This is a genomic window from Agrilactobacillus fermenti (assembly GCF_021030645.1).
GTDB lineage: Bacteria > Bacillota > Bacilli > Lactobacillales > Lactobacillaceae > Agrilactobacillus > Agrilactobacillus fermenti.
In genome coordinates this window covers 1-94,836 of record NZ_JACGCJ010000009.1, presented here as the reverse complement: position 1 = coordinate 94,836, position 94,836 = coordinate 1, and the positions used below count along the sequence as shown (strand labels likewise).

At 40.8% G+C, this 94,836-nt stretch carries 88 protein-coding genes, 1 rRNA gene and 2 pseudogenes; 70 read left to right on the top strand and 21 right to left on the bottom strand.

Annotation, left to right across the window (positions count from 1 at the left end; all coding sequences use genetic code 11):
* Window positions 1-416: 416 nt before the first annotated feature.
* From trpS to FHQ08_RS04725, 5 genes are all read left to right on the top strand, one after another.
* Window positions 417-1,442, top strand: a complete 1,026-nt coding sequence (trpS, locus tag FHQ08_RS04745; RefSeq protein WP_230913245.1) for a tryptophan--tRNA ligase — start codon at window positions 417-419, stop codon at window positions 1,440-1,442.
* A 280-nt stretch (window positions 1,443-1,722) separates the two neighbouring features.
* On the top strand, window positions 1,723-2,913 hold the full coding sequence (locus tag FHQ08_RS04740) for a pyridoxal phosphate-dependent aminotransferase (protein WP_230913244.1): 1,191 nt from the start codon (window positions 1,723-1,725) through the stop codon (window positions 2,911-2,913).
* A 35-nt stretch (window positions 2,914-2,948) separates the two neighbouring features.
* Entirely contained in the window at window positions 2,949-3,947 is a 999-nt protein-coding gene (locus tag FHQ08_RS04735) for a D-2-hydroxyacid dehydrogenase (protein WP_230913251.1), read from the top strand.
* 432 nt (window positions 3,948-4,379) lie between these two features.
* The gene (gene nhaC / locus FHQ08_RS04730) at window positions 4,380-5,792 is read left to right on the top strand and encodes a Na+/H+ antiporter NhaC (RefSeq protein ID WP_230913243.1); all 1,413 of its coding nucleotides are present in this window, start codon (window positions 4,380-4,382) and stop codon (window positions 5,790-5,792) included.
* A gap of 44 nt (window positions 5,793-5,836) precedes the next feature.
* A complete protein-coding gene (locus FHQ08_RS04725) occupies window positions 5,837-6,802 on the top strand; it encodes an alcohol dehydrogenase catalytic domain-containing protein (protein WP_230913242.1) in 966 nt (321 codons plus the stop codon).
* A 1-nt stretch (window position 6,803) separates the two neighbouring features.
* Here the strand turns inward: FHQ08_RS04725 and FHQ08_RS04720 are convergent, their stop codons facing one another.
* The gene (locus tag FHQ08_RS04720; protein WP_230913241.1) at window positions 6,804-7,607 is read right to left on the bottom strand and encodes a glycerophosphodiester phosphodiesterase family protein; all 804 of its coding nucleotides are present in this window, start codon (window positions 7,605-7,607) and stop codon (window positions 6,804-6,806) included.
* Window positions 7,608-7,901: 294 nt separating this feature from the next.
* Here FHQ08_RS04720 and FHQ08_RS04715 point away from each other — a divergent pair, with 294 nt between their 5' ends.
* The 4 genes from FHQ08_RS04715 to FHQ08_RS04700 are packed head-to-tail and all read left to right on the top strand — an operon-like array spanning window position 7,902 to window position 12,181.
* Window positions 7,902-9,044 carry an ABC transporter ATP-binding protein gene (locus FHQ08_RS04715; protein ID WP_230913240.1) on the top strand — a complete coding sequence of 381 codons (1,143 nt, stop codon included), beginning with the start codon at window positions 7,902-7,904 and terminating at the stop codon, window positions 9,042-9,044.
* Window positions 9,031-9,972 carry a carbohydrate ABC transporter permease gene (locus FHQ08_RS04710; protein ID WP_230913239.1) on the top strand — a complete coding sequence of 314 codons (942 nt, stop codon included), beginning with the start codon at window positions 9,031-9,033 and terminating at the stop codon, window positions 9,970-9,972. The genes FHQ08_RS04715 and FHQ08_RS04710 overlap by 14 nt, the downstream gene beginning before the upstream one ends.
* Window positions 9,969-10,784, top strand: a complete 816-nt coding sequence (locus tag FHQ08_RS04705) for a carbohydrate ABC transporter permease (RefSeq protein WP_230913238.1) — start codon at window positions 9,969-9,971, stop codon at window positions 10,782-10,784. Before FHQ08_RS04710 ends, FHQ08_RS04705 begins: the two co-directional genes overlap by 4 nt.
* Window positions 10,781-12,181, top strand: coding sequence for an ABC transporter substrate-binding protein (locus tag FHQ08_RS04700; RefSeq protein ID WP_230913237.1), 1,401 nt, complete (start codon window positions 10,781-10,783; stop codon window positions 12,179-12,181). The genes FHQ08_RS04705 and FHQ08_RS04700 overlap by 4 nt, the downstream gene beginning before the upstream one ends.
* Window positions 12,182-12,372: 191 nt before the next feature.
* On the opposite strand, the gene FHQ08_RS04695 is transcribed toward FHQ08_RS04700, so the two are convergent.
* Window positions 12,373-12,879 (bottom strand): Dps family protein, encoded by a 507-nt coding sequence (locus FHQ08_RS04695; protein ID WP_230913236.1) that lies wholly within the window; start codon window positions 12,877-12,879, stop codon window positions 12,373-12,375.
* 187 nt (window positions 12,880-13,066) lie between these two features.
* Here FHQ08_RS04695 and FHQ08_RS04690 point away from each other — a divergent pair, with 187 nt between their 5' ends.
* The 4 genes and pseudogenes from FHQ08_RS04690 (at window position 13,067) to ltrA (ending at window position 17,398) form a co-directional block, all read left to right on the top strand.
* Window positions 13,067-13,678 carry a LemA family protein gene (locus FHQ08_RS04690; RefSeq protein WP_230913235.1) on the top strand — a complete coding sequence of 204 codons (612 nt, stop codon included), beginning with the start codon at window positions 13,067-13,069 and terminating at the stop codon, window positions 13,676-13,678.
* A gap of 8 nt (window positions 13,679-13,686) precedes the next feature.
* Entirely contained in the window at window positions 13,687-14,544 is an 858-nt protein-coding gene (locus FHQ08_RS12960) for a TPM domain-containing protein (protein ID WP_269073868.1), read from the top strand.
* A gap of 223 nt (window positions 14,545-14,767) precedes the next feature.
* A pseudogene (locus tag FHQ08_RS04680) lies at window positions 14,768-14,986 on the top strand (hypothetical protein); the annotation flags it as partial.
* A gap of 1,017 nt (window positions 14,987-16,003) precedes the next feature.
* On the top strand, window positions 16,004-17,398 hold the full coding sequence (gene ltrA / locus FHQ08_RS04675) for a group II intron reverse transcriptase/maturase (protein ID WP_230913234.1): 1,395 nt from the start codon (window positions 16,004-16,006) through the stop codon (window positions 17,396-17,398).
* Window positions 17,399-17,485: 87 nt separating this feature from the next.
* Here the strand turns inward: ltrA and ilvA are convergent, their stop codons facing one another.
* Both ilvA and FHQ08_RS04665 read right to left on the bottom strand, forming a co-directional pair.
* Window positions 17,486-18,760 (bottom strand): threonine ammonia-lyase IlvA, encoded by a 1,275-nt coding sequence (ilvA, locus tag FHQ08_RS04670; RefSeq protein ID WP_230913233.1) that lies wholly within the window; start codon window positions 18,758-18,760, stop codon window positions 17,486-17,488.
* Window positions 18,761-18,842: 82 nt separating this feature from the next.
* Window positions 18,843-19,535 (bottom strand): hypothetical protein, encoded by a 693-nt coding sequence (locus FHQ08_RS04665; RefSeq protein WP_230913232.1) that lies wholly within the window; start codon window positions 19,533-19,535, stop codon window positions 18,843-18,845.
* A gap of 729 nt (window positions 19,536-20,264) precedes the next feature.
* On the opposite strand from FHQ08_RS04665, the gene ilvB reads away from it, so the two are divergent.
* The 3 genes from ilvB to FHQ08_RS04650 all read left to right on the top strand — a co-directional run bounded on the left by ilvB (window position 20,265) and on the right by FHQ08_RS04650 (window position 24,113).
* Entirely contained in the window at window positions 20,265-21,989 is a 1,725-nt protein-coding gene (ilvB, locus tag FHQ08_RS04660) for a biosynthetic-type acetolactate synthase large subunit (RefSeq protein WP_230913231.1), read from the top strand.
* 101 nt (window positions 21,990-22,090) lie between these two features.
* A complete protein-coding gene (gene ilvC / locus FHQ08_RS04655; protein WP_230913230.1) occupies window positions 22,091-23,113 on the top strand; it encodes a ketol-acid reductoisomerase in 1,023 nt (340 codons plus the stop codon).
* A gap of 217 nt (window positions 23,114-23,330) precedes the next feature.
* Entirely contained in the window at window positions 23,331-24,113 is a 783-nt protein-coding gene (locus FHQ08_RS04650; protein WP_230913229.1) for an ABC transporter ATP-binding protein, read from the top strand.
* A gap of 27 nt (window positions 24,114-24,140) precedes the next feature.
* On the opposite strand, the gene FHQ08_RS04645 is transcribed toward FHQ08_RS04650, so the two are convergent.
* A complete protein-coding gene (locus FHQ08_RS04645) occupies window positions 24,141-25,166 on the bottom strand; it encodes a YeiH family protein (protein ID WP_230913228.1) in 1,026 nt (341 codons plus the stop codon).
* 112 nt (window positions 25,167-25,278) lie between these two features.
* On the opposite strand from FHQ08_RS04645, the gene FHQ08_RS04640 reads away from it, so the two are divergent.
* Window positions 25,279-26,106 (top strand): LysR family transcriptional regulator, encoded by an 828-nt coding sequence (locus FHQ08_RS04640; protein ID WP_230913227.1) that lies wholly within the window; start codon window positions 25,279-25,281, stop codon window positions 26,104-26,106.
* 400 nt (window positions 26,107-26,506) lie between these two features.
* On the opposite strand, the pseudogene FHQ08_RS04635 reads toward FHQ08_RS04640, so the two are convergent.
* Window positions 26,507-27,403 (bottom strand): annotated as a pseudogene (locus FHQ08_RS04635) (SDR family oxidoreductase).
* A gap of 264 nt (window positions 27,404-27,667) precedes the next feature.
* Between FHQ08_RS04635 and FHQ08_RS04630 the strand changes: the two are divergent.
* Window positions 27,668-28,501, top strand: coding sequence for a glycosyltransferase family 8 protein (locus FHQ08_RS04630; protein WP_230913226.1), 834 nt, complete (start codon window positions 27,668-27,670; stop codon window positions 28,499-28,501).
* A gap of 336 nt (window positions 28,502-28,837) precedes the next feature.
* Here FHQ08_RS04630 and FHQ08_RS04625 read toward each other — a convergent pair whose 3' ends face one another.
* On the bottom strand, window positions 28,838-29,770 hold the full coding sequence (locus tag FHQ08_RS04625) for an aldo/keto reductase (protein ID WP_230913225.1): 933 nt from the start codon (window positions 29,768-29,770) through the stop codon (window positions 28,838-28,840).
* Between the two features lie 222 nt (window positions 29,771-29,992).
* Between FHQ08_RS04625 and FHQ08_RS04620 the strand changes: the two genes are divergently transcribed.
* The 3 genes from FHQ08_RS04620 to FHQ08_RS04610 are packed head-to-tail and all read left to right on the top strand — an operon-like array spanning window position 29,993 to window position 34,622.
* On the top strand, window positions 29,993-31,534 hold the full coding sequence (locus FHQ08_RS04620) for a Ppx/GppA phosphatase family protein (protein ID WP_230913224.1): 1,542 nt from the start codon (window positions 29,993-29,995) through the stop codon (window positions 31,532-31,534).
* Window positions 31,531-33,669 carry an RNA degradosome polyphosphate kinase gene (locus FHQ08_RS04615; RefSeq protein ID WP_330166068.1) on the top strand — a complete coding sequence of 713 codons (2,139 nt, stop codon included), beginning with the start codon at window positions 31,531-31,533 and terminating at the stop codon, window positions 33,667-33,669. The genes FHQ08_RS04620 and FHQ08_RS04615 overlap by 4 nt, the downstream gene beginning before the upstream one ends.
* Window positions 33,670-33,680: 11 nt before the next feature.
* On the top strand, window positions 33,681-34,622 hold the full coding sequence (locus tag FHQ08_RS04610; protein WP_230913223.1) for a Ppx/GppA family phosphatase: 942 nt from the start codon (window positions 33,681-33,683) through the stop codon (window positions 34,620-34,622).
* Window positions 34,623-34,770: 148 nt separating this feature from the next.
* Here the strand turns inward: FHQ08_RS04610 and FHQ08_RS04605 are convergent, their stop codons facing one another.
* Window positions 34,771-35,283: a YbhB/YbcL family Raf kinase inhibitor-like protein gene (locus FHQ08_RS04605; protein WP_230913222.1), complete on the bottom strand. Its 513-nt coding sequence runs from the start codon at window positions 35,281-35,283 to the stop codon at window positions 34,771-34,773.
* Window positions 35,284-35,409: 126 nt separating this feature from the next.
* Here FHQ08_RS04605 and FHQ08_RS04600 point away from each other — a divergent pair, with 126 nt between their 5' ends.
* Complete coding sequence (locus FHQ08_RS04600; protein WP_230913221.1) at window positions 35,410-36,372, top strand: hypothetical protein; 963 nt, start codon at window positions 35,410-35,412, stop codon at window positions 36,370-36,372.
* Between the two features lie 118 nt (window positions 36,373-36,490).
* Here FHQ08_RS04600 and FHQ08_RS04595 read toward each other — a convergent pair whose 3' ends face one another.
* Window positions 36,491-36,634 (bottom strand): hypothetical protein, encoded by a 144-nt coding sequence (locus tag FHQ08_RS04595; RefSeq protein ID WP_230913220.1) that lies wholly within the window; start codon window positions 36,632-36,634, stop codon window positions 36,491-36,493.
* Window positions 36,635-36,709: 75 nt separating this feature from the next.
* Here FHQ08_RS04595 and FHQ08_RS04590 point away from each other — a divergent pair, with 75 nt between their 5' ends.
* The 19 genes from FHQ08_RS04590 to FHQ08_RS04500 all read left to right on the top strand — a co-directional run bounded on the left by FHQ08_RS04590 (window position 36,710) and on the right by FHQ08_RS04500 (window position 53,413).
* Entirely contained in the window at window positions 36,710-37,396 is a 687-nt protein-coding gene (locus tag FHQ08_RS04590) for an NAD-dependent protein deacylase (protein WP_230913219.1), read from the top strand.
* 22 nt (window positions 37,397-37,418) lie between these two features.
* Window positions 37,419-38,021 carry a TMEM175 family protein gene (locus tag FHQ08_RS04585; protein WP_230913218.1) on the top strand — a complete coding sequence of 201 codons (603 nt, stop codon included), beginning with the start codon at window positions 37,419-37,421 and terminating at the stop codon, window positions 38,019-38,021.
* 5 nt (window positions 38,022-38,026) lie between these two features.
* Window positions 38,027-38,305 (top strand): chorismate mutase, encoded by a 279-nt coding sequence (locus tag FHQ08_RS04580; protein WP_230913217.1) that lies wholly within the window; start codon window positions 38,027-38,029, stop codon window positions 38,303-38,305.
* A gap of 26 nt (window positions 38,306-38,331) precedes the next feature.
* Window positions 38,332-39,093, top strand: a complete 762-nt coding sequence (locus FHQ08_RS04575) for a flavodoxin family protein (protein ID WP_230913216.1) — start codon at window positions 38,332-38,334, stop codon at window positions 39,091-39,093.
* 66 nt (window positions 39,094-39,159) lie between these two features.
* Window positions 39,160-39,678, top strand: coding sequence for an NUDIX hydrolase (locus tag FHQ08_RS04570; RefSeq protein WP_230913215.1), 519 nt, complete (start codon window positions 39,160-39,162; stop codon window positions 39,676-39,678).
* Complete coding sequence (locus FHQ08_RS04565) at window positions 39,675-40,505, top strand: DUF72 domain-containing protein (protein WP_230913214.1); 831 nt, start codon at window positions 39,675-39,677, stop codon at window positions 40,503-40,505. The genes FHQ08_RS04570 and FHQ08_RS04565 overlap by 4 nt, the downstream gene beginning before the upstream one ends.
* 114 nt (window positions 40,506-40,619) lie before the next feature.
* Window positions 40,620-42,629 carry a methionine--tRNA ligase gene (gene metG / locus FHQ08_RS04560; RefSeq protein ID WP_230913213.1) on the top strand — a complete coding sequence of 670 codons (2,010 nt, stop codon included), beginning with the start codon at window positions 40,620-40,622 and terminating at the stop codon, window positions 42,627-42,629.
* A gap of 1 nt (window position 42,630) precedes the next feature.
* A complete protein-coding gene (locus tag FHQ08_RS04555; protein ID WP_230913212.1) occupies window positions 42,631-43,404 on the top strand; it encodes a TatD family hydrolase in 774 nt (257 codons plus the stop codon).
* 8 nt (window positions 43,405-43,412) lie between these two features.
* A complete protein-coding gene (gene rnmV, locus FHQ08_RS04550; RefSeq protein WP_330166069.1) occupies window positions 43,413-44,018 on the top strand; it encodes a ribonuclease M5 in 606 nt (201 codons plus the stop codon).
* Window positions 44,008-44,904: a 16S rRNA (adenine(1518)-N(6)/adenine(1519)-N(6))-dimethyltransferase RsmA gene (gene rsmA, locus FHQ08_RS04545; protein ID WP_230913210.1), complete on the top strand. Its 897-nt coding sequence runs from the start codon at window positions 44,008-44,010 to the stop codon at window positions 44,902-44,904. The genes rnmV and rsmA overlap by 11 nt, the downstream gene beginning before the upstream one ends.
* A 92-nt stretch (window positions 44,905-44,996) precedes the next feature.
* The gene (locus FHQ08_RS04540) at window positions 44,997-45,257 is read left to right on the top strand and encodes a Veg family protein (protein ID WP_230913209.1); all 261 of its coding nucleotides are present in this window, start codon (window positions 44,997-44,999) and stop codon (window positions 45,255-45,257) included.
* 194 nt (window positions 45,258-45,451) lie between these two features.
* The gene (gene ispE, locus FHQ08_RS04535; RefSeq protein WP_230913208.1) at window positions 45,452-46,318 is read left to right on the top strand and encodes a 4-(cytidine 5'-diphospho)-2-C-methyl-D-erythritol kinase; all 867 of its coding nucleotides are present in this window, start codon (window positions 45,452-45,454) and stop codon (window positions 46,316-46,318) included.
* A 140-nt stretch (window positions 46,319-46,458) separates the two neighbouring features.
* On the top strand, window positions 46,459-47,310 hold the full coding sequence (purR, locus tag FHQ08_RS04530) for a pur operon repressor (RefSeq protein WP_230913207.1): 852 nt from the start codon (window positions 46,459-46,461) through the stop codon (window positions 47,308-47,310).
* 91 nt (window positions 47,311-47,401) lie between these two features.
* Complete coding sequence (glmU, locus tag FHQ08_RS04525; protein ID WP_230913206.1) at window positions 47,402-48,790, top strand: bifunctional UDP-N-acetylglucosamine diphosphorylase/glucosamine-1-phosphate N-acetyltransferase GlmU; 1,389 nt, start codon at window positions 47,402-47,404, stop codon at window positions 48,788-48,790.
* 22 nt (window positions 48,791-48,812) lie between these two features.
* Window positions 48,813-49,796 carry a ribose-phosphate diphosphokinase gene (locus tag FHQ08_RS04520; RefSeq protein ID WP_230913205.1) on the top strand — a complete coding sequence of 328 codons (984 nt, stop codon included), beginning with the start codon at window positions 48,813-48,815 and terminating at the stop codon, window positions 49,794-49,796.
* A 371-nt stretch (window positions 49,797-50,167) separates the two neighbouring features.
* Window positions 50,168-51,142: a mannose/fructose/sorbose PTS transporter subunit IIA gene (locus FHQ08_RS04515; RefSeq protein ID WP_230913204.1), complete on the top strand. Its 975-nt coding sequence runs from the start codon at window positions 50,168-50,170 to the stop codon at window positions 51,140-51,142.
* Between the two features lie 36 nt (window positions 51,143-51,178).
* The gene (locus tag FHQ08_RS04510) at window positions 51,179-51,988 is read left to right on the top strand and encodes a PTS mannose/fructose/sorbose transporter subunit IIC (RefSeq protein WP_230913203.1); all 810 of its coding nucleotides are present in this window, start codon (window positions 51,179-51,181) and stop codon (window positions 51,986-51,988) included.
* Window positions 51,989-52,005: 17 nt separating this feature from the next.
* Window positions 52,006-52,917 carry a PTS system mannose/fructose/sorbose family transporter subunit IID gene (locus FHQ08_RS04505; protein WP_230913202.1) on the top strand — a complete coding sequence of 304 codons (912 nt, stop codon included), beginning with the start codon at window positions 52,006-52,008 and terminating at the stop codon, window positions 52,915-52,917.
* Between the two features lie 121 nt (window positions 52,918-53,038).
* Window positions 53,039-53,413 carry a DUF956 family protein gene (locus tag FHQ08_RS04500; protein ID WP_230913201.1) on the top strand — a complete coding sequence of 125 codons (375 nt, stop codon included), beginning with the start codon at window positions 53,039-53,041 and terminating at the stop codon, window positions 53,411-53,413.
* Window positions 53,414-53,514: 101 nt separating this feature from the next.
* On the opposite strand, the gene mscL is transcribed toward FHQ08_RS04500, so the two are convergent.
* Window positions 53,515-53,949: a large-conductance mechanosensitive channel protein MscL gene (gene mscL, locus FHQ08_RS04495; protein ID WP_230913200.1), complete on the bottom strand. Its 435-nt coding sequence runs from the start codon at window positions 53,947-53,949 to the stop codon at window positions 53,515-53,517.
* A 164-nt stretch (window positions 53,950-54,113) separates the two neighbouring features.
* Between mscL and rlmN the strand changes: the two genes are divergently transcribed.
* Together rlmN and FHQ08_RS04485 are read left to right on the top strand one after the other, a co-directional pair.
* Entirely contained in the window at window positions 54,114-55,184 is a 1,071-nt protein-coding gene (gene rlmN / locus FHQ08_RS04490) for a 23S rRNA (adenine(2503)-C(2))-methyltransferase RlmN (protein ID WP_230913199.1), read from the top strand.
* A 179-nt stretch (window positions 55,185-55,363) separates the two neighbouring features.
* Window positions 55,364-55,828, top strand: coding sequence for an NUDIX hydrolase (locus FHQ08_RS04485; protein WP_230913198.1), 465 nt, complete (start codon window positions 55,364-55,366; stop codon window positions 55,826-55,828).
* A 237-nt stretch (window positions 55,829-56,065) separates the two neighbouring features.
* On the opposite strand, the gene yidA is transcribed toward FHQ08_RS04485, so the two are convergent.
* From yidA to FHQ08_RS04470, 3 genes are read right to left on the bottom strand one after another with little or no spacing between them, the layout of a single operon-like run.
* A complete protein-coding gene (yidA, locus tag FHQ08_RS04480; RefSeq protein ID WP_230913197.1) occupies window positions 56,066-56,878 on the bottom strand; it encodes a sugar-phosphatase in 813 nt (270 codons plus the stop codon).
* 12 nt (window positions 56,879-56,890) lie between these two features.
* The gene (locus FHQ08_RS04475) at window positions 56,891-58,237 is read right to left on the bottom strand and encodes an HD domain-containing protein (RefSeq protein WP_230913196.1); all 1,347 of its coding nucleotides are present in this window, start codon (window positions 58,235-58,237) and stop codon (window positions 56,891-56,893) included.
* Between the two features lie 9 nt (window positions 58,238-58,246).
* Window positions 58,247-59,098: a lipoate--protein ligase family protein gene (locus FHQ08_RS04470; RefSeq protein ID WP_230913195.1), complete on the bottom strand. Its 852-nt coding sequence runs from the start codon at window positions 59,096-59,098 to the stop codon at window positions 58,247-58,249.
* 129 nt (window positions 59,099-59,227) lie between these two features.
* On the opposite strand from FHQ08_RS04470, the gene FHQ08_RS04465 reads away from it, so the two are divergent.
* From FHQ08_RS04465 to FHQ08_RS04445, 5 genes are all read left to right on the top strand, one after another.
* A complete protein-coding gene (locus FHQ08_RS04465) occupies window positions 59,228-59,674 on the top strand; it encodes a DUF1934 domain-containing protein (protein ID WP_230913194.1) in 447 nt (148 codons plus the stop codon).
* 43 nt (window positions 59,675-59,717) lie between these two features.
* Entirely contained in the window at window positions 59,718-60,335 is a 618-nt protein-coding gene (gene rpoE, locus FHQ08_RS04460) for a DNA-directed RNA polymerase subunit delta (RefSeq protein ID WP_407929181.1), read from the top strand.
* 177 nt (window positions 60,336-60,512) lie between these two features.
* Window positions 60,513-62,120 carry a CTP synthase gene (locus tag FHQ08_RS04455; RefSeq protein WP_230913193.1) on the top strand — a complete coding sequence of 536 codons (1,608 nt, stop codon included), beginning with the start codon at window positions 60,513-60,515 and terminating at the stop codon, window positions 62,118-62,120.
* Window positions 62,121-62,354: 234 nt separating this feature from the next.
* Window positions 62,355-63,623 (top strand): UDP-N-acetylglucosamine 1-carboxyvinyltransferase, encoded by a 1,269-nt coding sequence (locus tag FHQ08_RS04450; protein ID WP_230913192.1) that lies wholly within the window; start codon window positions 62,355-62,357, stop codon window positions 63,621-63,623.
* Between the two features lie 116 nt (window positions 63,624-63,739).
* Window positions 63,740-64,012 (top strand): type B 50S ribosomal protein L31, encoded by a 273-nt coding sequence (locus FHQ08_RS04445; RefSeq protein WP_230913191.1) that lies wholly within the window; start codon window positions 63,740-63,742, stop codon window positions 64,010-64,012.
* Between the two features lie 72 nt (window positions 64,013-64,084).
* Here FHQ08_RS04445 and FHQ08_RS04440 read toward each other — a convergent pair whose 3' ends face one another.
* Window positions 64,085-64,519: a hypothetical protein gene (locus tag FHQ08_RS04440; protein ID WP_230913190.1), complete on the bottom strand. Its 435-nt coding sequence runs from the start codon at window positions 64,517-64,519 to the stop codon at window positions 64,085-64,087.
* Between the two features lie 144 nt (window positions 64,520-64,663).
* On the opposite strand from FHQ08_RS04440, the gene FHQ08_RS04435 reads away from it, so the two are divergent.
* From FHQ08_RS04435 to FHQ08_RS04400, 8 genes are all read left to right on the top strand, one after another.
* The gene (locus FHQ08_RS04435; protein ID WP_230913189.1) at window positions 64,664-65,410 is read left to right on the top strand and encodes a hypothetical protein; all 747 of its coding nucleotides are present in this window, start codon (window positions 64,664-64,666) and stop codon (window positions 65,408-65,410) included.
* A gap of 14 nt (window positions 65,411-65,424) precedes the next feature.
* Window positions 65,425-66,510: a D-alanine--D-alanine ligase family protein gene (locus FHQ08_RS04430; protein WP_230913188.1), complete on the top strand. Its 1,086-nt coding sequence runs from the start codon at window positions 65,425-65,427 to the stop codon at window positions 66,508-66,510.
* Between the two features lie 29 nt (window positions 66,511-66,539).
* Entirely contained in the window at window positions 66,540-67,916 is a 1,377-nt protein-coding gene (locus tag FHQ08_RS04425; protein ID WP_230913187.1) for a UDP-N-acetylmuramoyl-tripeptide--D-alanyl-D-alanine ligase, read from the top strand.
* A 143-nt stretch (window positions 67,917-68,059) separates the two neighbouring features.
* A complete protein-coding gene (locus tag FHQ08_RS04420; protein ID WP_230913186.1) occupies window positions 68,060-69,580 on the top strand; it encodes a DEAD/DEAH box helicase in 1,521 nt (506 codons plus the stop codon).
* Window positions 69,581-69,713: 133 nt separating this feature from the next.
* The gene (gene acpS / locus FHQ08_RS04415) at window positions 69,714-70,091 is read left to right on the top strand and encodes a holo-ACP synthase (RefSeq protein ID WP_230913185.1); all 378 of its coding nucleotides are present in this window, start codon (window positions 69,714-69,716) and stop codon (window positions 70,089-70,091) included.
* A gap of 2 nt (window positions 70,092-70,093) precedes the next feature.
* Window positions 70,094-71,221, top strand: coding sequence for an alanine racemase (gene alr / locus FHQ08_RS04410; RefSeq protein ID WP_230913184.1), 1,128 nt, complete (start codon window positions 70,094-70,096; stop codon window positions 71,219-71,221).
* An 82-nt stretch (window positions 71,222-71,303) separates the two neighbouring features.
* A complete protein-coding gene (locus FHQ08_RS04405; RefSeq protein ID WP_230913183.1) occupies window positions 71,304-71,549 on the top strand; it encodes a hypothetical protein in 246 nt (81 codons plus the stop codon).
* A gap of 22 nt (window positions 71,550-71,571) precedes the next feature.
* The gene (locus tag FHQ08_RS04400; protein ID WP_230913182.1) at window positions 71,572-71,964 is read left to right on the top strand and encodes a type II toxin-antitoxin system PemK/MazF family toxin; all 393 of its coding nucleotides are present in this window, start codon (window positions 71,572-71,574) and stop codon (window positions 71,962-71,964) included.
* 253 nt (window positions 71,965-72,217) lie between these two features.
* On the opposite strand, the gene cbpA is transcribed toward FHQ08_RS04400, so the two are convergent.
* On the bottom strand, window positions 72,218-72,889 hold the full coding sequence (gene cbpA / locus FHQ08_RS04395; protein ID WP_230913181.1) for a cyclic di-AMP binding protein CbpA: 672 nt from the start codon (window positions 72,887-72,889) through the stop codon (window positions 72,218-72,220).
* A 115-nt stretch (window positions 72,890-73,004) separates the two neighbouring features.
* Here cbpA and FHQ08_RS04390 point away from each other — a divergent pair, with 115 nt between their 5' ends.
* Window positions 73,005-73,670 (top strand): O-methyltransferase, encoded by a 666-nt coding sequence (locus tag FHQ08_RS04390; RefSeq protein WP_230913180.1) that lies wholly within the window; start codon window positions 73,005-73,007, stop codon window positions 73,668-73,670.
* Window positions 73,671-73,786: 116 nt separating this feature from the next.
* On the opposite strand, the gene FHQ08_RS04385 is transcribed toward FHQ08_RS04390, so the two are convergent.
* From FHQ08_RS04385 to FHQ08_RS04360, 6 genes are all read right to left on the bottom strand, one after another.
* Entirely contained in the window at window positions 73,787-74,293 is a 507-nt protein-coding gene (locus FHQ08_RS04385; protein ID WP_230913179.1) for a type 1 glutamine amidotransferase domain-containing protein, read from the bottom strand.
* A gap of 184 nt (window positions 74,294-74,477) precedes the next feature.
* Complete coding sequence (locus FHQ08_RS04380; protein WP_230913178.1) at window positions 74,478-75,857, bottom strand: L,D-transpeptidase family protein; 1,380 nt, start codon at window positions 75,855-75,857, stop codon at window positions 74,478-74,480.
* Window positions 75,858-76,060: 203 nt separating this feature from the next.
* Window positions 76,061-77,041, bottom strand: a complete 981-nt coding sequence (locus FHQ08_RS04375) for an L-lactate dehydrogenase (protein WP_269073867.1) — start codon at window positions 77,039-77,041, stop codon at window positions 76,061-76,063.
* Between the two features lie 266 nt (window positions 77,042-77,307).
* The gene (locus FHQ08_RS04370) at window positions 77,308-77,811 is read right to left on the bottom strand and encodes a hypothetical protein (protein ID WP_230913177.1); all 504 of its coding nucleotides are present in this window, start codon (window positions 77,809-77,811) and stop codon (window positions 77,308-77,310) included.
* The gene (locus tag FHQ08_RS04365) at window positions 77,751-78,062 is read right to left on the bottom strand and encodes a hypothetical protein (RefSeq protein WP_230913176.1); all 312 of its coding nucleotides are present in this window, start codon (window positions 78,060-78,062) and stop codon (window positions 77,751-77,753) included. Before FHQ08_RS04365 ends, FHQ08_RS04370 begins: the two co-directional genes overlap by 61 nt.
* The gene (locus FHQ08_RS04360) at window positions 78,055-78,723 is read right to left on the bottom strand and encodes an ATP-binding cassette domain-containing protein (RefSeq protein WP_230913175.1); all 669 of its coding nucleotides are present in this window, start codon (window positions 78,721-78,723) and stop codon (window positions 78,055-78,057) included. The genes FHQ08_RS04365 and FHQ08_RS04360 overlap by 8 nt, the downstream gene beginning before the upstream one ends.
* A gap of 498 nt (window positions 78,724-79,221) precedes the next feature.
* On the opposite strand from FHQ08_RS04360, the gene pth reads away from it, so the two are divergent.
* The 13 genes from pth to FHQ08_RS04295 form a co-directional block, all read left to right on the top strand.
* Entirely contained in the window at window positions 79,222-79,782 is a 561-nt protein-coding gene (gene pth / locus FHQ08_RS04355; RefSeq protein ID WP_230913174.1) for an aminoacyl-tRNA hydrolase, read from the top strand.
* Window positions 79,783-79,806: 24 nt separating this feature from the next.
* Window positions 79,807-83,331: a transcription-repair coupling factor gene (mfd, locus tag FHQ08_RS04350; protein WP_407929182.1), complete on the top strand. Its 3,525-nt coding sequence runs from the start codon at window positions 79,807-79,809 to the stop codon at window positions 83,329-83,331.
* Between the two features lie 27 nt (window positions 83,332-83,358).
* On the top strand, window positions 83,359-84,963 hold the full coding sequence (locus tag FHQ08_RS04345) for a putative polysaccharide biosynthesis protein (RefSeq protein WP_230913173.1): 1,605 nt from the start codon (window positions 83,359-83,361) through the stop codon (window positions 84,961-84,963).
* A gap of 12 nt (window positions 84,964-84,975) precedes the next feature.
* Window positions 84,976-85,248 (top strand): RNA-binding S4 domain-containing protein, encoded by a 273-nt coding sequence (locus FHQ08_RS04340; RefSeq protein ID WP_230913172.1) that lies wholly within the window; start codon window positions 84,976-84,978, stop codon window positions 85,246-85,248.
* Window positions 85,249-85,332: 84 nt separating this feature from the next.
* Window positions 85,333-85,731, top strand: a complete 399-nt coding sequence (locus FHQ08_RS04335) for an FtsB family cell division protein (RefSeq protein ID WP_230913171.1) — start codon at window positions 85,333-85,335, stop codon at window positions 85,729-85,731.
* Between the two features lie 182 nt (window positions 85,732-85,913).
* The gene (locus FHQ08_RS04330; protein ID WP_230913170.1) at window positions 85,914-86,387 is read left to right on the top strand and encodes a S1 domain-containing RNA-binding protein; all 474 of its coding nucleotides are present in this window, start codon (window positions 85,914-85,916) and stop codon (window positions 86,385-86,387) included.
* A 149-nt stretch (window positions 86,388-86,536) separates the two neighbouring features.
* Window positions 86,537-87,952 carry a tRNA lysidine(34) synthetase TilS gene (tilS, locus tag FHQ08_RS04325; RefSeq protein ID WP_230913169.1) on the top strand — a complete coding sequence of 472 codons (1,416 nt, stop codon included), beginning with the start codon at window positions 86,537-86,539 and terminating at the stop codon, window positions 87,950-87,952.
* A gap of 4 nt (window positions 87,953-87,956) precedes the next feature.
* On the top strand, window positions 87,957-88,496 hold the full coding sequence (hpt, locus tag FHQ08_RS04320) for a hypoxanthine phosphoribosyltransferase (RefSeq protein WP_230913168.1): 540 nt from the start codon (window positions 87,957-87,959) through the stop codon (window positions 88,494-88,496).
* A 76-nt stretch (window positions 88,497-88,572) separates the two neighbouring features.
* A complete protein-coding gene (ftsH, locus tag FHQ08_RS04315; RefSeq protein ID WP_230913167.1) occupies window positions 88,573-90,723 on the top strand; it encodes an ATP-dependent zinc metalloprotease FtsH in 2,151 nt (716 codons plus the stop codon).
* Window positions 90,724-90,845: 122 nt separating this feature from the next.
* The gene (gene hslO, locus FHQ08_RS04310; protein ID WP_230913166.1) at window positions 90,846-91,730 is read left to right on the top strand and encodes an Hsp33 family molecular chaperone HslO; all 885 of its coding nucleotides are present in this window, start codon (window positions 90,846-90,848) and stop codon (window positions 91,728-91,730) included.
* Between the two features lie 79 nt (window positions 91,731-91,809).
* A complete protein-coding gene (gene dusB / locus FHQ08_RS04305) occupies window positions 91,810-92,811 on the top strand; it encodes a tRNA dihydrouridine synthase DusB (protein ID WP_330166067.1) in 1,002 nt (333 codons plus the stop codon).
* A 26-nt stretch (window positions 92,812-92,837) separates the two neighbouring features.
* Window positions 92,838-94,346 carry a lysine--tRNA ligase gene (gene lysS, locus FHQ08_RS04300; protein WP_407929180.1) on the top strand — a complete coding sequence of 503 codons (1,509 nt, stop codon included), beginning with the start codon at window positions 92,838-92,840 and terminating at the stop codon, window positions 94,344-94,346.
* 407 nt (window positions 94,347-94,753) lie between these two features.
* A 16S ribosomal RNA gene (locus FHQ08_RS04295) occupies window positions 94,754-94,836 on the top strand; the annotation flags it as partial.

Here is a 94,836-nt window from a genome sequence, read left to right as displayed (position 1 = left end):
CGCTCTGTATTAAACGCGTTCATGAAGCTAACTTTGTCACCTTAACCCTAATTGTTTGTTGAAGCTGGCGCTTCATCGGCACAATTTGTGTTAATGTTCCAAAGCTAACCAGCTTCATTCACGCTCTGTATTAAACGCGTTCATGAAGCTAACTTTGTCACCTTAACCCTAATTGTTTGTTGAAGCTGGCGCTTCATCGGCACAATTTGTGTTAATGTTCCAAAGCTAACCAGCTTCATTCACGCTCTTATAAAATAAAGTCTTATTAGTTTACGTGATTTATACAGAATAGTAAAGCTAAGTGACTGGAAATACAAGTGTGGCGCTAAAATACATTTTGACAATTATGGTTTCCATCGCTAGACTTAAAACATTAAGATAATTCGAACTTACCGCGAAAGGATATTAACACAATTATGGCTGACAAACACGTTATTTTAACTGCCGATCGTCCAACTGGGAAATTACATATTGGACATTATATCGGTTCACTGCGGAATCGGGTGAAATTACAGAATTCCGGAGATTACCAGACTTTTATTATGATTGCGGATATGCAGGCATTAACTGATAACGCGCGCGATCCCGAAAAAATTCGGCGTTCTTTGATCGAAGTTGCATTAGACTATTTAGCAGTGGGGATTGATCCTGAGAAATCAACGATTTTAGTGCAATCACAAATTCCAGCTTTGAATGAATTGACCATGCATTATATGAATATTGTCTCAGTTTCGCGCTTAGAGCGGAATCCAACGGTAAAAACTGAAATTCGGCAGAAATCCTTTGGACAAAGCGTTCCGGCTGGATTTTTAATGTATCCGGTGAGCCAAACGGCCGACATCACGGCTTTTAAGGCGGATACCGTACCTGTTGGCGATGACCAGGAACCGATGATGGAACAAGCGCGTGAAATTGTGCGGTCATTCAACCATATTTATAATAAGGAAGTTTTAGTTGAACCTTATGGCGTTTTCCCACCTAAAGGGGAAGGCCGGCTGCCTGGGTTAGATGGCAATGCCAAGATGTCTAAATCTTTAAATAATGCCATTTATCTGGCTGATGATCCTGATACGATGCAGAAAAAAGTCATGTCCATGTATACCGATCCTAATCATATTCATGTTGAAGATCCTGGTCAAATTGAGGGTAACACCGTCTTTACCTATTTAGATGCTTTTGATCCAGATAAAGCAAAAGTGGCTGAATTAAAAGCTCAATATCAACATGGCGGCTTGGGCGATGTTAAAATCAAGCGTTACTTGAATGAAGTCTTACAGGCTGAATTTGAGCCAATTCGGCAACGGCGGGCAGAATTTGCCAAGGACCCAGATCACGTGTTACAAATTTTGAAAGCGGGCAGTGAAAAAGCAAATCAGGTTGCTAATCAGACACTCCAAGAGGTTCGTGATGCGATTGGCATCAATTATTTCAAAAATCTTTGACAAGCAAGATTAAAATGGTATGATAAATATAAATATCCTATAAGGATAATTTAATCATAATGACAAATTCATTCATAAAAGTGAATGCGTATTTTTACTTTTGGTTCTTTCACAAGCACTTGTGAAACCAAAAGTTGTTGTCGTGATTAACTTCTGGTCACACAGGTGCGGATGAACTGTGTGGCGAAGCTAGCTTTAGCTTGATTAGGCAGAGACCCCACAGTTTTTCCAGACTGTGGGGTATTTTTTAACCTAATTTTCTCTTTGAGGAGTGGTGTTTATGTCTAAAGATTTAAGTACGCATATGAAAAAAGAATTAGCCCAGCTACAGCCTTCTGATATTTTAGCTTTTAATCAGAAGATCTCAACGATTCCTGATATTATCAAGCTGACCTTAGGCGAACCTGATTTTAATACCCCCGAACATGTGAAACAGGCGGGTATTAAGAGCATTATGACCAATCAAAGCCACTATACCAATTCAGCTGGCAAGTTGGCTTTGCGACAAGCCGCGAGTGAATTTTTACACGAAAAATATCAGGTACAATATGAACCAAAATCGCAAATTTTAGTGACAGCTGGTGCAACCGAGGCAATTTATGCTAGTTTGACGGCAATTTTGAATCCCGGCGATAAAGTCATCATTCCCACACCAATTTTTCCACTTTACATACCGGTGACTTTATTAAATGGCGCAGAGCCCATTTTTGCGGATACCTCAGACAATGGTTTTGTTTTATCACCCGAAAAATTAGATCAAATTCTGGCAGCAAATCAAGCTGATGTTAAAGCTATTGTGTTGAACTACCCGACGAATCCCACTGGCGTGACTTATCATCGTGCTGAGTTAAAAGCATTAGCAGGGGTGATTCAAAAATATGACATTTTTGTAATTTGTGATGAAATTTATAGTGAGCTGACTTATGATGAACCCCATGTTTCTTTAGCGGAGTATTTACCTGACCAAGTGCTTTTGCTGAATGGTGTTTCAAAATCTCATGCCATGACAGGGTGGCGTATCGGATTGCTTTGTGGTCCTGCACCAGTTATTGCCCAAATTGGTAAAGTGCATCAATTCTGTATTACTTCAGCGACAACCAATGCCCAAGATGCTGCCTATGAGGCCTTTAAGAATGGCAAAGATGATGGGGCTAAAATGCGGACAGCTTATCAAGAACGCCGCGACTATCTTGTGACTGCACTTAATAAACTTGGCTTTACCTGTGCCAAACCTGAAGGTGCCTTTTATATTTTTGCTAAGATTCCCACTGGCTTGCAGCAGCAAAGCTTTGATTTCTGCTATGATCTGGCACAAAAGGCAAAGGTTGCTGTGATTCCAGGAGCTTCTTTTGGACCTGGCGGCGAAGGCTATGTGCGTATTAGCTATGCTGCAAGTTTAGAATCACTGCAACAAGCTATGACGCGACTTGCTGCCTATGTGACTGCTAATCAACAAGTGACGACAAAATAAGGATCGAATTTTCTAAAATTATTGGAGGTTTTATTATTATGAAAATTTTAATGTATCATGTCCGTCCAGATGAAGTGGCTGCGATTGACGCTTGGGCAAAAAGAAATCAAGTGACCGTCGACAAAACGCCAGATCCATTTAATTTGGCAACAGTTGACCAGGCGCGAGGCTATGATGGTATCGTTATTCAGCAGCATGGCAAAGTAGCTGATCCGGAAATCTACCAACGATTGAAGTCTTTTGGTATCAAACAAATCGCTTTGCGTATTACTGGGTATGATATTATTGATTTTCCAGCTGCACGCGCTAATGGCCTTACGATTACAAATGTACCAGCCTATTCACCGCGTTCAGTGGGCGAATTGACGTTGGCACATACGCTGTTTCTATTACGGCATATGGGGGAAACTAAAGCTAGAGAATTACAAAATGATTTTAGTTGGGGTGGTCTCAAATCTCATGAGATTCATGATCAGACTGTGGGTATCATTGGTGCTGGTAAAATCGGCAGTGCAGTAGCACGGCTCTTCAATGCTTTAGGAGCAACAGTTATTGCGCAAGATCCGATTCAGCGGCCAGAATTAAGCGATGTATTGACATATACCGATCGAGAAACATTATTAAAAACAGCTGATGTGGTTACTTGTCATACACCACTAAGCCCTGAGACCACACATATGATCGATGCGCAGGCCTTAAAAACAATGAAGTCAGATGCTTTGCTGATCAATTGCTCTCGTGGACCCGTTGTGGATACCCAAGCGTTATTAACAGCTTTGAAACAAAAGGAGATTGCTGGCGCGGGGTTAGATACAATTGAAGGTGAAACTGGCATTTTTGGGGAAGACTGTATGCAAACTGGTATCGATCATCCAGCGTTAAATGAACTATTAGCTTTGCCAAATGTCTCAATTACGCCGCATATTGGGTTTTACACGGATGATGCCGTCCAAAATATGGTCGATATTGCACTCACAGACGCAAAACTTACGATTGAAGGCAAAACTAGTCCCCATATTGTACACGCTGATTAAATTAAAATTAACTATTGTCATTTAATGTTAACTGTTTTATAATCTAAATAACATTTTAATCAATTACGCCTCATTTACATAACCAGTAGGTGCTTGTCTGGGTGTCAGAGAGTTGGTGGTCCGTGCGAACCAATCAGGGCAAAACATGCGAAATACGTCAAATGGAGGCAATGGTCCTGCAGCCAATATCTCAGTCGAGTGGAAAGTGAACTTGGCCTTTGCGGTCATAAGTTAATTTTCAATTTGGGTGGTACCACGGTTAAACCAATCGTCCCTATGCACAATGTTTTGTGTATGGGGGCTTTTTTTTTGTAAATGGAGGTCGTCATTAATGATACAAACATCAAACGGTGGTTTAAGCCGATACTGAATAGATTCAATGATTGCATACGATTGATGAAGCTAGGTTTTGAATTAGGAGGATTTAAGTATATGAAACACATTCAATTGAGTATTCGGGAAGCAATGATCATGTTAGGTCTTATTTTAGGAATTGTGGGGGTCGGCGTTATTGGTTTTGGTTTGTCACCTCAAGTCCCGGTTTTGCTAGCGATGACAGTCATTATTTTTTGGGCGCGTTTCAAAGGATACGACTGGTCAGAAATCAATGCAAGTATCAAGGACGGCATTGATAAAGGAATCATTCCCATTGTGATCTTTATTTTGATTGGAGCCATGATCAGTACTTGGATCGCGGCTGGCACGATTCCAACTTTGATGGTTTTTGGTTTTGATGCCTTAAATGCCCAATGGTTTTTGCCTACGGTGTTTCTAGTGTGTGCTTTGGTTGGTGCAGCAGTTGGCAGTTGTTTTACGGTCGTGTCTACAGTGGGAATCGCCTTTTTTGGCATCGGGATCACGATGAATTTTAATCCTGCAATCATTGCTGGGGCCGTGGTTGCCGGCGGGGTTTTTGGTGATAAATGTTCACCATTATCTGAAACTAATAATCTTGCGGCGGCTGTTGTGGATACTGATTTATTTGACCATATGAAAACAATTTTGTGGTCCACATTACCAGCAGCTTTGATAACCACCGTTGTGTTTGCCTTTTTAGGTATGGGCCATAATCATGCGGATATGTCTAAGATCACGGCAACTGTACAAGCTTTAAATGGAAATTTTCAAATCTCCTTATGGGCTTTGATCCCGATTGTATTAGTATTCGGCTGTGCCTTTATTAAAATGGCAGCTATTCCCACGATGTTACTGAATGTTTTTGTTTCAGCTGGGATGTTATTTTTAACGATCCCTCATTTAACTTTGCAGCAGGTCGCACAGATTATTACCAATGGCTTTGTGGCAAAAACGAATAATCACCAAGTGAACGCGTTATTGTCCCGGGGTGGCATTGTTAGCATGATGCCTACCGTCGCTTTGATTGTATTGACACTATCTTTAGGCGGGTTATTAGTCCATCTTGGCTTGATCAGTGCCGTGATGAATCCATTGGCTGCCCACTTGAATACAAAAGGTAAATTGATCGCAGCGGCGCTGGCTACTTGTATTGGTGTGAATCTCTTCGTGGGGGAACAATTTCTTTCAATTATTCTGCCCGGCCGAGCTTTTAAACAGGCATTTAATGCTGGTAATTTAGCCAGTCGTGCGCTGGGGCGTGTCTTAGAAGATGGTGGGACAGTTTTGAATTACTTAGTTCCTTGGGGGGTTGGCGGTGTCTTTATCGCTAATACACTAGGTGTGCCAACGATCCATTACTTACCATTTGTATTCTTTAGCTTGCTTTGTCCCGTCTTTTCCCTATTAAGTGGGGTGACAGGGCTTGGTTTAAAGACCAATCAGGCTAAGCCAGTACTTAAAGTAAAAAGCATTCCGACAAATAGTTAAAAGGCGTATACTTTTCATGAATCAACATGAAGGGAATGTGAAGAATGCGTGCAGCTTTTATTGAACAACTTGGTGGTCCGGAGGTGATTCGTGTTGGCGAGCAGGCAATTCCTAAACCACGTGCCAATGAAGTTTTAGTTCAGGTGCAAGCAGCCGCGGTGGATAACGTCGATACTTACGTCCGTTCGGGCGCGTTTCAAACCAAACTTATTTTTCCGTTTGTTATTGGCCGCGATGCCGTTGGAACGGTTACTGAGGTTGGCAGTGATGTAACTAATTTTCAACCAGGCATGCTCGTTTGGACCAATAGTATGGGATATGATGGGCGTAATGGCACCACTGCTGAATATATTACTGTACCCGTGAAACGTTTATTCAAAGTGCCGACTGGTGTAGATCCAATTCAACTAGTTGCTGCTGTTCATGCTGGTGCTACGGCCGCAATTTTGTTACAGAATATTTTACAAATCAAAAAGGGTCAACAGTTATTAGTTGAAGGTGGCGCTGGTCATGTGGGCCGTAAATTAGTGGCGTTAGGAAATGTCTTGGGCGCTCTGGTGCAGACTACAAGTGCAACCAGTGACTTTGATTATTTAAAAAAAATCGGCAGCCACCGTACTTATGACTATCATCTAGCCATTACGGAGTCTACCGTGAAACAATTCGATGCAATTGTGGATACTTCGGGTAAAGTTGATTTACAGGATAATCTAGCTGCGCTAAATTTAAATGGGCAGGTTGCTTTGATTGCAGCACCGGCAGATGACCAGTTTCAATTTGATGTCCGTCAATTCTATATGAATATGAAACAAATCAAAGGGTTCGTGATCAGTCATGCGACTGTCGCGCAATTGCAACAAGCCGCCAGTTTATTAAATGAGCAGTTTGCTCAAGGCAAGCTATTGGATGACCAAGTAAAATTATTGCCGCTTGACCAAGCAGCTCAAGCACACCAATTAGTGGCTAGTGGTCAGGCCAAGCGCCAAAAAATCGTTTTAAAGATTCATTAGTTTAATGCCAATTACTTAAGAAGGGCCCTAGCGGCTGTGTCTTTTGTGATCGTGGTGTCTTAGCTTGAATTTGGGGCATATTTTGTGCAATATTAGTGATCACACCATCGACACCCCAGTTAAATAGTTGATTAGCACGATCAATTCGATCAACAGTCCAAACATTGAGATCATAGCCATGGTCTTTGATGGTTTGGACTTTTTCTTTGGTCAGCCCTTCACTTTGAGGATGAATGATTTTTGTGTCTAATGCTTGCATATAAAAATCCCAATCGGCTTGCAAACTTTTCTGACTAAATAGCAAAGCAGTTGGGGTGGTAGCGTCCAGTGCTTTAAATTTAGCAATCATGAGTGGATTAAATGAGGAAACAATGACATTGATTTGAGTATCTAGTAGTTTCAGAGCTTGGGCTAACTGGCTGACAAGTTCATTGGCTAGGTCATTTGCAAAAGTACCAATTACAGATTTTAATTCGATATTAACATTAAGTTTGTTTTGGTTTAAGAAATCAATCAGCTGTATCAAAGTTAAGATCCGTTCTTGGGCAAATTCAGGACTAAACCAGGCACCATTAGAAACTTCAGTTAATTCGGCGGTTGTTTTTTCCGTGATCAATCCCGTCGTATCCGTTGTTCGTTCTAAGTTGTCGTCATGCAAAATCACAGCTTGAGCGTCCTTGGTGATACTCAGGTCTGTTTCGAACCAGTCAATATTGTAATCTAGTAGTTTATTAAAAGTACGTTGGGTATTTTCAGGCGCCAGTGTGGGCAGCCCACGATGCGCAATAATTTTTCGAGTGGTCATGATAACCTCCAGCATGAATAATTGATTGATAAGTTATGATTCACTTTATAATGTTTGTCAGATCAAAACAAATCAATTTAAATTTTGGATACAATTGTAAGCGGTTATATATACATGAACTCTTTTATTATCAAGGACTAAACAAGAAAAATTAAAATTGTAAAATTTAAGTAATTTATATTTACATAAGATAAACGTTAATAATAATCAATATTTACATTGGGCCGATAACATGGAATATAGATGTTTGATCCACGCAAAATTAATCGTAATCGATTAAAGGAGAGTTATTTCATGCGTATACAGCTGAAGAATTTGAGTAAACAGTATCAAGATACCGAAGTATTGACCAATATTAATACGGAAATTCGTGAAGGCGAGTTTTTCGTATTAGTTGGTCCCTCTGGTTCAGGGAAAAGTACTTTATTAAGAATGATTGCGGGTTTAATTCCGACGACGAGTGGTCAGATTTACTTTGACGACCAAGATGTGACGAATGATTCCCCTAAAGACCGCCACTTAGCGATGGTTTTCCAAAATTATGCCTTACTACCATTTCTGTCGGTTCAAGATAATATTCGGTTTGGTATTCGTAATTTGGGCCTTTCTAAAACAGAAGAAGAAGCTCGTATCTTTGAAGCTTTAAATATGGTTCATTTATTACCGCAACGGCATCGGAAACCAAAAGCTTTGTCTGGTGGACAACAGCAACGCGTTGCTTTAGCCCGCGCGATTGCCACTAAAGCACCACTAGTTTTAATGGATGAACCTTTATCCAATTTAGATGCTCAGCTGCGTAGTGAAATGCGGCAAGAAATCGTCCGGCTGCATAAAGAAATTGGGATGACTTTGATTTATGTCACGCATGATCAAGTTGAAGCCATGACCATGGGTGACCGCGTAATGGTGCTAAATGATCGGCAGATTCAGCAAGTCGGCACTCCACTAGAACTTTATAATCGCCCTAAAAATGCATTTGTGGGTGAATTTATTGGGTCACCACGAATGAATATAATTGATGTTCAAGTTGACGAAACAGGCCAAAGCATTCAATTGCCGTTTAAACAAAAGAATGGGGTATCAATGGCTTATCATTTAACAGAAGCCATCCCGTCTGGTCGTTATCGCTTAGGTATTCGGCCGGAAGACTTGCAAGTATCCTTCGTAGATCAAGGGAGTCATAAGCAAATCATGCCCGTCAAAATTGAAGCGGTGGCAAATCTTGGGAAAGAAGCTGTTTTGACCGTAACGAATAGTGACAGCAACTTGGTTGTTAATTGTAAGACTCAGGTTGACAGTGACTGCCGGCAAGCTTTTGTAAAATTACCAAGTATTGTTGATCAACTGCATCTTTTTGAAGCTGAACATGGCAATACTGTGGACTTGAGCGATAAGATCGCCGCCGAACAAAGAGGTGTCATCGATGCAATCTCGTAAGACGGCTACTTTGCATACACCAAATATTAAGTTGACAGCAGTTAAATCGAAATTAAATCTTCGCCAAAATTCAAAATCAGCCCTCTGGTTTTTGGCGCCGTCTTTGATTATTTTATTGATTTTTACTTTTTATCCTATGGTTGTGACGGTGATCAACAGTTTATTTGCCACTAATGTGCGCGGCGAGAATGCTCGATTTGTCGGTTTAGCGAATTATGTTCAGATTTTTAAAGATCCAGTATTTATTAAAAGTCTAGGCCATACTTTTGCATATGTATTTATAACCAGTATTTTAACAATTATAGTAGCGTTATTATTGGCTCGATTGGTCACACAACGGATAAAAGGGCAAGCGTTTTTTAGAACGGCATTTGCCTCAACTATGGGTATTTCGGCCGCAGTAGCTTCAATTTTATTTCTATTTTTATTTAATCCTTCAGTTGGTCTTGTCGTTACCTTTTTAAAAGCGATTGGCGCTAAACAAACAAATTTATTAGTTAGTCCGACAGGTGCCATGTTCATATTGATATTAAGCAGTGTTTGGATGGGGTTAGGGTTTGCTTTTTTGAACTTATTGGGCGCCCTCCAATCAGTGCCAGAATCCTATTATGAAGTTGCTGAAATTGCCGGTTGGTCTAATTGGATGCAAACTTGGAAGATCACGGTGCCAATGATTTCACCAACCTTATTTTTTCTTTTTGTAGTTGAAATTATTGGGAAATTTAAAACGTTTACGGCAGTTGACCTGATTACAGGCGGTGGCCCTGATAACAATACTAATTTTGTAGCATATAAAATTTATCAAGACGCTTTTGCTTCACACAACTTTGGCATTGCTAGCTCTGAAGCGATTGTTTTGACCATTGTGATTGCTATCGCCACTTGGATCCAATTTAGATATACAGAACGGAGTGTTTTTTACAAATGACTTGGCTCAAAACAATCAATCGTTATTTCTGGTTAATATTTCTAGCTGTCATTACCATTGCCCCAATTTTATTAGGCGTTTGGGCCAGTTTACTACCCACAGCGGATATTGCTGCTGGTAATTTCATGTCTACACATATATCTTTGGCTAATTATATCGGTGCGATTCAAACGACGCCGGTTTTACGCTACATTACCAATTCCTTTGTAACCAGTACGCTGATCACTCTGGGTGAGCTGGTCTTCTGTACATTAGCGGCTTATGTATTCGTATTTATTGATTTTCGGTGCAAAAAACAACTCTTTTTTGTTTTTTTAATTACGATGATGCTGCCTTTTGAAGCACAGATCATTCCTAATTTTCAAACGATCCGTAGTTTTGGCTGGCTCAATTCTTACGCGGGTCTGACGATTCCTTTTTTCGCCTCCGCTTTTGGCGTGTTTATGCTGCGGCAGGCCTTCTTAAAGATTCCTTCAGAATTACAGGAATATAGTGAGATATTAGGCATGAACCACACGCGTTTCCTCATGGGTATCGTGTTGCCTTATTCACGAAGCACCATCGTTACATTTGTAATTTATATGTTTTTAACCCATTGGAATGCATACTTATGGCCTTTGATCACGACTTTTACGGATGCCTATCGACCAACTCAAGTTGGCTTGAAACAGTTACAAGCCGAAGATACTTTTAGTAATTGGGGTGTGATCATGGCAACTGCCATTTTGATTTTAATCCCAACACTAATTGTTTTGATTATTGGACAACGTTACTTTAAAAAAGGACTTAACGTCGGAGGTGCCAAAGGATGATTACTATGATTCAGGCCCTTTTCAAAGTGAGACGTATTTTTTTCGTGGGTTTAGCTGCTGGTCTAATAATGATATGTGGTCTATTGCAATTACCAGGCGTTGTGCAAGCAGGTAAAAGTGTACCAGTTCCAGCTGGACGAACGGAAATCACTTTTTGGCATGCCATGAATGGGCCTAATGAGAAAGTGTTACAAAAAATCGTGGCTCAATTCAACCAAAAGCAGCATAAATATTGGGTAACACCTATCTATGAAGGCAGCTATGGCCTGTTACAATCTAAGTATACCAACACCTTACATAGCAACGTGACGCCAGCGTTAGTTCAAATTGATCAAGGTAATGGTGCTGCTATGATTGGCATCGATAATTATGTACCCATGCAAAAATTCATTGATCGTGATCATTTTGATACAGGTCAAATCTATCCTAGCGCAATACGTGCGTACTCAATCAAAGGTCAACTCTTATCCATGCCTTTTAATTCATCAACAGCGGTTTTGTATTATAATAAGGATCTTTTTAAGAAATATGGGATCAAACCATTATCGCAATCACCGACTTATAGTGAAGTGCGTGCAGCCGCACAACAGCTAACGCAGAAGTCGCATCAAGATGTTAAAGGAATCACACTACAGATTTATGATTGGTTAGCTAATGAATTAGTAGCAAATCAAAACGTGAGTGTTGTAGACCATGGTAATGGTCGGGAGGCAGTCGCAACTAAATCTAATATGAATACCCCTGAAATGCGCAGGACATTTCAATGGGTCCAACAGATGATCAAAGATGGTTCATTTCAGAACTATGGCACTGGTTCTTCAGCCTCAGCAAACCAAATGGCTGGTTTTTTATCACAAAAATTAGGTATTTTCATGCAAAGTTCTGCAGCGATGAGCTCCATTAATAAATCAGCTAAATTTCATTATGGTGTCTGCTATATGCCACATCCGGATGGTGTCAAAGCCAATGGCGTCGCGATTGGTGGCGCGAGTTTGTGGATCACTAAGGAAAAGGATAAGGCAATTCAGGAGGGCGCATGGCAATTTGTAAAGTATGCTGCATCGCCTGTGGCTCAAGCACAATGGCAAGTAGGCACAGGATACATTGCGAACAATAAACGATCCTTGCAAGTGCCTGTTTTAGCAAAGGCAATTGCTAAAAATCCTAACTTAAAGGTACCCGTAGACCAATTATTAGGTGCACAACAAAACGCAGCTTCTGCGGGGCCATTTTATGCTAATGTTGCTGATGCCGCTAGATATCTACAAATTGCAGAACAGCAAATTTATGCTGGCGGCAATATTGCAACAGCCTTAGCAACTGCCCAAAAACAAACGAATCAAGCCATTGCCCAAACAAATCAGACCAGTTATGATTTATTGAATTTTAATCGATAACAGATTGTTTGTATGACCTAAATAATTTTTAAAAAACTATAATGCCATATCAAAAAGGGCAAGGGTGTTGCCCTTTGGCATACGTTTAAAATAAAATTGTTCGCAAACAAATAAAGGGCGTGTTAACAAAACGGTTGTTTTGCTAACGCGCCCTTTTTTAGATGATAGATTTTTATGACCGTACTGGTTAATTAAGCTTCGTCAAAAGGCCCCTTGCCTAAGAAAGCTTTGATCATCCAAATGTTTTTATCAGTTTGTTCTTTGAAACCGTTCAAAATATCTTGTGTTGGCCAGTCTTTTTCTTCATCGCTAGCTTCCATGGCCTTTTCGTAGACATCACGTAGATATTCATACTGGTTCGCTAAACGGCTCATATATTCTTCCAAAGTATATTTACCGAATTCGCCAGGTTCTTCAGGTAGACCTGTATTTTCAATAAACTCACGCGTCGTAGAGAATGGCGCACCGCCGATCTCGATCAATCTTTCGGCAACTTCATCTAATTGATCGCCAAGTTGATCCATATAGTCATCCATTAACGGGTGTAGGCGGAAGAACTCTTTTCCACGCATGTACCAATGAATTTGATGAATATTAACACTTAACTGACTTAAATCAGCGACTAACTGGTTTAAAGCAGCCCGTGTTTTTGGAAAATCATATTTGTCCTTACCTGCAACTGTTACTTTATCAACCATACTTTGGAACCCCCTTAAATTTTTAACTAACCTAATGGTAACGAGTTCAATTCTTTTCTACAAGTAAAATGCTCAATTTTGTCTTTTGATATAAGTCAGTCTTAAGGCGGACTTTCTTTAGGGGCAACATGATAGAATAGAATTAAGCAGATAAAAATTTAGATCAATTTATAAAGGAGTTATAGTAATGGAAGCAAATAATGGAAGTAAGAAACACACATCGCGTAACCTATTAATTATTATCGGAATTGTTGTCGTGGCCTTGATTGCTATGGGCATTGGCACATACAATAGCTTGGCAAAGCAAAGTCAAACAGTAGATGCTGCTTGGTCTCAGGTTGAAAATGTGATGCAGCGCCGGTACGACTTAGTGCCCAATTTAGTGAATTCTGTTAAGGGCAGTATGAAACAAGAACAAAAAGTATTTGGCGATATTGCGGATGCCCGCAAGAGCTATGGCAATGCCAAAACAGCTAAGGAAAAAATTGATGCCAATGCCCAACTGGATCAGTCTGTGGGGACTTTGGTTAATGTGATCCAAGAAAATTATCCAGAATTGAAGAGTAATAATAATGTTCAAACCTTGATGACCCAATTAGAAGGCACGGAAAATCGAATTGCGGTAGAACGTAAACGGTATAACGAAGCAGTTCAATCTTATAATCAAAATGTGGTTAGCTTTCCTAAAAATATTCTTGCGAATATGATGGGGTTAGGCCAGAAGACTTACTTTAAAGCAGATACCAATGCTCAAAAAGCGCCAACTGTAAACTTCGATGATACAACCAACGGGAAGTGATGGCTTTCATGAAGCACTTGGCAACGAAACCGCGCTGGTTATTGTTATTTTTAGCTGTGCTCACGTTTACAACTTTGTATTTTCAGCCTGGTTCGGTTCAGGCGGCCTTACCTGATCGGCCCCAAAATAATTTTTATGATGAGACAGGACTTTTAACGGATCAAACTAAAAAACTCGTCAGTGATAAGAACCTTTATTATGATCAAACGAAAGCCAAACCCCAGGTAATGCTAGCGGTGATCAAAAGTACGGGTAATGATGACATTGATTCATTTGCACCAGATTTATTTCAAAAATGGGGCATTGGGCAAAAAGGCAAGGATAACGGTATCTTGATTTTGTATGCCCTCAATCATGGTGAACGTAATGTACGTATTGAAGTTGGCTATGGTTTAGAAGATACGATCACAGATAGTATTTCTGGTCAAATTCTCAATAAAAATCGGGTGGCTCTGAAATCCACTGATAATGCCAAGGTTAATCAAGGGCTGCAAAAGACATTTAATGCTGTGGCGACATTGATTGATCAGCGCTACGGTTATAAGGGCGACAAAAATAGTCTTTCCCAAGCAGAAGTCAATGAATTGAAACAAAAAGATCGTTCCAGTGGTGGCTTGACTTGGTGGAAAATTATCGGTTTCTTTATTCTCGCCTTGATTTTTGCCTATTTCTTTAGAGGCAATAACCGTGGTGGTGGCTCCGGACCCGGTAGTCGTGGCGGCGGTGGCGGCACACCAATACCATGGTGGGGCTGGTACGGCGGCAGTGGTTCTTCTGGCGGCGGTTATTCCGGTGGTTCCGGCGGTGGCTTTGGTGGCTTCTCCGGTGGCGGCGGATCCTCTGGCGGTGGGGGTTCCTCTATATAAGTTATATAATTAGAAGATATCAAGAACTGTTTTTAAATATTCTATAAAAGCTGTTATTAGTAGTGGATTTTTATCTATTGCTAGTAGCAGTTTTTTTATTTGCTTTTAAAAAGCAATTAACATTCATTAGTTTAATTGAAAGCCTTATCAATTATATTGCTCTTATCATAAACTAGCGTCATAATAAAAAGATAATCATCAGTTTAAAGGAGGTTATTTTTTAATGAAGAAGCCATATACATTGGGGTTGGACATTGGCACGAGTTCAGTTGGGTTTGCGGCCATTGATGCTCAATATGTACCCATGCGTGCAAAAGGCAAAACCGTGATTGGCGTCAGATTATTCCGGGAAGGAGATACAGCAGCCGAAAGGCGACAGTTTAGAACTACCCGAAGAAGGCTCAGTCGGCGTAAGTGGCGGCTGGGATTGTTAGATAAGATGTTATTATTGGTTAAGCGTATATTGATGATGAGACTTTAGAAAAAGCTGAGTAATTTCTTTATATATAATACAGAAGATTCAGAAAGGCGCTTTAAGTTTGTGATTTAGCCAATAAAAGGTTGTATATAAAGATGAATCAGTAACGTTAGGCAAAATAATTATGTTGCAGGAGTTCTAAGTAAGTCACATATAAATGAAACAATTACCAATCTAAAGCTATTAAGCACCAGAGTTCTATTTGAATTGATGCAAAATGATGATGGCATGGGTTTAGCTCAAAAACTAAAATTGACTACCAATCTGTAATAATATTGTTTAAATAAATTATAAAAATGCAATAAAAAACGAAGTCATGATGTAATGGCCTCACTTTTCCAAAGCATTTAATTCTATGTAATGAATTAAAGGGACTAGCTCCGTGCTAGACACTTTGTTTAACCATAACAAGGATATTAAATCACTAAGACTAAACGCTCTAAGTAAGTGACTAAGATGATTTATATATAATAGGAAGAAAATAATTTGCCACACCAAAAAGGTTTGTCTGGGGGTTATCCCTAGGCAAGCCTTTTTATAAGTGCGCCCGGCATGGGCGCTAACTTGGTGGTGAAAGTCCACTATAGGCCGTAGTAGTCGGAACTATTAGCTGAGGACAAGGGTGTCCACCGTGAGGTGGGATCTGAAGGAAGTCTAAAGCAAAGTGCTGAACCAATGAACAAGAAGTGGCTATAAGGCTGTTTGCAGTGGATAAGGTTGCTGAACAAACTGAAGTCCCATACTACTCGAAACTGTACGCAGTAAAGCCAATGGTTACATGGCACGAAAGTTAGCGCTCTTACCCGGGGAGGTCTGTTTCATACGTTCCCGACAAGAGAAACACGGAAAGTTTCACAGGAACAAACTAGGCAGTGATGTCTAGCTGAATGAGACAGAAGTCAGCCGAGGCCATAGTGGTTGTCCTTTGGACAACGAAGGGCCGAACTTTAACAATTCTCATTGAAATTGGAGGTAGAAATCATGCGACGATCGCAGAAAACAGAACCATGTTCTGGTCACCGTGGGATGGTAGACCTGGAAGGTCAAGAGCAACTCGGGGCGCGTAGTGTGATTCCCGGTGAAGATAAGATGTGGAATGGTGTTTCATTTCAAGATTTAGTTTTATCCCGAGATAATTTGAATCAAGCCTATCTTAAAGTCAGAAGCAACAAGGGTGCAGCGGGTATTGACGGTCTAACTGTTGATGAGCTGTTGCCTTATCTGAAACAACATCGTGATGAGCTAATCGCATCACTGCGTGATGGCAGTTATCAACCATTACCAGTTAAACGAGTCGAGATTCCAAAACCGGACGGCTCCAAGCGCAAGCTCGGGATTCCAACGGTGGTCGATCGACTTGTTCAGCAAGCAGTCGCTCAAGTGATGTCGCCAAGGTTTGAAAAGATATTCTCGGATAGCAGTTTTGGTTTCCGACCCAATCGAAGTGCTCATGATGCCATCAAACGGGTCATAGCGCTGTATGACCAAGGTTATCACTATGTGATCGACCTTGACCTTAAGGCATATTTCGACACGGTCAATCATGATTTACTGATGAAATTTGTCGGCCAATATATCGATGATCCCTGGCTATTAAGACTTATTCGTAAGTTCTTAACGAGTGGGATTATGAATGGAGGCCTGTTTGAAAAATCAACTCAAGGTACGCCGCAAGGTGGAAATATCTCGCCATTATTGGCGAATATCTACCTTAATGAGTTGGATAAGCTGCTCGTGGCCAGAGGCCACCAATTTGTGCGCTATGCGGATGATTGTAATATCTACGTCAAAAGCAAGCGTGCAGGCTACCGCGTTTTGGCCAACGTGACTCGATTCTTGGAAAAGGACTTGAAGCTAACGGTCAATCAAAAGAAAACTCGCGTTGGCTCGCCCTTGAGATTGAAATTTCTAGGGTTCACTTTAGGTGTGAGTAAAGGCAAAGCATATGCCCGACCGCACAAAGTTGCCAAAGAACGTATCAAACAGGCCTTAAAGCTAATCACAAAACGGAACCGTGGTGTTAGTTTAGATGTCATCTTTAATGATATTGAGCGCAAAATGCGCGGCTGGTTACAATACTACAGTATTGGGCATATGAAGAGTTTTCTTAAAGCGCTAGACGCATGGTTGCGCACAAGAATTCGGCAGTATATCTGGAAATCATGGAAGAAAATTAGAACGAAGTTCCGAAGTCTTAGAAAGTTAGGGGAATCGGTGTCAGAAGCGCGAATATTCTCTAATACCCGTAAGGGGTATTGGTATACCGCGCATACTGGTGTACTGAAATATACCCTAACAAACGAAAGACTGGCACGCCGTGGACTTATCAATCTGTCCACAACGTACCAGTCTATTCAGAAACGCTTAAGTTATTGAACCACCGTATACGGAACCGTATATACGGCGGTGTGAGAGGTCGACCCATTAGGATCTCCTACTCGATTGCTATTCGAACATATACTTCTAAACTAACAAGCGATAAAGGGTTTGGTTCTCGTGCAGATCAATATAATTGGGGTCAAATTCATAGATACGTTGTAAAAGGCCTTTTAAGTTAGTAGCTTGTCCCAACAGAACACCGATCAATACGGGGCCGCTGCCACTATTGACCTTCTTAGTATATTCAAATTTGGTAATATCATCGTCAGGATTTAAGACGCGATTGACGAATTCGCGTAGAGCACCAGCACGTTGGGGAAAATTTACCACAAAGTATTGCTGTAAACCTCGGTGCTGTAAGGAACGTTCTTCAATTTCTTGCATACGATTGATATCGTTATTGCCACCAGAGATGACGCACACTACCGTTTTCCCCTGAAGTTCATCGCGATAATTTTCTAGGGCGGCGACACTCAAGGCACCAGCTGGTTCGGCAACTAAAGCGACTTTACTGTATAACTCTAGCAGCGTGGTGCTGACTTGGCCTTCATGAACTTGCACGAGTCGATCGACATAAGTCTGACAGGTGCGATAGGTCAACTCACCAACCGTACGCACAGCTGCACCATCGACAAATTTATCCATGATGCTGAGGGGCTCTGGATGACCCACAGCAAAGGCTTTAGCCATTGAAGCAGCGCCAGAAGGTTCGACCCCAACCACGCGGGTGGAAGGACTCACCGCCTTGGTGTAAGTACTTAAGCCGCTAAGCAGGCCACCACCGCCCACGGCTGCCAGTAAATAATCTACGGAGAGCTGCTTTTCTAAGGCGTCAGCAAATATTTCCACGGCAATGGTGCCTTGTCCAGCCATAGTATTGAAATTATCAAATGGTGCAATAAAGGTTTGTTGGTTGGTGGCACAGAATTCCTGAGCCGCTGAATTAGCTTCATCGAAAGTATCGCCAGTCAGTTTAATCGTCACCTGTGCGCCACCGAAAAATTGAACTTGATCGATCTTTTGTTTTGGCGTCGTGGTTGGCATGAAGATGGTAGCCGGAATATGTAATTTGGCACTTGTCCAGGCCACGCCTTGAGCATGATTGCCGGCACTGGCACAGACGACCCCTCGCTGGCGTATGGCACTTGGGGTTTGACTAATGGCATAATAAGCACCACGGATCTTGAAAGAGCGAACGGTTTGTAGGTCTTCCCGCTTTAAGTAGACCTGGCAATGATACTTTTGGGACAGATAAGCATTATATTGCAACGGTGTGTGACGCACAATAGGTTGCAACACCTTATAAGCAGCTAAGATATCTTGTTGGGTCAATTGTGTTTTTACTTTTGATGATTGCATCTAATCACATCCTTTGAATTTTTTTATAATTAAAAAGGGCTGCCTACCTGATGTAGACAACCCTTAAATTAACAAGATGGCTTCAACGACCCATAAACATTTTGAAAATAATGTTTTGGCTCATGGTTTCAGCTGAACGTGTGAGTGCGCGGCGGACATTATAGCTATCCAGAATCGCAGTTGGTTTCAGCTGCTCGGCACCCGCGTAGTTAATATTAGGATTGTCGATGATCAGATTAATGGCGATTGACGTTTGAATACTTTGAATCACTGGAATATCAATGTTTGTAATATTGCTAATTAGAATGGCGGCAATATTGTTATTTTGAATCACACGAATTCGGCCTTCCAAGCCAGCTAAACCGTAAATTGCGAAGCCAGTTAACTTCACAATAATTTGGGATTGGCTGTTTGAAACGCCTGCTAAAGCAGCAATCAATTTTGCTTCAAATACACGAATATCGTCTTGGCAATCAGCATCACTAATGATGACGCTTTGACAGCCACTGGTTATGAGTTCGCCAACATAATGCGTGAGTTCGCTGGGAGTTTGGATATTAAAATCACCATCGGAGATGACAGCCATATTCGTGATACGGGCCATGTATTGAACATAGCTCACGTATGCCGCCGCCTCTAATGTAGTCGTTTTGCAATTGCCTAATAACTGCGCTGTCACCAAATTACTATCAAGATACACGTCTTTAAAGCCCTGAGATTCTAGATAATTGATCATAAGCGCATTTGATGCGGCCGGAATAATATGTGCTGACATCATAAAACATCCCTTTCTTAAGCAAAAACGCCCTTTAATCTTTAAATTAAAGGGCGTTTAACACGCGGTACCACCTTAGTTTGCAAAAATCAGTATCGACTTTTGCCTCATTGATCAGATAAACCTGATAAAGTCGCGAAGTGCATCTGATCGACTAAGATCGATGCGTGTGGTGTAACTTTCGATGAAAAACTTCTGTCTTGTTACAGCGACCCAAGACTCTCTTGAAGAAGTTGATCATTTACTCTCACCAAACTTGCTTTTAATTAATTTTTAATTTTAAGCTAATATACCAATTAAATATTCTTGTGTCAATTTTTATTTTAGGTACAAAATTTATTGATCCATATGAGCTGTATCAGTGGATGCAGCAGCCTTGATCACTAAAATAAGGCCGCTTTAATCTAACAAATAAGGGAATTCCCCTATTTATTAAATTTGTGGTTGACAGATACGAAAAATGAGTATAGTTTATTTGAACATCAGCACGAGCAAATCTAATTCTAATTTTTAACTAATCGTTTTTGAACCAACTTCAAATTTATTTTTGATGAGTTATTCCCTTTTACATAGGGTATTTGTCCATAATGATTAGCGAGAGGATTCGAATTTAGATTTGCTTATCTGATGAATAAAATGTGAATATTATTTGAAATATTAAATAATAATTTCATTTTGATTTGAATTGTGACAAGTGAGGACACTTTACAGAAGGGATTGATGTGGCAGATGCTGGAGAAACAACCAAGTTCAAATTTAGAGTTATTAACTGGAGCAGAGATTTTGGTGCAGTCGTTGATTCAGCATCAGGTGGACTTATTATTCGGTTATCCCGGTGGCGCGATTCTACCTGTTTTTGATAGTTTTTACACAACTGCTTTCCATAATGTTCTGATTCGTCATGAACAAGCGGCAGCACATGCAGCTGAAGGTTATGCGAAAACCAGCGGCAAAACTGGGGTAGCCTGTGTCACCAGTGGTCCAGGTGCGGCGAACACATTGACGGGGATCGCGGATGCGATGCTTGATTCTGTACCGCTGGTTGTTTTTACTGGACAAGTTGCCACGTCAGCCATTGGCACTCATGCCTTTCAAGAACTTGATATCGTTAAAATGGCGACGCCCATTACCAAAGCGTGTTTCCAAGTTACTTCAGTGGAAAGCCTACCAACGATATTAGATCGAGCTTTTGAATTAGCTCAGGCCGGCCGCAAGGGCCCCGTTTTAGTAGACTTACCTAAAGATGTGATGGGTCAGAAATGCTATATCCAAAAGGATCGCTTAGCTCATCAACAGCCAAGGCTGGTACCTCAACCGACGCTATCGTTGGAACAGACCCAGCAAGTGCAATTTATTTTGGCGAGTTTGAAAGCTGCTCGAAAACCTGTGGTGCTCGTAGGTGCCGGGGTAACTGCTGCTAAAGCCAGCGCCTTGCTGAGAACGTTTGTCACTCGTTGGCATGTCCCCGTTGTTTCTACCTTACTTGGGCTAGGTAATGTGCCAGTGACGAGTGATCTTAGCTTAGGTATGGCTGGGATGCATGGTCAATTTGCTGCTAACATGGCCTTGCATGAGTGTGATTTCTTATTAAACATTGGCGCGAGGTTTGATGACCGCTTAGTACCCAATGTGGCGAAATTTGCCCCGAATGCAAAGATTGCTCATGTTGATATTGATGCCAATGAGATTGGTCGCATTGTACCCGTGGATCTGCCCTTTGTTGGAGATGCCCACTTGGCCTTACAAGCATTGTTGCAAGCTGACCTAGCGCCAGAGTTCCAACAGTGGCAATCTTGGCTGCAGCTTTGTCAGCAAAGACATTTGGATCATCCTTACCATTATCATAAGGCTGAAGCCAAACTGAAACCACAAGAAGTCATTGGAGCGGTGGGAACGGTCACAAAAGGGCAAGCAATTGTTGTGACGGATGTGGGTCAACATCAAATGTGGGCAGCACAGTTTTATCCTTATCAAATGGCAAATCAATTAGTTACTTCTGGTGGATTAGGGACGATGGGGTTTGGCATTCCAGCTGCCATTGGGGCTGCTTATGCCCACCCTGATAAAACCATCGTCTTGTTTGTCGGCGATGGTGGGTTTCAGATGACGAGTGAGGAGCTAGAGGTGCTGGCTATTGAGCAGCTGAATATCAAAATCGTCTTGTTAAACAACCAAACGCTAGGTATGGTCCGTCAATGGCAAGATGAATTTTACCAGCAGCATCATTCAGCTTCGATGTTCCCACAGCAGCCTAATTTTGAAGCCTTAGCAGCAGCTTACGGCATCAGTTATCAAACGTTACAAAAACAAGATGATTTGGTAGCCAAATTAGACTTGATTTTTGCGAAACCTGGGCCGTTTCTGATACACGTACCGATCCCAACGTTCGAACAGGTCTACCCAATGATCGCGCCTGGTCATGGCAATAATGAAATGATGGGCGTTGATGATTGATTACTTAACTGGTATCACGTTTAAATGTTTCTACATATGCTATGTATTAGACATTTGACTTGATCATATAAATTTCTATAAAAAAATATGGAGGCGTTAGTATGAAAGTAAAAATGTTGTACGACAAGGATGTAACCACCAACTATTTGGCAGGTAAGAAGATCGCTTTTATTGGTTATGGTGCACAAGGTCATGCGCAAGCCAATAACTTAAGAGATTCTGGGTTTGACGTCATTGTCGGCGTTCGTCCCGGCAAATCTTTTAAGGCAGCCCAAACGGATGGCTTTGATGTTTATCCGGTTGCGGAAGCTGCCAAACAGGCCGATTGGATCCAAATGTTAACGCCAGATGAAGTCATGTCAGATGTTTATAAAAATGAAGTTGCGCCAAATTTAGAGGCTGGCAATGTTTTAGGCTTTTCTCATGGGTTTAATATCCATTACAAAGAAATTGTACCGCCTAAGGATGTTGACGTTGTCATGATGGCCCCTAAAGGACCAGGTAACTTGTGCCGTCGTACATACAAGGAAGGTTTTGGTGTTCCAGCATTATACGCTGCCTATCAAGATTATTCTGGTCATGCTGAAGATTTAGCTAAAGAGTTTGCTAAAGGAAATGGTGCGGCGCGTGCCGGCTTATTAAAGACAAGTTTCAAAGAGGAAACAGAAGAAGATCTCTTTGGTGAACAAAATGTCTTAATGGGTGGGATCACAGCGCTCATTGAAACCGGCTTTGAAGTTTTAGTTGAAGCTGGCTATGCCCCAGAATTAGCTTATTTCGAAGTCCAACACGAAATGAAGTTGATCTGTGACCTGATCTATGAAGGCGGCTTTAACAAGATGTATGCTGATTGTTCCAATACTTCTGAATATGGTTCTTATGTTGTTGGGCCTAAAGTTGTTGGCCCTGAAGCTAAAAATGCGATGAAAGCAGCTTTAGAGAATATCCAGAATGGTAAATTTGCGAAAGAGTTTATGAAGGACTATCGCAATAACTTCAAAGGCTTATATGAAATGCGCCAACGTTCGGCCCATTCTAAGTTATCTGAAGTCGGTGAAGAATTACGCGCACATATGCCGTTTGTTAAAGAAGCCGATAAATATAGCACGCCGGTTGCTGAATAATCAAAGTACTTGTTTTTAATGGGTATCTAAATCGTTGTTGAAGCCCCCCTAAACTTTGACGAGATGAGTGCAGTCGAGACAATCGGCCGTTATCTTTAGTAGCCCAATTCGGATGATATTGTTTGGAAACAAGGCATGACCCCCAGAAGTTAGACTGAAAAAATCTAATTCCTGGGGGTCTTTATTTAAGACATATTTTTACAAAGTGGGTGAAAAAATGCATAAAATTTTAGAATTTCAAGATGTTTCGGTTACGAGAGGTCAAAGGGAGATCTTGCATCATATTTCTTGGACAGTCGCGGTGAAACAGAATTGGGCGATTTTAGGTTTAAATGGCGCAGGTAAAACAACGCTATTGAAGATGATTCACGGGGATCTTTGGCCAACAACAGGGCAGTTAGAAGTCTTGGGTGGTCAATTCGGCCATGTAAATATTCCTGAATTAAAGACCAGAATTGGTTGGGTCAGTACGGCACTCCAAGATCAACTCCATGCTTGGGAGTCCGTGGATCAAATTGTATTATCTGGTAAGTTTGCAACGATTGGTATTTACCAAGAAACCACGGCCGCTGAGATGGCGCAAGCGCGGCAGCTTTTAACTGATCTGGGGGGTGCCAAATTGCTGGGTAAGCCTTATGCGGTGTTATCTCAAGGCGAGCGTCAATTAGTTTTGATTGCGCGCGCACTCATGGCTCATCCCGAACTTTTGATTTTAGACGAGCCCTGTAATGGCTTAGATTTGTTTGCCCGTGAAGAATTACTGACTAGAGTTCGCCAGATTGCGCAGCAGCCAGATAGCCCGGCTTTATTGTTGGTTTCCCACTATACGGAAGAGATTTTACCAGATTTCGACCACGTTTTATTATTACGAAAAGGCCAAGTGATTCGTGCCGGCCAACGCGCCGATTTGTTAACCCAATCAGTACTGTCAGATTTTTACCAACATCAAATTCAATTGCAGGACTTGGCCGGCGAGCGCGTCGCTGTTTATCCTGGCTGAGATAGCTCTGTGTGTGTCGCTAAGGCATCAAGCGTGAAATAGTAATCCAATTAAAATGAGAGCAGCGACAACTTGAATGGTGCCAACACCGAAACCGTAGAGGGCAAATTTTTTTCCGGCCTTGAGAAAAGCCGCAACGTTAAGACGTAGACCAATGGCAGCTAAGGCGATAATTTCAAACCAAGAACTCAAACTATGTGCCCCATAGCTGACGAAGTTTGGCAGGGTGGCTAGGCTGTTAATGCCACAAAAGATCAAGAAGCCAGCGACGTACCAAGGCAGCCATTTACCTTTACTTTTAGGGCTAGCATTGCCGCTGATGATGGCATCTGTTTCTACTTGAGCTTGTAATTGTTTTTGATGCATGCGGCCAAAAATAAAGACGACAAAAACCAGCATCATGATGCGCATGATCTTAAATAGTGTCGCAAATTGGACAGTTGCTTGGTTGATCATGCTGGCACTGGCAACGACTTGGCCTACGGATTGCAATGTGCCGCCGATCAGAGCACCCTTAAGTACAAAATTATGACCATAAAATAAAATACCAATGAATGGTAAGGTCAACATCAAGATCGTGCCTAGTAAGTTGACTAGGGTAATGACCATACCCTTATCATCTTCATCAGCTTCGATCACTGGTGAGATTGATGCGATAGCGCTGGAACCACAGACAGCGTTACCCCCGGCCATCATTAAAGTGACACCTTCACCAAAGCCCAGCTTGCGGCCAATAAAAATAGCACCGATGACGGTGATCGCCATTTGGAAAACAATGAATATCACACCGTGCCAACCAATATGGGTGATGGTTTGGACGGTGATTGTTGCCCCTAGTAGCATGACTGAATATTCAAGTAGTTTACTTTCAGAAAATTTAGTTCCTGCTTGTAAGATTGGTTGTTTCAAAATAGTATTGCCTAGTACAATACCAAGTAGGATGGCAATTGTAGCTGCCCCAAGGTTCGGCAAGAATTTCGCCACGATTTGAGCAAAAATTGCAACTAGTAAACTTACCAATAATCCTGGCAATACGACGCGTATTTTTTTCATAAATGATCCTCCGTTTAGTTGATATTAGTAGTTTAGCAAAGATGTTTTCATTGCGGAAATAAATAATTGTGATAGATTATATTATGTAGTGTAATAGAAAGCCGGGGAAAGCATGTTTAATCAATTACGCACTTTTAAAACCGTCTTTGAAACACAAAATTTTTCGTTGGCTGCTAAAACCTTATTTATCGCACAACCGACTGTTTCGGTGCATATCCAACAATTAGAAAAACAATTTGGACAAAAATTATTTGAGCGCAGTGGGCGTCGGGACGTTTACCCAACAAATGCAGGCAAAATTCTTTATGAACGGGTCAATCGGTTATTAGATGATTGGCAAAGTATTGATGACGCCATGCAGCAGGAGATTCCAAGTGAGAAAACCAAGGTTAGAATTGGAGCTTCGCACACGACCGCTATCTATGTATTGCCTAAAATCGTTTATAAATTAAGTGAAACGATGCCGAATGTTGAATTAACGATCCACATGGCTAATTCAGAAACCATCTTGCAGCAAATCAAGCAGCATGAATTGGATTTTGGCTTGATTGAAAAGCCCATTGTTGAAGCTGGCGTCAAGCGTAACGATTATGGCCTGGATCAATTGGTGTTGGCTGGAGATAAAGAGAGCCAGATCTGGTTGGTACGTGAAGCTGGGTCGGGTGTTGGGCACTTTACGCGTGCTTATTTACAAGAGAAGGATATTCAGCCTAAGCAGATTATGTATGTGAATAGCAATGAATTGATCGTGCAGCTATTGAAGCAGGGGTTTGGTAAAACCATTCTTTCTAAGCAGGCTGTACCGCACAATGTGAAACAAGTTCGCTTATCAGACAAGTACCAACGCCATTTTTATTTGCTCAGCCGGGGACATCTGAGTGAGGAATTAGCGAATATTGAGAAACATATTTTAGCCTGGCAAGCTGAAGTTTTAGCATAAGAGAGTGTGACAAAAAGCACTCAGCGGCCGAGCACTAACAAGAATTAGGACAAATGGTGAATTTACCATTTGAGGAATTCACAGTTAGGTGAGGGCGTTGCTTTTTGGAACACGTTTAAGTAGCGGGTTACAAAAGTTGTTTAGTGACTGAGTATGACTAAAAGTTTAAATGCTACATGAGAAAAAGCGCGTCGAAACAAGTGAACTTTTGTTTCGACGCGCTCTTTTTGAACGCTAAATATTTGTGTTAGTGCTCCGAAGCTGACCACCCTTTGTCACGCTCTAAACGCGTTCATGAAGCAAACTTTGTCACCTAACCCTAATTATTTGCTGAAGCTGGCGCTTCATCTGCATAATTTGTGTTAGTGTTCCAAAGCTGACCTGCTTCACTCACGCTCTGTTATAAATTAATGGGTTCACCGCCGGTCACGCCGTAAATTTGACCGGTAACATAACTGGCATCATCTGAAGCTAAGAACGTGTAAACAGGCGCTAATTCCACGGGTTGACCTGCACGTTTTAACACAGAATCTTGCCCAAATTCAGGAATAGCATCTTGTGGTTGACCCCGATCCAATTGTAGTGGTGTCCAAATCGGGCCAGGAGCAACACCGTTAACGCGAATGCCGTCTTCGCCTAATTCTTAGGCTAAATTGATGGTGAAATTACTAATGGCTGCCTTAGAAGCGGCGTAATCCATAAGATGTACACTTGGATTGAAGCCTTGCACAGAAGTTGTGGTAATAATGGCGCTGCCTGGTTTTAAGTGGGGCTTGGCAGCTTTGACTAAGGCAAACATAGCCACGATATTGACTAGGAAAGTATCTTTAACTTGTTGAATATCGAGTTCGGTAATTTTTTTGCGAGATAGTTGTTGCGCTGCATTTAGCACTAAGATGTCTAAACCACCCAACTCATCAACTACTTGGTCGATTAGTCCATCGATGCCGTCCTCATCACGGAAATCATAAGGTAAAAGTAATGCCTTACGACCCTCGTTTTCAATCGCAGTTTTAACTTCTTGGGCATCTGCTTCTTCGCCAGGTAAATACTGAATGGCAACATCGGCGCCTTCCTTAGCATAGGCAATGGCGGCTGCTCGGCCAATTCCTGAATCGCCACCAGTCACAAATGCACGGCGGTTTAAGAGCTTTTCATGGCCTTGATAAGTTGACTCACCACAATCAGGAACAGGGGTCATCTTTTGCTGTAATGCAGGTGCCTCTTGGTCCTGTTTTTCGAAAGAATCACTATAGAACATGGTCCGCGGATCGGTTAGCTTACGATTTTCTGTCATTGAAAAACCTCCTAATATTTGGAATAGGTCCAGCATAACTGAATCAATGACTTTATAGAAAAAAGACGTTTACATCAGCGGAAACTTGCTAGGCTAAGCGACTTTTAAAATAAAATAATAAATAATATGCGTTTTTAATAAATAAATATACTTATGTTATTTTATAGAATTCCTTTATTACCAAAGGGTTATTCAGGATGATTTCGAGTTTTATGGCGAATCAGGTTTAATTAGATTAGAAATTACTTAGGAGGCTGATTAGAAATGAAACCAATCGCAATACTTACTGCCGTGAACTCCGGATTCCTACCCCAACTGAAGACGTTATACTACTCAATTATTAGCAATAACCCTAATCCATTAATTTTTTATACGGTCACTAATGATTTGACCACTGCTGATGTGAAACACTTGCAATCTGTTTTTAAGCAGCCAAATGTTACTTTAGAATTTGTAGAATTGAGTACAGCTTGTTTTGGTAATGTCAGCACAAGTTACCGGATTCCCAAGACAGCTTACTATCGGATCTTTATGGATAAAATTTTACAAGATCAGTCTTTAGAACGTGTTCTATACTTAGATGCGGACATCATCAACCATCAGTCGCTGCAGCCGCTGTTTGAAATGGACTTAGGTGATAAGATCATTGGGGCTGTTGAAGATGCCGGCTATCTGGAGCGTTTTGAGAAAATGCAATTGACAGAAGCTATTGGTCATCGTTACTTCAATTCTGGAGTCTTGTTGGTGGACTTGAAGAAGTGGCGTAAACATAATATTAGTGATCGGGTCATCGAATTTGCACAAGAAAATGCCGATAAATGTAAATATCACGATCAAGATGCGCTAAATGCGATTTTGTATGATCAATGGTACTATTTGCATCCGCGCTATAATGCCCAGACGAATCTCTTGATTGACGCGGTGGAACCAGAAGATCAACAAATGGCGATTCAAATCAAAGAAGCAATGGCTCATCCAGCATTAATTCATTGCTGCGGTCATATCAAACCATGGCATAAAGAATATGAATTTCAAGACATTCAAGATATTTATTATCAATATGCGCAACCTGATCAAGGCCAGCTTGACGTCAGTTAACGTTTGCCTACGCTTTTACTTTAAGAAATAACATCGTTTAGAGCCACATAGGAGGATAGGTACGATCTGGAAACCAGATTGGCCTGTTTTTTGTTTTAAAGGGATTACTTTTTTTACTAAAATTTGATTTTAAATCATGTGCAACTAAACAATCGGGGCCGGAACAAAACTAATGTTTTGTCTACGACCCCGATTATTTCACGAACGATTGTATCTTAAACGTGTTCCAAAAGGCAACGACTTCGCCTAACATCGCATGTCTCAAATGGAAAGTTCACCATTTATCGTCATTCTTGTTAGTGTTCCGAAGCTAACCACCCTTCGTCACACTCTGATTTATGGTAAATCATTTCCAGCGGCATAATACAGGTTATACCATTCTTGAGCAGTTAATTTAACTTGATCGCCTTCTGCAATTTGTGCTAAGCGTTTAGGATTCATTGTCCCAGCGATGACTTGAATGCTGCCTGGGATTCTAAGGATCCAAGCTGTTGCAATTGCATTTTTATTAGTGTGGTACTTATTAGCTAATTGCTGCAGCAATTCATTGAGTTCAGGAAATTTTGGATTATCGATAAATACGCCAGCAAAGAAGCCATATTGGAAAGGACTCCAAGATTGAATGGTCATTTGTTTGAGGCGAGAGTATTCTAAAATACTACCATCATGGTTGACTGAACGGTCGTCAGTCATATTCACGTGCATGCCAAAATCAATCATGCCGGTATGCATCAAACTTAATTGGAGTTGGTTTGCGACCAATTTAGTATCCAGTGCAGATTGAACTAATTCAACTTGTAACGGATTAAAATTAGAAACACCAAAGCGCCGAACTTTGCCTTCATTTTGCAAAATATTAAAAGCTTCAGCTACTTCTTCAGGCTCCATCAAGGGATCTGGCCGATGTAATAATAAAATGTCGATGTAGTCTAACCCCATACGTTGTAGACTGCCATTGACGGATTGCAAAATATGATCCTTAGTAAAATCATAACGCTTATCTGTTTGCGTATCTTTATTAATACCCACCTTTGTTTGAACAACGATGTCTTCTCGGGCAAGCTTTGAGAGTTTTAATGCTTCACCAAAACGTCTTTCAGCTTCACCGTTGGTGTAGACATCAGCATTGTCAAAAAAGTCGATGCCATTGTCAAAGGCTGCTTTAAGTAAATCTGCAATTTCAGTGGCGCTGTGTTCAGGAGAACGCATGAGTCCTAATCCAATACGTGATGCCAGTAGGTCACTATGACCAATATTTGTTTTCTGCATAATAGTTTTACCTCCAATAATTATAGTTTATCATGAAAATCAATAAACAAAACGTTGATCGAAAATTAACGTTAAATCATGGTAAAATAAAGGTATAGAGCAATCTGAAGCGTTGGTAAGGTGGTGCGGTATCCAGAGGTCGGCAACACAGGGTTGGTCTTGCCTTGACCTCGTCTGAAATACGATATAACGCATATAGATAGAAACGGGAGTGTTACAAGAATGGCCCAGAATCAAAGATTATTTGCAGTAATTGTCATCGGCGGTCAAAATATTTTTTTACAAGTCGTGGACCAAAAAAATTTACAGATCATAGAAAACACGAAGTATGATATTGACTTAGGTGAAGATGTCTTTTCCGTACAAGTCATTCACAGCAAAACAGTTAATGAGATCACCGCAGCCTTGTTGCGTATCAAACAGCTGTTAGATGATTATCAGATTCATGATTATGAAGCTTTTGCGACGCATTCGTTTCATGAGGCGGATAATGCTGAGTTTGTGCGGGAACAGCTCAGTGAACGTACGGGCTTTTATTTGAAATGGTTGAGTCAGAGCCAAGAAGCGTTATACCGCAACCAAGCAACGTTAACTTATATGGCTAATTTTCCTAAAATTATTAAGAAAAGTGCCTTATTGATTGATATTAGTTCCGGCAGCGTGGAATTGACTGCTTACCGGGCAGGTAAATTTGTTTTTTCGCGCAATCTTAAGTTAGGACCGCTGCGTGTCTACGAAGTTATGCGTGATATGAAGGATAAAGTGCCTAATTTTGTAGAAGTATTAAGAGATTATGTATCTAGTCAATTGGTAGACTTTGTCAGATTATCACCCAGTTCAGGGCCTTTTGACAACGTAATCTTGATGGGATCGGCAATTTCGATTTTTGAACCCATGATTCAAACAACGGACAGAACGGTACAATTAACAATCAATGAGTTTCAGGATCTTTACGATCGAATGATTCATGGCAGCGATCAATATTTGATCAAACACTTTCAACTTGAAAGTGATGATGTACCTCAAGTACTGCCGGTAATGGTCTTATTAAAGCAACTGTTAAGCTATTATGATATTCAAGATATCTGGGTGGCAGCTTTGAAATTGGTTGATGGTATCGCGGTGGATATGGTGGAACGTCGGCGTAAATCACCACAAAAAACCGCTTTACAAAATGAACAGATCTTGACTTCAGCTCAGAACTTGGCTCGGCGTTATCAAGTGGAACCCAAACATCAGCAATTTGTGGCAGATATCAGTTTGAAGCTATTTGACCGGTTGAAGAAAATCCACGGACTTAATCAGCGAGATCGATTATTATTACAAATTGCGGCGATGGTGGAGGATGTGGGGACCTATATTAATAACCACAACCACTATGCCCATTCTGACTATATTATCCAGCACTCAGAGATTTTGGGGCTATCAGAGCCTGAATTGACAATGGTTGGTGCCATTGCCCGCTACCATAGTGTCAATACCCCCTCAGCAGAATTGAGCCGCTTTGATGAACTACCCATTCAATTACGTATGACCATTGCTAAATTAACGGCAATATTACGTTTGGCAGATGCTTTGGATGATAGTCGTCAGCAAAAAATCAAATCAATCAGTGTTTCTTTGAAACAGCCGACTAAATTAATAATCACAGCAGTAGCTAATGATGATATTGAACTTGAAAAATGGACATTTAAACGCAAAGGGGAGTTCTTTGAAGATGTCTTCGGCTTGGAACCAATTTTGAAAGGACGCGTGCAAATATGAAATTTTCGGAACCTAAGTATTTTTACAACCGTGAGTTGAGCTGGTTGGACTTTAATGATCGTGTCTTAGAGGAAGCACGAACTAAAGAAAACCCTTTGTTAGAGCGCCTGCGTTTTTTAGGCATCACTCAGAGTAATCTGGATGAATTTTTTAATATCCGGGTGGCTTCACTGCACAAGATGCTTTCAGTAGGGTATCAAGGGACAGATGCTTCGGGCTTAACACCAGAGGTTCAATTAGCCAAAATATCAGAAAAAACCCATGACATGGTGGATAAGCAATACACCACGCTGTTACGGTCTTTATTACCACAGCTTGCCAATGAAGGGATCAATTTAATTCGGTTTACCGATTTGACAACGAAGCAAAAAGACTATGTGGCGGATTATTTCCATCAAAATCTATATCCGGTATTGACCTCGATGGCTGTTGATGTTTCACGACCTTTCCCATTTATTGCCAATAATACATTAAATATTGCTTTACGGATCTACAAACCTGGTGATAAAAAAGACAAGTCCTTTGCGACGGTTCAGGTGCCTGATGTTTTTCCACGAGTTATTAAATTACCGGGTGCAGAAAATACATTCATCTTACAAGAAGAGATCATCAAACATTATATGTCGGAGTTATTTGTGGGCTTTGATGTGAAAGAAATGGCTTGTTTCCGAGTTATTAGGGATATGGACATGGATGTTGCCGATGAAGATACATCTGATTTGTTAAAAGAAATTGAGCATGAGATCAAAAAACGCGAACGTGGTAAGGCTATGCGTTTAGAGATCGAAGCCGATATGAGCAAACACTTGCGGCGACGGCTGGTTAAAGAATTAGACCTCGCAGAAGCTGATATTTATCCAGTCAAAGGCCCGATTGACCTAACCTTTGTCAGCAAATTGATCAAGCAAGTGACGGGCAAAAATGAGCTGTTATATCCGCCATTTGAACCGTATTATCCAACAAAATTGCGACACAAAAATTTATTTAATGAGATTGCGCAACACGATATTTTTGTAGATCATCCCTATGATTCTTTCCAGCCAATTGTTGACTTTATCAAGCAATCGGCTGAGGATCCGAATGTACTAGCTATTAAAATGACGCTGTATCGGGTGTCTTCCCAATCACCAATTATTAAATATTTGAAACGGGCAGCCGAAAATGGCAAACAAGTCACTGTCTTGGTTGAATTAAAAGCCCGTTTTGATGAAGAGAATAATGTTCATTGGGCACAGGAATTGGAAAAGGCTGGCTGTCATGTCATTTATGGGTTAGTGGGTTTAAAGACCCATTGTAAGTTGACTTTGGTTGTCCGCAAAGAGGAAAATGGGATTCGGCGTTATATGCATATGGCTACCGGAAATTACAATGATGTTACTGCTCGACTTTACACCGATATGGGGCTGTTTACTGCAAATCAGGAGATGGGGATCGATGCTTCTAATATCTTCAATATGCTTTCCGGATTTTCTGAGCCTCCATTTTTTCATAAGATGGTTATTTCGCCGGAAGGTATCCGCGATTTCTTAATGGCTCGTGTGGATGATGAGATTGCCAATGTTAAAGCTGGTAAGAAGGGACTTATTCAGATTAAAGTTAATTCACTATCAGATACCAAAATGATCAAAAAATTGTATGAAGCTAGTGCAGCTGGGGTTAAAGTGCATTTGGTCGTTAGAGGTATCTGTAATTTGAAAGTCGGTATTCCCAAAGTCAGTGAAAATATTACGGTACATTCTATTGTCGGTCGTTTTTTAGAGCATAGTCGTATTTACTATTTCTATGCGGATGGGGCAGAACAGGTCTTCTTATCTAGTGCTGATTTGATGAACCGTAACCTTAGCCGACGCGTAGAGTTGCTGTTTCCAATATTGCAAGATAACATTCGGCGACAGATCATTCATATTTATGATATTCTGTGGCGGGATAATATTAAGACCCGTGTTTTACAAGCGGATGGCACATGGACGCATGTGGATCGTCGTGGACTTGAAAGTTTGGATGCTCAAGACTATCTTCTCGTTCATCGCCAAGCCTTGGCGGACAAGCTTTGCACTGCTGAAACGACCGTTAAAACACCGCAAGATAGCAAAAATAGACGGCAGTTTATACCAATTACAAGGCAACCAGAATAGGTGGGAAAAGGATGGAACATTTTGGTGTAATCGATTTGGGCTCCAACTCAGCCCGGCTAACAGTCACTGAAATCAGTGATGATGGCACAACTAAAAAAATTATTGAAGAAAAAGAGCCAGTACGATTATCAGAAAACATGGGGCCAGAAAAAGAACTTAAGCAGCCGGCGATGGAGCGGACGTTGACAACGTTAGAAAATTTTCGAAAATTATATAAGGACCTGCCCAAGCTGAATTTGCGTGCCGTTGCGACAGCAGCGACGCGAATGGCAGCCAATCAAAAAGAATTTTTGAAATTGGTCAAAAAAGAAGCTGATATTGACCTTGAAGTTATTACCGGGGCGATGGAAGCACACTATGATTATTTAGGCGTGATTAATTCTTTACCAGTGGTCAATGCGGTTTTGATGGATACTGGTGGTGCTAGTACAGAATTGATCCTTGTCCAAAATCGGCGTGCCGTGAATTTGATCAGTTTACCCTTAGGTTCTGTGAATTTATCTGAACGTTATCTTGAAAAAGATCTTGTCAGTGCTAGCAGCTTGTTCCAGCTTTTTACAGCTATGGAAAATCTATATAATGATATTTGGTGGCTTGACCGCGGTAAAAATTTACCGATTGTTGCTTTAGGTGGTTCCAACCGAACCTTGGCTAAAATCCAACGCCGCCGTGATAACTTCAAGCGTTATTGGGATATTCACGGCTTTCGCATGAGTGGCGCCCAGGTTAATGATATCTTTGATGAAGTGGTTTCTAAGGACCTGGCAGCAAGAAAAGATATTCCTGGACTGTCTAAAGAACGCGGCGATATCATTATTGGCGGCCTATCACCAGCAGTATTATTGCAGCGACATTTAGATTCTGATCGAATGATTTTCTCACAACAAGGACTGCGTGATGGTATTTTATATGAACATCTTAGCGACTTAGAAAATCAGGGTAAATTTTCATAAGTAGCCATAAATAAAGAGAGCGAGAATGCGACAAAGGGCGCTGTCTTTTGGAACACGTTTAAAATAAAATTGTTCGCAAAGAGAGCGACGGTGAAAACAAAACGTTAGTTTTGTTTCGCCCTCGCTCTCTTTATTAGTCTAATAACGATTAGTAGTTACGAGTATGATACCAAAGTTCCAATTTTTGTGATGCTAAGATATGTTGTTTCATAGCTCGATAAAGTTCGTTCATCCAGAATCCTGGCTGAAGATTTAATTTTTTATCCAAAGCATAGACAGTCAATGTATACGCATGATCCTTGTCAGGTGGGGCTGGATTAGCATAGTGCTGATTGATTTCAGGGTTATTGACACCAACATAAGCACCGGCAGTTGAGTTACGTCCTTGGATAAAGGGAATGACGCCACTGCGACTGGCATTTTCAGGAATTTCACGCGTATCCGCAGGAATGTCAGCAACGAGCCAATGGATCCAAGGGAATCCACCTACTGGAATCGCATCAAAATCGACCAATGTTAAGGCAAAAGATTGTGTGTCAACTGGGGGATTCGTAATATAAATTGGAAAGGAAATGGACTGCAAACTAGCATTGAGTGACTTGCCTGACTTGCCATAACGATCATCGAGATAATGGTCTTCAGTTGGGACAAGAATTTTCATAAATAGGCCTCCAATCAATTCTATTATAGCGAATTAATCAGTTTATTGCCTAGGTGAGGGTTACTTTTCTAAGTACTAAAAATGTTATACTATATTTAATATTAGGAATATATATAGGAGGCCATTATGACAGCTAATGAGTATGGTCCAGAAGTACAAAGTTTACTTAACGAAGTACAGGATAAATTTCCGGTGCCCATCACTGTAACCGTAACCGGGTCAGCGTCAGGTTTATTATTACATGACCAATCCCAACAAGTCGTGCATAAAGATGGTGCAATCGAAATCAAAGTTACGGATACGACCAATGTGGCCTATACATTATCTCATGAATTGCTGCACATGTTGATGGTGGCTCGTGGATTCAGTCAATTACAGTTTCCACTAACGAGTGGCAAGCCACAATTAGATGAACAAATGGGTGCTACAGCCACAGCTTTATATAATAGCGTGGCTCATGTGATCATCCAACAAGAGCAAACAAAACATCATTTGATCAATGAGACGGTGCAAAAAGAATTTTTAGATGGTTTTTATGCTAGCGTTCCAGCTGAGAATCCAAATAAGAACGAAGATAACTTGTTGATTTTTCGCATGCTAAGTTTGCTGGATGTGTTGGTGTTCACCCAAGGTGCGGATGCCACTTTAAAGAACACACTATTGTTAAAATATCCAGCTGCTTTTGAGTATGCCCAACAGCTATATGAAGTGCTAACTGCTAAGGCGTTGGATACACCTTTTGCTTTTCGACGAGCGGTGGTTAATTTGTTTAAAAAATTTGCTGAACTTACAGAAAGTTTAGGCTATGTGCCGATGAATCACCAGCAATTTGCAATTTTGACGCCGATCTTCAGCCAACGGCAATTACGTTTAGCTTTGCGACAAGTCGTAGAAGTCTTGCATACAGATTTTACAGAGCTCGCCAACAAACAAAAAGCCTATGTGGCGATGGGGAAAAATGACGGGCAAGCTGCTTTTATTTTACACAAAGTAGATCAAGACACTACGCCGGAGACTTTCCAGCATCTTTACGAGACGCCTTTACAAACAGTCTTAGAGCAAGAAGGTATTACCTACGCTGTCAGATAAATTGAGTGCGGCAAGAGGGATATAGCATCATTTGTAAAATAAATAGAGGTCAGAAACAAAATGATACGTTTGTTTCGACCTCAAGAATCAAATGTATGGGTAATTTGTGAATAACTAGTTAACGCCCACCAAAATGCATTTCAAAAGTATAAGGCAGTTGCTGTGATACCATGATAAATAGATGATAAACAATGACTAACAGTGCAATAAGCACGAAAAATAGGCATAAATAACTTAGATAATAAATAGCTGGATGCTTCATGGGCTCACTCCTTTACGGGGCTTATTATACACCAATTGTTTTAAATTTTTAGCATTAGAAAGCTGGGATTATCAGATGTTTGATTTGAAAAGCGCAATTAATTCAGCAAAACATGTCACATTTTTAACCGGTGCAGGCGTATCTACACCTTCAGGCATTCCAGATTACCGTTCTAAAAACGGACTCTATGCTGGCCATCAGAACCCAGAATATTTATTGAGTCATGAAAATTTACAACAACATCCAGATAGTTTTTATCAATTTGTGAAAGAAAATATGTATTTTCCTAAAGCCAAGCCCAATATTATTCACGAAAAAATGGCTGAAATCGCGAATCGCAAAGGGGACATTGTAACCCAAAATGTGGATGGTCTGCATACAAAAGCTGGGGCTGAAAATGTCATCGAATTCCATGGTAATCTGTATGATATCTATTGTCAGACTTGTCGCCAAAAGTTTGATTATCAGACCTATTTAAAAGATTATCATCATGCAGCAGACGGGGGTATTTTGCGTCCCAATATCGTTTTGTATGGCGAGCCGATCAATACGGACACGATCGAGGCAGCAGTGGCTGCGATTGCTCGGGCAGATTTGATCGTCGTTGTAGGGACTTCCTTTAGAGTTTATCCTTTTGCAGGATTGATCCAGTACCGGCAAGCAGATGCTAAGCTGGTCGCCGTGAATAAGGAGAAAGTCACTTTTAATTTGCCCGTCGAGATGATACAGGAGGATGCCCAAACCGTCTTTGCACAACTCTAATAAATTCATGAGGTGGAACAAGATGGGTAAGTCAAGAATTGAAGCATTTACAGATGCCATTATTGCAATTGTGATGACAATTATGGTTTTAGAGATCCATGCGCCAGAGACAAGCACGTTTAAGGGGCTTTGGGGCATTCGAGACTCATTAAGTATTTATGCTTTTAGCTTTTTTGTTTTAAGCGTTTATTGGATCAATCATCATCATTTGTTTTCAATTGTGCATAAAGTTAGTGGCCGGGTCATTTGGTTAAATATGATTTTGATGTTCTTTTTGAGCTTTTTTCCATTTACATCGGCTTGGGTTTTGGAAGGTGGCCATTTTGCCGCTAAAGCACCTGAATTAACTTATGGGACGGTAATTCTGCTAGCCAATATCATCTGGGCACTTATGGTTCAGGATCTGATTCGGGTCAATGGCAAACAATCATTGATTGGTAAGAGTTTAGGTGCAGATTATAATAAACCCTTTATTTCCATCGGAATGGCAGCCTTAGCGGTTGTCATCGGCATTTATGTACCGCTGGCGGTTTTTGCCATTGATGGATTGATGTTCTTGTTGTGGATTGTTCCAGAAAAAAGAATCGAACGTACGCTGCAAAATAATAAAAAAGAAGATGACTGAGCTTGTTGGATAAAGAACGTCAAAAGATTGATGCCATTGATCAAAAATTAGTTGCTTTATTGATAGAAAGGTTACAAGTTGGCGAACAAATTGCGCAAATTAAATTTGAACAGAAACTTGGCTTGACTGACATTATGCGTGAAAAAAATCTACTGGATGAATTGATGACACGGGTTGAAGATGAGCATCTGCGGCCTTATATCAAAGATTTATTTCGGGATATTCTGTTGGTTTCTAAGCAAGTCCAAGCCAAAAAAATCAAAGCATTACAGGATACGCAATAATATATTGCATTGGGAGTTAGACAATCATGAAGGTATTAGGTATTTTAGGCGCGCACAAGCGTCAGGGGTTGACGGGCCAATTATTGACGGAGATTCTTAAAGCCGTTCCAGAGACGGAAGAGACTGAGTTCTTATATTTGGAGGACTATGATATCAAGCCGCATACGAATCAGCCTAATCCGGTTTTGAATGAGTTGATCCAAAAATTGGCAGAAAGTGATGTTTGGGTCTTAGCTGCCCCGACTTATTGGGGCGGCCTAGCTGGGACAATGAAGAATTTCTTAGACTGTTTACGGCCTAAGTTAGTTTATCAAAAGAAGAATGGCGATACGATTCCAGGACCCTTCAAAAATAAGCATTATTTAAGTGTAACAAGTTGCTATAAAAGCACTTTAGAAAACTTTATCACAGGAGTCACAGACCCAACGTTTAAGACGATCGATACCGTTATGTCGGCGGCTGGTGTGATCAAAGTGGGTGAGTTAGTGTTACCAAATACATTTGATATGAAAACTTTACCACCGGCAAAAATCAAATTGTGTCATAAATGGGGACAAAAGATTGCCCGAAAGAAACGAAAGGATGATAGTACAGTGAAACGTTATATTCAGCTCTTCTTTATGATTGCTGTCATGGCTTTGGCCACAATGGGCATTCAAGTTCTTCTAGGCAGGGTATTGCCATTGACTAATTTCTTAGCAAATTACGTTTCGTTTGTCCTGATCTTTTTCATTTTATTGGCATCGATTTTACATTATGTCACTTTTGTGAAACATCGACGCCGCTAGAATAATTTAAGTTTGATATGGTAAGCTGGATTTTTTTAGATAGACCTGTAAGAAAGGCGGCTGTCAATGACGGATAAAAAAAGGCGATTAACTCTAGCTTTGATACTTCAAGACCAGCAAGCATTATTGTTGAATCGCTATAAAAAGCCATATATCGGCCAGTGGAATGGTATTGGCGGTAAAATTGAAGCTGGTGAAACGCCTGAATTAGGTGTGCAGCGAGAAATTTTTGAAGAAACGGGCATTGCCAAAGATGCTTATCAACTTGTAAATAATGGCTATATGGAATGGTTCGTTTCTGGCGTTTATCAGAACCGAATCTATTTATTTACGGCACGATTAAACACTGATTATCAATTGAAAACACCAGTTAACATGCGCGAAGGATTGCTAAATTTATTTCCACTAGATTGGGTTTTGCAGCCACAAAATTATGGGGTGATCGCCGATTTGAAAGCAGCTTATCCCTATATGATCAAAAATGAAGCGCATCGCTTTGTCACTGATTTTTCAGGCGACCAATTGGTTAAGTTTGCGATCGATGATACAGATTTTCAAAATGAAGCGGAAGTGCCATTACTATGATTACGATCGGCTTAACAACGTGGAATGAACACCAAAGTTTGATGCCAGAGAAAAAAGCGTTGACTTTACCAGAGTACGCCAGCTTTTTTCCTTGTGTGGAAGTAGACAGCCTTTATTATGGTTTGAAATCAGCACAGCAGTTTGCTAAATGGGGCGCGCAAGTCCCACAGCAATTCCAGTTTGTTTTTAAAGTACATAAACTTATGACGCTGCATGAAAATACGGAAGCGGCACATTTGAACCAGTTATTTCATGATTATCGACAAGCGGTCCAGCCGCTGGTCCGTTCCAACCAACTTAAAACGATTTTATTTCAATTTCCACCTTTTTTTGCTGTCTCAACGGAGCATGTTCGGTATTTGGTCAAAATTCGACAAGCTTTGCCGCAATTGCCTTTGACCGTGGAATTCCGCAACAACAGCTGGTACGATGCAAAATACGTGCAGCAAACCTTAGATTTGTTACAGCGCTTGAAAATAACACTGACGATTGTCGATGAACCTCAGACCCCGGCAAATAGTGTGCCTTATTATGAAACTATGACGAATCCAGAGCTGGTATTATTGCGCTTACATGGTCGTAATACGATGGGGTGGATGCATCAAGATGCCCAATGGCGCGGTAAACGGACGTTATATCGCTACAATCAGACAGAACTCAAGACCTTCGCTCAGACGGTTCAAAAATTTCAAGCCCAAGCCAAAGAGGTCTGTGTGATTTTCAATAATAATTCTGGTGGCGATGCGGCCGATAATGCGTTGAGTTTGCAAAAAATGTTAAAGCTTTCCTTTTCTGGATTGGCGCCCCGGCAAATGGGGTTGTTCTAAGAATATTGTGGTGGTCCATACGAATTAGCGGTAAATTATGCTATACTGATAGCATTATTTTCAATTAAATTAAAATATCATAAAAGATAACTAAGATAACTGTGAGGGTTACGCATGAATGAACAAAAACCAACATATTATATTACAACACCAATTTATTATCCTTCAGGTAAACTAACGATTGGTAATTCCTATACCACTATCGCGGCTGACACTTTGGCGCGCTATAAGCGTTTGTCTGGGTATGATGTCTTTTTCTTGACTGGTACGGATGAACATGGTCTAAAAATTGAACAAAAAGCAGAAGCTTTACATACGACACCGCAAGCATACGTCGACGGCATGGCTGCCGATATTCAGAAGCTTTGGAAAATGCTGGATATCTCTAATGATAAGTTTATTCGGACAACAGATGATTACCATGTCAAAGCCGTGCAAAAAATTGTCCAGCGGCTGATCGATCAAGGCGATGTTTATTTAGGTGAATATGAAGGCTGGTATTCAGTATCAGACGAAGAGTATTTTACAGAAACACAACTGGCTGAGGTTTACCGGGACGAGAATGGCAAAGTGATTGGTGGGAAAGCCCCTTCTGGGCACGAAGTCCAATTGGTCAAAGAAGAATCTTATTTCTTCAAGATGAGCAAATATGCGGATCGATTATTAAAATATTATGATGAGCATCCTGAATTCATCCAGCCTGAATCCCGTAAGAATGAAATGATCAATAATTTCATTAAACCTGGGCTCGAAGACTTGGCGATGTCCCGGACGACTTTTGATTGGGGTGTGCCAATTCCAAGCAATTCGAAACACGTGGTTTATGTCTGGGTCGATGCGTTATTAAATTATATTACTGCTTTAGGTTATGGCAGTGATGATGACAGCTTATTCCAACGCTATTGGCCAGCTAACGTCCATTTTGTGGGTAAAGAGATCGTGCGCTTCCATTCGATTTATTGGCCAATCATTTTGATGGCCTTAGATTTATCACTGCCAAAACAAATTTTTGGTCACGGGTGGTTGTTAATGAAAGATGGCAAAATGTCAAAATCTAAGGGCAATGTGGTTTATCCCGAAATGCTAGTGGAACGTTATGGCCTGGATGCTTTACGTTATTATTTGATGCGGGCAATTCCGTTCGGCAACGATGGTGTCTTCACACCGGAAGACTTTGTGAACCGAATCAACTACGATTTAGCTAATGATTTAGGCAACTTATTGAATCGGACCATTGCGATGATCAACAAATATCGCGCTGGTGCAGTGCCTAATTATCAAGCTAACGTCACTGAATTTGATCAGGACCTGCAGGCGACCGCAGAAACAACCATTGCCAACTATATGAAGGCTATGGATGAATTTAAGTTCTCTAATGCTTTGGACACGGTTTGGCAATTGGTTTCCCGTACGAATAAATATATTGATGAAACCCAGCCTTGGGTATTGGCTAAAGACTCGGCTAAAGCAGCCCAATTAGACAGTGTCTTGGCTCACTTAGCCGAATCATTGCGGGTCATTGCCTTGATGATCCAGCCGGTTTTAACACAAGCACCAAAAGAAATTTTCACACAACTAGGCTTAGTGTTTGACGACACTGAGACACAAGAACTGACTTATGGGCGGTTCCCCCAAGATGCTAAGGTTGTTGCTCAAGGTGAACCCATCTTTCCTAGATTAGATGTTGAAACTGAAGTAGCGTACATCAAAACACAGATGGCTAAAGAACAACAGGCTTCTAAGCATGCTGGGACCGATTTTGATCCGAGTGCCACCGAATTGGTCAATCATAAAAAAGAAATCAAATTTGATGACTTTGATAAAGCAGAAATTCGTGTGGCTCAGATTATTCGGGTCGATCGAGTTGCCCATGCAGATAAACTGCTTAAATTTGAATTAGATGCGGGTGATCAAGGTCATCGGCAGATTCTATCAGGTATCGCAGAATATTATCCAAATCCAGATGTTTTAGTCGGTAAACGCGTATTAGCAGTTACCAACTTGAAACCACGGAAATTAAAGGGTGAAGTCAGCCAAGGTATGTTATTGACGTCTGAAAAAGACGGTAAAGTTCAATTGCTGATTTTACCGGACAATCATGAAATTGGAGCCGATGTAGGTTAATATGAAGATTTTTGATTCCCATACGCACTTAAACGATACCCCTTATCAAGGCAAAGAAGCTGACTATATCGCCCATGCGCGTGAATTAAACGTGGTTAAGATGGCGATTGTAGGGTCAGACGCAGCTCTTAACGCTGGGGCCTTAGATTTAGCGGCTAAATTTCCAGAATTATATGCCATTGTTGGTTGGCATCCTGAGTTTGCCAAGGACTATGATCCGGCTGCAGAGACACTTTTGCTGCAGCAATTACAGCAGGAAAAAGTTGTTGCCTTAGGTGAAATTGGCTTGGATTATCATTGGGATACCTCTCCTCGCGATGTGCAGCGCCAGGTTTTTGCCCGCCAGTTAACGTTGGCTGCTCAATTAAACAAACCAGTTTCGATTCACTCCCGAGAAGCTTTTGATGATACTTATGAAATATTAAATGCAAGTAAGGTCCGTGACTTTGGTGGCATCATGCACAGTTTCACCGGAGATGATCATGAAGTCCAACGCTATTTAGCTTTAGGTATGTATATTTCCTTTAGTGGCATGGTTACTTTTAAGAATGCCCCTGAAATTCAAGCCGCAGCTAAAGTGGTGCCCGATGACCGTTTATTAGTGGAAACTGACGCACCTTACCTCACGCCAGCGCCTTATCGCGGCAAACCTAATGAACCGGGTTATACTTATTATGTGGTTCAAAAATTGGCCGAATTACGGGAGACAACACCAGAACACATTGCGGCAGTGACCTATCAAAACGCTTGTCGAATTTTTGGGGTGGCGCCATAATGTCTAAAATCACTAAGATCCAAGAGATTATTATTGTTGAAGGCCGTGATGATACTAAACGCCTGCAGCAATTCGATCCCACCATTGATACGATTGAAACTAATGGATCCGCTATAGATGATGCAACTTTAAAATTGATTGCGGAGGCGCAAAAGCGCCGTGGTATTATTGTTTTTACAGATCCTGATGCGCCAGGTGAAAAAATACGTAAAACAATTTTACAGCGTATTCCTGATGCTAAGCAGGCTTTTTTGCCAGCTTCTTCTGCAGTACCTAAATCCAAAGGGACACTTGGGGTTGAACATGCTTCTAATGCAGCTTTAAAACAGGCACTGATGAATGCTTATCAAACTCAAACAGATGCTAAATATGTGGCGACGATAACGCAAGCGGACTTGATTGAAGCTGGTTTATTAGCTGGTCCGCAGGCAAAGAAACGCCGACTGTTATTAGGCGATGTTTTGAACATTGGTTTAGTGAATGGCAAGCAGCTCCTCAAACGATTAACGGCATTTCAAATTTCTCGTAATCAATTTTTAACGGCGGTAGCACAAGTGAATCAATTACAAGATGATCGACTGCTGAAGCAAAAGGAGCAATCTCATGAGTCATGACGCACCCTTGATCAGTTCAATGAGTGAAACAAAAGCAATTCTACAAAAGCACGGGTTTACGTTTAAGAAGAGTTTGGGGCAAAATTTTTTGACCAATCCTCAATTATTAATGCAAATGGTCAGTGCAGCTGATCTAACTACAAAGGAACAAGTTCTTGAAATTGGGCCCGGGATTGGCGCTCTGACACAGTTATTGGCACATTCAGCTGATAAAGTTGTTGCTTTAGAAATCGATCAACGTTTATTGCCGATTTTAGCAGATACTTTGGCTGCTTATCATAATGTTAAAGTCATGAACCAAGATGTTTTAAAAACTGATTTAGCTGAGCTCGTCCGTGCCAACTTTGATCATGTCGAACCAATCAAAGTTGTGGCTAATTTACCGTACTATATTACGACGCCGATTCTATTTAAATTATTGGCGGCTCCAGTGCCTTTTGCCAAAATTGTGGTCATGATGCAAAAAGAAGTGGCCCAACGCTTGGTGGCCGAACCTGGACATAAAGACTATGGATCCTTATCGGTGGCGATTCAAACAAAGATGACGGCTAAGATCGAGTTTAAAGTACCCAAGACTGCTTTTGTACCCCAGCCTAAAGTGGACTCGGCGATTGTCTCTTTAACACCCTTGGATACGCCGTTGATCCCTGAATCCCAGCAGGCAAGTTTTAATCAATTTGTTTTAGTTGCTTTTAAGCAGCGTCGAAAGCAAATGATCAATAATTTTCTAAATTATTTTGGAAAATCGGATCAACTGCGTGCTGATTTGAGCCGGTATTTCGAGGGAATTGGTATCAAACCAACCGTCCGTGCTGAAGCATTATCATTGGTACAATTGAAGCAGTTATATCAAATTCTATTAAAAAACAACTATCATTTTAATTAGAATTTGTATTTATACTAGCGCTGGCGGCAAACATATGGTAAAATGGTAATCTTTTAAAATTTGTGGTATAATGTCTTTTGAGGGGTGAGTGCATGCCAATTACATTAGCTAGCATTAAGCATAATCTTGATGGCAAAGTTGGACATAATCTAACAGTTGTTGCACAAGCAGGTAGAAAGAAGATCACACGCCGCAAGGGTACATTAAAAGAAACCTATCCTTCCGTATTTGTGGTTGATTTGGATCAAACAGAAAATGCTTTTGAACGTGTTTCGTATAGTTACGCAGATTTGCTAACGAAAACGATCAAAATCAATTTTGATGATGACCAAAGTAAGCAGACAGACGCATAACTCAAACGATAGAACTAAGCACCTTGAATGACATTGTAATTGAATTATTTTTAAATATTAAAAGACTAGACAGAGTTCAACTTTTGTCTAGTCTTTTTTTGGGATCATTTGAAACCGATTTATTTTAGGTAGTGTCCTGTTTGTATTTACGCTATAATGTATGGCAAGAATAATTAAGGAATGTTGGTGAGCCCATGGAAAAAGTTTTTTTGGCACCGGCAAAACTGAATTTATCAATCGATATATTGGGCCGCGTAACGACCAATATATTCAAATGGTCGATGGTCGTGACCTCGTTGAATCTTTTTGATTATATCCATCTGACGCCACGTCAAGACGATCAGATCGTCGTAACCACAGACAAGAATTATCTGCCAAAAGATCATCGTAACTTGGCCTATCAAGCAGCACGTATTTTGCAGCGTAAATACCAAATCAAACAAGGCGTTTCAATTTTTATTGAGAAACATATTCCGGTAGCTGCTGGCCTTGGTGGTGGCAGTAGTGATGCAGCGGCTATTTTACGTGGGTTAAACCAGCTTTGGCGGTTAAATCTTTCAGAACAATATTTGGCTGATTTAAGTTTGGCTTTAGATGAGGATGTGCCCTATTGTGTATTTTCACGTTTAGCCCATGTTTCTGGGCAGGGCAATATTGTGCGTCCTTTACAAACCGACTTGAAATTATATTATGTTGTTGTGAAACCTGATTTTTCAGTTTCAACACGGCATATTTTACGTGGCCTTGATCTTCAGAAACTAGGATATCGGCCTGATACAAGACAACTTATCAAAGCTCTAAAGGAAAATAATTATCCGTTGCTTACAGCTCAAGTACGCAATGTGTTAGAGACGACAACTGGTCAGCAACACCCTGAAATTGGCTATTTGAAGCAAAAGTTACTACAGTTTGGTGCGGATGCCGCCGGTATGTCAGGCAGCGGTCCGACAGTTTTCGGTTTATGCCATAGTTATAGCCGAGCGAAACATATATTTAACAGCATGCGAGGATTTTGTGAGCAAGTCTATTTATTGCGGCCTTACCAATTAACTAACGACTGAAGACATTGTAGAAACCGAACAATGTCTTTTATTATTTTAAATTTTGCTAGGAATTTGCGGACTAAACACGTATAATGTATACGGTCATTTTATTGATGCGTAGATATATTTCAATCGTTTTGTTGCAAAGGAGATTTAGTATGAAAGTACGTAGAAGCAATCGTGTCATTGAAATGACACGATACTTGTTAGAACGCCCCCATACCTTGGTGCCCTTGACTTTTTTCTCAGAGGCTTTTGACTCAGCTAAGTCATCAATTAGTGAAGACTTGACGATTATTCGAAATACCTTTGCAAAACAAGGCACGGGTATTCTGGAGACTGTGCCAGGAGCTGCTGGTGGTGTGCGCTACATTCCAACGGTGGACCAATCAACGGCTGAGCAGTTTTTGAATGAAATGAGTACGCGTATTTCAGCGCCAGAGCGGGTTTTACCCGGTGGTTACGTTTATTTATCTGACTTGCTAGGTGAGCCAGAAGTTTTACGACAAGTTGGCCGTTTAGTTGCAAGTCAATATGCAAAAAAACAGGTTGATGTGGTCATGACTATTGCGACAAAGGGGATCCCAATTGCTCAAAGTGTGGCTTATTACTTGAATAAGCCATTTGTGATCGTTCGCCGTGACTCTAAGATTACTGAGGGCTCGACGGTCAGTGTGAACTATGTCTCTGGTTCTTCCAAACGGGTCGAAAAAATGGAACTCTCTAAACGCAGTTTGCAAAAAGGAGCCCATGTTTTAATTGTCGATGATTTTATGAAAGGCGGCGGCACGATTTCTGGCATGGTCAGCATGGTCAAGGAATTTGAAGCTGAATTAGCGGGCATTGCTGTCTTTGGTGAAAGTAAATTTGAGGGTGAACGCGCCGTACCAGCGTATACTTCATTGATTCGCATTGATAGCTTGGATGCAATCAATAATCAAATCAAAGCAGTTCCCGGTAGTTATATGACTCAAACTGATTTTAACGTACTTGATGCGGCTCACAGTTAGATACATTATTGAGAAGTCACTGATTTTAAGGTAAAATAGTGACAGCAATTATGGATTTTTGCGGTACGCAAGTGAAGGGAAGAAATAGGTAATGCCTGATAGATTTACGATCATTTTGGCAGCTGGCCAAGGCACACGGATGAAGTCTGATCTTTATAAGGTCTTACATCCGGTTTGTGGTAAGCCAATGGTTGATCATGTACTGACCCAAGTAGAAATGATAGAGCCAACTGAAGTTGTTACGATTATCGGTCATGGTGCCCAAAAGGTAGAAGCTGTTCTGGGTGATCGGACTCAATATGCGTTTCAAGAAGCACAGTTGGGGACTGGACATGCAGTTTTGCAAGCAGAACAAATTCTTGGTGATAGGACCGGAGTTACTTTAGTGGTTAGTGGGGATACCCCTTTATTTACAGCAGAAACATTCAAGAAGCTGTTCCAGTTTCATGAGGAAAAGCATGCACAGGCAACCGTGCTAACAGCTTTAGCACCTGATCCAACTGGCTATGGCCGTATTGTGCGTAATGAGTTAGGTAACGTTGAACGCATCGTCGAACAAAAAGATGCCAACAGTCAGGAAGCAGATATCCATGAAATCAGCACTGGGGTATTTTGTTTCGATAATCAAACACTTTTCAAGGCATTACATCAAGTGAAAAATGAAAATGCGCAGCATGAATATTATTTACCCGATGTAATTGAGATCATTCGCCATCAAGGTGGCGTTGTATCAGCATACCAAATGGCTGAATTTGAAGAGTCAATGGGCGTTAACGATCGCGTTGCTCTTTCTAAAGCAACTAAGATTATGCAGCAGCGGATCAACGAGGCACATATGCGTGACGGGGTAACGATCATTGACCCAGCAAGTACATATATCGATAGCGATATTACGATTGGCCGGGATAGTGTGATCGAGCCAGGTGTGCAATTGCAGGGACACACAACAATCGGTGCCCATTGCGTGATTGGTGCCCATTCTAAAATTGTAGATTCAACGATCGAGGATCAGGTTACAGTAACTGCCTCAACAATTGAACAATCCATCATGCATCAAGGTAGTGATATTGGGCCAAATAGTCATTTACGGCCACAATCTGAAGTTGGTGCAGCGGCACATATTGGTAATTTTTGCGAATTGAAGAAGGCTTCTATTGGCGCTCGGACTAAGGTGGGGCATCTATCTTATGTTGGTGACGCAACTTTGGGTAGTGATATTAATGTTGGCTGCGGTGTGGTTTTTGTCAATTATGATGGCGTGCAAAAATTCCATACCACAGTAGGTGACCATGCCTTTCTGGGGAGTAACTCAAATATCATTGCACCAGTCCATATCGCTGATCATTCTTTCATTGCTGCTGGTTCGACGATTACGAATGATATTCCGAAACATGCCATGGCAATTGCCCGTTCACGACAAACTAATAAAGAAGACTACTGGCGTAAATTGCCATTAGCAAACAGTGAAGACTGGAAATAGAACGTTGAATTTGGAGGCCATAATGACAACTGAACAAGCAACCCGACATGATTTGAGATTATTTGCACTTAATTCCAACTTCCCATTGGCACAGAAAATCGCTGATGCTGTGGGCGTTCCACTTGGAAAATCTTCTGTAGACCGTTTCAGTGACGGTGAGATTCAAATCAATATTGATGAAAGTATTCGCGGCTGTGATGTTTTTTTAATTCAATCCACATCTAAACCAGTAAATGATAATTTAATGGAATTATTGATCATGATTGATGCATTACGTCGTGCTTCAGCACATAGTGTCAATCTCGTGATCCCTTACTATGGCTATGCGCGTCAAGACCGCAAAGCCAAGCCAAGAGAACCGATTACGGCAAAATTAGTTGCCAACATGCTGCAAAAAGCTGGGGCGGACCGTATTTTGACGATCGATCTACATGCTGCTCAAATCCAAGGCTTCTTTGATATTCCGGTGGATCACTTAATGGGTGCGCCTTTGATTGCGGATTACTTTTTGCGCAATGGTTTAGAAAAAGATGCTGTTGTTGTATCTCCAGATCATGGTGGGGTTACACGGGCACGTCAGCTTGCTAAATTCTTAAAAACACCTTTGGCAATTATTGACAAACGCCGGCCAAAAGCTAATGTGGCTGAGATTATGAATATTATTGGTCATGTCCAAGGCAAACGCTGCATTATTATCGATGATATGATCGATACAGCTGGGACAATCACGCTAGCTGCTCAAGCTTTGAAAGATGCTGGCGCAACGGAAGTATACGCTAGTTGTACGCATCCTGTTTTATCAGGACCTGCCATTCAACGTATTTCTGATTCAGCTATTTCCAAATTAGTCGTCACAGATACGATTCAAATGCCACCAGAAAAAATGATCGACAAAATGGAACAGATTTCTGTGGGGGAATTGATGGGAACGGCTATTAAACGGATCTACAATAATCAACCGGTTAGTCCATTATTCCAAACACGGTTTAAAGGGACCAACTTATAAAAGACGATTCTATATAGTTAATATGTAAATTTTAGTAAAAGTCAGGTGTTTTAAGCCTGACTTTATTTTTTTAATTTTCATATCAAAATTTAATATAAATAATGGAGATAACTTTTTCATTTCCATCTTGCGACCAGTGACCCAATTAAGTTTTAAAAAAATAGCCGTTATAGAATCAATTGGTACATACCCTTTCATGAAAACGCGTAGCAACAAGAGTAAAAGCCCTTGCAAAATGATGGAAATGTGAGTATATTCAAAGGTAGTGATGCACTTAATCATATACTTTCATATTATTGCTATTATTACTATTTTGATAAGACAATATAATATTGAGTCATCGCTCACAAATTACTTAGGAGGCGACAAATATGGTAGGAATCGTCCTTGCAAGCCATGGGAAGTTTGCTGAAGGCATCTTGCAATCCGGTCAAATGATTTTTGGCGAGCAAGAAAAAGTCGAAGCAGTCACCTTTATGCCTAATGAAGGCCCAGATGACTTGCGTGCACACCTCGAAGCGGCTATTGCCAAATTCGATCCTGAGGATGAGGTCCTGTTTTTGATTGATTTATGGGGTGGCTCTCCATTCAATCAAGCAAATGGTCTTTTTGAAGCACATAAAGACAAGTGGGCTATCGTTACCGGATTGAACTTACCAATGCTGATTGAAGCATATGGGTCACGTTTAACCATGGATTCTGCACAAGAAATTGCAGCGCACTTAGTTAGCGCTGGTCGGGATGGCATCAAACCAAGACCAGAATCTCTTGAACCAAAGGAGACTGAAGCTGCTGCTGAACCTGCTGGACCTATTAGTGCCGGGGCACCAGGTAGGATGCAATATGTTTTAGCTCGGGTTGATTCACGGTTGTTGCACGGTCAAGTTGCGACTGCCTGGACCAAGGAAACAGGCCCAACACGGATCATCGTTGTTTCAGATGCAGTTGCGAAAGATGAGTTACGTAAAAATTTGATTACGCAGGCGGCACCTCCTGGTGTTAAGGCTCACGTTGTCCCTGTTGATCAAATGATCAAGTTAGCTAAAGACGATCAGCATTTTGGGGGTCAAAAGGCTTTACTATTATTCGAAACACCACAGGATGCCTTACGTGCCGTTGAAGGTGGCGTGCCACTGAAATCTATCAATGTAGGTTCAATGGCCCATTCACCTGGCAAAGTTCAGCCGAATAAGGTACTTGCTTTTGACCAAAACGATATTGATACCTTTAACAAATTGAAGGCTGACGGTGTCAGCTTTGATGTCCGTAAAGTACCGAATGATTCGAAGGGTAATATGGACGATATTTTGAAGAAGGCACAAGAAGAACTTAATCGTCAAAAGTAGCACTTATTGTTCGAAGGAAAAGGAGGAATAACGATTATGGATTTAAATTTAATTCAAATGATCCTAGTAGCCATCGTGGCGTTTTTAGCCGGTATGGAAGGGATCTTGGATGAGTTCCAATTTCATCAACCCTTAATTGCGTGTACGTTGATCGGTTTGGTGACCGGGGACTTAGTACCATGCTTGATTCTAGGTGGTTCATTACAAATGATCGCACTAGGCTGGGCTAATATTGGTGCCGCCGTTGCCCCTGATGCTGCCTTAGCATCTGTCGCATCTGCTATTATTCTTGTTTTAGGCGGTCAAGGTAAGGCTGGTGTAACCTCTGCCATTGCCATTGCCGTACCTTTAGCTGTCGCCGGGTTACTATTAACGATTATTGCCCGTACATTAGCAACTGGTATTGTTCATATCATGGATAGTGCTGCTAAAGAAGGGAACATTGCCAAAGTTGATTTATGGCATATTATCGCCATCATCATGCAGGGCTTACGTATTGCTATTCCAGCCGTTTTGATTTTGGCTATTGGTGCCGGCCCTGTAAGACATTTACTTGGTATGATGCCTGCTTGGTTAACTGATGGGTTAGCCGTTGGTGGTGGCATGGTTGTTGCCGTAGGTTATGCTATGGTTATCAACATGATGGCAACACGTGAAGTTTGGCCATTCTTTGCCATTGGTTTCGTCTTAGCAACCATCAAAGAACTCACATTGATCGGCTTAGGTGCCATTGGTATTTCTCTAGCGTTGATTTACTTAGCCCTTTCGAAACAAAGCGGTTCAGGTAATGGCGGTAAGAGTTCTGGTACCGGTGATCCTGTCGGCGATATCATAGATGATTACTAAGAAGGAGGCGAATAAAAATGGCAAATGAAGTTAAATTATCAAAAAGAGATCGTATCTCCGTTTTCTTACGTTCAACCTTTATTCAAGGGTCATGGAACTACGAACGTATGCAAAATGGTGGCTGGGCTTTCTCAATGATTCCAGCCATCAAGAAATTATATAAAACTAAAGAAGACCGGGCAGCTGCTTTAACACGGCATCTGGAATTCTTTAATACGCATCCTTACTTGGCTTCACCTGTACTAGGGGTTACATTAGCCCTTGAAGAAGATCGGGCTAATGGCGCACCAGTTGACGATGTTGCCATCCAAGGTGTGAAAGTTGGTATGATGGGACCGTTAGCCGGTATTGGGGATCCAGTATTCTGGTTCACGGTACGGCCAATTTTAGGGGCCTTAGGGGCTTCAATGGCTTTATCCGGGAATATTCTTGGACCAATCATTTACTTTGTTGCTTGGAACATTATTCGGATGGCCTTCATGTGGTATACGCAAGAATTTGGTTATCGAGCAGGTTCTCGTATTACGGAAGATATGTCCGGTGGATTGTTACAGGACGTTACGAAGACAGCTTCTATTTTAGGTATGTTTATCCTAGGATCGCTGGTCAACCGTTGGGTAGCGGTGAAATTTACGCCGATTGTCTCAACGGTTAAACTAGACAGCAAAGCTTACATTCATTGGGATAAATTGCCGCAAGGTGCTCAAGGAATCAAGGAAGCTTTGGTGCAGCAGCATGATGGCTTATCCTTGACAGCCCATAAGATAACGACTTTACAGGATAACTTAGATAGTTTGATTCCTGGCCTCGCTGGGTTATTGTTAACATTATTCTGTATGTGGTTATTGAAGAAGAAAGTTTCACCAATTGTTATTATTCTTGGTTTATTCGTTGTTGGTGTTGTCTTCCACGTCATTGGGTTGATGTAAAATTTAATTAGAAAAGTTAAGAGGATCGACGCATATTTTTACGACGTCGGTCCTTTTGCTTATCCCAAGTAAACGCCGTATAATTATTATGAGTATTTGATGATATAAAGTGAGGAAAATAATGGTTCAGTCAATTAATACAAAAGTCGATTTGGTAACAAATGCAACTTCTTATCTTGGACTAACTGACTATGGCAAAATTATGATTGGTGATCGAGGCTTCGAATTTTTCAATGATCGCAGTGCTAGAAATAATATTCAAATTCCTTGGACAGAAGTCGATTACGTGGTTGCATCAATTATGTTTAAAGGTAAGTGGATCCCGCGTTATGCCATTCAGACAAAACGAAACGGGACCTATTCGTTCGCTTCTAAAGATCCTAAGAAAGTGTTGCGTACAATTCGCAAGTATATTCCGGCAGATCACATCGTCCGCTCATTAGGTTTTTTCGATGTAATCAAACGCGGACTGCATATTCATGGTAAAAATGGTTAATTAGAGTAATAAGGACAAATTTAAGCACGACTGATTATTAAAAAAGAGATTTAGAGACCAGTTTTCTGGCTTCTAAATCTCTTTTTAAGATAGCAATGTCGTTACTTTAAAGGTGACTCATCTTTTGGACTTGTTGTTGTCGCTTGATGAACTTGTTGATCTTTCAATAAGTCCCGAATTTCTTTAAGATAAGTTTCTTCAGCAGTGGGTTTTTCCGGTTCAGCTTCATCGGCTTCTTTGCGACTGGTCAACTCATTAAGTTTATTGATACTTTTAACGATCAAGAAAATAATGAAAGCAATGATAATGAAGTTGATAATGTCGTTAATAAAATTACCCACTTTAAAAACAGCCGGGCCAACTTTAAATTCGAGAAAAGAAAAATTGATCTTACCAACGAATAAACCTAAAAGGGGATTGATCAGATTTTTAGTCAAAGAAGTGACGATTTGATTGAATGCTGCCCCAATAATAACTGCTACGGCAAGGTCGATGACATTACCACGCATGATAAATTCTTTAAACTCTCTTAACATAATTATCCTCCTGATTAATCGTGTTTATAAGTTAAGTATAAGGAAACGCCGGAATCTTGTGAAGTAAATTATCTAATTCCCCTATTGTAAGTTGATACAATTTCTTTTATAGTTAGGCCATATCTTAATTTGTGTAACATTAAACAATACATCGGAGGCAAACATTGAAGGCATCAATTTATGATTTTACTAAAACACAGTTAACAGAATGGTTAGTCGATCAGGGACAAAAGAAGTATCGTGGGCAACAGATCTGGGATTGGCTTTATAAAAAGCATGTCCGTGGCTTTGCGGAAATGAGCAATCTACCTAGTGACTTAGTGGCTAATTTGACTGAAAATTTTTCATTTAGTCCATTAAAACCCCTGGTTGTGCAACAAGCCAGCGATAAGACAACTAAATATTTATTTCAGTTAGAAGACGGCTTGATGATTGAGACGGTTTTGATGTATATGGAATATGGCTTGTCTGTATGTGTGACGTCACAGGTAGGCTGTAATATTGGCTGTACGTTCTGTGCCAGTGGCCTGATTCGGAAACAACGCGATCTTACCGCGGGTGAAATTGTCGCTCAGATCATGCAGGTGCAACATAACCTAGATGACCAAGGTAAGGGTGAACGCGTGGGCCATGTGGTCGTTATGGGTATCGGTGAACCTTTTGATAATTTTGATAACGTAATGAATTTTATTGATGTGATCAAAGATCAATCTGGTTTAGCAATTGGCGCTCGACATATCACTGTTTCAACATCCGGATTAGCTAATAAAATCAAAGAATTCGCTGACCGGGATATGCAAGTGAATCTTGCGATTTCCTTACATGCACCTAACAACGATTTGCGCAGTCGCATCATGCGGATCAATCGGACTTGGCCTTTAGAAAAATTATTTGATGCCATCAATTATTATATTGATAAAACCAATCGCCGCGTTACATTTGAATATATTATGTTAAATGATGTCAATGACCATGTGGCTGAAGCGAAGCAATTGGTCACTTTGTTGCGGCCACTGAAAAAATTAGCTTATGTTAATTTGATTCCTTATAATCCAGTCAGTGAACACGGCCAATATGCCCGTAGTTCAAAAAAAGCCATCGCGCGTTTCTATGATACTCTGATGCAAGGCGGAATCAATTGTGTGGTACGTAAGGAACATGGAACTGACATCGATGCCGCTTGTGGTCAATTACGTAGTAATGAAATGAAAAAACGCCAAAAAATTGCTCGTTAATAAACAGAGTGTGACAAAAAGCGGTCAGCGGCCGAGCACTAACAAGAATCACGACAAATGGCGGTTTTGCCATTTGAGTGATTCGTCGTTAGGAGAGGACGTTGCTTTTTGGAACACGTTTAAGCAGCAGAAGACAAAAAGCGGTCACTAATAAGAATAACTGGAGGGTGATGAGATAGATGTACGGATTTCAAAGTGAAGATGAAGTTGTTTTTGGCTTCAAAGATCCCGCTCTAGACTATAAAACTCGAATTGGCAGTTATATTATTATTCCCAATCAAGAACTGTCACGCATGCTGTTAGTTACAGCGCCTAATGGGGCATTATTATTACCTGGTGGTGAGATGGAAGCTGATGAGGATCAGTTTCAGACTTTAAAGCGAGAGTTGGTTGAAGAAGCTGGTTTTGAAGTGAAAGATCTGTCTTATCTTGGCCGCTCAAGTGAGTATTTCTACTCACATTTTCGTCAGCAAGCTTATTATAATCCTGGCTATTTCTTTGCAGCACTTGGTTTTGAAAAGATCCAAGATCCACTGGAAGACTTTAACAATCTAATTTGGGTACCCATTGCTCAGGGGTTGCGGGCGTTAAAACGACCGACACATCGTTGGGCGGTTAAGAATTGGTTAAAAACATTGGCTTAGAATTAATAAATTCGTAAATGTTTCCTCACAAATTATTCACAAATTCAGACTAAACTATGTTTTGTAAGTTAAGAATTGTTGTTTATTATTTTTTACTTCCTCCCAAAAAAGTAATTTGTAATATTCCTCCCAAGATATTATGAACTAAAAAAGCTGACACCCACAAAGTGCCAGCTTTTTTGGTTCATAAAGATAAGTTTTAAGTGTGTTCGCGAAGTTGAATTGACATGTCTTTGATTAAAGCACGTATTGTTCAATGGCTTGGCCCACGCCAGAGTCGTTGTTGCTAGTTGTATGAATGTTAGCGATGTCTTTAACTTGATGAACGGCATTAGCCATGGCGACTTTGTGGGCGGCATAGGTCAGCATACTTAAATCGTTGCGTTCGTCACCAATGGCCATAACTTGATCCGCAGTGACATGCAAATAATCCGCGAGTTCTGCTAAAGCTTTGCCCTTGCTCACTTCTTTATTCATGACCTCTAAGAAATAAGGGGTGGAATTTACGATGTAATATTGATCGCGTAATGTCTGCGGAATCTTTGAGGCTGCAGCACTGATCAGTTCTGGCAGATCAATCATCATGATTTTGGAAAAACGTTTATCGGCTGAGAATTCCGTCAAGTGGCGGTAGTGCAGTGTTAAATTAACTAAAGCACTTTCCGCAACCGTGTAGGGGCTGATATCTCGATTAGGGGTATACATTTTTTCTTTATCTTCGGCATGAATATGAATGCCCAGGTCTGTGGCCAGATCAGCGAAGGTTTGAAAAGTTGATAGCGGCAGCGTGTGTTCTAAAATAGTTGCATCAGTCTGGTTTTCTTGAATTAAGGCACCATTAAATGTGATGGTGTAGCGTTTTTTGGTCCATAGACCTAATTGTCGTAGGTAGGGTTTTAAACCTGCTAATGGCCGGCCACTGGCAAGTACAACATGGACGCCAGCGGCATCAGCGGCTTGAATGGCTTGAATATTTCTTTTGGAGATCAAGCGGTGATCATCTAGTAAAGTCCCATCCATATCGATGGCAACAATTTTTATATCTGACATAAGTAAACTCCTTTATTTGAGGGCGTTATTGCTGACATGTTGCTTGAATTCATCGTAAACTGGTGTGAAGATTTGAAGATCATCTGGATGTAACATTTCCCGGGGAAAGTAAAAGCGGCGGTCGCCTGTTGTACGACCAGCAATGGCATGAACGATTGGGCTTAAAGTAGATAGTTCATTTAAGCTACCATCTTCTTGCATGATCTCGATTTGAGGTTTGGCACGATTGTTATTGTTGGCTGGATCATAGGCGTCATAGGGTTCATCAAAGCTGTCATTGATTGCGGTATAATATTCAGGTTCAAATCCAGCCGCCTCAACTAAATCTCGCATTTTGGGTAAAATAGTTTCTGTTTCTGGTGTAAAGGCAATCGATTTGAGTGGTTTACGATCCAGAAAACGAATGGATAAGTCTTTCAAGATACTGTCGGGATTATCGAGCCAATAGGTGAAATAAGTATTCAAGACACCGTCATCTAATTTAAGATAATCATCCGTGCCAAAGTTTTGTTCAAAAAAAGGGACCAATAAAGTTGGTACTTGAATGTGATGGCTGCCCTTATCTTCATAAAGAAATTTTGCCCGCTGCAGCAGGTGGGTCAAAACGACCTCCATACCTCGAGAAACCGGGTGAAAATAAACCTGCTGATACATTTGAAAGCGGCAGACGATATAATCTTCAACGGCATGCATCCCATTCGCTTGAAAGGCAATGCCTTTTTCATAAGGGCGCATCACCCGCAAAATACGGGTCACGTCAAATAAGCCGTATTTTGTGCCCGTGTGGTAAGCATCACGAAGCAAGTAGTCCATGCGATCGGCGTCAATTTGACTGGAGATCATTTGAACGACTTGAGGATTGGGGTATGTTTTTTGGATCACACTAGCAACTTTTTCAGGAAAGTCCGCATCAACTTGACGGAGCACTTGATTCACTTCGGTTTCTGGAGAAGTGATGATCTTAACAGTCCAGGCTTCATGATTCGTACCGAAGATACGTTCGAAAGTATGAGAATAAGGGCCATGGCCAATGTCATGGAGTAAGGCGGCACAAAGGGCAACTAGACGCTCATGATCATTCCACAGACCATCGCCAGGTTGTTGGGAAGGATAGTTGCGGACAAAGTTATCACAAATTTGCCGAGTTAATTCATAGACACCCAGCGAGTGGGTAAAGCGTGAATGCTCCGCACCGTGAAAGGTGAATGACGAAGTTCCAAGCTGTTTGATTCGACGTAAACGTTGAAATTCACGTGTGCCAATCAAATCTAAAATCACTTGATAAGCGACATGAATGTAATTATGAACGGGATCACGAAAAACTTTCTCCCGGGGGAGTAATTTGGCAGTATAGTTCATACTAAGCTCCTAACTAAATTTATGGGCTAAATCTTTTTGATTGCGTTGTTCTAAATTACGTAAAGCATTTTGGTAAAAGGCTTGATATTCAGGCTCAGTTTGAATTGTTTGAAACGCTAAAGTTTGGTCTAGAAGCTGCGCTTGCGACATCACTTGAAGTAGTTCCGCTTTGACACCTTCAACCTGTAAATCTCGAGATAATAAGGTGTCCATGTTAGCCATGACTTTTGGATCCACATCAGGGAAGTGCCATTTACTGGTTTGACCTTGAAGGCCAGCGATATAAAAATCGCGCAAAGTTTGGCTGCGCCGCTCTTGATCACCATTTACACTCAAATATAACATGACGGCCACGCCGTTATGCACGCGACGTTGAGAAATACCGCCAAATTTTTGACCATGAATGCTCAGATCAAATGTACCCGGACAATAAGAACGTGTAATTTCCCGAACTTCGATTGGTAGATCTTCAGTATCATATGTAGCTTTGACCCAATCCACCATCTGTTGATAGGCCGCGTCAATACTGACAGTTTTAAAATTGGGCAAGAAAAGGCTGACATTTAAAATACCAGCATCACTTGCTACGGCTAGGCCGCCAGAGTTGCGGACAAAATAGTGATAACCTGCTTGTTCAAGCGTCGATATGGCGTCGGCAAAATGGGGTAGCTTGACGTCCATCATGCCCAATATAATGGTATTGGTCAATGTCCAAAAATGAATGATTGGCTGATTGAATTGGTCACAATATTGTAATAATGCATTTGTGTCTGCAAAACTTGCCAAGTTCTCGCTAGGCGCATAAAAAGTATCTGCCACTATGAATCGATTTTGGCTAAAATAGTCATTAAGTAGTTTCATTAATTTGCCTCATTATTATAGTAAGATATACTTATCATTATAGCTTAAAATAAGAAGATACTTAAACCCAATGTTTGTCATTGATCCGGTGGCAACATATAATAATATTGTTGAAAGGGCGTGTTGATTATGGATTTAACAAGTGCGATTCCAATTGAGATCCATTTACAAACAAAGGTGGCACAGGAAGGGGAGACCACCCAACATGTTTTTGATGAGCCGGGCCAGTTGGTTCAAATTGGGGAGACGTTATACTTTCGTTATTCTGAAGTAGACCCAGACACGGGTGCAAAAACACCGGTAATGATCAAAGTCATGCCGAATGGAGACGTCCAATTGTCACGCTTATCGCGTCAAGACGGTATTAATTTAAAACTGTTCTTTAGTTTGGGCAATCGCATGATTGCGCGTTATCAAACACCATATGGCGTTATTCCAGTGGAAACAGTGACACCTAAGTTACATTTTCGGATCAAAGATCGGCCGGTTTCTGGAGAGTTGTATATTGAATACCAATTATTTGCTGGGAAACAACATATTGGAAATTACCAATTACAATTGCTTTTTACTGCTTGAAGCGTTACTATTAAAGACAGACTGTTGAAAGGACGTGTACTGGTTGGATCTAGATATTTTTAAGGGGCAAGAAAAGTCCGAACTTTCTATGATTGAAGTTGCGCACGCTATTTTAGAGCAAAAAACCGAGCCGATTGCCTTTGCCGATTTGGTAAATGCAATTCAGACTTATCTAGGTAAAAGTGATACTGAGATCAGAAGTCGGCTATCTCAATTTTATACTGACTTGAATATCGATGGTCGCTTTATTTCACTGGGTGAAAATGTCTGGGGTTTACGCGAATGGTATCCATATGACTCTGTTGACGAAGAAGTAAATCATCCTGAAGATGAAGATGGCGTGCCAAGACGGAAACGTCGTAAGAAAGTTAACGCTTTTCTTGCTGATGTGGACGATGACGACGACGTGATCGACTACAATGATGATGATCCTGAAGATGACGACTTCGACGATACGGACGATGACGACACTGATAATAGCGATGATTTAGATGCATTTGATGCTGATATTGACGATGTAGATGCGGATGCAGATGATGATTTGCCAGATGGCATTGAAGGTCAGTTATCCGAATTTGGCGACGATGATGATGATTCAGATGACGATGGTGAAAACGAAGGTTTTGGCGATGACGCACCTGAAGATGACAAGCAAAAGTAGGCTTTTCGAAGACTATAAACTTTTTGCTTGACTATGAAAATCATTTCTTGTACTATACTTTTTGGGCGCTTTACAAAAGTAAAGCCAAAACGGTTAACAAGCTCCCTGTTCTTTAGAATAGGGAGCTTGTTTTGTATTTTATAGCTTCCCCAACAAAAACAATGAAGGAGTTTTGATATGACCAAGTATATCTTTGTAACCGGTGGCGTTGTTTCTTCTCTAGGTAAAGGCATCGTTGCTGCATCTTTAGGTCGTTTATTAAAAAATCGCGGCTTGAAGGTGACCATGCAAAAATTTGATCCGTACATCAATGTTGACCCAGGTACGATGAATCCTTATCAACATGGTGAAGTTTTCGTAACGGATGATGGTGCCGAAACCGATTTAGATCTTGGACATTACGAACGATTCATTGATAACGATTTGAACAAATACTCTAATGTTACAACTGGGAAAATTTATTCGGAAGTTATTCGTAAGGAACGTGAAGGTGAATACTTGGGCGCCACAGTTCAAGTAATTCCACATATTACGGATATGATCAAAGATAAAATTATGCGCGCAGCCAATACAACGGATTCTGATGTCATCATTACTGAAGTTGGTGGCACGGTCGGTGATATTGAGTCTTTGCCTTATCTAGAAGCTTTACGGCAAATGCGTTCTGAAGTTGGCTCTGAAAATGTTTGTTACATCCACACGACATTGATTCCATATTTACACGCAGCTGGAGAAATGAAGACTAAGCCAACTCAGCATAGTGTGAAAGAATTGCGTGGCTTGGGAATTCAACCGAACATTTTAGTTTTGAGAACTGAAAAAACAGTTTCACAAGAACTTAAAAATAAAATCGCGCTCTTTTGTGACGTGGATGCTGAAGCGGTTATCGAATCAAAAGATGTTAAGACGTTGTACACTTTGCCATTAAGCTTACAAGCGCAAGGCATGGACCAAATTGTTTGTGATTATTTAGGTATCGATGCACCAAAAGCTGATATGACAGCTTGGCGTGAATTAGAACAAAAAGCACAAAACTTACATCATAAGACTAAGATTTCTTTAGTAGGTAAATATGTAGAATTACAAGACGCTTATATTTCCATTACTGAAGCCTTAAAACATGCGGGCTACGTCTATGATACGGATATTGAGTTAAATAAAATTCAAGCCGAAGATGTCAACGATGATAATGTTGCTGAATTGTTAAACGACTCTGATGGGATTCTTGTACCTGGTGGTTTCGGTAATCGTGGGCTAGAAGGTAAAATTGCGGCTATTAAATATGCTCGGGAAAATGATGTGCCATTCTTGGGTATTTGCTTAGGCATGCAAATGGCCAGCGTTGAATTTGCACGCAATGTTGCTGGATTGAAGCATGCAGGTACAACTGAAACTGATCCAGACATTGAAGATAATGTGATCGACTTAATGCCAGATCAAGAGGGCATTAAGAATATGGGCGGTACACAGCGTTTAGGGCTATACCCATGTAAGTTGAAACCGGGCAGTGTTGCAGCTAAAGCCTATGACGGTCAATCCGTCATTCAAGAGCGGCATCGTCATCGTTATGAATTTAATAATAAATATCGTGAACTACTAGCCTCAAAAGGGTTAGTGTTCTCAGGTGTATCACCTGACAATCGCTTGGTTGAGATCATTGAGATTCCTGAAAAGAAATTCTTTGTAGCCAGTCAATATCATCCAGAATTCTTGTCACGTCCAAATCGTCCAGAAGGCTTGTTTAAGTCTTTCATTGGTGCTGCTTCAGGTTTAGCAACAGATTAAGATTCGAGAATCTCAAGATAAACCAAAACGTGCGGACATTGAATGTTTTCATTCTTTGTACCGCACGTTTTTTTAAACCTTTGAAAATTTAAAGCAATCTTTCATCTTAGGTGTCTTGTAATTTATGGTTTATTTCTATATCATTACATATAGTGTCAACTACTTGAGAAACAGTTATATAGTAGTGTCATTATTGGAATTTCTATCTATTTTCTATGCAAGGAATTACGTAAAATGAAAAAAATGATAATTCATGGTGGCCATAAATTAAGTGGCGAAGTTGTGATTGGCGGGGCAAAGAACAGTACGGTTGCTTTGATTCCAGCGGCAATTCTTTCAGAGACCAAAGTTACTTTAGATGGCGTGCCACATATTAAAGATGTTTATAATTTAATGTCCATTTTAGAAGAAATGAACGTTCATACAAATTTTAATGAAGCCACTGATACTTTAGAACTTGATCCCACGGATATTAAATTTAAACCATTACCTAATGGTAAAATTAAGAGTTTACGCGCTTCATACTACTTTATGGGTGCGTTATTAGGTCGTTTTGGACACGCTATTGTTGGTTTGCCCGGCGGTGATGATATTGGACCGCGGCCAATTGACCAGCATATCAAAGGTTTTGAGGCACTGGGGGCATCAGTCAGTAATGAACATGGGGCTATGTTCATTACGGCGCCAGAAGATGGTTTAAAGGGTACACGGATCTTTTTGGATATGGTTTCCGTGGGAGCAACAATTAATCTTATTTTAGCCGCAGTGACTGCAAAGGGGCAGACAAGTATCGAAAATGCGGCTAAAGAACCTGAAATCATTGACTTGGCTACTTACTTGAACAATATGGGTGCTAAAGTCCGTGGGGCTGGGACTGATACGATTCGAATTGAAGGAGTCCCACATTTGTACGCCAAAAATCCTCACACCATCATTCCTGATCGCATCGAGGCGGGAACTTATTTAGCAATGGCCGCAATTTGCGGTGATGGTATCAATATCAAGAATATTATCAGTGAACACTTGGATTCTTATTTGGCTAAATTAGAAGAAATCGGCGTCAGCATGAAGGTCGGTGAAGATAGTATTTTCGTCTATCCTTCTGGGGAATTGCATGCTGTTCAAATCAAAACCAGCCCTTATCCGGGTTTTGCCACAGATCTACAACAGCCGATTACACCGTTGCTCTTGAAAGCAGAAGGCGATGGCATTGTGATCGATACCATCTATCCAAAGCGGGTCCGCCATATACCTGAACTGATTCGCATGGGCGCTAATATTAATATCGAAAATGACGTGATTATTTTGCATCATGTGGATCATTTACAAGGTGCAGAAGTCGCTGCAGACGAGATCAGAGCTGGCGCTTGCTTGATGCTGGCAGGTCTAATGGCTGAGGGTACGACAACGATCTCCAAAGTTGAAAATATTTTGCGGGGTTACGATCGTGTTGTTTATAAATTACAGCAGCTTGGCGCCGATGTTGAAATGGTCGATGACTAGTAATCATTTAAAACTTGTTGTGATCAGTCTAAAAACATGATAGTATATACTGATGTGCATGGTACTTATTAATCTCTATCTCAGCAAATGACTTAGGGCAAAGGAGCGAAATAATAATGAAAAAAGGCATTCATCCAGATTATCATCCAGTTGTCTTTTTAGATTCAGCAACTGGCTATAAGTTCGTATCTGGTTCAACCAGAAACTCAAGTGAAACCATTGATTATGAAGGTAAAGAATACCCATTGATCCGTGTTGAAATTTCTTCTGATTCTCATCCTTTCTACACAGGTAGACAGAAATTTACACAGGCTGATGGTCGTGTTGATCGATTCAACAAAAAATATGGTTTTGCGGATAAGAACGCTAATCCTAAAGACGCTGAATAAGCTAAAAAGGGGCTCATGGCATTATTTTATGCCAGGGGCTCCTTTTTTGTGGTACAGATTCGCATTGTTAAACTACTCGTTGATGGGATTGATTTCCAATTGACGGACGAGTGCAATCATTTCAGGTCCAGAATAAATTTGCTGCTGAAACTGATAATTTTTGATAACTTTACCGTTTTCAATCAGAATCAAAAACGTATTAGCATAACTATCTGAAATAAACAGATAAGTTTTCTCACCCGCAAAAGTGACATAACCACTGGCATCATCACCTAATTTTTGGTCCGTGGTGGGCTCACCATAAAAACTGATGGCGCGATCAGTTTGACCATCTAGCAGTAAATTTACCTGAAGCTCAAGTCTTTTTGTTGAACTGTCACCGGTAAAATTACTCGTGTCATCATAGGGATTACTATAGTAAGGGATATCTAAAGCAGTCGTGATATCATAACGAATCTTTTGACTCATTTGACCCAAAGCTTCATTGTTTAATTTTTCCAGTTTCATCGATTTAGCCTCCAATTGGCAGGAATTATATTTTAATAAATGTCATGAAAAATACTTTACTTTGTGGTTGGTTTCCAGTATTGTGATTCTGTATTGAGTGTTCAGTTAGAAGTAAATAAGATGACATAAAATCGGAGTAAAGAAATGTCTGAGAGTTATTTATACATACATTTAGAAACGGTTACAAATATGATTTTATCATATGGCATTAGTATGAACGACTTTGTTGATGCTTTCAAGCAAGTGCCCGAACATTTGCTGCTGTTGTCTGATGTAGACGAAAATGAAATGATCGATCCCCACACGGGTTTTAATGTAATTTCTGGCAGAGAAGATATTTTACGTTACTTATTAAACCCTAAAATTTCGCGGAAGAAATGGATCGATTATAAACATACGTTATATCTGGACGAGATCACGCCTTTTGAGGTATCGGAATTACTGTATTTGGGACATGCCTATACGCATTTATCTTCGCCATTTTATTATAAATTGGCGAATCAATATGTTTATTTGGAATTACCAAATGAAATGACCAAGGTTTACTATCGCCATCTAGAAGACTTTCATCGGGTCCTGTCCAACACGATTACGCGTTATTTTGAAGCGCATAATTTTCAAGCTAATTTTTTATTTAAGCGTCACGTGATTCATTACGTTAATTTAGATAATCAAACTTTAAACGCGATTCATGAATTGTTAGTTGATGGGGTCTTGTTTGATTTTACGGCTGCTTTTCGGCAAGATGATCAATTGATCGTGCCACTTTTTCAATTAAAGCATCGTTTTGTGCCGAATGATATTGCTTGGTCAATGACTTCTGCTGAAAAACTGGGTACGCTTGAGTATAATCGGGAAGTCCAACAGTGGGCAGTTAAGTTGCAGGCTTAAAGAGGAGTATATATATGAAAATCTATTTACTATATGGTGGGCGCAGTGCCGAACATGATATTTCAATATTAAGTGCTTTTTCCTTGATCCAAGGGGTGTCTTATAAGCGACATACAGTTGTTCCTGTTTATATCACGAAGCAGGGCCAATTTATTGCCGGTTCAGAATTAACCGCACCTTTAACGGATGCGCAGCAGCTTCGTTTAACAGTTGGCACCGAAGCAGTGTTTAATGCGCCGGACCAGTCTTCTTTTGGGCGCAGCATTACCCCTTATGATTTCGAACATCAGGACAGTGTTGTTTTTCCTATGTTGCATGGCACTAATGGCGAAGATGGCACGATTCAAGGTTTGTTAGACGTTTTAGATGTGCCTTATGTTGGTGATGGCGTTATGGCTTCAGCAACAGGGATGGACAAAATTATCAGTAAATTGGTTTTTCAAGAGGCTGGTATTCCCCAAGTACCATTTGAAGCTATTTTATTGCAAGATTGGCGTCAGGATGCACAACAGATTTTAGATCGTGTTCGAGGATCATTGTTATTGCCGTTATTTGTGAAGCCAGCCAATGCTGGTTCAAGTATTGGTATTTCGATGATCGATGACCTTGATAAATTACAAGACGCCATTGATTTCGCTTTTCGTTATGATGATCGTGTCATTGTGGAACAAGGTGTACCTGAAACCCGGGAGATCGAGTTAGCAATTTTAGGTAATGCTGATATTAATGTTTCCGTTCCTGGAGAAATCGGCAAAGCTCGGACGTTTTATGATTATACGGCCAAGTTTGTTGACGGCACGACCAAATTATTGATTCCAGCACCAGTTAGCGACACAATTAAAACTAAGTTACAGGCATATGCAAAAACAGCTTATATTGCGTTAGGTGCTTCAGGCCTTGCGCGGGTAGATTTCTTTCTTAGCAAAAGTGATGACATTTACTTGAATGAGGTCCAAACAATGCCTGGATTCACACAATACTCAATGTATCCATATTTGTGGCAAGAGATGGGGCTGCAATATCCTGATTTGATCGATGAATTGATCAATTTAGGCATTGAGCGCTATCAACAACGCAAACAAATGGAAGCCAATTTTTAATTGGTAGGTAGATTAAGGAGTTTTTAACGATGAAAATGACCTTAGAGGAAGTTGCTAAGGCAGTTGGCGCTGAAGCTGACTATTCACAATGGCAAAATAATATTGTAACAAGTGTGACTTTTGATTCTCGGCAGCTTCAGCCGGGTGGTCTATTTGTACCATTAGTTGCGCAGCGTGATGGTCATGATTTTATTGAGTCAGCTATTCAAAATGGTGCTGTTGGTAGTTTTTGGCAGAAAGGCCATGCGCATGCACCAGTAGATTTTCCATTGATTGAAGTTGCGGACACGCAAGCCGCCTTTGAACAGCTAGCTAAATATTATTTACATAAGGTGAACCCTCGGGTCATTGCGATTACAGGCAGTAATGGTAAAACAACGACCAAAGATATGATAGCAGCAGTTTTGGCAACGCAGAGCAATACTTGTAAAACGCGCGCTAATTATAATAATGAGATCGGTGTACCTTATACAATTTTAAGTATGGACACCAACACCGAAAATCTAGTGTTAGAGATGGGCATGGATCGGCCAGGACAACTCCATAAGATGAGCTTACTAGCAGAGCCGGATATTGCCGTGATTACGATGATTGGTGAGGCACACATTGAATTTTTTGGCACACGAGCTAAAATTGCTGATGCTAAAATGGAAATTATCGATGGTTTAAAGGCTGATGGGACTTTGGTTTTTGACGGTGATGAACCACTGCTGCGAGAACGGGTTCCTGAAGAGGTTCAGACACGTACTTTTGGCCAGCATGAGATTGATGATATTTCTGCTCAAGCTGTTGTGGCTGAGAAAAAACAAACAACTTTTGTTGCGAGTCCTTGGCCAGAGGTGCAATTCTCGGTACCATTAATGGGCGCTTATAATGTGATGAATGCTTTAGCAGCAATCGCTGTAGGTGACTTGATTCATGTACCCAGCAAACAAATGGCAGGAGCGCTGGCTGAATTCAAGTTAACTGCAGAACGGACAGAATGGGTCAAGGCTGCCAACGGTGCTGACTTACTTAGTGATGTTTATAATTCCAATCCTACGGCGGTCAAAGAAGTTCTAAAAAACTTCACAGCAATCCAAACCAACGGCCATCGAATCATCGTTTTAGGAGACATGTTAGAGTTAGGCGCCCAAAGTGCTGAATTACATGCTAGCCTTGCGGAGAGCATTCAACCCCAACAAATTCAAACCGTCTTTTTGATTGGTAAAGATATGCAGGCACTTTATCACGCCTTGCAAGATCGTTATTCTGAGCATCAGTTACACTATTATAGTTTGGCAGACAAGGCTTTATTGACCGTTGATTTAAAGGATGCGATTCAACCGGATGACATGGTGTTGTTAAAGGCAAGTCATGGGCTGCATTTGGAAGATGTTGTGGCTGAATTACAAGCAAGTAATTAAATTTGCTAATAGTGAGGGAATTTGTTATTATTATTTAGTTACGTTTTTATGAATAAAACATTAAAGTGCAAAACTACGACCTCCCATTTCAAGTGTTCGTTGTTTTGCGATGATGTTTTGGCAAAATCAAGGAGGAACACTATTTGAAATTCGAGGAATTAAATCTCGATCCTAAGTTACTAGAAGCAATTAGCTCAGCAGGATTTGAAGAAGCAACACCGATTCAAGCCAGTACGATCCCACTAGTCTTGGCTGGTAAAGATGTCATTGGTCAAGCACAGACAGGTACAGGTAAAACTGCAGCTTTTGGCTTACCTATTTTGAATGATCTTGATATGGATAGCAAAAATATTCAGGCGTTAGTTATTTCACCAACGCGTGAGTTAGCAATCCAAACCCAAGAAGAACTTTATCGTCTTGGTCAGGATAAACATGCCCGTATTCAAGTTGTTTACGGTGGCGCAGATATCCGTCGGCAAATGCGGAGTATTAAAAATAATAATCCGGAAATTATTGTCGGAACGCCAGGTCGTTTATTAGATTTAATCAATCGTAAAATCCTAAAAATTGAACATATTCGGACATTAGTGCTTGATGAAGCTGATGAAATGTTGGATATGGGCTTCATTGAAGATATTGAAAAAATCTTGACCCATGTGCCTAATGAACATCAAACTTTACTATTCTCAGCTACCATGCCAGCACCAATTATGCGCATTAGTGAGAAATTTATGCATAATCCTGAAATTGTCAAGATCGAATCTAAGGAATTAACTTCTGATTTGATCGATCAATATTATGTGCGGGCAAAAGATTTTGAAAAATTTGATGTGATGACGCGTCTATTCGATGTTCAAAATCCAGAGCTAGCTTTGGTCTTTGGCCGTACTAAGCGACGTGTTGATGAATTAGCTAAGGGCCTTCAGGCACGTGGTTATCGTGCCGAAGGAATCCATGGTGACTTAACTCAGCAAAAACGGATGAGTGTCTTACGTCAATTTAAAAAGGGCGACTTGGATGTTTTGGTCGCTACTGATGTGGCCGCACGTGGGCTAGACATCTCTGGGGTTACCCATGTATACAACTATGATATTCCTCAAGATCCTGATAGCTACGTACATCGTATTGGTAGAACGGGCCGTGCCGGTAAATCTGGGATGTCTGTTACATTTGTTACCGCAAATGAAATGGGTTACTTACGGACAATCGAAGAATTAACTAAAAAACGGATGAAACCGTTAATGCCACCAACTGACAAACAAGCATTCAAGGGTCAGCTGAAAAATGCCGTTGACGAAATCACTGAAGTATTAACTAGTGAAGACCTTGAAAAATATGAAGCTGGTGCAGAACATCTCCTTGAAGAATATACGCCAATTCAGTTAGTTTCCGCTTACTTGAAGACGGTCAGCAAGGATTCAACGAGTGTTCCTGTTAAGATTACCCCAGAACGACCTTTACCATCACGTAAATCTAGTCATCGTCGGTCTTCTTCTGCTCGTGGCCGTCATAACAATGGTGGGCGTGATAAACGCCGTTTTAATAATGGCAACAAAAATTATAGTGGTGGGCATAAGTCTAATAACCACGGTAAATCAAATAACAACAAGAGTGGCAAACGTTCTAGTCGAAACTTTACGATTCGGACTAATACAAACGCCTAGTTTAACCTTAAATTAAAAAGTGAGCTGATTTAGTCATATTGTGATGACTAAGTCAGCTCATTTTTTGAATTGGTTTTTTATTTTGTGGAGAATGTTCTATAATGAAACATAATCTGAAAACGGAGTTGGCGTAATGATTTATGGTATTGGTATTGATTTAGCTGAGATTGAACGTATCAAAATGGCTCAGGAGAAAAACAGCCAATTTGCTGCAAAAATTTTAACGGATGACGAATTGCACGTGTTTCAGTCGTTCCCAGAAGATAGTCATCGGCGTTATGAATTTTTGGCAGGGCGATTTTCTGTCAAGGAAGCTTATTCTAAGGCCTTTGGTAGTGGCATCGGTAAAGTTTCATTACATGATGTAGAGGTTTTGAATGATCCTGATACGGGACGGCCAATGATTACGCATCATCCTTATCAAGGGAGGGCATTTGTTTCGATTTCACATACGTCGACTTTGGTTATGACGGAAGTTATTTTGGAAACACCTCAGGAGGTCAATGAATAAAAATGGTAGTCGGGAATTTACGTAATGCGCAGGTTGTCATCGATCGACAAGCAATCAAGTACAACGTTCGTGAAGAAGTCAAACGTCTGAAGCAGGGCACAGAGTTGTTTGCGGTGGTTAAAGCTGATGGCTATGGTCATGGCATGGTTCCGGTTGCTCAGGCGGCACAGGCGGCCGGTGCGACTGGCTTTTGTGTGGCTATACTGGATGAAGCCTTAGGATTGCGAGAGGCCCACTTTACAGCACCAATTTTGGTCTTGGGTATTACTAGACCTGAGTTAGCAGAAATTGCTGCCAGCCAGCATATTTCGCTTACAGTAGGGTCCAAAGATTGGCTGGTTGCTGCTAAAAATGCCATGACCAAACAATCCCATATTGAGCCTCTAGCCGTGCATTTAGGCATTGATAGTGGTATGGGGCGCATTGGTTTCACACAAGTTGTCGATTTTCTTGCGGCGGTAGCTTTTATAAAACAAAATCCTGAATACTTTATCTTTGAAGGTATATTTACCCATTTTGCCACTGCTGATGAGCAGGATACGACTTATTTTCAGCAGCAAGTCAAAAAGTTCAATGCTTATGTCGCTCAGTTAGATCAACGGCCACGCTATGTGCATGTTTCCAATTCAGCGACCAGTTTATGGCATGATGCCTGTAATGGGAATATGGTACGCTTTGGTGTGGCAATTTATGGTTTGAATCCATCAGGCACTGCAATTTCTGAGCTGCCATACCCACTACAGCCAGCACTATCACTGACTTCAGAGATTGTTTTTTGTAAACAAATTCATGCCGGTGATTCTGTCAGTTACGGCGCAACATATACTGCCAAGGCAGATGAATATATTGGTACTGTACCGATGGGCTATGCTGATGGCTGGTTGCGACGGCTGCAAGGTTTTCATGTTTTAGTCGATGGACATCCGTGTGAAATTGTCGGCCGCATTTGTATGGACCAGTTTATGATTCGTTTGCCCAAGCCATATGATGTTGGGACTAAAGTAACCCTAATTGGTGAAGATCAGGGTGCTGAGATCACGCTGCAAGAAGTGGCAGCATATTCTGATACGATCCACTATGAGCTCGCTTGTATCCTGACAAATCGCTTACCACGTAAGTATATTAATTGAAATTAAATTTAGGCCTCCTCAAATGACATAATCAGTGTTATGATGTAATGGCAGAACATCAGCAAATGTGGAGGTTTTTGTCATGGAGCAAAAGAAGTTTTCCGTGCAAGTTGAAGCACAACTTAGCCAGGAAGTCGAGACATATTGCAGTGCTTATGCGGTGGATGAGCAAGAAGTCATTCACGCAGCCATCAGCGAGTTTCTATCGCAACGCCAAGAAGAGTTGCACGAATTGATTGATGGCTATCAAGCCATGGCAAGCATTAACTCTGAAATTTGTGAAGCTTTTTCTGTTTCGGAGAGTGAAGCTTACTCACATATTCAATAAATCAAGAGAGGGGGGAGAGCCGATGGATCTTGTCGTCAGGCGTGGAGATATTTTCTACGCAGATCTCTCACCAGTGGTTGGTTCGGAGCAAGGTGGCTTACGCCCTGTCTTGGTGATACAGAATAATGTTGGCAATCATTTCAGTCCTACAGTCATTGTTGCTGCCGTCACTGCCAAGATTCAAAAGCCAAAGATGCCAACACATGTCGGTATTACGGCTAAAGAAGATGGTGTTGAACGTGACTCTGTTGTGCTTTTAGAGCAAATCAGAACAATTGATAAACAGCGCCTAAAAGATAAAGTGACGCAACTATCAGGCACAAAAATGAAACTGGTCGATCATGCTTTAATCGTAAGTTGTGGATTAGAAGAAGCCTTTCAAAGGGCTGATCGATTACATAATCAGATGAAATAAAGTAAATACTTAAAAATTGAACTATTTATAACTAAACAGAGAGCGAAAACAAAATTAATATTTTGTTTTCGCTCTCTGTTTAGTTATGAACCATCCTATTTTTTAAATATGCTCCAAGGGGCAACACCCTTATCTAACAACAAATAGTTCAAATGGAAAGTACAGCATTTTCTTACAATTCTTGTTAGTACTCAGGTGCTGAGTGTCTTTTGTCACACTCTGTTAGCATATTTATTTGGTCAAACAAATCTATCTACCGAGTAAAAATATCATTATCACGGATGATTTTATCATTTTGCAGATCATCAATTTCTACAACAGGAAATCCTTTTTTCTCAAGCTTATCCACAATTGTATCCACAGTGCTCATCTCGATATTAGCCGGCAGTGTGAATAAAGTCCGCCGTACAAAATTCTCTTCTTTGGCGTCTAATGTCATACACCCAGAAATAGAAGCGTATTTAGCAATAATCTTAGACATAGTTGCTAATTCTCCTTGAGCACCAGAAGAAGTAACAGTCAATACAAAGCTACTGATATCAATATTCCAGGCCTCTGATAATGCCCCCAATAATTGATTATGTGTTAAAATGCCATAGAAGTTATTATTCTCGTCTAAGACGCTGATATATGGCAAGTCTTTGATGTCAAAGAAAACTCTAAAGAATGGGGATTGAATGTTGATGGTTTTGGTGGCATTTTTCAAAAGGTAAGTAACTGGCAGACTCATATCGCCGCCACGTGACTTATGACGATAGATGTGCATCTTGTAAATATTACCTCGGAAAAGTTTACCGGATTCGTCTAAAATTGGCACACAACGAAAGCCGGAATCTTCAAGAACTTTCAAAGCATCTTCTAATGTGACCGTTTCTTCAACAGTTGTTAATTCTTCTTTTTTACGAACTAAAGGCTTGATTAACATCGCTGTTCTCCCTACTTTCTAAACTTTGTTTCAATGAATAATTGCTTGAACAATCATAACACATTTATTAAATTTAGTCAGTGTTTTCTAATAATATACTTAAGGAGTTTATACAATGTTAAACGAAATGATGCATCGACCAATTATTGATAAGGCAGTTTTGACATTTCTACGTGAGCAACAACAACCTTTAAAGGGCCCATTGGGTAACTTTGAAAAACAAGTTCGTGAGGCTGGCGTGCCCGTGATTCCTCCAGAAACGGTTAATTTCTTCAAGGTGTTGCTAAAAATTATGCGGCCTAAGCGTATTTTGGAGGTTGGGACGGCAGTAGGGTTCTCGACAACGCTGATGGCGTTGAATACCCCGGAGACAACTAAAATCACCACAATTGATCGCTTTGATGTTATGCTTACGCAGGCAAGACAAACTTTTAAAAAATTTGCATTAGAAGAGCGGGTCCAATTACTGGCGGGAGACGCAGCTGACCTTCTACCCAAACTTACGGCAACTTATGATTGGATCTTTTTGGATAGTGCTAAAGCTAAATATATCTCATTTTTACCTGATTGCCTACGATTGCTCAATACGCATGGCGTTTTATTGATTGATGATGTCATGCAAGGGGGAACGGTGTTGAAGCCAGATTCTGAGATCAAGCACAAAAATCGCAGTATCCATCGAAACTTGAATCGTCTATTCACGCGCGTCTTTGAGGACGATACTTTAAGTAGTAGCATTTTACCCCTAGGGGATGGGTTACTAATGATCACCAAAAATTAATCTAATGAAGCAACTATAACTAAATTAACTGCAACAAGGTGAGAGCAAATAAGTATCAAATTACGTAAAAGTATCGAATTAAATGATTCAAGAAGTATGGGTGAGGGCCCTATTCATTACTTTAAAGCATCAACAATCGCATGATTAAATTGGTCAAGGTCGTCAGGGGTTCGACTTGTAACTAAGTTGTTGTCAATGACAACGGGTTGGTCCTCAACTTCAGCACCAGCATAATAAAGATCAGGACGGACAGTGACATAGGCTGTCATTTTACGCCCCTTGGTCAGACCAGTTTGAATAAATAATTGTGGGCCATGACAAATTGCAAAGGTTGGTTTGCTTGCTAGCAAGAATGCCTTAACAAAGTCGACCATTCTTTCATCGGCACGAAGCTGATCGGGGGAGAAGCCACCAGGAATCAAAAGTGCATCAAAATCGTCGGGCTTTACTTCGTCAATTGTTTTATCAATTTTGATATTGACACCGTGTTTGCCTTTGACAGTTTTGCCTGCTTCAAATTCGATTACCGTGACATCATTACCAGCTTGCTTAAGTGCCTCAACAGGGGATGTATATTCAACATCTTCGACAAAGTCAGTAACAATAACAGCAACTTTACTCATAAAAAAACCCGCCTCTTATCATAAAATTATAATACAACCATAATGTTAAATATTTTCGCAGAAAATTGCAAACCAAATTCTGAATGAGAATCGTTCTTTGAAGGATGGGTTAAATTGAGCAGCCTAATAAAAATAGAGGTCGAAAACGAATACCTTGTTTTCGACCTCTATTTTTGAGATAAGTTTAGTAAATAATGACGGGTGTGTTTAATGGGACGTCAGCAAATACTTGGGCCATAACACTTGGTGGTGTGTTGACACAGCCATGAGAACCATGGGCTTTGTACCAATCACCACCATAAGTTGGCTGCCAAGGGGAGTCATGTAAACCAACACCAGTATAATCGACTGGCATCCAGTAACTTACAGGTGAACTGTAATCAGAACCATCATCGTTCTTACCTTTAAGCTGTGTATTGCGGACTTTATTCCAGACCACAAAAGTACCAGATGGTGTGTCTTGTCCGGGTTTGCCAGTAACGACATCAGTGCTGATAATGACTTTACCGTCCTTGTGCACCCACATATGTTGTGCCGATTTGCTGACTTCAACATAAGTATTGCCAATATCATCACCATTTTCATTATAGCCAACACCTTGAATCAAAGGTTTGCGTGTGAAATCTTCACCTTTGAGCATCTCTGTGGCCAAAGCTTTAGCTTCACTAATACTCTTGATGGACCAACCATAGGTCCCGGCAGGTACTTGAACTGTCTGACCTTGTTCGGTCTTAAAATCACGTGTTTTATTGATAGTGCCATATTTAGCTGAAAGACTAGCAATATAACGCGCCATGCTTGTTTGATCTAAGGCAATTTTACCATCAGTGTAATTTAACCAGTTGTCAATTTCAGTTTTAGGAATTTTGGCGTCATTACCCGCAATCTTATAAGTGATATTTTCGTTTAAAATGGCATTTAACTTTTGTTTGTCACTTTGCAACTGCTTATCATCACTGGTGACATTGGGTTGTACATAAGCCTTTTTGATGTTAATTTTCGTTTGCCCTTGATCCACGGCAGCGACAATTTGTTTTTTTAGTTGTTGTTCGTCGATATTATTGCCGTAAACTTCTTTTTTGATCGTAAAACTACCGTTATCCTTGCTCAAAGTCGCATCTTTCGTTTGAACTCGGTCAGTGGCGGTTGCCTTAACAACTTGCTGGTAGAGTTGGTCTACTTTTTGCTGATTGAGTGCTAAGTTCTCAGCTTTCACACCGGTCTCACTTGGTGCCGCAAAAACTTTGAGAGACCAGCTCCATGGATTTTGCTGGTTTTTAATGGCAGTTAGTTGTTTGGCGTAATCATGGTCAATATTCAGATCTTTACCGGTAAATTGTAAAATATCCTTTTTACCCTCGACCAATTGATAGTGCTGTTTTTTAATATGTGCCTTCAGTTTTTGATTCGCTTGTTCTGGTGTTTTACCCGCGATATTTACGCCCGAATAAACAGTGTGTGGTAAGAAAACATTTTGATAACGCACACTCATTAAAACATAAAAAAGCGCGATGCCAATGACAGCAAAGATGATCCCCAATGGTACAACTTTCTTAAGATGCAACAGGTGTCAACCCCTTAATTTTAAAGTAATAACTTAGTTTCATTATACCCAGTTCCTTGTTTAAAACAATCGCAGATACCTAATTTAAACGTTTCCCTAAGGTTTAAATTAGACAATTGTTTTCATGATCATACCTAGATTTTCTGAAAAATGCAATAAAAAAGCCGGAACAAAATGTCCCGACTTTTTGAGAACTGTAAATCTTATTGACGAGTTTCAATTTCGCCTTTTTCAAAAGCGTCATCTAAAACTTTCTTCAATTGGTTTGCAGAAGACTTCATACTTTCTTGTTCATGGTCACTTAATGGAATTTCAAGAATTTCAGAGATACCATTACGGTTGATCACAGCTGGAGAACCGATATAAATATCGTTCAAGCCATATTGACCATCCATGTAAACAGAAAGTGGTAAGACAGCATTTTCGTCATCTAAGATAGCACGGGTGATCCGAGCTAATGCTGTTGCAATACCATAGAATGTTGCACCTTTAAGATCAATGATTTTATAGGCAGCATCACGAACATTTTCGAACATATCGACTAATTTGCTTTCGTCGATTTCAGGATGTTTTTTGACATATTCAGAAATCTTAATGCCGGCAACGTTAGCGTGAGACCATACAGGGAATTCTGTATCGCCATGTTCACCCATGATGTAAGCATGGACGGAACGAGCATCAACGTCAACTAATTCAGCGATAGATTGACGGAAACGTGCTGTATCCAATGAAGTACCTGAACCAACGACACGGTTCTTAGGGAAACCAGATAATTTCCAAGTCGCATAAGTTAAGATATCAACTGGGTTAGCAGCAACTAAGAAGATACCATCGAAACCAGATTCAACGATCGGATCAACGATAGATTTCAAAATCTTAAGGTTTTTGTTAACTAAGTCTAGACGAGTTTCGCCAGGTTTTTGTGGGGCACCGGCAGTAATAACAACAACGTCTGCATCTTTTGCATCTGAATATTCAGCGGAGTAGATTTCCTTAGGTTGTGTAAATGGCAAAGCATTTGATAAGTCAATTGCATCACCTTTAGTCTTATCCTTAAAGATATCAACGATACCGATTTCTTGAGCAATACCTTGTAATACTAAAGCGTAGGCGTAACTGGAACCAACAGCACCATCGCCGACAAGAATAACTTTTTGATGGTCTTTTTGTGTTGTAGATGCCAAAATGATTCATCCTTTCTGGAAAACAAATTTAACAACGGTAGTATAACACAAATTTCACTATATCGTCAGCTTTTACACAACTTTTTTCATTTTTTATTTTAATGCTGGTGAAAAACGCTGATACAGCAAATGAAAGCGAGATATGACAGTTTTATGAAAATTAGTTCATCACAAAACAATAAGGCACGTTTCTGATAAACAAATGTTTTTTGACTACGAATGATTCAAACACAAGCATTGTGCTGCTGACAATTACTTTTGACAACTTAATCGACCAATCGAACATAATTTAATCGGTGCAAGGTGAGACGCACTGCCAGGACAACTAGTGCAACTGTTAAAATGATGAAATTAATTTTTGCACCAACTATTTGATTGGTTGTGACAGCAGCTTGATTCAGAAATAAAAGCGGAACGGCTGTGATATAGGTTAGAGATTGTGGTTGAGCGCCAACGCCAATCATGAAATAGTTGCCGGAGAAAATTGGAACGGTAGTCCATTGATTTAAAATAATGAATCCAAAGCTAGCCATAGCGATTAAGCCGCCAGTGATGATGCTAATGCCTAGGGCTGTTTGCCGAATATTTTTAGATATTGTAATTAAAGCTATAACCAAAATTAGTGTTGTTAGTAGACTTAGGGGTTTTTGCCACCAATATAGGTTTGGAAATTGCCATTTTAGAGGTGTACCTGATAATGCAAAATTCGCTACGATATCATAAAAATCAAAAGCAGCATACTCATGCCACCAGCCAGTAAAGTTGTCCATAGTTGATTTTGTTTGAGCAACAGCTGCATGGCGTCGGTTCCTAAATAACCATCACGAATCATCTGCGCAATGATTGCAATAAATAAAACAACATTTGTAGCTATGAAAAATAAACTATGTGCTAAAGCCAGCCCGTTATTCAATTTATGTGTAGCGATCTGTTGATAGATAATGATTGCAAATTCGACTATCAGTGGGAACGAAAAGAGGCCTAATAATTTTTTGAAACGAAATAAAAGCCATTTATGCATGCGTTGTCATCTCCTGATAATATTGTTCGATATCTCCGTTAAAGTTCTGTTGTAGTTGTGTGCGGCTAATTTGTTGTGCGACACGGCCATTTGTCAATAGCCAAATCTCATCAAAGAGTGGGGCCAGATCTTTTAAAAGGTGTGTCACAATTAAAACCGTACTGTGGGATCGTCTAGCAGTTTGAATCATTTGATAGGTATTTTGACGATGACGTGGATCAATGGCACCCAGAGGTTCATCGAAAAGATAATAAGGGACCTGACGTGCCAAAGTGAGGGCTAACTCAGCTTGTTGCTGCATGCCTCGGGAAAGTGTATGGATCCGTTGCTGTAAATTTAAGTGTTGGGTCTTTAGAAGTGAAAGCGCTAATTGATAATTAAAGTCAGGATAGGCAGCTATGAAGAGATCAATGGCTGCTTTTAAGCGAATGTGACCGGGCAAGAAAGGTTGATCAGGTAAATACGCAATGGCGTCAGGAACTTGTCTCTGGCCCTTAAAAGTATTGATGCGTTTTAAAATATTATTGATGAGTGTAGTTTTCCCAGCACCGTTTGGCCCAATAATACCAATAGTTTTTCCATCATTGGGAATTGCAAGATTTAAGTCTGACAGTACCTGTTGTTGACCATAATTTAATGAAATATGGTGTAGTTCAATCATAAAACCACCCCTTATGACCATACTGTATTATGCATAGTATTATGCATAGTATTATGTGTCAACATATATATTTATAGTTAAAGCATTTTTTTGAAAGCCTATTTTGTTGTTTGTTATTGGAGCGTGAATCAAAAGATGTTGCCTTTTGACACACGTTTAAACCAAAATTATGCGTAATAAACAAGTGGTTAAAGGTAAAATAGTAATTTTATTTCAGCCCCAATAGGCGACTTATTAGAGTTTGATCGTTGGTATGACTAGCAAATATGGCGTCATACGTTAGGCGGCCATTTTATATGAGATATGGTATACTAAGTAGCTACACGAAACAGATGCCATGAGGTGTTTCGTGTCTATTTGAGTTCTATTTTATAAACAAACAAGGTGCATTATCTTCTAGCGTATAGTAAAAATAAAGAATGGCTAGAAATAAAACGTTAATTTGCTTGAACTACAAGGTTAAATTTTTTGCAGCTAATTATTGATGGAGGCTTTATTTTGAAAATGATCGTCGGCCTGGGTAACCCAGGCAAAAAATATGACCGTACGAAACACAATGTGGGTTTTACGGTGGTCGATACGCTTAGCAAACGGTTGAATCAGACACTGAGTAAACAAGATTTTGAAGCACAGTTTACGTCATTTATTTATAATGGTGAAAAAGTATTTTTAGTTAAACCATTAACTTATATGAATGATTCAGGCCGTGCTGTTGGGCCCTTATTACATTATTATCAAATGGCGCCGAGTGATCTGCTTGTGATTCAAGATGATATGGATATGCCGCTGGGTAAGTTACGTTTTAGAGACAAAGGTGCGTCTGGGGGGCATAACGGTATCAAAAGTATCATCGCCGCTGTGCAAACGGAACAATTTAATCGGTTAAAAGTTGGCATTCAACATCCTGATCGCAGTAAAGTGGTGGATTGGGTATTGACCCCTTTTAATAAGGATGACTTACCAATCATGCTAGCTGCCTTCGATCGGGCCGCTGAAGCAGCGATTAGTTGGCTGGATGGTCATTCGGCCAACGACATTATGAATCGTTTCAATGGCTAAAAGGAGGCTATTGACTTGGATTTAATAAATTTATTCGACCAGGCGGGTCAGATCAGTCAGGTGGCTGGTGCTTTAACTCTAGACAGTCGCCAGCTCGTCACGGGCTTAGAGGGATCAGCCAAATCCGTTTGGTTGGCTGGTCTATTAAAACAAAGTCACAAGAATATTTTGTATGTGACTGCCAATCAGCAGCAAGTCGAGTATTTGAATAGTGATTTGGTTGGTCTGGTCGGTGAAGGCGCAGTACAAGTCTTTCCCGCCGCTGAAGTTTTGGCCGCTGAAGTAGGACCTAGTTCACCGGAAGCCTTGTCCCAGCGGATTCAAGCGTTGGCGCGCTTGACGACTGGACAGCCAACCATTGTTTTAACCACATTAGCTGGCGTTCAAAAGTATGTTTCAAAACCTGATCAATTTACGCGAAGGGCTATTATGATCGATATGCAAAGCCAGCTTGATCTGACGCAATTAGCGCAGGATTTGGTGGCTATGGGTTATGTGCGCCAAAAATTAGTTGCCTCTCCCGGTGAATTTGTGATTCGTGGGGATATTTTTGATGTGTTTCCAATTAATGCCAGCTTACCGTATCGAATTGAGTTGTTTGATACTGATGTGGATAGCCTGCGTTCTTTTGATCCCGAAACCCAGCGCAGTGTGGAAAATTTGGAGCAGCTGCAATTATTACCTGCTACGGATCTGATGCTGACCAGCACACAATTACAAGCGGCTGCTGAACGCTTGACCAAACAACTGGCACAACGTTTACCAGAATTAGAAGCCGAGCCACAGCTCCAGCAGAATTTACAGCAGAAAATTCAGCAAGTGATCGATTTGTTAGATAGTGGTGGGCGGCCAGATAGATTAAGTTTATTTTTAAATGAACTTCAAGTTCAAATGGGCACGTTACTAGATTATTTTGCGTCGGCCGACACCCTCATCTTAGATGACTATCCGCGGATTTTGGAACAAAGCCGAAATCGTGAGCAAGAAGCTGCTGACTGGCAGACGCAATTGTTAGAAAATGGGGATATTTTACGTGTTGAACCCTTGGAAGCCGATTTTATAAAGCAATTAAAGAAAGATCAACGGCCACGTGTCTACCTCTCATTATTCCAAAAAGGGATGGGCCGCTTACGGTTAGATGAAATCGTCAACTTAAAAGCCCGCGTGCCACAGAAATTCTTCAGTCAGATGCCCATGGTCAAAACAGAAATGGATCACTGGGCTAAAAGTGAAGCTACGGTAGTTGTTTTGATTGATCAGGCGACTCGGCTAGAAAAGGTCGCCAGCACTTTTAGAGATTTTGAAATCAACAGTGTCATTGTTGAAGCTGATCAAATTAAACCTAATAAGATCCAATTAACATTGGGCCAACTACAGTCTGGCTTTGAACAGATCGACCAAAAGACCGTTGTTTTGACGGAGACCGAATTATTTAACCAACCGCCTAAGAAAAAAGTACGCTCGTTAGCAATTGATAATGCGGAACGTATCAAAAGCTATAATGATTTAAAGCCTGGCGATTATGTGGTCCATGTTAATCATGGGATCGGTAAGTTTTTGGGTACGCAGACTATGGCAGTCGATGGGGTACATCGTGATTATCTAACAATTCTTTATCAAAACAATGCCAAATTATTTATCCCAGTTACACAGTTGAATTTAGTTCAAAAATACGTGGCTTCTGAAGGTAAAGCACCACACATCAATAAGCTAGGCGGGACCGAATGGCAAAAGACGAAACGGCGTGTGGCCTCAAAGATTGAAGATATTGCGGATGATTTGATCGAACTTTATGCCAAACGTGAATCCGAGAAGGGGTTTGCTTTTTCACCTGACAATGCTTATCAACATGAATTTGAAGCGGCTTTTCCTTATACGGAGACAGCTGATCAACTGCGTAGTGTCGCTGAAATCAAGCATGATATGGAGCGGAGTCGGCCGATGGACCGTTTATTGGTGGGTGATGTTGGTTTTGGCAAAACGGAAGTCGCTTTAAGGGCTGCTTTTAAGGCTGTTCAAGATAATAAACAAGTGGCTTTCTTAGTGCCAACTACGATTTTAGCGCAGCAGCACTTTGAAACTATGACCCAGCGTTTTGCTGACTTTCCGGTAAATATTGGGGTGTTATCTCGCTTTCAAAGTCGAGCTCAAGTTACCGAAACGCTTAAGAAGTTAAAGAACGGTCAGCTTGATATTGTGGTCGGTACACACCGACTGCTGTCACAAGACGTGCGCTTTAGTGATTTAGGCTTGCTAATTATTGATGAGGAGCAGCGGTTTGGCGTTAAGCACAAAGAAAAAATCAAACAGTTGCGGGCAAACATTGATGTGTTGACTTTGACGGCGACACCAATTCCCCGAACGTTAAACATGTCGATGGTGGGGGTTCGGGATTTGTCTGTCATTGAAACACCGCCCACCAATCGTTACCCAATTCAGACGTATGTTATGGAACAAAATGCTGGGGCAATTCGGGAAGCCATCAAACGTGAAATTGAACGTAACGGACAAGTGTTTTACTTACACAACCGAGTCAGTGATATTGAACGCGTTGTTGACCAATTACAACAGTTGGTTCCCGAAGCAACTATTGTTTATGCCCACGGTCAGATGACTGAAGTTCAACTGGAAAATGTCATTATGAGTTTTGTCAATGGCGAGGCGGACGTGCTGGTGGCAACGACGATTATTGAATCTGGCATCGACATGCCCAATGCAAATACAATGATTGTTGAGAATGCGGATCATTATGGCCTATCACAACTGTATCAGCTGCGGGGACGAGTCGGTCGCAGCAGCCGGGTGGCCTATGCTTACTTTACTTATAAGCCTGACAAGGTTTTGACCGAAGTGAGTGAAAAAAGACTACAAGCTATTAAGGACTTTACTGAGCTAGGCTCAGGTTTCAAAATTGCGATGCGCGATCTTTCCATTCGTGGTGCCGGGAATTTGTTAGGCGCCCAGCAGCACGGCTTTATTGATAGTGTCGGCTATGATCTTTATTCACAGATGTTATCTGAAGCTGTAGCTAAGAAGAAAGGTGATGCAGCCGTCAAGCGAACGGACAGTGAAATTGATCTCAAAGTTGAAGCTTATATTCCTTCAGACTATATTGAAGATGAACAGCAAAAAATTGAGATGTATAAACGTATCCGTCAAATTGATGCCGCTCAAGACATTGAGGCCATTGAAGATGACTTGATCGACCGCTTTGGGGATTATCCGATTGAAGTGAAGCGGCTGTTGCAGATTGCTGAGTTGAAAATGGCAGCTGATCAAGCTTTGGTAACCAACGTCAATCAACAAGCTCAAAAAGTTACGGTTGTTTTATCGCAACAGGGCTTTGCTCTCATTAAGGGTGAGGGGGTTTTCAAAGCTCTGGCTAAGACAAAACTCCATGCTAGTGTCCAAGATGAGACAAAAGATATTAAAGTTATTTTAACGATTCAGCCCAAGATGGGGCTAGATGATTGGCTGCCACAAATTGTTGCTTTTGTTGCTGGATTAGCGCAACAGGTCAGTGATGGTGCAGCCGTTAAAAATAAGTAGCGTTTCTAACCGATAAGGGAGAAATTTATGCCCAAAAATTCTGCGAAAAATTTAATGCGGGGGGCTTTATTGCTCTCAGTTTCAGCATTAATTGCGAAAGTACTTAGTGCCGTGTACCGAATTCCCTTTCAAAATTTAGTTGGCAATACGGGTTTTTATGTGTATCAGCAGGTTTATCCAATTTATGGGATCGGTATGACATTAGCCTTATCTGGACTACCTAATTTTATTTCAAAGTTAGTTGCCGAACAGGCTGATATTGATTTACGACAGCGCCTTTTAAAGCGCAGTTTTGTATTGATCAGTATCCTAAGCCTTGGTATTTTTAGCTTATTATATTTGCAAGCGGGCCCTATTGCACAACTTATGGGGGATGGTCAGCTAGCAAGCTTGATTCGAACAGTTGCTTTTATGTTTTTACTAACACCTTTTTTGTCTGTACTCAGAGGCTATTTCCAGGGCACTTTTGACATGCGGCCCACAGCCATTTCTCAAGTGGTAGAGCAGCTCGTTCGTGTTGGTGTGATTTTACTTGCGGCGAGTTTATTTGTGCATCATCATTGGAGCTACTATAAGATGGGCACTGTGGCGATGAGCGGCGCGTTTCTAGGTGGACTAATCGCTTTAGCCGTGATGCTGCCAGCTTATTGTCGATTTAAACAGCCATCGCAGCTTAGCCCTACGATTGCTGAACAAGCGTTAGAACAATTGCGTTATATACACTTGACCAAACGATTTTTGCTGGAGGGTGGGTCGATTGCATTATTCTCAGCAACCATGGTTATCTTTCAGCTATTGGACTCTTTTTCGGTGACTAAAGGGTTGATCGAAAGCGGTCAAACCAATCAGCTGGCTTATAACTTAAAGGGTATTTATGACCGAGCCCAACCGTTAGTTCAGATGGGCTTGGTCGTTACCATGGCTTTTGTGACGACATTACTGCCTGCTCTGAGTAATGCCCGCCAAGCGAATAAAAAAGTGCTTTTTATCAAAGTGACCCAACAGCTTGTGCACCTAGCTTTGGTCTTATCAGCGGCGGCTAGCGTTGGGTTGATTGTGTTGATGCCTTGGATCAACCAGCTTCTTTTTGGCGATCGCCAAGGTAGTCTGACTTTGGCGCTTTATATGGTTAGTATTATGCTAGTAGCTTTAATCAACGTTTTTAGTAGTGTTTTGCAGAGCTTAGATCATTTTAAGGTTGCAACGGTAGCCTTATTATCTGGATTTATAATTAAATTGATGTTTAATCAAATTTTCACGCGTGTGTTTGGCATTGCTGGAAGTAGCTTCGTCACAATTATTGCGTTAGGTTGGATCGCCTTTATTTTATTTTTACGGACACCAACTTATTTGAAGCAGGCCGTCTTCAACCATAATTTTATTTTTCGACTATTGTTAGCAGTGCTCATCATGGGCGGCGTTGTCTTGTTATTAGCCGTTTATTTGCAGTTATGGTTGCCCAATAATCGAGTTGGGGCTGGCATCACAACTTTAGTCGGTATTTTTGGTGGTATCTTGGTATTTTTGGGCGCTATGGTAAAATTACAGGTATTGAGTACACGAGAATGGTTAGCTTTGCCTTATGTTGGCCGATTATTGCGCCATTGGCAGACTAAAAAACATAAGTTTTGAGGAGGATGACTCATGCGGTTAGATAAATTTTTAAAGGTGTCACGGATTATTAAGCGGCGGCCAGTTGCTAAGCAGATTGCTGATCAAGGGCGAATCCTGATCAACGATAAGGTTGCGAAATCTTCTAGTGAAGTGGCCGTTGGCGATCAATTAGAGATTCGGTTTGGCAATCGTACGTTAGTTTTAAAAGTCAATAATCTCAGAGATTCGACTAAAAAAGAAGATGCGGCTGAAATGTATACAACGATTTCAGAAAATTATCGGCAAAATGATAATTTTATCTAAAGATTTTTAAAGCCGTTTCATTGAAAATTCTGAGTGCGTTATACTGTTTTTTATAAGTATGAACGTATTTCGGGAGAATTAGCCATGATTGAGAAGAATATGGATTCGGAAAACGTAAAATCACTGAATAACGATTTTACAAAAATACAAACTTTAAAAAATATCAATGATCGCCGTAAACAATATGTTCGACAAGTGCATAAGCGACGACTTTATCTGATTGCGATTCTTTTGAGTATTGTGACGGCTTTTCTGGGGCTACAGATTTTTCAAACCCATCGGAATACCCAACAGCTTCAAAGTCAGGTGCAAATGAGTAAGACACAACTACAGAAAGCTCAAACACAGAATACAGATCTAAAGCAAAATGTACAGCAATTGAATAATGCTGATTATTTGGAAAAAGTCATTCGAGAAAAGTACTACTACTCTAAACCAGGCGAAATTATTTTTAGCTTGCCTGGTGATAAACCTCAAAATTAATTTTGTAATGGTCTATGCTGCTGCGGCTTATTAGCACTTAGGCCTTTTGTGGGTTTAAATAATTGGCCTATCTATTTTCTGGATTTGGTTTTGATGTGAGAAATTTTATTATTTAGGGTTGAACACTTTTCTCTAAATGCTATACTTATTGATACACAAACTAAGGAGGACTTTTCAGTTTTATGTCGATCGAAATTGGCGCGAAAGTTAAGGGCAAGGTTACAGGGATTACAAATTTTGGGGCGTTTGTTGATCTAGGTGATCATCAAACTGGTTTAGTGCATATTAGTGAGATCTCTGATAGCTATGTCAAGGATATTCATGATGTTTTGGCAGTTGGTGATGAGGTCACAGTCAAAGTGCTTTCCATGAAAGATGGTAAAATTGGTCTTTCGATTCGTAAAGCTCAGGACAAACCAAACCCTGTTGCGGCTACCAATAACACGAACACGCACACCCATAGTCATCCGCAACACAGATCACAAGGACATCGTAGCTCCAGCTCTAATCAATTCAGTTCAAAAAACAGTAATAACAATGGTAAGGATTTTGATTCATTGTTGTCTGGCTTTTTGAAGGAAAGTGAAGATCGCTTAACATCGCTTAAACGTAATACTGAAGGTAAACGTGGCGGTCGTGGCGGTCGTCGCAGCTAGACTCGACACCAACAAATTGATCAGGACTCTACAAGTTACGTATCAGTGATAGCCCAATTTGTACTGACGGTTCATGACAAGATTTTTGTTGTGAGACCGTCTTTTTATTTGCTTACTTAACCATTGAGTTTAAACTCGTTTATTTAGAGATGGAAGGTGATTATGACGTGATCGATTTGCAGAATCACTTTGAGCAGCATATTCAGCAAGAAAGACTCTGGACGAGAACGGACCGCTTGCTTCTTGCAGTTTCTGGCGGTGTTGATTCCATGGTATTGTTAGACTTAGTGCGTCATTTGCCCACGCCGCAGCGGCCAAAATTTGCGGTAGTTTATGTGGACCATCATTTACGCGCTCAGAGTGTACTTGAAACCGAGTACCTCAGTGACTATCTGCAGCAGCATCAAATTCGCTTTTTTAAAGCTGATTGGCTGCCGGAGATGCACCCTAAGTCTGGTGTCGAAAATGCAGCGCGTCAATTCCGTTATCAGTTTTTTGCGGAAGTTATGCAGCAGCAGCATTATAATATTTTGGTAACAGCACATCATAGTGATGATTTAGCAGAAACAGTTTTGATGAACCTTACGCGTTCTGGTGAATTATCGGCGATCAATAGCTTAAAGTCACAGCGGATCTTTGCAAGTGGCCGATTGGTAAGACCGTTGTTGGGATATACGAAGCAAATGTTAGTGACTTATGCGCAAAAGCGGGCCCTACATTTTTTTGAAGATGAAACTAATGCTAGTGACCAGTATTTTCGCAATCGTTTGCGGCATCATGTGATCCCACAGTTAAAATCAGAAAATCCTCGGTTTAATCAACATATCAATCAATTTAATGAAGACCTAACCGATGTGTTAGCTTTACAAAAGACATTCGCACCTGTTCTTTTTGAACGTGCACAAATTAAAGTTACGGCTGGGGCGATCACTGGTAAAGTACAAAAACTACAAACATTTGCACCAGGGATACAAAAACAGTTGTTACGCCTCGCTTGGCAGATTTGTTTTCCCGAAGCTGGCTTAAAGCAAAGCCAGCTCCAAGAAATGGTGGCATTAATCGATCAAGTGCGGCCGCAAGCAACTTTGAACTTAGCAGATCAGTTGATTTTTAGAAAAGTTTATGATCATTATTTAATCAAAAAAAATCAGTCTCAAGTGCCACGTAATGATGCTGTAATTGCATTAAAATTAAATCGTTGGCACCAAATTTCTGCGACTGAACGCGTGGGCGTCTTTGCATCTAATCAAGGACAAATGCAACGTAGCCAATCAGGAATTATCATGAGACCGATCGAGCTGACTGGGGCAGATTTGCCAATCGTGGTTAGGCATCGTTTGCCTGGTGATAAATATTTATTGGCGAATGGGCATCATGGCAAGCTTAAAAAATTGTTTATTGATGCGCACGTGCCCCAAAGTCAACGTCAAGGTTTCTGGCTGTTTTGGTCCCAAAAACAATTGTTATGGATTCCAAATTTCCGTACCTTTCAATTGTTTCGATCCAGCGGAACTGATAAAATGAAATTCATATTGTGTTATCAGCAAAAGCCTAAGGAGAAGTAATTGCATGCAAAATGATGTACTTGAGGTCTTATACTCAAAACAAACCATTGCCGCGAAAGTTCAGGAACTTGGTACTCAGATCAAGCAAGATTATGCCGGCAAGAACCCGTTGATGATTGGTGTTTTAAAGGGCGCCATTATCTTTATGACGGATCTTATTCGCGAAATCGATGATTTTGTGGAAGTAGATTTCATGGATGTATCTAGTTATGGGGACGCTACAGTTTCTTCTGGCGAGGTTAAAATTCTTAAGGATCTGGATACATCTGTTGCTGGGCGTGATATTATTATTGTTGAGGATATTGTTGATAGTGGTCGGACGCTGGATTATTTGATCAAGTTGTTTGAAACTCGAGCCGCAAATTCAGTGGCCATTTGTGCTTTAATGGACAAGCCAGAAGGCCGCATCAAGAATGTTCGTGCTGATTATGTCGGTTTTAGCGTGCCAGATGCCTTTGTGGTTGGCTACGGACTAGACTATGCCGAAAGATATCGCAATTTACCTTATATAGGTATCTTAAAACCTGAAATTTATGAAAATTAAATCATTCGTCAGCTTTCAAGGTTTGTGCTATCATGCATTTTATAGAGACTGATCAAAACAAAATAGGAGGTACCGTATGAAGAATAAAAAAAATGGACTATTTGGTAATAGTCTGTTTTACATTTTTATTTTTGTGGTCATTATTGCGATTGTCGGCTGGTTTGTCGGGAATAACAATAATCAAGCAACGTCACAAACTGTAAGCTCCTCGACGTTTGTGAAAGATTTACAAGATAATAAAGTTAAATCTTTCTCAATTCAACCATCTAATGGTGTTTACAAAGTGACGGGGGCTTACCGCAAACCACAAAAGATAGAACAAAATAATAACAGCTTTGGTCTACTTTCCGGTAAGAGCAATAGCACCGCATCAAATTTTAGTACGACTGTTCTATCATCTGATTCATTAGTCTCACAGATCAATCAATCGGCTAAAAGGCATAATGTGGCTATCAATACCAGTGAGGAGTCACAGTCTGGTCTATGGCTGACGATTTTGTCCATGATTTTGCCATTCATCCTTGTGTTCGTTTTCCTATACATGATGATGGGGCAAGCAGGACAAGGTGGTGGCGGCAATGGTCGGGTAATGAACTTTGGCAAATCCAAGGCTAAACCACAAGACCCTAAGAAGAACAAAGTTCGTTTTTCTGATGTTGCTGGTGCCGAAGAAGAAAAACAAGAATTGGTCGAAGTTGTCGAATTCTTGAAAGATCCACGGAAGTTTGCTTCGTTAGGCGCTCGTATCCCAGCAGGTGTTTTACTTGAGGGCCCTCCTGGTACTGGTAAAACTCTGCTTGCACGTGCCGTTGCTGGTGAAGCTGGCGTGCCATTCTTCTCGATTTCTGGTTCAGATTTTGTAGAGATGTTTGTCGGTGTTGGTGCCAGTCGTGTCCGTGATTTATTCGAAAATGCTAAGAAAAACGCACCATCGATCATTTTCATTGATGAAATTGATGCCGTTGGTCGGCAGCGTGGGGCTGGACTTGGCGGCGGTCATGATGAACGTGAACAAACGTTGAATCAATTGTTAGTTGAAATGGATGGATTTACTGGTAATGAAGGCGTTATTGTCATTGCCGCAACCAACCGTTCAGATGTACTGGATCCAGCGTTACTGCGTCCTGGGCGTTTCGACCGTAAAATTTTAGTTGGCCGTCCTGATGTTAAAGGCCGGGAAGCAATTTTGAAAGTCCATGCTAAAAACAAACCATTTGCGAATGATGTTGATTTGAAAGAAATTGCACATCAAACACCTGGTTTTGTTGGTGCTGACTTGGAGAACTTGTTAAACGAAGCGGCTTTAGTTGCCGCACGGCGTAGTAAGACCAAGATAGATGCTTCTGATATCGATGAGGCAGAAGATCGTGTGATTGCTGGGCCAGCCAAAAAAGATCGCGTGATTGCACCGAAAGAGCGGCACATGGTTGCCTATCATGAAGCTGGACATGCGATTATCGGTTTAGTTTTAAGTGATTCACGGGTTGTTCGTAAAGTAACGATTGTCCCTCGTGGTCGCGCAGGCGGTTATGCGATCATGCTACCTAAAGATGATCAATTCTTGATGACTAAAAAGGAACTTAATGAACAGATTATTGGGTTGCTTGGTGGTCGTACAGCTGAAGAAATCATCTTTAATAGCGAATCTAGTGGGGCATCTAATGACTTTGAACAAGCGACTCAAATTGCTCGAAGCATGGTCACCCAATATGGGATGTCCACTAAACTTGGGACAGTTGCCCTTGAGAGTAGTGGGGCACCGTTCGTTGGTGCTGAATATGGCCAAGGTCCAGCTTATTCGCAAGATACAGCAGCAGCTATTGATAATGAGGTTCGGCGGATCATTGATGAAGCCCACCAAAAGGCTCATGATATTATCGAATCTCATCGTGATCAACATAAAGCTATTGCTGAAGCATTGCTGAAGTATGAAACGCTTAATGAGAAGCAAATTCTCAGCCTGTATAATACGGGTAAGATGCCAGCTGACGAATCAACAGATGAATTTCCAAGTGAAAGTGCAGCCACTTTTGAAGAAGCTAAAAAAGCGGCTGAAGCAAAAGATATGCACAAACAAGCATCTGAAGATACTGAAGTTAAGCAAACCGAGTCTGATACTTCGAAGTCTGCGGATCAATCACCACAGACTGATCATTCAAAGACAGATACACCATCTGAAACAGCAACACATGATGATTCAGAGCATGATCCTAAAAATGAGCAGTAATTAAAAAAGATTGAAATTTTTACAAAAGTTGAGACAATGTTGGTTGTCTCAATTTTTTTGTATACAATTAGAATGATAGGTCGTTATTTTAGATGACAAAGAAAATAGGAGTGTCGTAAAACGTGAGTGATTATTTAACTAAGGCAATTAGTAATGATGGATTATTGCGGGCCTACGCCGTTGATGCCACTGAGTTAGTTCAAGAAGCCCAGCAACGTCATGATACTTGGAGTGCTTCTTCAGCAGCCATGGGACGTTCAATGGTAGGTACCTTATTGATCAGTACAGCTACATTGCAGGGTGAACAGAAGCTGACGACTCGAGTTGTTGGTGATGGACCTGTAGGGGCAATTGTCGTGGATGGCAATGCTAATGGCGATATTAAAGGTTACGTGCAGCACCCTCAAGTGAATTTACCTTTGAATCCGGTGGGCAAGATCGACGTACGTCGTGCAGTTGGCACCAAAGGCATGCTCAGTGTGACTAAAGATTTAGGTTTAAAAGAACCTTTTACTGGACAAGTACCCTTAGTTTCTGGGGAATTAGGTGAGGATTTTACTTATTATTTAGCAAAATCCGAGCAGATTCCATCAGCAGTCGGCTTATCCGTTTTTGTTAACGCCGATAATACCATTGGCGTTGCCGGTGGCTTTATGATTCAGGTTTTACCCAACGCTGATGAAACACAATTAAGTCAAATTGAACGTAATATTCGCGATCTGCCACTGGTATCTGAGCTGTTGCGTCAAGGAGATACCCCAGAGAAAATCATTGAGCGTATTTTAGGCAAGCATCAGTTCAAAATCCTTGAGCAAATGCCAGTACAATTTAAATGTGATTGTTCAAAGGCACATTTTGGCGACGTCATGGTATCGCTTGGCAAAAATGAATTGCAAAAAATGATTGATGAAGATGGCGGCGCTGAAGCAGTTTGTAAGTTCTGTGGTAATAAGTATGAATATTCCGTTGCTGATTTGCAGGCGCTGATCGTCCAGAGTGAAGGTTAATTTTTTTGATATAGAACCTTGTTTTGTGTTAGGATTGTTGCTATCAGTGTGAACTTTTTGACTAGGAGGTCAATGAATAGTGGAGTGGAAAATCGGTGACGTAACGATTCCAAATCAGATTGTGGTTGCGCCTATGGCAGGTATTACCAATGCTGCATTTCGAATTACCGCTAAAGAGTTTGGTGCCGGACTTGTTGTCTGTGAAATGATCAGTGATCGTGGCATCATGCATCATAACCAAAAAACAATGAGCATGTTATTTGTCGACCCTAATGAACACCCAATCAGTATCCAAATTTTTGGTGGTACGAAAGAAACTTTAGTGCAAGCAGCTGAATTCATCGATCAAAATACCAGTGCCGATATTATTGATATTAATATGGGCTGCCCAGTAAACAAAGTCGTTAAGACTGATGCCGGCGCACGTTGGTTATTAGATCCTGACAAAGTTTATGAGATGGTAAAAGCCGTTGTTAGCAATGTACACAAACCGGTTACGGTCAAGATGCGTACCGGTTGGGATGAAGATCATATCTTAGCGGTTGAGAATGCTTTAGCTGCACAAGAGGCGGGCGCCAGTGCTTTAGCAATGCATGGTCGGACACGAAAACAGATGTATACAGGACATGCTGATTGGGACCTTTTAGCGAAAGTGAGTGCGCAGTTAACGATCCCGTTCATGGGTAATGGTGACGTTCGAACACCTCAGGATGCTAAACGTATGCTGGATGAAGTTGGCGCGGATGCTGTTATGGTCGGCCGCGCCGCTTTGGGCAATCCTTGGGTTCTCAAGCAGATGCTGGCTTATATTGAAGATGGTGAGTTACTGCCCGAACCAACACCTAGAGAAAAAATCGAAACTGCAAAGCTACAATTGGGCCGTCTAGTTGACCTAAAAGGTGAAAAAATCGCTGTTCCTGAATTTAGACAGCAGGCAGCCTATTACCTCAAAGGCATTCCGCGTGCTGCGAAAACGCGAGCAAAAGTGAATTCAGTTATGACGCGTCAAGAAGTTATCGATATCTTGGATGATTTTGTTACACAAACAGAAGCACGGGAACAGCAAAAAGCTGTACATTAAATCTATATATTTAGGAGTGGGATGCATTGGCAAAGAATGAAAGTAAAGAGATGAACGATCAACTCCGAGTTCGGCGGGAAAAACTGCAAGAACTCATTGATGAAGGCATTGACCCCTTCGGACATCGTTTTGAGCGCTCGGATTTGGCTCGTGATTTGGAAGAGAAGTATGGTGCGCAATCCAAAGAAACATTAGAAGAACACCCAATTGTCGTGACGATTGCTGGCAGAATGCAAACGAAACGTGGTAAGGGCAAGGTTGGATTTGCGGATATCCATGATCGTTCAGGAAAAATTCAAATCTATGTGCGTAAGGATGTTGTTGGTGAAGAAAACTATCACATTTTTAAGCGTTCTGATTTGGGTGATTTTCTAGGTGTTGAAGGTGAAGTTATGCGGACGGATACGGGAGAGTTGACGGTCAAAGCAACACATGTCACTTTTCTATCCAAGGCATTACGGCCATTACCAGATAAATATCACGGTCTAACTAACGTAGAACAAAAGTATCGGCAGCGTTATTTGGATTTGATTGCCAATCCAGATAGTTTTGAGCGTTTCATGAAACGTACCAAAATTATTAACGCAGTTCGGACTTATTTGAATCAAAATGGGTTTACAGAAGTAGAAACACCAGTACTGCATACGCAAGCTGGTGGCGCTGCTGCCCGGCCTTTTGTGACACACCATAATGCATTGGATATTGACCTTTATTTACGGATTGCTTTGGAATTACATTTGAAGCGACTGATTGTTGGTGGGATGGAACGTGTATACGAAATCGGCCGCGTATTTCGTAATGAAGGTATCGATACAAAGCATAATCCTGAGTTTACCGAATTAGAAAGTTATGCGGCATACTTTGATTTTACTGATGTTATGGATGAGACTGAGGGTATTTTTCGGCAGGCTGCCAAGGCAGTTGATGATTCTGGTAAAGTTACCTATCAAGGTGAAGCGGTCGATCTAGATAAGCCATTTAAACGAATCCATATGGTGGATGCGATCAAGTCTGTGACTGGCGTTGATTTTTGGCCTAAGATGTCCTTAGAAGCGGCTCGGAAAATTGCCGATGAACATGGCGTACATTATGAAGCTTATTGGCAAGTTGGGCATATTATTAATGCGTTCTTTGATGAATTTGTTGAAGACACACTTAAAGAACCAACCTTTATTTATGGACACCCAATTGAAGTCTCACCTTTAGCTAAAAAGAATAAAGATGATGATCGTTTTGTTGATCGGTTCGAATTATTTATTTTGGGCAATGAGTATGCCAACGCCTTTACGGAATTGAATGATCCGATTGATCAACGTCAACGTTTTGAAGCACAAGCAGCTGAACGTGCTGCTGGTAACGACGAAGCGCAGGGCATTGATGAAGACTTTGTGGAAGCATTAGAATACGGTATGCCGCCAACTGGTGGATTGGGTATCGGAATTGATCGTTTAGTTATGCTATTAACAGATGCACCATCTATTCGAGACGTTCTTTTGTTTCCAACAATGCGGCCAGAAAGTACAGAACAGGATTAATCAGTTAACAGCTGAAACTTGCTACATTGCAGGTTACAGCTGTTTTTTTATTTTTCAGAACATTTTTTGATTTTTTTAGTGACATTACAATGCATAGCTGGTATACTGTTTCTTGCGCCAAAAAAGATTGTTATTCTATGTTGGCCGGTTCGATTACATATTGGTATAGCGTTTGATCTTAAAAAAAGATGAAATTTTATGTTGACATTTTGTTTCGAACTTGATATATTATTATAGTTGTCTGATTGAGTTAATCACTTGCTGATAGCCTTTCAGCAACAAGGTAGACCTTTGAAAACTGAACAAAGTTTCGATAATCAAATGTGCAGGCTAGACCTTTTGGTCTAACAAACATTTGCGAAGTCAATTCGCTAGCAACAAATAATAATGAGTCACAAACTTGAACTTTAGTTGAGAGTTTGATCCTGGCTCAGGACGAACGCTGGCGGCGTGCCTAATACATGCAAGTCGAACGAGAAACTTCTACCGA

What these genes read in the sequence shown, in the direction of transcription:
- FHQ08_RS04345 (WP_230913173.1), top strand. Translation starts at nt 83,359, where the DNA reads ATGCCCAAAAATTCTGCGAAAAATTTAATGCGGGGGGCTTTATTGCTC.
- FHQ08_RS04590 (WP_230913219.1), top strand. Translation starts at nt 36,710, where the DNA reads ATGTTTGATTTGAAAAGCGCAATTAATTCAGCAAAACATGTCACATTT.
- FHQ08_RS04695 (WP_230913236.1), bottom strand. Translation starts at nt 12,879, where the DNA reads ATGGTTGATAAAGTAACAGTTGCAGGTAAGGACAAATATGATTTTCCA.
- tilS (WP_230913169.1), top strand. Translation starts at nt 86,537, where the DNA reads ATGGAAGGTGATTATGACGTGATCGATTTGCAGAATCACTTTGAGCAG.
- yidA (WP_230913197.1), bottom strand. Translation starts at nt 56,878, where the DNA reads ATGTCAGATATAAAAATTGTTGCCATCGATATGGATGGGACTTTACTA.
- FHQ08_RS04570 (WP_230913215.1), top strand. Translation starts at nt 39,160, where the DNA reads ATGACGGATAAAAAAAGGCGATTAACTCTAGCTTTGATACTTCAAGAC.
- ftsH (WP_230913167.1), top strand. Translation starts at nt 88,573, where the DNA reads ATGAAGAATAAAAAAAATGGACTATTTGGTAATAGTCTGTTTTACATT.
- FHQ08_RS04640 (WP_230913227.1), top strand. Translation starts at nt 25,279, where the DNA reads ATGTTTAATCAATTACGCACTTTTAAAACCGTCTTTGAAACACAAAAT.
- FHQ08_RS04435 (WP_230913189.1), top strand. Translation starts at nt 64,664, where the DNA reads ATGTCTGAGAGTTATTTATACATACATTTAGAAACGGTTACAAATATG.
- cbpA (WP_230913181.1), bottom strand. Translation starts at nt 72,889, where the DNA reads ATGTTAATCAAGCCTTTAGTTCGTAAAAAAGAAGAATTAACAACTGTT.
- FHQ08_RS04430 (WP_230913188.1), top strand. Translation starts at nt 65,425, where the DNA reads ATGAAAATCTATTTACTATATGGTGGGCGCAGTGCCGAACATGATATT.
- ilvA (WP_230913233.1), bottom strand. Translation starts at nt 18,760, where the DNA reads ATGCAATCATCAAAAGTAAAAACACAATTGACCCAACAAGATATCTTA.
- alr (WP_230913184.1), top strand. Translation starts at nt 70,094, where the DNA reads ATGGTAGTCGGGAATTTACGTAATGCGCAGGTTGTCATCGATCGACAA.
- FHQ08_RS04510 (WP_230913203.1), top strand. Translation starts at nt 51,179, where the DNA reads ATGGATTTAAATTTAATTCAAATGATCCTAGTAGCCATCGTGGCGTTT.
- FHQ08_RS04705 (WP_230913238.1), top strand. Translation starts at nt 9,969, where the DNA reads ATGACTTGGCTCAAAACAATCAATCGTTATTTCTGGTTAATATTTCTA.
- glmU (WP_230913206.1), top strand. Translation starts at nt 47,402, where the DNA reads ATGCCTGATAGATTTACGATCATTTTGGCAGCTGGCCAAGGCACACGG.
- FHQ08_RS04645 (WP_230913228.1), bottom strand. Translation starts at nt 25,166, where the DNA reads ATGAAAAAAATACGCGTCGTATTGCCAGGATTATTGGTAAGTTTACTA.
- ispE (WP_230913208.1), top strand. Translation starts at nt 45,452, where the DNA reads ATGGAAAAAGTTTTTTTGGCACCGGCAAAACTGAATTTATCAATCGAT.
- FHQ08_RS04720 (WP_230913241.1), bottom strand. Translation starts at nt 7,607, where the DNA reads ATGACCACTCGAAAAATTATTGCGCATCGTGGGCTGCCCACACTGGCG.
- FHQ08_RS04740 (WP_230913244.1), top strand. Translation starts at nt 1,723, where the DNA reads ATGTCTAAAGATTTAAGTACGCATATGAAAAAAGAATTAGCCCAGCTA.
- FHQ08_RS04405 (WP_230913183.1), top strand. Translation starts at nt 71,304, where the DNA reads ATGGAGCAAAAGAAGTTTTCCGTGCAAGTTGAAGCACAACTTAGCCAG.
- FHQ08_RS04390 (WP_230913180.1), top strand. Translation starts at nt 73,005, where the DNA reads ATGTTAAACGAAATGATGCATCGACCAATTATTGATAAGGCAGTTTTG.
- FHQ08_RS04385 (WP_230913179.1), bottom strand. Translation starts at nt 74,293, where the DNA reads ATGAGTAAAGTTGCTGTTATTGTTACTGACTTTGTCGAAGATGTTGAA.
- FHQ08_RS04650 (WP_230913229.1), top strand. Translation starts at nt 23,331, where the DNA reads ATGCATAAAATTTTAGAATTTCAAGATGTTTCGGTTACGAGAGGTCAA.
- FHQ08_RS04520 (WP_230913205.1), top strand. Translation starts at nt 48,813, where the DNA reads ATGACAACTGAACAAGCAACCCGACATGATTTGAGATTATTTGCACTT.
- FHQ08_RS12960 (WP_269073868.1), top strand. Translation starts at nt 13,687, where the DNA reads ATGAAGCACTTGGCAACGAAACCGCGCTGGTTATTGTTATTTTTAGCT.
- ltrA (WP_230913234.1), top strand. Translation starts at nt 16,004, where the DNA reads ATGCGACGATCGCAGAAAACAGAACCATGTTCTGGTCACCGTGGGATG.
- FHQ08_RS04615 (WP_330166068.1), top strand. Translation starts at nt 31,531, where the DNA reads ATGAAATTTTCGGAACCTAAGTATTTTTACAACCGTGAGTTGAGCTGG.
- FHQ08_RS04445 (WP_230913191.1), top strand. Translation starts at nt 63,740, where the DNA reads ATGAAAAAAGGCATTCATCCAGATTATCATCCAGTTGTCTTTTTAGAT.
- FHQ08_RS04600 (WP_230913221.1), top strand. Translation starts at nt 35,410, where the DNA reads ATGACAGCTAATGAGTATGGTCCAGAAGTACAAAGTTTACTTAACGAA.
- FHQ08_RS04625 (WP_230913225.1), bottom strand. Translation starts at nt 29,770, where the DNA reads ATGCAGAAAACAAATATTGGTCATAGTGACCTACTGGCATCACGTATT.
- mscL (WP_230913200.1), bottom strand. Translation starts at nt 53,949, where the DNA reads ATGTTAAGAGAGTTTAAAGAATTTATCATGCGTGGTAATGTCATCGAC.
- FHQ08_RS04500 (WP_230913201.1), top strand. Translation starts at nt 53,039, where the DNA reads ATGGTTCAGTCAATTAATACAAAAGTCGATTTGGTAACAAATGCAACT.
- FHQ08_RS04515 (WP_230913204.1), top strand. Translation starts at nt 50,168, where the DNA reads ATGGTAGGAATCGTCCTTGCAAGCCATGGGAAGTTTGCTGAAGGCATC.
- FHQ08_RS04585 (WP_230913218.1), top strand. Translation starts at nt 37,419, where the DNA reads ATGGGTAAGTCAAGAATTGAAGCATTTACAGATGCCATTATTGCAATT.
- FHQ08_RS04470 (WP_230913195.1), bottom strand. Translation starts at nt 59,098, where the DNA reads ATGAAACTACTTAATGACTATTTTAGCCAAAATCGATTCATAGTGGCA.
- FHQ08_RS04605 (WP_230913222.1), bottom strand. Translation starts at nt 35,283, where the DNA reads ATGAAAATTCTTGTCCCAACTGAAGACCATTATCTCGATGATCGTTAT.
- rsmA (WP_230913210.1), top strand. Translation starts at nt 44,008, where the DNA reads ATGAGTCATGACGCACCCTTGATCAGTTCAATGAGTGAAACAAAAGCA.
- FHQ08_RS04610 (WP_230913223.1), top strand. Translation starts at nt 33,681, where the DNA reads ATGGAACATTTTGGTGTAATCGATTTGGGCTCCAACTCAGCCCGGCTA.
- metG (WP_230913213.1), top strand. Translation starts at nt 40,620, where the DNA reads ATGAATGAACAAAAACCAACATATTATATTACAACACCAATTTATTAT.
- FHQ08_RS04340 (WP_230913172.1), top strand. Translation starts at nt 84,976, where the DNA reads ATGCGGTTAGATAAATTTTTAAAGGTGTCACGGATTATTAAGCGGCGG.
- FHQ08_RS04475 (WP_230913196.1), bottom strand. Translation starts at nt 58,237, where the DNA reads ATGAACTATACTGCCAAATTACTCCCCCGGGAGAAAGTTTTTCGTGAT.
- FHQ08_RS04565 (WP_230913214.1), top strand. Translation starts at nt 39,675, where the DNA reads ATGATTACGATCGGCTTAACAACGTGGAATGAACACCAAAGTTTGATG.
- FHQ08_RS04485 (WP_230913198.1), top strand. Translation starts at nt 55,364, where the DNA reads ATGTACGGATTTCAAAGTGAAGATGAAGTTGTTTTTGGCTTCAAAGAT.
- FHQ08_RS04425 (WP_230913187.1), top strand. Translation starts at nt 66,540, where the DNA reads ATGAAAATGACCTTAGAGGAAGTTGCTAAGGCAGTTGGCGCTGAAGCT.
- ilvB (WP_230913231.1), top strand. Translation starts at nt 20,265, where the DNA reads ATGCTGGAGAAACAACCAAGTTCAAATTTAGAGTTATTAACTGGAGCA.
- hpt (WP_230913168.1), top strand. Translation starts at nt 87,957, where the DNA reads ATGCAAAATGATGTACTTGAGGTCTTATACTCAAAACAAACCATTGCC.
- FHQ08_RS04540 (WP_230913209.1), top strand. Translation starts at nt 44,997, where the DNA reads ATGCCAATTACATTAGCTAGCATTAAGCATAATCTTGATGGCAAAGTT.
- FHQ08_RS04370 (WP_230913177.1), bottom strand. Translation starts at nt 77,811, where the DNA reads ATGGACAACTTTACTGGCTGGTGGCATGAGTATGCTGCTTTTGATTTT.
- FHQ08_RS04620 (WP_230913224.1), top strand. Translation starts at nt 29,993, where the DNA reads ATGGCCCAGAATCAAAGATTATTTGCAGTAATTGTCATCGGCGGTCAA.
- FHQ08_RS04575 (WP_230913216.1), top strand. Translation starts at nt 38,332, where the DNA reads ATGAAGGTATTAGGTATTTTAGGCGCGCACAAGCGTCAGGGGTTGACG.
- ilvC (WP_230913230.1), top strand. Translation starts at nt 22,091, where the DNA reads ATGAAAGTAAAAATGTTGTACGACAAGGATGTAACCACCAACTATTTG.
- FHQ08_RS04555 (WP_230913212.1), top strand. Translation starts at nt 42,631, where the DNA reads ATGAAGATTTTTGATTCCCATACGCACTTAAACGATACCCCTTATCAA.
- FHQ08_RS04450 (WP_230913192.1), top strand. Translation starts at nt 62,355, where the DNA reads ATGAAAAAAATGATAATTCATGGTGGCCATAAATTAAGTGGCGAAGTT.
- FHQ08_RS04505 (WP_230913202.1), top strand. Translation starts at nt 52,006, where the DNA reads ATGGCAAATGAAGTTAAATTATCAAAAAGAGATCGTATCTCCGTTTTC.
- FHQ08_RS04715 (WP_230913240.1), top strand. Translation starts at nt 7,902, where the DNA reads ATGCGTATACAGCTGAAGAATTTGAGTAAACAGTATCAAGATACCGAA.
- FHQ08_RS04665 (WP_230913232.1), bottom strand. Translation starts at nt 19,535, where the DNA reads ATGTCAGCACATATTATTCCGGCCGCATCAAATGCGCTTATGATCAAT.
- FHQ08_RS04700 (WP_230913237.1), top strand. Translation starts at nt 10,781, where the DNA reads ATGATTACTATGATTCAGGCCCTTTTCAAAGTGAGACGTATTTTTTTC.
- FHQ08_RS04440 (WP_230913190.1), bottom strand. Translation starts at nt 64,519, where the DNA reads ATGAAACTGGAAAAATTAAACAATGAAGCTTTGGGTCAAATGAGTCAA.
- FHQ08_RS04710 (WP_230913239.1), top strand. Translation starts at nt 9,031, where the DNA reads ATGCAATCTCGTAAGACGGCTACTTTGCATACACCAAATATTAAGTTG.
- FHQ08_RS04330 (WP_230913170.1), top strand. Translation starts at nt 85,914, where the DNA reads ATGTCGATCGAAATTGGCGCGAAAGTTAAGGGCAAGGTTACAGGGATT.
- FHQ08_RS04360 (WP_230913175.1), bottom strand. Translation starts at nt 78,723, where the DNA reads ATGATTGAACTACACCATATTTCATTAAATTATGGTCAACAACAGGTA.
- FHQ08_RS04595 (WP_230913220.1), bottom strand. Translation starts at nt 36,634, where the DNA reads ATGAAGCATCCAGCTATTTATTATCTAAGTTATTTATGCCTATTTTTC.
- FHQ08_RS04630 (WP_230913226.1), top strand. Translation starts at nt 27,668, where the DNA reads ATGAAACCAATCGCAATACTTACTGCCGTGAACTCCGGATTCCTACCC.
- trpS (WP_230913245.1), top strand. Translation starts at nt 417, where the DNA reads ATGGCTGACAAACACGTTATTTTAACTGCCGATCGTCCAACTGGGAAA.
- nhaC (WP_230913243.1), top strand. Translation starts at nt 4,380, where the DNA reads ATGAAACACATTCAATTGAGTATTCGGGAAGCAATGATCATGTTAGGT.
- FHQ08_RS04365 (WP_230913176.1), bottom strand. Translation starts at nt 78,062, where the DNA reads ATGCATAAATGGCTTTTATTTCGTTTCAAAAAATTATTAGGCCTCTTT.
- FHQ08_RS04465 (WP_230913194.1), top strand. Translation starts at nt 59,228, where the DNA reads ATGGATTTAACAAGTGCGATTCCAATTGAGATCCATTTACAAACAAAG.
- FHQ08_RS04455 (WP_230913193.1), top strand. Translation starts at nt 60,513, where the DNA reads ATGACCAAGTATATCTTTGTAACCGGTGGCGTTGTTTCTTCTCTAGGT.
- acpS (WP_230913185.1), top strand. Translation starts at nt 69,714, where the DNA reads ATGATTTATGGTATTGGTATTGATTTAGCTGAGATTGAACGTATCAAA.
- FHQ08_RS04335 (WP_230913171.1), top strand. Translation starts at nt 85,333, where the DNA reads ATGATTGAGAAGAATATGGATTCGGAAAACGTAAAATCACTGAATAAC.
- FHQ08_RS04725 (WP_230913242.1), top strand. Translation starts at nt 5,837, where the DNA reads ATGCGTGCAGCTTTTATTGAACAACTTGGTGGTCCGGAGGTGATTCGT.
- FHQ08_RS04690 (WP_230913235.1), top strand. Translation starts at nt 13,067, where the DNA reads ATGGAAGCAAATAATGGAAGTAAGAAACACACATCGCGTAACCTATTA.
- FHQ08_RS04400 (WP_230913182.1), top strand. Translation starts at nt 71,572, where the DNA reads ATGGATCTTGTCGTCAGGCGTGGAGATATTTTCTACGCAGATCTCTCA.
- purR (WP_230913207.1), top strand. Translation starts at nt 46,459, where the DNA reads ATGAAAGTACGTAGAAGCAATCGTGTCATTGAAATGACACGATACTTG.